Origin of the sequence: Streptomyces sedi, from assembly GCF_006335015.1 — a bacterium.
GTDB classification, from domain to species: domain Bacteria; phylum Actinomycetota; class Actinomycetes; order Streptomycetales; family Streptomycetaceae; genus Streptomyces; species Streptomyces sedi.
Map to the genome: position 1 here is coordinate 167835 of NZ_VDGT01000005.1, position 113793 is coordinate 281627.

Below are 113793 nucleotides of genomic sequence, written 5' to 3' on the forward strand. Positions count from 1 at the left end.
TCGAAGCTGGAGGCGCCGATCGACAAGATCCACCCCATGCCGTTCCCCGGCCTGAACATCGACAACGCCCCGTTCTTCGCGGCGATCGCGGCCACGGCGCACGGTTCGACGATGATCCACGACTGGGTCTACGACAACCGCGCGATCTATCTGACCGACCTCAACCGCCTGGGCGGCCGGCTGCAACTCCTCGACCCGCACCGGGTCCTGGTCGAGGGCCCCACCCGCTGGCGGGCCGCCGAGATGATGTGTCCGCCGGCGCTGCGTCCGGCGGTCGTCGTGCTGCTGGCGATGATGGCGGCCGAGGGCACCTCGGTGCTGCGCAACGTCTATGTGATCAACCGCGGTTACGAGGACCTCGCCGAGCGGCTGAACTCGGTGGGCGCGCAGATCGAGACGTTCCGCGACATTTGATGTACGGATGCCGCCGTACCCCCTCTGACCCGCTGTTGAGCGGGTCAGGGAGTGGTACGGCGGCATCTGTGGGACCTCTTGGGGGCTTTGGGCCTGCGGCGGGCCCCGAGCCACGCTCCACGGGCGGCTTGGGCGAGGGCGACACGGTGCTGATCCACGGTGCCGCGGGGGCGTCGGTCTCGTGGCCGTGCAGCTCGCGGTGACCGCCCGCGCGATCACCGGTCCCGGTACGCGACGGATCGGGTGCGTGGACGGCCTGCGACCAGCTCGTCAGGTGTCCAGGTCCTCGTTCTTGGCGCTCCATTCGATCAGCGGATGCAGGACACGCATCAGGCTGGCGCCTTGCTCGGTGGGCCGGTACGTGATCTGGACCGGCGTCGTCGGTACCACGAGCCGCTCAATGAGTCGGTGTCCCTCAAGCTCACGCAGACGCTGGGACAGAAGGTGGTTCGAGATTCCGGGGATCCGCGCTCGGTAGTCGACGAATCGGCGCGCGCCCCGCATCGCCGCCAGAAGCACCGCGGCGCTCCACTTCTTGCCCACGGTCTCGACCGAGCGCTGAAAACTGCGGCACACGTCGTCGTCGATGTGTTCATAGCCCGCTTCCGGGCGGCTCTGGCCCGCGGTGGCGGTGGAATCTTCGGGCTGTCGAGGATCGGCCATACGGTCACGATACGGGAGCTTGTCACTTTTGATGACCTGGTCATGTCCCGCTTGTTGCCTGTGATCACCGCCGTGCAGCCTTGGCCCATGAACGCACACTCGGTCTGTCACCTCGCGCGATGAACTACGGGCACGGGTCGAGGTTCGGGCCGCACCTGTCCTCTGACGCCGACTGCGGGCCCGGCCGGTTGGCCGCAGTGGCGGGCCCGGCCGAGCAGTGGGGACCGGACTCGCTGGTCGTCCCCGCCGGAACCGCCGGCGACGATCTCGAACCGTCGACTGTGGCGTCCCGGATCGCCGCGCCGACGGAGCTGTTCGGACGCCGCGAGGAGACCGCGGCTCTCGACGGGCTGCTCTCGCGGGCCCGCGGCGGGAGCGGTGGCGCGCTCGTGGTGTGGGGCGAGCCGGGCATCGGCAAGTCAGCTCTGCTTCGCCACGCGCACGGCCAGGCCGCGGACTTCGTCCGGCTGAGCCACTCGGCCACCCGGCCCGAGTCGGACCTGGCTTTCGCGGGGCTGCACGGGCTGCTGCGCCCGCTGGCCGATCGTGTCGAGCTGCTGGCGACGGACCAGGCCGCCGCTGTGCGTACCGCGCTCGGGCTGAGCGGTGAGCCGACGGACCGCCTGGTGGTCGGGGCGGCCGTGCTGTCGTTGCTCTGCGGACTCGCCGAGCGGCAGCCCGTGCTCGTCGTGGTGGACGACGGGCAGTGGCTCGACGAGGCCACCGCACTGTGCCTGGGGTTCGTCGCCCGACGCGTAGGAACGCATCCCGTGGTCGTCGTGCTCGCCGATCACAGCGATCCGGCCGCCCGGCCCTGGGAAGGCGTGGCCGACATGCGGGTCGACGGCCTGAGCGACGAGGGCGCGCGGCAGCTTGTGGCGGCCGTGGCGCCGCTCACCGACGAGGCGGCGACGCGGAACATGGTCCGAGAGGCCGGGGGCAACCCCTTGGCGCTGCACGAACTGGCCACGCTCGGGGGCGACCTCGACGACGCCGAGCAACGCCGGAAGCGAGGACGACCGCCCGTCGGGCCGCGCCTGCGGCGGGCTTTCCGTGCCGGGATCGAGGCCCTGAGCCCTCCGGCGCAGTTGCTGACCGTGCTCGCGGCGGCCGAGGAGCACGGCGACCGGCTCACGGTGCGGCGGGCCGGCCGTGCGTCGGGTGCCGGTGACGCCGTCTGGGACGAAGTGACCAACGCGGGCCTGCTCCACGTGGCGGGCAACCGCGTCGGTTTCCGGCACCCCGTCGTGAGCAGAGCCGTCTACGAGGGCTGCGGTGCCGCGACGAGGCGCCGGGCTCACCGCGCTCTGGCCGCCACGATGCCGGAGGAGGCGGAGGAGCGCGCATGGCATCTCGCCGCCCTGGCCCACGGACGCGATGAGGACGTCGCGCGGCTCCTCGAACGGACCGCCGCCCGCGCCCGGCTCCGCGGGGCCACGAGCACGGCGGCACGGGCGTGGTGGCGGGCCGCCGAACTGTCGGCCGCACCGATCGACGCCTCACAACGCCTTGCCGAGGCGGCCAGGGCTTCCTGGGACGCCGGGTGGGCAGCCACGGCGGAGCGCCTGCTCGATGACGCGGAGCGGCTGGCCCCCGGTGCTCACGTCGCCCGGCGGAGCCGGGGTCTGCGGGGGGTCATGGAGTTCGCCCGGGGTATGCCCGAGATGGCGCACCACTTCCTGGTCACCGACATGAAGCGCGTCCCGGAACCGGGAACGGCGCTGGAACTGGGCACGCTGGCGATGCGCGCCGCCTGGTCCGTCGGACGCGGCGACCTGCGGGACAGCGCGCTGGAACTGCTGCTCGAAGGCGACGTCGAGGGCCGGACCGGATTGCCCGGCGCGCTTGCCTGGTGGAGCGACGACGTGCCCGCCGACGCGGCGCCGGCGGACACCCCCGACCTCGGTGATGCCGCCGCGCGCGCCCGCGCGACCATCCCGCCGTTGCTGCCGCCGACACCCCTCGCCCTGGCCTGGGGGATCGACAAGCCGATGGCGGACGCGCTGCGCCGCCGGTTACCGCACCTGCGGCGGCGCGGCGAGCGCGCTCGGCTCGCCGCCGCCCTGGCCCAGACCGCGATGCTCGACCACGCCGCCGGCCGCTGGCCGCAGTCGGAGTCCTCGGCCGCGGAGGGACTGCGGCTGGCCCAGGACCTGGGTGCCGACCACATCGCCTCTCACTGCCGCACCAGCCTGGGCTGGCTCGCCGCGGCGCGTGGTGACGAACGCGCCGTCGCGGAGGCCACCGCCAGGACTCTGGAGACGTCACTCCCGCAGGGCGTCCGCGCGCTGAGCGCCGCCGCGTACTGGAACCGCGGCATGGCCTCGCTGTTTCGCGAGCGTCCAGAGGAAGCACTGGACATCCTGGTGCGCCTGACCGAGCCGGGCCATGGCGCGGAGCACCCGACCTTCGCGCTCCTGGCCGCACTCGACACGGCCGAGGCGGCCGTGCGCGTCGGCAGAAGCGACCTCGCGGACGAGCGGGCACGGGTGCTCGAAGCCTGGGAGCGGCGCACGGGAGCGCCGTGGGCCCGCTGCGCCGCGCACGTCGCGCGCGGGCTCCTCGGCGGCGCCCGGGCCGAGGGTGCCTTCCGGGCCGCGCTCGACGTGCCGGGCGCCCGGTCCCACCCGCTGCTCTACGCGCGCGCTCAGTTGTCCTACGGCGAGTGGCTGCGACGGGGCCGCCGGCGGACCGATGCGCGTGTCCGGATCGGCGCCGCCCTGGAGGCGTTCGACCGGCTCGGTGCCGAACCGCTGCGCCAACGCGCGCAGCGCGAGCAGGACCTCACCGGATCGCCGGGACGCCGGGGAAGCTCGGACACCAGGGCGCTGAACCGGCTCACCGCCCAGGAACAGCGCGTCGCCCAGCTGGCCGCCGAACAGCTGACGAATCGCGAGATCGGCGTGCAGCTGCGGATCAGCCACCGCACCGTGGGCCACCACCTCGGGAACGTGTTCGCCAAGCTCGGCATCAACACCCGAACCGAGCTGAGCCACCTCCACGCCGCTTGCGAGCCGCCGTGAGCGCGGGGAGGCCGCAGCGGGGCGGGCGCGCGACGCCTCCGGCGGAAACGACGGATCGCCCGCCCGATTCGCTCACCGGCCCTGATTTGTAGCGTCGCTGACGTTGTCCCGCGGACCCGCGGCGAAACGCCGCGCGACGCATGACGAGAGGTCACCTCATGCCCCCATCCGAAACCCTGCCCCACGCGCGCCACTTCATCGACGGGCAGTGGCAGGACTCCGGCTCCCGCGGCGAGTCACGCGGCCCCGCGACCAACGGCCTGCTCGGCACCTTCGCCGACGGCGGTGCGCGGGAGGCGAGGGCCGCCGTGGCCGCGGCCCGAAGGGCCTTCGACTCCACCGCCTGGTCCCGCGACCGCCACCGGCGTGCGGCAGCGCTGCACGAACTGGCCGACCGGCTCGAACAGCGCAAGGACGAACTGATCACCCTCCTGGCGCGGGAGAACGGGAAGCTACTCGCCGAGGCGGCCCTCGAAGTCGAGGGCACCGTGCCCAAGCTCCGCTACCACGCGGCGCTCTCCCTCACCGACCACGGCAGGGCCGGGGAAGTGCGGCCCGGCGTGTACTCGATGACCCTGCGCGAGGCCGCGGGCGTCGCCGCGGTGATCGTGCCGTGGAACTCACCGGTCATCCTCTCGGCGCGATCCTTCGCCCCCGCCCTGGCGGCCGGCTGCACCGTGGTCATGAAGATGCCGGCGCAGACCGGCCTGGTCAACGGAGTGCTGAGCGAGATCGTCGCCGACACTCCGAGCCTGGACCCGGGCGTGTTCAACGTCTTCACCGAGAGCGGCAACGCCGGGGCCCCGGAGCTGGTCTCCTCCCCGGACGTCGACGTGGTCAGCTACACCGGCTCCACCGCGGTCGGCCGCGTGATCATGGAACAGGCCGCCCCGACGCTGAAAGCGCTGTCCATGGAGCTGGGCGGAAAGACGCCGATGCTCGTCTTCGACGACGCCGACCTGGACGCCGTCGTGCCCGTGCTCACCAAGGCCGTCACCATGTTCGCGGGCCAGTTCTGCATGACGGGCAGTCGGATACTGGTCCAGCGCGGCGTGGCCGACGAACTCAGGCGGCGGCTCGTCGCCGCCCTCGAAACGGTCCGGGTCGGGCCCGGCGACGATCCCGCCAGCGAGATGGGCGCCATGATCGACGAAGGAAACGCCCAACGGGTCGAACAGACCGTGGCCGCCGCGGCCGGCTACGCCACCGTCCTCGTGCGGGGCAAGCGGGATCGGGCGCTCCTCGGCCCGTCCCTGATCGAGGTCGCCGACGTGTCCTCGCCGATCGTGCAGCGCGAAGTGTTCGGGCCGGTCGCCACCTTCGAGGTGTTCGACTCCGAGGCCGAAGCCGTGGCGCGTGCCAACGCCACCGAGTTCGGCCTGGCCGCGAGCGTCTGGACCCGTGATGTCGACCGCCCCCTGCGCGTCGGCCGCGAACTGCGGGCCGGGACCGTCTGGACCAACACCTGGGCCATGGTCCACGACCAGTTCGAGGAGGGCGGCTTCAAGCAGTCGGGAGTGGGCCGTCTGAACGGCGTCCGCGGGATCGAGGAATTCCAGGAGACCAAGCACCTCGTGCATGTGGCACCGCGGCTCTGACAGCTCTCGACGGCGGAAGGACAAGCGATGACCGAGACGGACGACGTCGGCCCGGCCGACGTCACCCTGCTTACCGCGCGCGCTGTGGAACCCGGCTACGAGCGGGACTTCCGGGACTGGTTCGGGCGGGTGACCGACACCGCCTCGGCGTTTCCCGGACACCTGGGGGACGGGTTGTTCCGGCCTGCCACGGCCGCCGGGCCGTGGGTTCTGATCCACCGGTTCCGCGACCAGGAGTCCGCGCGGCGCTGGACGACGTCACCTGAGCGGGCCGCACTGTTCGACGACTGCGAGGGCCATCATCAGAGCGAGGTGGCGCGCCGCGAACTCTCCGGCATGGAGACCCTGTTCACCACCGCGCACGACGCGCCCACGAAGGCGCCGCCTCGGTGGAAGATGGCGCTCGCCGCCTTCGCGGCCGTACTCCCGATCTCCCTGGTCGGCAACGGTCTCCTGGGGCCGGCGCTCAGTGCTTGGCCGCTTGTGGCGCGGGTGCTGGTGCTCGCTCTGCTGTTCAGCACGTTGATGACGTATCTGATGATGCCGGCCGTGACCCTCGTCCTTCGCCGTTGGCTCTATGCCGCCACCTCGACCGCGCGCGAGGGACCGACGCGATGACGCGGCCCCCCGGGGCGGACCGCGCCGTCTTGCGGCTCGGCTTTCAGCGGGACAGCCGAGGTCCCGCTGGTCGGCGGAGTTCTTCGACACGGTGCGGGTCAGCTCCGTGTGGTCAACTCAGGGCCAGCTCGCGGATCGCCGTCTCCCCCGGGTCCTGCGGCTGTGCCTCTCCCGGGTTCAAAGATCGGAGTTCGTTCGGTCGGGGCGGGACAGATACTGCCGATGACCTGTTTCAGCGGCCCGTGTGATCGCTTCGAGTACCCGGTGGCGATCGAGCGCGACCGCGAAGTCCGGCACGTCGGCGGTTCCGTCGCGGAGGTCGGCGGCGAACTGGGCGTAGAGGCGGGCAACCCCCGCTGCGGGTGCGTCGAGTCGCAGGTCAGGAGCCGCGTAGGCGGGGGGAACCTGGAGCACTTGGACAGGCTCGCTGCCGCGGGCCAGCGTGATGGTGGGATCGGTGAAATGGAGGTAGCCCGACGCCGACTCCACACGCACACTGCCCTCGGTGCCCTGGATCTCCCATACCGTCGCCGGGCCGGGAGACTGCCCGGCGCTGTAGTGCAGCGAAGTGACGATCCCGCCTTCGAGAACGCCGGCGACGACGATCTCGTCCGGCGCGTCCTTCGGCAGCGGCGCGCCATCGGAGAGGCGGACGCCGTCACCGCGCTGATTGGCGACGACGGCGGACAGACTCTCGAACGTGCCGAGCACGCGCGCGAGCGGTTCGAGCGCGTGGCCGAGCATGATGCTCAGAAGCGTGGCGCCATGCTTTGCGCGAGCCATGTACTCGACCGGCGGGTCATATCGGCCGGCCCACATGTCGTCGGTCAAGTGCGCTCGGATGCTCGTGCTGAGCGGCTCGCCAATCACGCCTTGCGCGATGAGGTCGCGAAGGAAGAGGTTCGGCGGGTGCAGGCCGCCCTGCAACCCGACAACCGTCCGCAGCCGCCGCTCGCGGGCAAACCCCTCCAGCGCTTCGGCCTCCAATAGGTTTCTCGCGAGCGGCCATTCGCAATAAACCATCTTGCCCGCGGCCAGCGCGTCGGAAACAATCTGCCTGTGCTCCGGCACCTTGACCGCGACCACCACCAGGTCGACCTCCGGTCGCACGACCAGAGCCTCGTGTGTGTCGAAGGCGAGATCGGCGCCCAGCCGACGAGCGGTCGCGTTCGCGCTCTCCATACGAGTCGTACTGACGGCGCGGATCTGGAACGCGTCGAGCGCCCGCAGTGCCGGGAGGTGAGCAATTCCGCCCCAACCCCGGTCGGCACTGGCCCCGACAATGCCGACGCCGATCCGGGCATTTGCTGAATTCTTCATCAGGATGCTCCTGCCGCGTGCGGCCCCGGCAACGCTCTCCGGGCCGCGTCACGATGATTCGTTTCCGGACAAGTGCGTGGGCACTCGGGCTCACCATGGCGAGCGAGCGATTACTGCCGTTCGCGCAGCGACCGCGGGGTTTGAGCCCGAGTGACCCAGGCGCGGGTTCTACACGTGAGCCCAGTGGGCCTCAAGTTCGCGCGCGACATCGGCCGGACGCTCTATCATCGGCCAGTGCGAGCTGCGCAGCTTGAAGACGGCACGTGCGCGCGTGGCATTACCTAGCTCGTCGGCGAAGCGGTGGGGAAGAAACGGGTCGTCAAGGCCCCAGATCACGAGCGCTGGTGCGGTCACGTTGCTCAGACCCGGCTTCCACTCCGCCCCGACCTCGATCGCCGAACGGTAAAGGGCGAGAATGCTTGCCCTCATGGTGGCATCGAGATGCCGGACCGATTCGTTTGCCGCGTCGATCGGCATCTGCGCCTCGTTGAGGCTTGCCGCGAACTCCTTGAGGTCGAGGTCCGCCATCCACTGCTCGCCCTCGCCTGGCGTCTGCCAGATCCTGGCAAGATGGTGCCAGGGATATTCCGGATCGATTGGTCCGCTGATGCCCGTCCATGTCCTCACCAGATCCGGCCGGATAGACGCGAGACGGCCCGTCAGCAGGGACCCCCAGTCATGACCGACCAGGTCGACGGGTTCGCCGATTTCTTCGATCTTCTTGACAAGCCAATCGAGATACTCTTCCTTCGTCGACGTGAACCCCTCCGGCAGGGGTACGCCGAACCCGGGGAGATCGATCGTCACGACATCTTCGCGCTGGAGATAGGAACGGACGGTGTCCCAAAGCCGGTGGGTATCAGGTACACCATGGACGAGGACTGCGGGCATTTCGGATTCTCCGATTGACTGTTGTCGCGGTTGAACGGCCGGTCGGCCGGGTCAAGGAAGGAGGACGACCTTGCCGTGGGTGTGGCCCGTGGCGACGAGGCGATGAGCCTCCGCGGCCTCGTCGAGTGGGAAGCTCCGGCCGATGCGTGCGGTCCACGCGCCGGCGGCGATCAGATCCAGGGCTTCCTGGACAGGGCCGCTTTCGCGGTTCCCGCTGCCCCCGGGACTGAATGCGACGCCGTGTTGTGCGGCATCGCGGTCGGCGAGCGTCACGATCCGGTCGGGGCCGCCGAGAAGCTCGACGAGGGCGGGAAGGAGCCCCTTGCCGGCGGTGTCGAGCGCGGCGTCGACCCCGCCCGGAGCGGCGGCACGGATGCGATCGACCAGGCCCGGGCCGTGGGCGACGGGGGTCGCTCCGAGACTCCTGACGAAGTCGGCGTTGGCAGTCCCGGCGACGCCGATCACCGTCACACCCCGCTGTCGCGCGAACTGCGCCGCGGCGCCGCCCAGAGCACCGCTCGCGCCGGTGACCACGAGCGTTTCCCCCGGGCGCACGTTCAGGAGCCCGAGAGCCCTCGCCGCGTTGTCGGCGCCGATGACAGTGGCCGCCGCCTCCTCGAAGGAAACGCCGTCGGGGATCGTCGCGAAGTTGCCGCTGACCGTGTACTCGGCGTAGGAGCCCTGGGTGGCGGAGTCCGGCCACCCGGCGACGCGGTCGCCGACCACGCCCTCGTCGACGCCCGGGCCGACCGCCTCGACGACGCCGGCGAACTCGAATCCGATGATGGCGGGAGCACGCAGGCCGAACGCTCCGGCGCGTGCCTGGATCTCCGCCGGGTTCACCCCCGCCGCGTGAACCCGCGCCAGTACCTGACCCGGACCCGGCACCGGTCGCGGAGCCTCCGCGACCCGCAACACGGAGGGTTCGCCGAACGAGGTGATGACGGCGGCTCTCATGATGATCCTTCTCGTATACAAGGGCTGTTCGCTCACACCGTTCAGAAAGGTGTCAGGTCAGGAAGACCGGAGGGTTCTCGCCCCGCAGGCGGTAGTCGGGCCGGGGCCGTTCGAGGCGGATCGATTCCAGCACGGTATACGCGTGGTACTTGGTCTGGGTGGTGGCTCCCGCCAGCCGTTCCCACCAGAGCCGGCCGTCGCTCGTCTCCTTCTCCAGGACGTGGCGGGTGGTGTAGTTCGCCATGGAACTGATCCAGTTCTCGGTACCGACGAAGATCCTGTTCCAGCCGGTGCCGGTCACGATGTCGGCGAGCGCGTCCGAGCGGCTGAACCGCTCGACCGCCGCGGTCGCCCCCTCAAGCACGTCGGCGAAGTACTCCACGCACAGCTTCACCTGCTCGTAGGTGCCGTAATGCATGTGGTGCCCGCCGACAAAGTAGTCGAAGTCGTATTCGAGGATCTGGGACTGGGCTTCGTACCAGCCGGAGATGTTCTGCGAGGCGTCGCAGTGCATGAACGTGACGCTTCCCGGACTGATGATGTCGACGGCCGTGAGCACCTTCTGCCGCGGCGCGTAGATGAAGATGTTGCCGGGGCAGTGGTTCTCTCCCCGGTAGGAGAGCTCCAGGCTCACGCCGCCCACTTCGAGGACGAGTTCGTCGTCGAACGTCCTCGTCGGCAGGGGGCGCTTCGGGTCGGGGAAACGCTCCAGGAGTTCCTTGGTGATGCGGTGGGCGACGATCTCGACGTCGGGACCGAACACGGAGGCCGCGCCGATGTGATCGGCGTGCCAGTGGCTGTAGATGACGTGGGTCACCGGTCGGTCGGTGACGTCCTCGATCGCCGCCAGCATGTTCTCGCCCAGCGTCGGGGGTGCGTCGATCGCGACCACACCCTCCTCGGTCACCACGAATGCGGCGTCGTAGCCGGCACTCGTGACCCAGTAGAAGCCGCCGCGCAGTTCCTCCACGTGGTAGCCGTACTTCTGGAAGTGCTCGCTCTGGAAATACGGGGGGTAATAGCCCTCGGGGTCCAACGGGTCGTCCGCCCCCGCGCGGGGGAACCCATAGTGGTCGATCCCGTAGAAGCTCGGGGTTTCCTCGACGCTGATGGGTATCTGACTGCTCTGACACATGGACGGGAGCCTCTCTGTGTTCCGGGGAATCTGTCGAACGGGTGGTCTATCCCGGTGACGTGAACCGAAGGACCGCCTTGGTGACGCGGCCTGAGCCCGCGTCCTCGAACGCGGTGTTGATATCGGCGAAGTCGTAGAAGGACAGCAGTCGGTCGATGGGGAACCGGTCCGCTCGATAGAGCTGGGCGAGGTCGTTGATCAGGAGCGACGAGACGGCGTCGCCCTGGATGATGCCCTGAAGCGACTGGCCGAGCGTGAGCCGGCCGGCGTCGAGCACGGCGCCCGCTCCCTCGTGGAACGCCACGAAGCCGAATCGGCCCATCGGCGCCAGGGCGCCGACCCCGGCGTCGAGGTTCTCCGGGCGTCCGCTCGTGTCGAGGACGTACTCCAGACCGCGTTCGTCGACGGCGCGGAGCGCGGCGGTCAGGTCTTCGACCCGGCCGGGGTCGACGAGGTGCGTCGCCCCGAGTTCGCGTGCCAGCCCGAGGCGGCCGGCGTCGACGTCGACGGCGACGATGGTGGTGGCACCCGCGACATGTGCCGCCATGACCGCCGCCAGGCCCACCGCTCCCACGCCGAAGACCGCGAAGGACGCTCCCGCCGGCACGGCGAGCGCCTTGAGTACGGCCCCCGCGCCCGTCTGCAGCCCGCACCCCAGCGGAGCCATGACGTCGAGGGGCAGATCGCGGGGGACCTTGACCGTGTTCCGTTGGTGCGTCAGGGCGTGGGTGGCGAACGAGGACTGGCCGAAGAAGTGACCGTGCGGCTCGGCACCGTGGGCGACGTGGAGACCGTTCGAGCCGTCCAGGCGGGCACCCGCGAAGTTGGCCGCCCAGACGTTGTCGCAGTAGGCCGCGTGCGAGGACACGCACGGCTTGCAGTGGCCGCACGAGTGGTAGGAGAGGACGACGTGGTCACCGGGCTCGACGGTGGTGACAGCGGCCCCCACGCGTTCGACGACTCCTCCTCCCTCGTGCCCCAGCACCACCGGCAGCGGCGTCGCCATTCGCTGTGCCCGCACGTGCGCGTCGGTCGCGCATATTCCGGTCGCGACCATGCGCACGAGTACCTCGTCGGACCGCGGGTCCTCGATCTCGATGTCGCGGAACGCGAAGGGCCCGTCCCGCACTTCGAGGACGGCGGCGCGCGCGGAGGTGGTCATGCGCCGTGAGCCCGCCGCGAAGCGCCGCGAGGGCCGTGGTGGCGAGGGACTGAAATCATCAACGACTCCCTGATCGGGGGGTGGGCCTCAGGAGCCCTTCAGCAGGTCCGAACCTATGTCGGCCGCCCGTGCGCGCGGATCGGTCGCCGTATCCGTCACGGCGGTGGGGCACGGTGCCGTGAGGTGCGGTGGCGTCAGTGCCGGACGCCGGTCCGGGCGGCTTGTTCGACTCGGGCGATGAGACGGCTGTTGTGGGCGGCGTGCTGGAACCCCGGGGTGTGGTGGGTGCCGTTCGTGATGTCGCGGGCCAGGCTGGCGTAGACCTCGCCGACGTTGAGGGAAGCGCCCGTCCAGATGTCGGCGGCGGTGGGTCCCGCGCCGGTGGCGACCGGGCGGTCGGGCGCGGGGAAGTCGACGCTCGACGAGAGGGTGAGGTCGCCGACCTGAACGCCCGCGGGGTGGTCGCCCGTCAGCTTCAGCCAGCCCTCCGATCCGCGTACTTCCAGACGGAAGTGGGCGTCTGGGGCGGGCACGCCCGCCAGGATCTGCACCCCGACCGGCGCCCCCGAGGAGGTCTTGGCGATGGCGTCGAGGTGATCCGGGACCTTGCGGACGGATATCGCGCCGGTGTCGACCAACTTCACCTGGGGCCACAGGAGTTCGGTGCGGGCGTCGATCCCGGTGATGTCGCCGAGAACGGCCTCGACCACATCGAGGACGTGGCCAGCGGCGATGGTGAGGAAGCCGGCTCCGGACGCCGCCTTGTCGAAGTACTCGTACGCGCTCGCCGACTCCGGGCCGTTGCCGAAGGTCGTCGCGGCGACTCGCGCCGAGAGCAGCCGCCCGAGCCGGCCCTCGGCGATGATCTCCGCCGCGCGGCGTACCGAGGGGTTGAGCCGGCCCTGGAGGCCGATCGCGGTGTGCAGTGAGCCGGCCGCCTCGGCCATCTCCTCCGTCTGCGCGACGGTCGCGCCCAGCGGCGACTCCGCGTACACGGCCTTGTCCGCCGCGAGGGCCGCCAGGACGAGTTCGCGGTGAGCCGGGACCTTCACCGCGACGGTGACGACGTCGATCGAAGGGTCACCGATGAGCGCGTAGGGGTCCGCGAACCAACGCTCGGCACCGAACGCCTCGGCAGCGGCGCGCGCGCTCTCCTCGTGCCGCGTCGCCACACCGGCCAGTTGGAGGTCGGGCTGTGCCGCCAGCGCGGGGATGTGCGACGCGCCCGCCCAACTCGCCTTCGTGTCCGCGCCGATGATGCCGACCCGGATGAGAGTGCTTGACATTGTGTGGTGTTCCGTTTCTTTTCGCTGAAGCAGGACGTGGTGTGGTGCGCGGGGCGAATCGGCGCGTGCGCGCTTCTCTCACTGGTCGACGACGGCCATGTCGGGCTCGGCATGGCGTTCGCCGGACGCCGGTGTGAGGTTGTTCAGGCGGGCGACCTGGCCCGGGGTGAGTCGGATGCCGTCGGCGGCGCTGTTCTCCTTGAGGCGGTCGACGCGTTTCGTCCCCGGAATGGGCGCGATGCCGTCTCCTTGGGCGAGCAGCCAGGCCAGAGCTACCTGCGCGGGCGTGGCCCCGACCTCGTCGGCGACCTCGCGTACCTGGTCGACGATGCGCAGGTTGCGCGTGAGGTTGCCGCCGGTGAACCGGGGGTTGGAGCGACGCCAGTCGGCGGCGTCCAAGCCGTCCAGGGTGCGGATGTCCCCGGTGAGAAAGCCGTGTCCCAGCGGTGCGTAGGGAACCAGTCCGATGCCGAGCTCACGCAGCGTGGGCAACACCTCGGTCTCCGGGTCCCGCGTCCAGAGCGAGTACTCGCTCTGGACAGCGGCCACGGGATGGACCGCGTGGGCCCGGCGGATCGTCGCCGCTGCCGCCTCCGACAGTCCGATGTGGAGGACCTTGCCCGTCTCCACCAACTCGGCCAGCGCCCCCACCGTCTCCTCGACGGGAGTGTCGGGGTCGACCCGGTGCTGGTAGTAGAGGTCGATGCGGTCGGTTCCGAGCCGCCGCAGTGAACCGTCGACGGCCGTGTGAATGTTGGCGGGGGTGCTGTCCGGGCCGGGGCGGCCGGTGTGGGAGACGAGGCCGAACTTGGTGGCGAGGACGACTTCGTCCCGGCGGCCCTTGAGCGCGCGACCCAGCAGTTCCTCGTTGACGTAAGGGCCGTACACCTCGGCGGTGTCCAGATGGGTGACACCGAGGTCGACGGCGCGACGAATGGTGCGGATCGACTCGGTTTCGTCCCGGCCGGCGCCGGTGTAGTACGCCGACATCCCCATGACACCCAGGCCGATGCGCGGGACATCGAGCCTGCCGAGCGACGTGGACCGCATCTGTTGTCCATTCCGTGTGGGGCGGGCCTCAGCACCGCCGAGCGAACTTGACGCGTCAAGTTCTACCCCTTCGAACTTGACGCGTCAACAAGTGGGTCTAGGATGTCCTCATGGCGAGGACGGCAGATGACACGAACGGCCGGCGCCGTCGGCGGCCACGGAGCGGGCCGGCATCCGAGGCGACGGCTCATGCCGACGAAGGCTCCGAATCGGGGAGGTCCACCGGTCCGGCTACCGAGACGCGATGGCTGAACGGCGACGAGCTGGCGGCGTGGCTGGCCAACTCCGCGATCATGATCAGCCTGCCGGCCGCACTGGACGCACGCATGCAGCGCGAGGCCCAGCTGACCTTCTTCGAGTACATGGTGCTCTCGGTCCTCTCCGAGCAGCCGGATCGCACCATGCAGATGAGCGCCCTGGCCGCGCGAACGGCGGCGTCACTGTCGAGGCTGTCCCATGTCGTCGGTCGGCTTGAGAAGCGCGAACTGATCACACGGCAGCGGATCCCCGGTTCCGGAAGGCGCACCGCCGCGACGCTGACCGAGGCCGGTTACGACGTAGTGGTGGCAGCGGCGCCGGGACACGTCGCCGCGGTCCGCGAGTACCTGATCGATGATCTCGGTCCTGAGGAGCTGGCGGCACTGCGCCGCATCGGCGCCTCGGTGGACGCGGCCATCAAGCGCGGGCAACCCGACGCGGGCTCCGCGGCGAGTACGGCCGGCCCCACGGCGGGCCGGGGTGTCGCACGCGCCGGGCGGGTGCCCCGGGACCGGACGCGCGTCCGGTCCCGGGGCGGCGACCCCGCCGGTCAGTCCGTCAACTCGGCGAGCGCATCGGGGGTGTAGGTGCCTCCCGGCATCCGGGTGATGACGCCGAACCGGTTGGCCGCGTTGATCAGCGCGACCAGGGAGACCAGCGCGACGGTCTGGTCGTCGTCGAAGTGCTCGCGCACGCGACGCCATGTCGCGTCGGAGACGCCCCCGTGGGAGTCGGCGATCCTGGTGCCCTCCTCGGCCAGCGCCAGCGCGGCGCGCTCGGCCTCGGTGAACACCGCCGACTCCCGCCACACCGCCACCAGATGGAGTCGGGTCGGGGTCTCCCCCGCGGCGGCGGCCTGCCTGCTGTGCAGGTCGACGCACCAGCCGCAGCCGTTGATCTGGCTGGCGCGCAGCTCCACCAACTCCTGGAGCGCGTGGGGCAGCGGCGACTCCTGGAGCGCCTGGCCGACGTGGTAGAGCCGCTTGGTGATCGTGGCGCCGACGTCGTTGGTCAGCAGGTCGATTCGGGGTTCCATGGCTGTGTCCTCTCTCCGTTGCGGCGTGCCGCCGCCCAGGGGGCGCGGCGTTCCGACGGACACGGGGTGCCGGCGCGGGCCGCCCCGTGACGTCCACGGCGGTGTGACGTGCGCCACCGGGCCCGGATGTCACAGGGCGGCGGGGGCCGGCGTCTCGTGTGCGGAGCGAACGGCGGCACGACGGGAGGACCGGGCATGGGCGAGGGCGGCGGGCCGAGGGGCGGCACGGGCGGAACGCCCGGCCCGACCGGCCGGGTGGACACGGCGACCGAGGTGTTCCTGGCCCACCGGGGGCTGCTGTTCACCGTCGCCTACGAGATGTTGGGTTCGGCCGCCGACGCGGAGGACGTGCTCCAGGAGACGTGGCTGCGGTGGGAGCGCGTCGATCTGGACGGCGTGCGCGAGCGGCGGGCCTATCTGGTGCGCGTCACCGTGCGCCAGGCGCTGATGCGGCTGCGCACGGTTCGCCGCCGGCGGGAGACCTATGTCGGGCCCTGGCTGCCGGAGCCGCTGCTGACCGCGCCCGACGTGGCCGAGGACGTGGCACTGGCGGAGAGCGTCTCGATGGCGATGCTGCTGGTGCTGGAGACGCTCGGCCCGACGGAGCGGGCGGTGTTCGTGCTGCGCGAGGTGTTCGAGGTGGACTACGGGGAGATCGCCGAGGCCGTCGGGAAGACGCCCGCGACGGTCCGTCAGATCGCGCGGCGGGCGCGGGGGCACGTCGCCGCGCGCCGACCGCGCGGCGGCGTCTCCCCCGCCGAGGCGCGCGACGCGCTCGCCGCCTTCCGGCGGGCGGTCGAGACCGGTGATCTCCAGGGGCTGCTCGACGTGTTGGCGCCCGACGTCGTGCTGCTGGGCGACGGCGGCGGAGTCGTGCCGGCGGTGCGGGCGCCCGTCGTCGGGGCGTCCAGGGTGGCGCCGTTGATCGTCACGGGCCTCGCGCGGCAGGGCGCCACCGCCTCGCTGCGGCCCGCGCAGGTCAACGGGCACCCGGCGCTGATCCTGCGGCTCGACGACGCGCTCGACACCGTGCTGGCGGCGAGCGTGGAGGGCGGCCTGATCACCGCCCTCTACGCCGTGCGCAACCCCGAGAAGCTGGCGCGGATCGGGCGGGAGACCACGGTGCACCGTTGACCGGTCGACGCCGGCCGGACCCTATCCCTGGGTGATCACCACCGTCACGGTGCGGTTGAGCGCGGTGTCGTCGAACGGGGCGTCGCGCTGGTCGGCGCTGCCGGTGGTGAACGTGGCGATCGGGCGGTCGGCGGCGTCGCTGAGTTCGCGGGCGGCGACGAGGGCGCGCCAGAGCGCGAGCACCGACCCGCCGCTGTCGGGGGCGCCGGGGACGGCCGCCGCGTGGCCGAGGATCTCGACGCGGGCGTCGGGGTCGGTGTGCGTGGCGAGCGCGGCGCCGAGGGCGGCGAGCCGTTCGGCGCCGCCGGGGGTGAGCTGGTCGGCCTCCGCGAAGACCACCTCGGTGAAGGCGACCTCGACCGCGGCCCCCTCGGCGGTCACCCGCAGCCCCTGGCCGGCGAGTTGGCGGGCCAGTTCCCTGGCGGCGGCGGCCCGTTCGGCCGCCGCCTGGGAGGCCGCGTCGGCCTCGGCCGTGGGGCCCGGGTCGCCGCCGTCACCGTCGTCGCGGTCGGGCTCGGTCGGCGCGGCGATCGGGGTCTCCCCCTCCGTTTCGGAGCCGGTGAGCAGGGTGCCGCCGACGGCGAGCGCCGCGGCGACCGCGGAGAGCGCGAGCACCCCGGCCGTGCGGGCCCGGTGGCGGCCCAGGACCGCGCGGGGGCCCCGGCCGGTGAGGCGCGCGACGCGGGCCAGGCCGGCGCGGGCGTCGGGGTCGTCGGGTCGGCGGGTCAGGACGCGCCGCCAGCACGCGGCGGCCTCGTCGAACTCGCCGCGCTGCGCGTGGAGTCGGGCGCGCAGGTCGAGCACGTCAGGGTGGTCCGCGAACGCGGGGGCGCCGTCCAGGACGCGCAGCGCTTCCTCGATGTCGCCCGCGCGGGCTGCCCTGCGCGCGCGGGACACCCGCAGAGCGACGCGGAGCGGGTCTCCGGTCGGCTCGGATGCCCGGTCGCGCGGCGGCGGGGGTTCGGTCATGGTCGCTCTCCCTCCTCACCTCGGTCGGTGGGGCCTTCGGTTCAGTTGATTCCGCCGGTCTTGCGCTCCACCTCGCCGGCGGCGCCTGGTGGGAGGAGACGGCGCAGTCGTTCGTTCACGCCGGCGAGGGCCCTGCGGTTGCCCTGGGCGATGGCCTGGCGGCCCTCCAGGATCGCGGCGTCCGCCTGGGCGCGGGAGTGCATCTGGTCGCGCATCGACTCCAGCGAGTTGAAGACGAGGAACTCCCACTGGTCGGTGCGGCGCAGCAGCTCGATCTGGAACTCCCTGGCGCGTTCGTTGAGTCGGCGCAGGTCGGCCGGCTTGGCGTCCTCGCCGAGGGCGCTGACGCGGTCGCGCAGCGACTGGAGCTCGGCGCGGTCGGAGTGGCCGCCGCCGTTGTGCTCGATGATGTCCTGGCACTGGCTGAGGAGTTCCCACAGCTCGCGTTGGAGCCCCGGCACCTCGATGGCCTCCTCGATGTCGTCGAGCTGGGCCTCCAGGTCGCGGATGCGGCGGTCGCTGTTGACGGCGGCGCCGGTGTCGACGGCGGCGGCGTCGACGTCCTTGCGGAGCTGCGGCACGGACCGCTGGTCGGTGAGGTCGTCGAGGGCGCGCTGCGCCTGCTCGGCGTGGACGTCGTCGGCCTGGTCACGGAGGTCGTTGACGCGGGCCTCCAGGTCGTGGAGGCGGTCGACCAGCTCGTCGTGCTCGGGAGCCAGCAGGTCGGAACGGTTGATCGTCGCCTCGAACTGCTGCTGGACCAGCGGGATGTCGGCGGTGACCAGCACCTCGCGGCTGCTGGCCTGGATCTCGAAGGTCACCTCCACCTCGCTCTGCGCCGGCAGCTCGATCCGCACGTCGCGCGGCCTGATCTCCAGCTGGCCGACGCGGGTGTTGCGGTCGGCGCGGGGGCGGTCGCCCTCCAGCAGCGGGATCTTGATGACGGCGTCGGGCTCGGAGTGGCGCAGCGCGATGGTGGTGCGGTAGGTCTTGGTGACCATGGTGGGCAGCGAGGTGCCCTTGCGCAGCAGCGGGTCGAACCGGCCGTCGGCCTTGCCGATGCCGAGGGTGCCGGTGAGGACGGCGTCGCCGGGGACGACGGCGGCGTGGCCGACGGAGAAGGTGTCGCCGACCAGCTTCTGCCGGTCGCCGGCCCCGTCGGTCAGCTCGACGACGAAGCGCGAGGTGGTGTCGGGGTCGATGCTGACCTCAAGGTAGAAGGCGCCGTCCGAGGTGAGCGCGGTGCGCGGGCTGCGGAACGGCAGCTTGCCGTGGGGGTTGGCGACGGTGACCGCGTAGCCGGTCCAGTCGACGTCGTCGCCGCTGGTGACCGTGCCGGAGACGGGGACGTCGGTGGTGTCCACGGTCTGCGCGGGATAGGTGAGTTCGACGGCGAACTCGCCGACGGCCGCCCGGTGCGGGGCGCGCGGCGCGCGGACGCTGCGGGCGAAGACGGCGGCGCCGCGCGCCACCACGGTGGTGGGGTCCTGGCTGTGGTCGAGGGGGATGCCGGGGCCCTCCTCGGGGTCGGCCAGCAGGGCGCGCAGCCCGGGGCTGAGGGTGGCGCCGCCGACCAGCAGCATCCGGTCGATGTCGTCGGGGCGCAGCGCGCTCTCGGCGAGCGCGTCCCGGCAGAGCCGGATGGCGCGGACGTAGAAGGGGCGCGCCAGCTTCTCCAGGGCGTTCCTGGTGAGGGTGAACTCGAACGGTTCGGTGCCGCCGTGGCCGTCGTCGAGGTCGGCGAAGATGTCGGCCGCGAGGTCGCGGGAGAGGGCGATCTTGGCGTTCTCCGCCTCGGCCTTGAGCTTGGCGAAGTTGCGCCGCCAGAGCGCGTTTCCGCGGGTGAAGTCGTTCAGTCCCAGGTCGCGTCGGACGGCCGGGGCCAGCAGGTCGTCGACGAGGGCCCAGTCGATGAGCTTGCCGCCGAGGTGCGGGTCGCCGGCGTGCTGGATGAGTTGCAGCTCGCCGTCGCGCTTGCTCATGACGGCCGCGTCGAAGGTGCCGCCGCCGAGGTCGAAGACCATCCAGTGCGCCGACTCGGAGGCGTCCCGCACGCCGTAGGCGATGGCGGCGGCGGTGGGCTCCTGCACCAGCGGGCAGTGCTCGCCGAGGCCGGCGAGTGCGGCGGCCTCGCTGGTGGCGTTGTTCTGGTTGAGGGCGAACGAGGCCGGCACGGTGATCACCGCGGCGGCCGGCTGCTCGCCGAACTCGTGGGCGACGTCCTGGCGCAGCGACTTCAGCACCTCGGCGGAGAGCTGCTCGGGGGACATGGTGACGCCGGCGCGACGGAACGCGCGGTGCGCGCCCGCGGTCCCCATCTCCTGTTTGAACTCGGCGTAGGCGTCGTCGACGTCGCTCTCGGTGCGTTCCTTGGCGCGGCGGCCGACGTGCACCACCCCGGGCTTCGGGCTCCAGACGGCGGAGGGGGTGTAGTCCCAGCCGTCGTTGTTCTTGATGACGCGCACGCCGTCCTCCTCGGCGACGGCGATGGCGCTGTTGGTCGTTCCGAGATCGATTCCGAAGTCGATGGTCTCGCGCACTGGTCTCCCCTCTCAGCTGCTCGGCGCGGTGTCGGTCGCCGTGTCGGTGGGTCCCGGCTCCGGCTCCTGGACGGGGCGGCCGACGATGACCTGGCCCATCTGGATGCGTCGGCCGCGGAAGTGGATGGTGGGCCGCACGGTCTCCAGGACCGTCTCGCGGGTGAGTCCCGGGTCCTCCTGGAAGACGAGGACCTCAAGAGAGTGGCCCGAGTCGAAGGGCAGGCCGTCGTGTTCCTGGATCTCCAGCCCGTCGTCGACCAACGCCCGGCGGATGGCGTTGACCTGGCGGCGCACCTGTCGCAGGTTGGCGCCGGTGAGCACGTCGGCCTCCTGTTCCAGCTTGCGTTCGGCGCGCCACAGGCCGATGGCGGCGCGCAGCAGCGCGTCGGTGTCGGGAGCGGTCTCGGCACTGGCGCCGCCCTCGGTGGCGGGCGCGGCGGGCGTGGCGGCGGTGGCGCGTGCGGCGAGGGCGGCGATCTCGTCGAGCAGCGCCGTGGCCCAGGCGGCCTGGTCGGGGTCGAGCGCCGGCGGCGGCACCCTGAACTCGCGCGGATGCCGCAACTGGCCGACGAGCGCGCGCAGTCGGCGGCGCGGGGCGGTGGCCATCAGCCGTTCCCCCCTCCGTGCCCGGCGGACTGCCGCTTCGCGGCTTCCCGCCGCGCCCTGCCGGCCTCGCTGAAGGTCCCGATCAGGCCGAGCGCCGTCAGGGTGCCGAGCCCGGTGAGCAGGGCCGGCACGAAGCCGGACCCGACGCCGGCGACGATCACACCGATGATGCCGAGAAGGACGACGAGGAACGCCAGGCAGCCCCAGAGCGTGTCCTGTCCCGGTGCGGCGCCGGCAGCACCGGGGGCGTCCGCCAGTGGGGCGTGGCGGCGCGCGGCGTGGCCGTGGAGTTGGCGGATGACCCGCAGGTTCTCCGCGATGGTGCCGCCCTGGTCGCTCGGCGTGACCCGTAGCGCCGTCTCGGCCAACTCGATGAGCCGGCTGGAGCGTTGGCTGCTGGCCCGCTGGTATCTGTGGTGTTCGAGGAGGGCCACCGCGAGGTTGTTCATGCCGACGGCGACAAGGTGCGACAGCTCCTCCCGGCGCCATTCGGAGACGAACGGCCAGTACGGCTCCAGCTCCTCGTAGGCGGGCTTGACCTGCTCGCGCAGCTTGTCCAGGGCGTCGGAGAAGCGCCCCTCCCTGCGGTCCTCCTCGGCGGCGCGCAGGGTGGCGTTGATGGCGCGTGAGCCCTCGTCGACGAGTCGCTCGAACCCCTCGGCGACCAGTGGGGCGAAGATCTCGTGGCGGCTGAAGTGGGCGCAGATCGCGGCGAGTTCGGCGCGGGTTTCGAGGAAGCCGACCAGTTCGTTGAGCGGGGAGACCAGCAGCGCTGGCAGCTTGTCCACGAAGTCGTCGGCGGTGAGCGCCGCCAGCCTGCGGTCCTCGGCCAGCGCGTCGACGCGGTGGCCGACATGGGTGGCGAACGAGGGGTGGGCGAGTGTCGCGGCCCAGCCGTCGGCGGCGGCGCGCCACAGTTCGCGTGCGCGTGTGGCGGTGAGCCCGGTCGCGGCGGTGGCGCCGTCCAGCGCCTCGGCGTGGGCGACCACGGCCGCGTCGTGGGCGGCGTGCAGGTCGCCGGGGCAGTCGCAGCCCAGGTCGGCGTCGCCCCAGCGCCACAGCAGCTCGTCGACCAGCCGGCGGCGGGCGTCCTGGAACTGGTCGAACGCGACCCGCACCTCCTCGACGCGGTACTCGACGGTCAGCGGGGACGCGGGGTCTCCCGGCCAGGACTTCTGCACCGCCAGCCGTGCTTCCAGCCGCTGGCGCTGCTGGCGCACCGAGCGGCCGGCCGCGTCGGCGGGAAGGCCGGTGACGGCGAAGGCGTTGTTCCGGTAGAGCCGGTTGCCGGCCAGCTCGGTGAAGCGAACGAGTTCGCCGCCTCGGTCTCGTTGTTCGTCCATCCCTGTCCCCCTCTGTTCGTCTCCGAGCCGCGCCGGTCGCGCCCCGGCGGGCGCCGTACCGTTCGCGTGGCCCCTCATGTCCGTCCGGCGTTCACATGACGACCCCGCGCCGCCAGGTCGTCAGGCGCGCCCGGTGGTGGGCGCCGAGGCCGGGGTGCTCGTCGATCAACGCCGCCAACCCGTCGGCCGCCTCCGCCAGTCGTCCCGGCTCGCGGGAGAGGCGCACCAGGGCGAGGGCCGCGCGCTCGGCAGCCGCGCCAGCCGCGTCGAGCGCCGCGCTCGACGCGGCTGGCGCGGCTGGCGCGGGTGGTTCCGGGGACGCCTCGGGTGTCGGCGGCCCGGTGGGCGCGCTCAGGGCTGAGGCACGGCGCGCCACCTCGCGGGCCGAGCCGGTCCGCTCCGCCGGGTCGACGCGCAGCATGTCGCCGACCAGCCGGTCGAGTTCGGGGCCGACCTCGTCGTTGAACGCGCTGGGCGGCAGCAGCGCGCGGTGGAACCGCTCCAGCGAGAAGGAACGCACCGGGTCGCCGCCGTCGTACGGGAAGTGGTTGGTCAGCAGCAGATAGGCGATGGTGCCCAGCGCCCAGAGGTCCCCGGCGCAGGAGTAGCCGTGCCCCTGCCGCAGCACCTCGGGCGGCATGTACGCGACGGTGCCCTGGGCGCTGGCCGCCATCGTCAGCGGGTCGGTCTCCTTGGCGAGCCCGAAGTCGCTGACCTTCGCCAGCAGCCCGGACTCGTCGTAGTTGACCAGCACGTTGGCCAGCGAGAGGTCGCGGTGGACGATGGGGTGGGCCCGTTCGTGCGCGATGGCCAGCCCCTCGGCGGCCTGCCGCACCACGGCCACCACCAGGGCGACCGGCACCACTCCCCCGTGGGTCTCGATCAGCTGCTCCAGGCTGCCGCCGGCGACGTACTCCATGGTGATGTAGCCGCGTCGGCCCGCGGCGGTCTGGACGGTCCCCGCGTCGAAGACCCGGATGATGTTCGGGTGGCCGAGCGTGGAGAGGATGCGGGCCTCCTCCATCATGTCCGACGCCTCCTCCCGCGAGGCCATGTTCCGGAAGAGCTTCAACGCCTGCCAGCCGAGGAACTGGTGACGCACCCGGTAGACCTCGGCGAACGAGCCCTCGCCCAGGCCGCGGTCGACCACCAGCGCCTCGTTGATCCGCTGGCCCTGGCTGAGCAGGTTCCCCCGGCGTCGCGGCCCCACCCGACCCATCCGTGCTCCCCCCAACCGCCGTGCGGCGCTGTGTCGTTCAGTCGATGCGGTGCGCATGGCCGTCCCCGCGCGGCACCGGCCCCTGGTGGACGTAGAGCCGGTAGCCGATGGTCGGAACCGTCTCCAGCACCCGGGGGTCGCCCGGGTCGGGCTCCACGCATCTGCGTACCGCGCGCACCACTCCCGCCAGGTCCGTGCGGTCGTAGCCGCGGCCGGGCGGCCACTCCCGAGGAGGACGCCAGAGGGCGGCGATCAGTTCGTCGTGTTCGCACGTGACCGCCTCCACGCCGGGGAGCCCGGTGCCGCGCCCCGTCATGTGGCGCAGCAGTTGGTGTCCCTTGGGACGCAACCCCTCGACCAGCACCTCGCGTTCGCCCCCGGTCCGGTAGACCCTGCTGCCCACCACGTCGTAGCGGACCGCGGCGCGCTCCCGCTCCCCGTCCCAGCCGTCGGCGTGCCGGGGCGGCGCGGGGCGGGTCGCGTGCGCGTCGACATACGTCAGCCGCCAGTACAGAAGCTCCTCCTCGGAGACCATGTCGCCGAGGACCAGCAGGGTGTCCCCGTGGCGCAGCGGCTCGCGGCCCCGCAGCGCGCGGATCTCGCCCCCGGGGTCGGCGGGTTGGAGCAGCGTGCCGTTTCTGGCGTGGTCGGTGACCCACCAGTGGCCGTACTCCAGGTCGAGGATGCAGTGCAGCCTGCTGACCCAGCCCTGCGGGTCGGGCGCGAGCACGATGTCGGGCTCGTGGTGGGGCGCGGCGCGGCCTACGGTGCACTGCTCGCCCTCCAGCACGTGGATGCCGGCCCTCCCCGCGGGCGAGACCACCTTCAGCTGCGCCCTTCGCATCGCGCGCCTTCCTCCCGTCGTTCGCCCCGGTCGTCTCCCGACATTCTCGCGACCTCGCCCGACCGGGGCCATGGAAGGGAGTTGGAATCGGGATGGAGTCGCCCCCGGTCGGCAGCACGCGCGCGCGCCTTCCGGCCGCCGGAGCACCCCGACGAAGCGTCACTACCCGGTGGGAAGCCGTTCTCACCGTGGCAGCGACGTGCACGTCGTTCGGGGCGTTCACTCGCCTCTCCGCACTTCCTTCACACATGCGTGTGCACGCGGCAACGCGCGCTCCCGCCACGTCTGTTCGAGGCCCGAGTCCGGGCGCCGGAGGCTGACCGTAGCCCCGCGGGCCCGGGACCGGTCACGGTGCGGGGCCCGCGTCAGCCGTCGGGCGCGCGTCAGCCGTCGGGCGCCGGAGCGCGCCGGCAGGACGCGGACGGTGACCGACCGGTTCCACCGACCGCCGCGCGGGGGCATGACCAGGCGTCAACCTGGGGACAGTGATCAGCAGGACCGGTGAACCCCCGGCAGCGGTGAGGAGTTCCGTCATGGACCAGGTGCTGGACAACAGGCTGGACAACAGGCTGGACCGCAAGACCACACGACAGACCCGCATCCTGTTCGCGGCGACGGCCACCCTCGCCCTGGCCCTGTCCCCCGTCTTCTTCCTCTACGGGCTGCTGATCGGCGCGCTGGGCCTCGTCGGGACCGGCATCGCCACGAGGGAACGCGAGGGCCGGACGGCCCGGGTCGCGACGGTCGTCTTCGCGGGCCTGCTCGCCGGCAGCCTTCCCTACATGGTGCTCGCCGCCGTGCTCTGACCGACCACCGCCATGAACGCCCTTCGGCCCGCCCCGCCCAAGTCGGCTGGGGCGGGCCGAAGTACGAGGTCAGCGGGGGTGCGGACGGGATGCCGCCTCCCCTCGGGCGGGGGTGCGGCGTGGGAATGCGCCGCGTTCTCTGGTATCCAGGGACCTCGTGGAGACCGACTTCGATCATGAGGGCAACGGCAGGCACGAGGACCATCGAGAGCGCGGCGCCGTCGGCGGGCGCGGCAGCGAGGTGCTTCCCCGGGGCCGCGCGCCGCGCGCCACGCTGGAGCTGATCGCCGGCAAGTGGACGATGCTGGCGCTGGTGGCGCTCGCCGACGGGCGCGCGCTGCGCTTCAACGAGCTGCGGCGCCGGCTGGACGGCGTCACCCAGAAGATGCTGACCCAGACCCTGCGGGCGCTGGAACGCGAGGGCCTGGTGACCAGAACGGTCTTCCCCACCGTTCCGCCGAGGGTGGAGTACGGGCTGACCGCGCTCGGCGAGGAGATAGCGCAGCTGGTGACGCGGATAGCCGAGTGGAGCGCGAGCCGCGCCGACCAGTTGTGCGCCGCCCGCGCCACCTTCGACCGCCGCGCCCCGCACCCGCGCCCGCTCAGCGCCTGAGCGCCGGCGCTCAGGCGCTGAGCGGGGACGGCGCCTACCGTGGGCCGTGTGTACGGACGACGCCGGCGACGCTATCTGCTGCTGATGGCCGTCTGCCTGCTGCTCTTCGTCGGCGGCGGCGCGGTGGTGCGGCTGTGGTCGGTGCCGCTGGCCGTCGCCATGTGCGCGCTCGCGGCCGTGATCCCGCCCGTCGCCGCCATCGTCGCCAACCGCCGGGAGCGGGACGACCGCTGGTGGGACGAGCGGTGACCGTGCCCGCCGCTCCGCCGCGCGGGGCGCGGTCAGTCTTCCGGGCCGGGGCGGCGGAAGAGGGCGGCCCACAGGAAGGACTCGCCGAAGTGGGGCGAGTCCTCCGGCTCGTCGCGCATCCGGCGCAGCCGGACCTCGGTGAGGTCCGAGAAGACCCACCGCAGGCTCTCCTCCGAGTAGGCGAGGCCGCCGTGCAGGGAGGCGTCCCGGTAGAACGCCTCGTCAGGCAACTCCGAACCCATCCCGCCGGCGGCGAAGCAGCTCAGCGAGAGCAGCCCGCCCGGCGCCAGCAGCCGGTCGACCAGGGCCAGATAGCTGACCCTGCGGTGCGGCGGCAGATGGTGGAAGCAGCCCGAGTCGTGGATCAACGCGTAGGACCCGGCCAGGGCGGTGCCGGCGAGGGCGAACGCGTCGCCCCGGTGGAACCGCACCCCGGTGGTCCCGCGCGCCGCCGCCCGTTCCCTGGCCCAGGCGACGGCCGTCGGGGAGAGGTCGACCGCGTCCACCTCCAGGCCATGCGCCGCCAGGCAGAGCGCGTTGCGGCCCGGGCCGCAGCCGAGGTCGAGCACCCGGGAACCGGGGGCGAGGGCCCCCTCGGCCAGCAGCTCGACCAGGCTCTCGTCGGGCTTGTCGGCGAAGAACGGGACCTCGCGGGCGCGGTCGCCGTAGAAGGTGTCCCACCAGTCGGAGGCCCCCGCGGTCCAACGGTCGCCGCCCGTCGCGAAGAGACCGTCCATCAGTCTCAGCACGTCCTCCACGGTCCGGATGCTTCGCCCCTGCTCGCTCATCGCCGGCCCCTTCCTCACCTCTGACGGCCGCCCGCACCCTAGGGTCTTCCCCCCGTAGAAGACCAGCTCAGGCGGGTGGCGCGGGCGCGTGGCGCGGGCGCTCGCGCGCGTCGGGGCACGGTTCCACGGTCGGGGGTGGCGGGTGGCCCGCGTTCCCGCCGCGCCCCCGTCGGGAGGCGGGAAGGGGGCGGCACGGCGGGCGCGGGCCCCACGATTCCGACGGGATTCGCGAGGCCCGCGCGGGGAGTGGGGCGACGGGTCAGGAGGCGCGGTCGGCGGGCTCCATCAGGGCGTTGAGGTCGCCGTAGTCGAGGGCACCGGACTGGGCCTCGTAGGTGCCGGCGGTCAGCAGCTCCTCGGCGGCCCGCTCGGCCAGGGCGTAGGCGGCCTGGGCGATCCCGGAGCCGACGCTGATCCTGGCGGCGCCCGCGGCGGCCAGGGTGGCGACGTCGGGGGCTCCGGGGCCGGCCAGCACGTTGAGCGGCGCGTCCAGGCCGTCGGCCAGGGTGCGCACCAACTCGGGGTCGGTGACGCCGGGGACGAAGACGCCGTCGGCGCCGGCCGCGCGGTAGGCGCGGGCACGCTCCAGGGTCTCCTCCACCAGTGCCGTGGTCGCGCCGCGCTTGCGAAGGAAGACGTCGACGCGCGCGTTGACGAAGAGGGGAACGGCCGCCGCGTCGGCCGCGGACCTGGCGGCGGAGAGACGTTCGGCGGCCTCGTCCGTGGGGCGCAGCGCGTCGGGGCCGTCATACGCTCCGTCCTCCAGGTTGACGCCGACCGCTCCCGCGGCCAGCACCCGGGCGACCGTCTCGCCGACACCGGCGGCGTCGGCGGCGAAACCGCTCTCGATGTCGGCGGTGACCGGCACGTCGACCGCGGCGGCGACACGGGCGACGACCGCGACGGCCGCCTCGCGGCCGAGCCGGTCGCCGTCGGGGACGCCGAGGCTCCAGGCGACTCCGGAGCTGGTGGTGGCGACGGCGGCGGCGCCGGCCCGGACCGAGAGGCGGGCGCTCAGCGCGTCCCAGGCGTTCGGCAGCAGCAGCGGCTGGGCGCCGCCGTGCAGGGTGGCCAGCAGACGGGCCTTGGTGGCGAGTTCTTCGGTGGGTGGTGCGGGCACGTTCATGGGTTCAGTGAAGCAGCGCACACCATCCCGGACTGGCGGTTTTCGGACGGCAACGCCGTGGTGCACGGGCTGTGCGGCCTTTAAACCACGCGTTCGTGGGCAGCATCTCCCCCGTGGCGACGACGCAGGAGACACCTCAACCCCCGACCAGGCGCTGGCGGTTGGTCGGCCCCGGACTCGTGGTCGCGGCGACCGGCGTGGGCGCCGGGGACCTCGTCGCGACGACGGTGGCCGGCAGCCGGTACGGGTACACGCTGCTGTGGGCGGCGGTGGTCGGCTGTCTGATCAAGGTGGCGCTGGCCGAGGCGACGGGGCGCTGGCACCTGTCGACCGGGCGGACCATCCTCGACGGCTGGCGCACGATGGGCCGCTGGACCACCTGGTACTTCGGGATCTACATCGTCGTCTGGGGCTTCGTCTACGGCGCCACCGCGATGTCGGCCAGCGCGCTGCCGCTGGTGTCCCTCTTCCCCGACGGGCCCTCGCTGAAGGTCTGGGGCATCCTCAGCGGGACAGCCGGGCTGGCGTGCGTCTGGTTCAACCGCTACGCGATCGTCGAGAAGATCATGATGGTCTTCACGGGGATCATGTTCGTCGTGGTCGTCTCCCTCGCGATCCGCGTCGGCCCGGATGTCGCCGCGATGGGCGCGGGGCTGTGGCCGACGCTGCCGGACGGCTCGGTCGTCTACACGCTGGGGCTGATAGGCGGCGTCGGCGGTACGATCACGCTCGCCTCCTACGGCTACTGGGTGACGGCCAAGGGCTGGACCACCGTCCGGTGGATGCCGATGATGCGGCTGGACAACCGGGTCGCCTACGCGACCACCGGCATCTTCGTCATCGCGATGATGGTCATCGGCGCCGAGCTGCTGCACTCCGCCGAGGTCGCGCTCACCACCGGGGACCGGGGCCTGCTCGACCTGGGCGAGGTGCTGGACGAACGCTTCGGCTCCGTCACCGCCGACTTCTTCCTGATCGGCTTCTTCGCCGCCTCGTTCAGCTCGGTGATCGGCGTCTGGCACGGGGTGAGCCTGCTCTTCGCCGACTTCGTGGCGCACGCGAGGCCGACGCTGGCCGGCCCCCAGGCGCTGGCGGGCGACCGGGAGCACTCGCTGCCGTTCCGCGCCTATCTGCTGTGGCTGACCTTCCCGCCGATGGCGCTGCTCTTCCTGGACCAGCCGATCGGGCTGGTGATCACCTACGGCGTGCTGGGCTCGTTCTTCATGCCCTTCCTCGCGCTGACCCTGCTGTGGCTGCTCAACACCGGCCGGACGCCGCTGAGCTGGCGCAACGGTTGGTTGAGCAACGTGACGCTCGCCGCCTCCGGGGTCCTCTTCCTCATCCTCTGCGTGCAGCAGATCCGCGAGCTGCCCTGGTAGGGCGGGCGCGGCCGGGCGGCCGGGGCGCAGAATGGGGCCATGTCCTTTCACGTTGACTCCGAGACCGGCCGGCTGCGTCGAGTGATCCTCCACCGCCCCGGTCTCGAACTGAAGCGCCTCACTCCGACCAACAAGGACGAGTTGCTCTTCGACGACGTCCTGTGGGTCAAGCGCGCTCAGCAGGAGCACGACATCTTCGCCTCGTTGCTGAGCAGCCGGGGCGTGGAGGTGCGGCTCCTCGGCGACCTGCTGGGAGAGAGCCTGGAGATCCCGGCCGCCCGCACGCTGGTCCTGGGGCGGGTCTTCGACGAACGCGAGTACGGTCCGCTGGCAACGGACGCCCTGCGGCAGGTCTTCGAGGGGCTGTCCGGTGCCGAACTGGCGGAGGCGCTCGTCGGCGGCATGACCAAGCGCGAGTACGTGGAACGCCACCCGGTGCCCGACTCCATCCGACTGCACGTGATGGAGCTGGACGAGTTCCTGCTCCAGCCGCTGCCGAACCACCTCTTCGCCAGGGACGCCTCCGCCTGGGTCTACGACGGGGTGACGGTGAACGCGATGCGCTGGCCGGCCAGGCAACGGGAGAGCGTCCACTTCGAGGCGATCTACCGGCACCATCCGCTCTTCGCCGCCGAGGGAGACGCCTTCCACCACTGGTCCGAGCCGCACGGCGCGCACCCCTCGACCATCGAGGGCGGGGACGTGCTGGTGATCGGGCGCGGCGCGGTGCTGGTGGGGATGAGCGAACGCACCACGCCGCAGGCCGTCGAGCTGCTGGCGCGCCGGCTCTTCGCGGCGGGCTCGGCGCACACCATTGTGGCCCTGGACCTGCCGAAGCGGCGGGCCTTCATGCACCTGGACACGGTGCTGACGATGGTCGACGGCGAGACGTTCACCCAGTACGCCGGGCTCGGGATGCTCCGCTCCTACACGATCACGCCGGGCACGGGCGGCCGGGAGCTGTCGGTCACCGACAACCCGCCGGAGCACATGCACCGTGCGATCGCCGAGTCCCTGGGGCTGGGGAAGATCCGGGTACTGACCGCGACGCAGGACCTGCACGCGGCGGAACGGGAGCAGTGGGACGACGGCTGCAACGTGCTCGCCGTGGAGCCGGGCGTGGTCGTCGCCTACGAGCGAACCGTCACCTCCAACACGGAGCTGCGCCGCAACGGGGTGGAGGTGCTGGAGATCCCGGGCAGCGAACTGGGCCGGGGCCGCGGCGGCCCCCGGTGCATGAGCTGCCCGATCGAACGCGACCCCAGCGCGTAGGTCGCCGGAGCGGGCCCTGGGATGGGGGGCACGCCCCGGTGCGGGGGCTCGGCTTTCGGCGCCGGCGGGCGACTGCCCGCCGAGCCGGGAGGGCGGGTGGATGGTCGACCTCGGGCCGTGCGGGGTGACCCGCGCGGTTCCCCGCGCCCCTGCGGGGCCTCGCCAGCGCACGGGGACCCATTGCATAAGCATGAGGTTATCTGTATATGATTTCAGTCGGCCGCGCCGTCAGGGGTGCGCGGAGGAAGTGATGCGACGCGGATCGGAGCCCGCCCATGGGGATCTCACTCACCGGACGCCACCTGCGCAGGGAGCTGGATCTCAGCGCGGACGAGTTCCGGGAACTGCTCGCGCTGGCCGCGCGGTTGAAGGCCGAGCGGCGGGACGGCACCGAGCGGCCCCGGCTGGCGGGGAAGCACATCGCGCTGCTCTTCGAGAAGAGCTCCACCCGCACCCGCTGCGCCTTCGAGGTGGCAGCCGCCGACCAGGGGGCGCGGACCACCTATCTGGACCCCGCCGGCTCGCACCTCGGGTACAAGGAGTCCACCAAGGACTCCGCCCGGGTCCTCGGCCGGATGTTCGACGCCATCCAGTTCCGTGGGCATGACCAGCGCACCGTCGACGAGCTGGCCGCCTACGCGGGGGTGCCGGTCTACAACGGGCTGACCGACGCCTGGCATCCGACGCAGATGCTGGCCGACGTGCTGACCATGAGCGAGCACGGCGAACGCCCGCTGGTCGAGCAGTCCTTCGCCTACCTGGGCGACGCCCGCAACAACATGGGCAACTCCTATCTGGTCACCGGCGCCCTGCTCGGGATGGACGTGCGGATCGTCGCGCCCCGCCAGCTGTGGCCCGAGGACTCCGTGGTGGCCGACGCCCGCCGGCTGGCGGGGGAGACGGGCGCGCGGATCACGCTGACCGACTCCGTGCCGGAGGGGACGGCCGGGGTGGACTTCGTCGCCACCGACGTGTGGGTCTCGCTGGGTGAGCCTGTCGAACGCTGGGAGGAGCGCATCGCGCTGCTGAGGCCGTATGCCGTCACCGCCGAGGTGATGGCCGGCACCGGCAACCCGGGGACGCGTTTCCTCCACTGCCTTCCCGCCTTCCACGACCTGGGCACCGCGCTGGGCCGCACCCTCCACGAGCGGTACGGACTCACCTCCCTCGAAGTCACCGACGAGGTCTTCGAGTCCCCCGCCTCCGTCGTCTTCGACCAGGCGGAGAACCGCCTGCACACCATCAAGGCGCTGCTGGTCGCCACCCTGGCCTGAGCCCCGACCGCGCGCCCGCGTTAACCGGTGGCCGGAGCCATGGCCGGCTGGTTGGATCGCCGACCATGGACAACGACGTGCCCGCCGGCGGCGAACTTCCCCCGCTGACCGGCGAACTGGTCCGGCTGCGCCCCATGGAGGCGTCCGACGTGGAGAGCCTCTGGCGCTGGAACCAGGACCCCGAGGTGGTCCGCTGGCTCGACCACGAGCCCCCGCAGTCCCTGGCCAGCGCGGAGCGCCGCTTCGCCGAACGCCCGCGCAACAGCTTCGAGTCGACCCTGCTGATGATCGAGCGGCGGTCTGACCGCCGACTGATCGGCGTCACGGCGCTGCGCGACGCCAGCCCGATCGACGGCAGGGCCGAACTCGACATCTATCTCGGCGAGAAGGACTGCTGGAGCCAGGGCTATGGCTCGGACGCCCTGCGCGCGCTGTGCCGCTGGGGCTTCGACCGACTGCGGCTGCACTCGATCGCGCTGTGGGTGGTGGTGGAGAACGCCGCCGCCGTGCGCGCCTACGAGAAGGTGGGCTTCCAGCGCGACGGCCGTCACCGCGAGTGCTTCCGCGGGGCGGGCCGCTGGCACGACATGTATCTGATGAGCCTGCTGGAAGGCGAACTCCGCTGAACCGAGCGCACCACCCGCGGGCGCCCTCGGCCTCAGGCGCGGCGGTGGCCGACGCGGACGAGCGTCACCGCCACCTCCACGATGCCGACGACGACCATCACCATGCCCACCTTGTCCAGCTCGAAGACCGGCACCTCGACCCCGCCGGCGAACACCCAGAGCAACACGCCTATCAGAACCGTCACGGTGCCCTCGGTCGCGTGCCTCCCCGCCCTACTCATGGCGCCACTCCCCTTCTACGGATCGTTTGTCCCGCTCGTCGCCGGAATCCGCTCCCGAGGCCGTCTGGCCGCCGCGCCCCGGGAGCGTCCCTCACGACACCCCCACCGTAGAAGCGGCATCACTCTCCGTCATCGACCCCCGGGATGATCCGCCCCTCCATCCTTCGATGCGCACCCCGCGCGCCCGACTACATCCTTCGACGGACACGCGCCCCGCGAGGCGCACGCCGAGATGTCAACTGCCGCCCGCGTCCACCGAGATGTCGACCGTGGGCCGCAGCCGCGCCGCCGCCCGCAGCGCGGGATGCACCGGGTTCTCCTCGAACGCGGCGAGCAGCGCCCCGTCCGCCGGGCGCGACAGGGCGGGCAGCACCGTCTGCTGGTAGCCCGCGAGGAAGCGCGGCCCCCAGCGCCTGGTGCCGAGCCGGGCGGTGCGGGAACAGTTGTCGACCATGAAGGCGATGTCCCTGGCGTGCATGTAGGGCAGCAGCGAGTCGACCGCCTCGATCACCGACTCGTTGACGATCTCCGACCACGGATGACCGCGCTCGGCGAACTCGTCGACCGTGGCGACCATGGTCGCCACGAACAGCCCGGCCGTCAGCGGGTCGATCGAGGTCTCCCCCGCCGCCCTGCGGGCGTGCGCCGCCGGCGCCGCCGCCCACATCGGGGAGTCCCCGACCGGGCTCATCCCGCCCTCGGCGAGCCGCCGTTCGGCCAGCAGCACGCTCCGCACCTCGACCCCGGCGGCGACCTCGTCGTAGATCTCGGCGACCAGCGCCCGCGCCGGCCGGTAGGCGGCGGTGTAGGCGCGGTCGAACTCCTCCCGCCCGGACGGGGCGAGCCCGTCGCGCACCCCCGTGAGGCCGCCGCGCGAGATCGCGCGCGCCAGCGGCCCCGTGACGACCTCGCAGGAGCGCGTGTACGCGGTGACCGCGTCGTCCCCGGCCAGCCTGAAGTGCTGCCAGACCGCCTCGACCAGGCCGTGCACCGCTCCCAGCAGGATGGCGCGCTCCCCCACCAGGTCGGAGAGGTACTCGCTCTCCAGGGTGGTCCTGAAGGTGTAGGGCGAGCCGAGCGCGACCGACCAGCCGAGCGCCAGGTCCACCGCGCGCCCGTCCGGGTCGGCGTGCACCGCGAAGCTGCTGTTGATCCCGGCGCCCTCGGTGGTCGCGCCCTGCTCGTAGAGCCGGCGGACCGAGTTGCCCATGCCCTTGGGGCAGACGGCGATGACCGGGTGCCCGGCCGGCAACGCGCCGCCGGTCTCCGCGAGATGGGCGATCAGGAAGCCGTGCGAGAGGCCGATGACCGCGCCGGGTCGCAACGCGGCGAAGATCTCCGCGTGGTGCTCGGCCAGGGCGGCGTCGGCGATCAGCAGCAGCACCAGGTCGCTGGCCGCGACCACCTCGCGCAGCGGGCCGAGCGTGCCGTTCTCCTCGGTGAAGCCGTGCGCGCGGGCGTCGACCACCGAGGAGGAGCCGGGGCGCAGCCCGACCGTGACACGGATGTCGGTGCCGGCGAGCGAGTCCCGCAGATTGCGCGCCTGCGCGCGCCCCTGCGAGCCCCAGCCGATCACCCCGATCCGGCGCACGCCGGCGAACGCGCGGGGCAGCAGCGGGAAGAGGTGGCGCCCGCCGCGCAGCACTGTCTCCTCGCCGCCCGGCATCGACAGCGGCTCGGGAGCGAAGACGTCGGAGGTGAAGGTGTTCACGGCGAGCGCGGAGGCGCTCGTTGCGGCATTCGGGTCCATGACGGGAGTTGTAGGCTTCGGGCGCGTGTTGCGGCAAGCGCAACTCCCGCATCGGGGCGTTGCACAGACCGAAAGGCCAAGGTGAGAGGGGATGCTGGACGACGAGCGGGCGCTGCGGCTCTTCCTCCACCTGGCGAACAGCCTCAACTTCGGCCGGACAAGCCTGGACTGCCATGTCTCCCCCGCGACGCTCACCAGGACCGTGCAGCGGCTGGAGGCGCGGGTCGGCCACCGGCTGTTCGACCGCGGGCCGCACGGGGTGGCGCTCACCGCCGAGGGGCAACGGTTCCGCGCCTACGCCGGGCGCGCCGTGGAGCTGTGGCGCGACTACCGGGAGGAGCAGCCCGAACCCGCCGGGCTGAGCGGACGGTTGACGGTCTTCGCCACGGTGACCGCCTGCCAGGCGCTGCTGCCGGGGCTGCTCGGGCCGTTCCGGTCCGCGCACCCGCAGGTGGGGTTCGACCTGCGGACCGGGGACGCGGCAGCCGCTCTCGCCAGGCTGGACGAGGGTGAGGTCGACGTGGCCGTGGCCGGGGTGCCGCCCCGGCTGCCCACGACGCTGGTCAGCCGGACCGTGACCACCACCGAACTGGTCTTCGTCACCGCGCGGGACCGCCCCGACCCGACACTGACCGGCCCGTTCGTGCTGCCGCAGCGGGGGCTGGTGCGGGAGGCGGCCGACCGGTGGTTCAGGGCCGCCGGCCGCGTGCCCGAGGTGGCCGCGACGCCCGACGGCCACGAGGCGCTGCTCACGTTGGTCGCGCTGGGCTGCGGAACGGGCGTCGTACCGCGCCTGGTGCTGGAGTCCAGCGGAACGGCCGAGCGGCTGGCGACGGTGCCGGCCGAGCCCGCGCCGCCGCTCTTCCCCGTGGGCGTCTGCGTGCGCCGCGCCGACCTGCGCCGCCCGCTGGTCGCCGCGCTGTGGAGCCTCACAGGCGAGGAGCACCGGCGCGGGGCGGCCGACGCGTCGTGAAACGGGACGCGTCGGCCGCCCCGGTGAGACGCGCCGGCCAGCACGGGCACCGGCGGTCTCGGACGGCTCGAACGCTCAGAGACGGCCGGAGATCCGGGTCGGCGTGATCCGGACGGCCAGCCGCTGCTCGCCCTCGGCGGACGGGTTGAACTCCGCGTAGGGCTTGCCCGTGTACTTCCGCGACAGCTCGTCGATCAGCTCGGAGTCCGGGTCGGGAACGAGGGTCGCCGTGCCCTGGATCGCCGCGTAGGTGTACGGGTTGTCCGACGGGTTCACCATCACCGTCACGCGCGGGTCGCGCTCCAGGTTCCTCGCCTGCTGACGGGGAACCGTCGTCGAGTACACCAGCTCCTCGCCCTCGCGCTTGATCCAGACCACGACGAGGTGGGGCGACCCGTCCTCGCGGATCGTCGCCACCGTGGCGAAGACCCGGGTGTCGTCCAGGTACCGCTTCAGCTCGTCGGAGAGTGCCACTGCCATCTCGGCCGTCCTTCCAGAGGATGTGCGGGTGGTGGAGCGGGGCGACACGACGCCTTCCCACGCCCTCGTCTACAACCCGCGCCACTTTCCGACCATTCCAACCCGGCGGAAGCCCTTTCGCGCCCCCGACGGGCGGTGCGGACGACGGATTCCGCCGCGTGCGCCGTGTGCGCCGGCGTGTGCGCCAGAGGCGTGCCTCAACAGGACCGTCGACGGCCGTGACGTTTTCGGGGACTTCGGGCGCGGTGTCGGGGTCCGTGGAACGATGGCTGCCCGTGACCTCGACTTCGCACCTCGCCCACGATGCGGCCGGCGACGGCCCCGCGTTGCTGCTGCTCCACTCGACGGTCTGCGACCGACGGATGTGGGACCCGCAGTGGCGGATACTGGTCGACGCCGGGTTCCGTGTGGTGCGCTGCGACTTCCGCGGCCACGGGGACAGCCCGGCGGCCGACCGGCCCTACCGGGACGCGGAGGACGTGCGCGACCTGTTGGACGCGCTGGGGATCGCGGAGACGGCGGTGGTCGGCGCGTGCTTCGGCGGCGGGGTGGCGCTGGAGGTCGCGGCGCGCTGGCCCGACCGGGTCGGCGCGCTGGTGCTGCTGAACGCGGCGCCGCCGCTGACGGAGCGGAGCACCGCGCTCGCCGGCTTCGAGGCCAGGTCGGCGGGGCTGCTCGACTCCGGCGCGGTGGCGGAGGCGGTGGAGCTGAACGTGGCGACGTGGCTCGGCCCCGAAGCGGACGGCAACACCCGCGCCATGGTGCGGCTCATGCAACGCCACACGCTGGACGTGCGGTTGGCGGCGGAGCAGTTCCCCCGGCCGCCGGCCGACCACCGGCTGACGGGCATCAAGGCGCGCGCCCTGGCCGTCTCCGGCGGCCACGATCTGCCGGACTTCCGGGAGACGGCGGCCGAGCTGGCCAGGCTGCTGCCGCAGGCGCGCCACGAGGAACTGGACTGGGCGGGGCATCTGCCCAGCCTGGAACGGCCCGCTGTGGTGGCACGACTGCTGGTGGCCTTCCTCCGCGAGGCCGAAACCGGCGGTTGATCGCGCGGGGGCTGATCGCCGGGCGGGGTTATCGGCGGGCGGGTTATCGCCGCAGGCGATCGACGGCGGGGTGATTGGCGGCGGTGCGATCGGCGGCGGTGCGATCGGCGGCGGGTCCGCGCGCGTGGCGGTGCGGGGAGGCTGGCCAGCGCGCGGACGGGTCACGGCCCCCACCCTGCACCGCGCGGGCCCCGACCGCCGAGGACGATTCTCGCCGAGACGGAGGCGGGGGTGGTGGGTATTCGGTCAACCTCCGCGACCCTCAGCAGTGCGGCAACTACCGAATGTGAGGCTGAACGATGGGGTTTGTGGTGCGGCAAAAGGTGCTGGGAAGTCGGCCAAAACTGGGCTCTTTGGCGTGGGGCGACCACGCGCCGTCGTTGGTTCGGCGTCGTTGTCGGCCGCGGGCCGGCGCACATGCACCGCGCAGTTCCCCGCGCCCCCAGGCCCGACCGCCGTCGTTGGTTTCGCGGCGGTGTCGGCCGCGGGCCGGCGCGCATGCACCGCGCCCCCAACCCCGACCGCCGTCGTTGGTTCGGCGGGGTCAGGTGGAGAGGGCCGAGCGCATCGCCGCGATCTGGGTGGGGTCCACGCCGCAGCAGCCGCCGATGAGGTGGGCGCCGGCGGCGCGCCATGCGCGGGTGTTCTCGGGGCGCGGGGGCGCCTGCCCGTGTCGGCCCCCGTTGGGGTAGGCGACGGCCGGGCGGCCGGTGACGGAGGTCGCCGACGCCACCGCGTCGACGACCTCCCCGGGCCCGCAGCAGTTGACGCCGACCGCCGCCACCGACGGCTCGTCGGCCGCCAACGCGAAGGCCTCGGCCAGCGGTTGGCCTGCGCGGGTGCGCCCGCCCTCGGCGGTGTAGGAGAGCCAGACCGGGACCCCGGCGCCGCGCACCACCGACAGCATCGCCTCCGCCTCACGGGTGTCGGGCACGGTCTCCAGGGCCAGCAGGTCGGGGCCGCCGGCGAGTAGCGCCTCGACCCTCGGCCCGTGGAAGCGGGCCAACTCCGCGACGGTGAGGCCGTAGTCGCCCCGGTACTCGCTGCCGTCCGCCAACACCGCGCCGTAGGGCCCGACCGACGCGGCGACCAGCGCCGGGCGCAGGGTGGAAGCAGCGGCCTCGCGGGCCAGCCGCACGCTGTCGGCGAGCAGCCCGGCCGCCGCCCGCCGCCCCACGCCCCGCCGTGCGAACCCCTCGAAGGACGCCTGGTAGCTGGCGGTCAGCAGCACGTCGGCGCCGGCCCGCAGATACGCGGAGTGCGCGGTGACCAGCCGCTCCGGGGCCTCGACCAGCACCCGCGCCGTCCACAGCTCGTCGTCCAGGTCCACGCCCTGGGCGGCGAGTTGGTCGGACAGCCCGCCGTCGAGCAGCAGGGGCGGGGCCCCCGGCGCGAGCGCCGCCGCGAGGTCAAGCACCGTTCGTCCTCCGTTCCGTGCGGGGTCAGCCCGGTCGGCTCAGTCCAGCTGCGGCGCGACGTCCTCGGCGATCACCGCGAGGTGGTCCAGGTCGTCGAGGTCCAGGATCTGGAAGTAGAGCCGCTGGCAGCCCGCCTCGCGGTAGGCGGCGATCTTCTCGACCACCTCGCCCGGCGTGCCGGCCAGCCCGTTCTCGCGCAGCTCGTCGGGCTGGCGCCCGATGGCCTCGGCCCGGCGCCGCACCTCCGCCTCGTCGCGGCCGACGCAGGCCACCAGCGCGTTGGAGTAGACGAGCGACTCGGGGTCGCGTCCGGCCTCGCGCGCCGCCTCGCGGACGCGGTCGAACTGCTCGGCGCTTTCCGCGGGCGGCTGGAACGGGATGTTGAACTCGTCGGCGTAACGGGCGGCCAGCCGCGGCGTGCGCACCTTGCCCATGCCGCCGACCAGCACCGGGACGCGTTCCTGCGCCGGCTTGGGCAGCGCGGGGGAGTCGGTCAGCTGGTAGTGGGCGCCGTCGTGGGAGAAGGTCTCGCCGACCGGCGTGTTCCACAGGCCGGTGACGATGGCGAGCTGTTCCTCAAGGCGCGGGAACTTCTCCTTCGGGAACGGGATGCCGTAGGCGGTGTGCTCCTCGGCGAACCAGCCGGCGCCCAGGCCCAGTTCGACCCGGCCGCCGGACATGGCGTCGACCTGCGCGACCTGGATGGCCAGCACCCCCGGCAGCCGGAAGGTGCCGGCGGTCATCAGGGTCCCGAGGCGGATGCGGCTGGTCTCCCTCGCGAGCCCTGCGAGCGTCACCCAGGCGTCGGTCGGTCCGGGGCCCGGGTCGCCGTCGCCCATCCGCAGGTAGTGGTCGGAGCGGAAGAAAGCGTCGAAGCCCAGCTGCTCGGTGGCCCGCGCCACGGCCAGCAGCGTCTCGTAGTCGGCGCCCTGCTGCGGTTCGGTGAAGACACGAAGATCCATGCCCCCATTCTGGCCTCCCGGCCGCGCTCACACGCCGCCGGGCCGCCCCCGTTCCCGCTGGCGCCGGCCCGGGGTGAGCAGCGCGTTCTCGCCGGCCGACAGGTCCAGCGCGACGCTCTCGGCGCGGTCGTCGCGGAAAACCGCGATCCGGCCCGGTTCCAGCGCGCGGGTGAACGTGCCGGCCCCCGCGCCCAGCAGCCGCTCGGTCACCTCGGCGAACTGCCGGTCCAGCACCACCACGGTCCGCAGCCCCGCCCAGAAGGCGGAGCGGCGCGGCGGGTTGCGGGTCACGTGCAGCACGGTGCGCCAGGGGCCGACGGCGAGGGCGGCCGACGGCGGGCGGCGCAGGTCGCAGACGAGGGCGGCGGGGCCCTCGCCCGCCGAGGGCGCGGTCGGCGCGTGCCGGGGCCAGCGGCCGACGCCGTCGCCGACGGTGAGCCGTTCGCCGGCTGCCAGCGCCACCCCGCGCCACTGGTCGGGCACCCGGGTGGCGGCGGTGACGCGGGCGCCGGCGGCGAGGAGCCGCAGCGCGAAGAGCCGCCCGAAGAGCGACTCGCCGAGCACGCCCAGGCAGCCGCCCTCCGGCGTCGGCGCCGGCAGCGTCACGGGCTGTCCCGCCGTGCCGGTGCCCAGGTGCACGCCGGCGTCGACGGGGGTGAGGGCGAGCGCCAGGGAGGCGGCGGCCTCGGCCGGCCGCCAGCGGGTCGCCGGCAGCGGCGCCCACTCGGGGATGGTGCGCGGGGTGTTCATGTGGCGCTCCTGGTGGGGGCGGTGGACGCGGCCGGCGGAACGGTCTCGGAGAGCGGGGCGGCGGGGCAGGCGACCGGGAGGGTGGCCAGCAGGCCGGTGTAGGGGTCGGGGGGCGCGGCGTCCAGCACGCCGGCCGTGACGAGCCGTTCCCTTTCGGCGGCGGCGACCTGCGGGAGGGCGCTGACCAGCCGGACGGCCACCCGTGCCGTGGGCCCGTCGGGTTCCGCGGTGAGCGTGGCGCAGGCCAGCGCGCGGTCGGCGGCGCAGCCGCCCAGCAGGCTGAGCAGCCGGGTCCAGGCCGCCTGGTCGGGGACGGCCGCGGTGGCCAGGGCGTGGGTCGCGGCCTCGCCCGACCAGACGCCGGCCAGCGGCCGGCCCCGGCCGTCGGGGTCGCCGGACTCGCGGAGCAGGCCGGCGAGTTCGGCCGCGCCCAGCGGCGTGGCCGCCACCCCGCCGGCCGCCAGCCGGGCGCGCAGGCGCGCCGTGGCGGCGGCCACGGCGGCGCGCGCGCCGGCCTCCCCGCCGCCGCGCCGGCGCGCGGCGGCGGGCGCCGCCAGCGGCTCGTACCGCGTCAGCAGCACGGAACGCAGCGCGATCGGGGCGCCGCCGACGGGGAGTTGGCGGTAGGCGAGCGTCGGCTGGTAGCGGTGTCGGGCGTCCCACGGCGGGGGCGCGAACCGTTCGACGCACAACTGCACGGCCGCCGGCCGCGCCGGGTCCTCGGCGAGAAAGGCGCCGGCGAGACCGACCGGCAGCGAGGGCAGCGCGCCCGAGGGCAGCGCCAGCGCCGCCGCGTGGCCGCGCCCGTCGGCGAGCACGCCGAGCGGCGGGCCGTTGCGGTCGGCGACCTCGACGACGTCGAGCGCCGGCAGCACGGTGTGCGCCAGGCCCAACGGGTCGGCCGGCGGCGGCGGTTCGGGGACGGCGGCGAGGTCGCCGCGGCGCGGCGCGGCGAGCAGCCGCCGGTCGGCCCAGTCGCCGCCGACCCGCGCCAGCGCGCCGGCGAGCACCGCGCCGCCGCCGCCGGCCAGCGCGTACCCCCAGGGGCCCGCGAGGGCGACGCCGGTGGCGACGCAGCCGAGTCCTGCCTGGACGGCGACCAACCGGCCCCGCCAGGGCTGACGTTCGTTCCCCACCGCGTTCATCCTTCCTCCTCGGCCAGCTCGTCCTCGGCGTTCTCTTCCTCGGCCGGCTCGTCCGGCGCCCCGTCGACGCCCCGCTGTTCGCGGGCGGCGGCCTGCGGGTCGAGCACGGGGCCCGCCGGCAGCAGACCGACGTAGGCGCGCGGCACCGACGGCGCCTCGTCCGGGCGGTAGCCGAGCCGTTCCACCGCGTCGGGCGTGGCGAACGGGTAGGCGGTCCCGCTGTCGGTGACCAGGGTGAACGTGCCGCCGCTGCCGGCCGAGGTGGTGGAGCGCACCACGGCGCCCGAGCCGGGCGGCAGATAGATGGCGTCCAGCAGGCCGAGCCGTTCGCCGTCCGCGCTGGTCACCGGCGTCAGGCCGGCCGGCTCCGGCGGGGCGTCGGGCAGGTGCACCACGGCCTGCCAGGGCGCGTCGCCCGGCTGGCCGCCCGGCGGAGTGGAGACGCAGACCGGGCGGTCGCGGCCCGGCTCCTCGGCGCGGGGCAGCGCGTCGGGCCAGGCCCGGTCGCCGGGCGCCGCCTCGTCGGCGCGTGGGGCGCGGGCCGCCTCGGTCAGCCCGATGAGGTGGTCGGTGCCGGCCTCCGCGCTGAGCAGGGTGTGCAGCAGCGGCGAGACGGCGACCAGCCCCTCGGGCCTGACCAGGTAGAACTGCTGGCTGGGCCCGTCGGTCCCGGTGTGCGCCAGGTCGCCGACCAGGGCGTCGAAAGGCAGTTCGGCGGTGGGCGGCTGGCCGGCGCCCGCGCCCGGCTCCGGGATCTCGATCGCCGGGCCCTCGGGCACGGTGGCGATGATCTGGCGCGGCAGCGGCACGGCCCGCACCTGCTGGAGCCCCAGCAGGTCCCTGATGCCGGAGGCGAGCGCGAAGCGGCGGCCTTCGGCCAGCAGCCACAGCTCGCCGTCCTCGCCCTCGACCAGCACCGTCGCCCCGCGCTCGGTCTCGTCCCCGGGGGCGACTCCCGGCACCGAGACATAGAGCGCGGTGTGCGTGGGGGGCCCGCCGGTCTCGGCCGGGGTGGCGCACAACGTCCAGTCGTCGTCGGTGAGTTCGTCGGCGTCCGGCAGCGCGTCCGGCGCGCCGGGGATGCCGACGGGCAGCCCGCGCGGCGCCTCGTCCAGGGTGCGCTGCCGCACCTCGGTGAGGTCGCCGCCGCCGACCAGCAGCGCGGAGGACAGGTTGAGCGCGGGATGCACCACGCCGTCGTCGACGACGTAGCGGTCGCCACCGTCGCCGAGGACCACCGCGCCGCTGTCCGGCAGGTCGGGGCCCCGGCCGCCGCCGAGCCAGCCGGCGATGCCGAAGCCGGCCATGATCAGCACGCCGAAGGCGACGCCGCCGCCGAGCGAGCGGTTCAGCCGGCGGCGCGGGTCGAGGCGTGCCTCGTCGGCGCCGCGGATCAGCGTGGTGGTGCGGCGGCGGTTCTCGTAGGCGTAGGCGTCGGCCTGGTCGCGTGTGGTGGCCATCAGCGGGTCCGGTTCCTGGTCTGGGGACGGTCGTTGGTGGGGGGCGTGCCGCGCAGCCACTCCAGGCGCGGCGGCTTCGGCGCCGGGGGCGCGGGCGCGGTGGCGGCGCGCTCGGCCGGCGTGGGCCCGGCGCGCCAGCCCCGGCGCGCGGCGCGGCGCACCGCCGGCGCGCCCAGCAGGCCGAGGACGACGGCCAGTAGCAGCCCGCCCGTCCAGGCCAGCGCGGTCGCCGCGGTCGCGCCGAGCAGCGGCGGGTCGTCGGGGATCGGGCGGACCTGGATGTGCCCGGGGCGGGCGGCGGCCTCGTCGGAGCCCTCGGCGGCCTCGCCTTCGAGGTGGGTCAGCGCGGCGAACGGGTCGACGATCCCGGCCCCCGTGCGGGCGCCGGGGCCGCCGCCGACGGGGGTGGCGGAAGCGGTGAGCCGTTCGGCGACCTCGGCGGCGGTCAGGTCGGGGAAGCGGGAGAGCACCAGCGCGGCGGCGCCCGACACCTGGGCGGTGGCGAAGCTGGTGCCGGCCTCCACGCGGTAGCCGCCGCCGGGCGCCAGCACCGCCAACTCCTGCCCGTAGCCCGCCAGGTCGACCCACTCGCCGGCGTTGGACGACTCCAGCGGCTGGCCGTCCTCGCCGACGGCGCCCACGGTCAGCACCCCTTCGTAGGCGGCCGGGTACATCGGGGTCTCCTCGTCCGCCTCGGTGCCCTCGTTGCCCGCGGCAGCGACCACCAGCACGCCGGCCCCGACCGCGCGGGCCACGGCGTCGCGCAGCGGCTCGACGTCCACGGGGTAGGCGAAGGAGAGGTTGAGCACGTCCACCTCCGCCGCGACGGCGTCGTCGACGGCCGCCGCGAGGGTGGCGGGGGTGGCGCGGTCCACGCCGTCGGCGATGCGGACGGGGTAGACGGAGGCGCCGGGCGCGACGCCGGTCATCCGGTCGCCCTGGCCGCGCCCGGCGGCGATCACGCCGGCGACGGCGGTGCCGTGCCCGGGGCAGTCGTCCTGGACGCGCGGGGTGGTGCGGGCGAACTCGCGTTCCTCCGGCACCACGGTGAACTCGGCGCCGCGCGCCACCGCGCCCGCCAGGTCCGGGTGTTCGCCGTCGACGCCGGAGTCCAGCACGCCGACGGTGACCCCGGTGCCGTCGGCGAGGTCCCAGGACTGGCGCAGGCCGAGCTGGCCGATCAGCGGGTGGGCGCCGGCGTTGTCGGGCAGCTCCTCACCCGTGGCCCGCTGGGAGCAGTCCTGGGCGAGGGCCCGGGGCAGGGTGCCGGGCGGCGGGGCGAGCAGCGTGACGCCGACGGCGAGCAGCGGCGCCACCGTCAGCCGGCGAACGAGCGGGCGGGCGGCCATGGTTCACGCCCTCAGGTCGAGCAGCGCGGCGTAGACGTCCCAGACGGCCAGCGCCAGCGGGACGACGGACAGCAGCGCCGTCGTCTCCAGCAGGTCGAGCGCGCGTGAGGCGCGGGGGTTGCCCCGGCCCCGGCCGGCGAGCAGCCCGGTGGCGGCGGCGACCAGCGCGGTCAGCAGCGCCAGCGGCAGCGCGACGCCGAGCGGCCCGAGCGTGCGGCCGACCAGGTCGGTCAGCAGGAACGCGGCCCCGCCGGCCGCCGCGAGCAGCGCGCCCAGCAGCGGGAGCGCGGTCTGCGCGGGCTCGCGGAAGAGGCGGGCGCGCAGCAGGGTCAACGCGACCAGCACCGCGGCCAGGGTGACGGCCCACAGCGTGCCGTCGGCGAAGAGCACCAGCGTGCCGCCGAGCGCGACGAGTTGACCGCCCGTCAGCATTCCGAGCAGCAGCCGGCGCGCCCTCGCGACGCGGGCGCGCAGCTGGGCGTGGGCGAGTTGGCTGGGCAACGCGGCCAGCTCCTCGCTGGTGGCGGCCGTGTCGGGCGCCGGCATCCGGCCGACCCGCAGCGCCAGCGTGGGCCACAGGGTGGTCAGCGCCAGCGCCAGCGGGGCGACCACCGCCGCCGCCCTGGCCGGCGGCACGTCCCAGACCGCGCACAGCAGCGCGCCGGGCGCGGCCAGCGGCCCGGCGACGACCAGCGCGGTGAACGTCCCGTCGCCGCCGCCGACCAGCAGCGGGCCGAGCGCGCCCAGTACGGCCAACACGGCGCAGGCCAGCAGGAGATGGGAGGCGGTGAAGCCGTCGACCGTGCCGGCCTCGGTGCCCAGCAGCCGCACCGCGCCGAGCAGCGCGGGCGGCGCGGCGAGCGCGGCGGCGCAGGTGCCGGCGGCGACGTCGCCGAAGGCGCGGGCCAGCAGCACCCCGACGGTCAGCGCGAGCAGCGCCGTGGCCAGGCCGAGCCAGCCGGGCAGCCGGCCGGGCGCCACGGCGAGCGCGCCGGTGGCCGCCAGGGTCGCGGCGCCGGCCAGCGCGGCGCTGACCCGGCGGCTGGCCGCCGGCGGCCAGCCGCCCTCGGCGCGGTCCTCGCCGACGACCTCCACGACGTCGTCGTAGAGCGGCGCGGCGGCCTCGTCCGAGCCGTGGCCGAGGAAGAGCAGGTCGCCCTCGACGACGCCCTGCGCGGCGAGGCTCGCGGCGGCCTCCAGCCGGGTGCCGTCGGCCCGGCGCAGCGCCCAACCGCCGTGCCGCACACCGCCGTCGGGGCCGGGGTCGGCGCCGGCGTGGTGCAGCAGGGTGGGCAGCAGCCGGGCGACCGGCACGCCGGCCGGCACGGCCAGGTCGGCGCGCCCGGCCGGGCCGGCGAGTCCGATCCGGACGAACTCGGCCGACGGCACGCCGGCCGGGGACGGCGGTGCGGGCGTGGGGTGGGCTGTGGCGGCGCTCATCGGCGGGTCCCGGGTGAGGAGTCGGCGGTGGAGGTGGTGTTGCCGTCGGCCGTGTGCAACGGCGAGTCGGCGCGGACCAGTTGGACGGGCACGTTGCCGAGCCTGCGGTGCAGCAGCAGCGCGCGGCCCTTGGCGCGGCGGGCCGGCTTGACGCCCCAGATGGGCATCTCGTCCTTGGGCACGCTCAACAGGGCGGCCGGCGTGTTGAGTTCCTTGAGGCGGCCGAGGACCGGCTCGGTGACGCCGCGGGAGGCGCCGCCGGCCTGGCGGGTGACGTAGAGGTGCAGCCCGATGCCCCTGGCCTGCGGAAGGAAGTCGAGCAGCGCCTTGAGCGGGTTGCCCCGGCTGGTGGCGACCAGGTCGTAGTCGTCGACCAGCAGATAGATCTCGGGGCCCGACCACCAGGAGCGGTCCCGCAGTTGCTCGGGCGTGACGTCGGTGCCCGGCAGCCGCTTGCGCAGCCCCTCGGCGAGGCCGCCGACGACCTCCATGGACCGTTCGTGCGTCGTGGAGTAGCCGAGCAGCGAGGGCCCGTCGAACTCCCTGAGCATGGTCATCCGGTGGTCGAGCACGATCAGCTTGGCCCGCTCCGGCGGGTGGTGGGCGAGCACCTGGCGGCCGACGGCGCGCAGCAGCGAGGTCTTGCCGGTCTCGCTGTCGCCGACGACGATGAGCCCCGCCTCCTCGCCGGGCGAGAAGACGACCTGCTCCAGCCGGTTGCCCTCGACCGCGACCGTGACGCCCCGGCCGGCCCCCGCGACCTCGCCGACGGGGAACGTGGTGGGCAGCAGCCGCACCGGCCGGGCCCGGCGGCCCTCCCAGGCGGCGTCGACGCGCCGCACCAGGTCGGCGACGCCGTCGGGGAGCCCGGTGTCGGAACGGGTCGAGTCGATCCGGGGCACGGCGATCAGGAAGTGTTCCTTCTCGCGGGTGATGCCGCGTCCCGGGCGGCCCTCGGGGATGGTGCGCTGGGCCTTCCGGTCCATCTCCGAGTCCAGCGCGTCGCCGAGCTTCAACTCGACCTTGGTGCCCAGCAGGTCGCGCAGCGCCATCCGCATGTCCAGCCAGCGGTTGCCGGTGACGACCAGGTGCACGCCGTAGGTGAGCATCCGGCCGGCGAGCGCCATCAGGGTGGCCTCCAGCTCCGGGTAGCTCTGCCGCAGCACCCCCCAGCCGTCGACGACGAGGAAGACGTCGCCGTGGTCGTCGGCGATCCGCCCGGCGGCGCGCGCCTCGCGGTAGGCGGCCATGGACTCCACGCCCAGCTCGCGGAAGCGGGCCTCGCGGGTCTCCATCACCTCCAGCACCTCCGCCACGGTGCGGTTGACCACCTCGGCGTCCAACCGGCCGGCCACCCCACCGACATGGGGCAGCCCGGCGAGCGCGAAGAGGGTGCCGGAGAAGTCCAGGCAGTAGAACTGCACCTCCTCCGGGGTGTGCCGCAGCGCCAGCGAGGCGATCAGGGCGCGCACCGCCGTCGACTTGCCGCTGTGCGGCCCGCCGACCACGGCCGCGTGGCCTCCGGCGCCCGAGAGGTCCAGCGTGAGGGGGTCGCGCCGCTGGTGGAACGGCAGGTCGAGCACGCCGATCCGCGCGGTCAGCGGCGGTGAGGCCGCCGGGTCGGCGCCGAGCCCGCGCCCCGGCCGCTCGGCGAGACCGCCGTGCAGCAGGTCAAGCGGCTCGGGCCTGGCCAGCGGCTCCAGCCACACCTGGTGCGCCTGCGGGCCCTGGCCGGTCAGCTGCTCGACCATGACGCCCAGCACGGTGCTGCCCAGCTCCTCGCCGTCGCCGAACTCGTCTGCCTCCGGCTCCGGTTCGGGCTCCGGCGCCCGTTGCTCCGCTGGCACGGGCACCAGCCCGGCCGGGAACGGTCGGACGGTGGCGGCGCCGCCGAGCGAGCCCGTGCCCGCCCCGTCCTCGGTGCGGTAGGGGCCCGAGACATAGGCCGCGCGAAACCGCTTCAGGGTCGCGGTGTCCGTCCTGAGATAGCCGTGCCCCGGCGCGGACGGCAGATGGTTGGCGTCGGGCACGCCGATCGCGGTGCGGCTCTCCGCCTCGGAGAACGTGCGCAGCCCCACCCGGTACGACAGGTGCGCCTCCAGGCCGCGCAGCCGGCCCTCGTCGAGGCGTTGGGAGGCGAGCAGCAGATGCAGCCCCAACGAGCGCCCCAGCCGGCCGATCTGCACGAAGAGGTCGGCGAAGTCGGGTTTCTGGGCGAGGAGTTCGGAGAACTCGTCGACGACGATGAAGAGGCTGGGCAGCGGCGGCAGGGAGGCGCCGCGCTGCCTGGCGCGCTCGTAGTCGCGTACGGAGACCAGGTTGCCGGCGTCCCTCAGCACCTCCTGGCGGCGGTTCATCTCGCCGGAGAGCGCCTCCCGCATCCGGTCGACCAGCGTGAGGTCGTCCTCCAGGTTGGTGATCACCGCCGCGACATGCGGCAGCTCCGCCATCCCGGCGAACGTGGCGCCGCCCTTGAAGTCGACGAGCACCAGGTTGAGTTGCTCGGAGGAGTGGGTGGCGGCCATGCCGAGGACCAGGGTGCGCAGCAGCTCCGACTTGCCGGAGCCGGTGGCGCCGACCAGCAGCCCGTGCGGGCCCATGCCGTTCTGCGCCGACTCCTTGATGTCCAGCTCCAGCAGCCCGCCGTCGGCCGAGACGCCGACCGGCACCTGGAGCCGGTCGCGCATCGGACGCGGACGCCAGAGGGTGTCCAGGTCCAGCTGGCCGGGGTCGGCGATGCCCAGCAGCGCGGGCAGCGTGTTGACGGCGGTGGTCAGGTCCTCGGCGTCGGCGGCGGAGGCGGCGGCGTCCACCCGGAACCTGGCGATCCGCATCGCCAGCGCCTCGGCCTCCGCGGCCGAGAGCCCGTCGGCCGTGCCGAGGGGGTCGCGGCTCTCGCCCGCGTCGACGACCAGCGCGCCGTCCCGCTCGATCGCCAGCGCCACGCCGTGCGCCTCGGTGAGCGGCCCCGCGCGGCCCGACAGGTCCAGCACGGTGACGCCCATCATCCCGTGCGGGTCCAGCAGCGCCTCCCCGCCGGTGACCAGCCCACCGGCCACCACCACCAGCAGGTGCGGGAGTTCGGGGTCCGGCTCGGCCTCGCGCTGGAAGCGGGTGCGCCGGGTCAGCTCGGCGCCCAGCCACTCCTCCAGCACCGCCAGGCTCGGGTTGACCATCCGCAACGGCCCGACGTGGTCGAGCTCGTCCGGGTGGTGGGCGTGCGGCAGCCACTTCACCCACGCCCACTCCGGCGCCTCCACGTTCCCCGCGCAGACCACCAGCCGCAGCTCGCGCGGCGAGTGGAGGGTGACGGCGTGCGCCACCACCGCGCGCGCCAGCGCCCCGGCGCGCTCCGGCGCGTCGCCGGCGTGCAGCGACAGCGCGGCGAACCGGCGCAGCGCCACCTGCACGGGCAGCCCCGGCACCACGGCGTGGGCGTCGACGAAACGCTTCAGCGCCACGGAGCAGAGCGGGTCCAGGTCCTCGACCGGCGCCGAGTCCCCCGGCACCAGCGCGGTGGCCAGGTAACGCGGCCCGGTGCCGACCCGCACCACCCCGAAGTCCTCGTCGGTCGCCCGCCGTTCCCACAGCCTGCGGCTCTCGGCGACCGTCCACAGCGTGCCGGGCGGCGGGGAGTCCCACAGCAGCGCGGCGCGCTGCGCCTCGGCGGTGCGCCGCACCTCGGCCCTGGTGCGTTCCAGGTACCGCAGGTACTGGCGGCGGTCCTCGCGGGCCTGGCTCTTGGCCGAGCCGCGCTGCCGCAGCACCGAGCCGACGACCATGGCCAGGCAGGAGACCAGGAACATGGTGCCGACGATGTAGCCGATCGGCCCCCGCCCCATGGTCAGCATGTAGAGCACGGAGCCCAGCCCGCTGAGCGCGGGCAGCGCCGTCATCCAGACGTTGTTCTCCTCCGGCTTCGGCAGCTCGGGCGGCGCCTTGAGCACCAGCTCCTGCCCCGGCACGGCCGGCCGGGCGGCCCGCGCGGGGCGCCGGAGGACGGTGGTGGTGGGGGTGGGCGTGGTCAACGGGAGTTCCTTTCCTGGATCGGGCCGGGGCGCCGCGTGGTCAGTTGCCGAACCGGGTGGCGGAGGAGTGTTCCGAGTCCGGGCTGTAGTCCAGGGAGTCGGCCGTCGCGGCGCCGCGCGCCCCGGTGATCAGGTCGTCGATGTCGTCGGGGTCGCCGTCGCGGTAGGTGACGCCGTTGCCCGCGTCGTTGAGCGGGATGGTCGGCGAGCCGGCGCCGTTGTCCCCGGCCAGGACCTCCTCCGCCGGGATGAGGTCCAGCTGGCCGTCCGGGTGCCGCTGGTTGTGCGCGTCGATGGCGCCGCCGGTGATGGCGTGCGCCTCCAGCAGCTCGTTGACACGGTCCGCCTCGTGCGAGTAGGCGGCCTGCGCGGCCGGCTCCTGCGGCTTGTAGTCCGGGAAGAGCGTCGGCTCGATCATCCCGTAGCCGGTCGAGGCGGCGCTGGCCACCGTGCCGACCCCGCCCGGCACCATGCCGGCCACGTTGAACGCCGCCCCGATGCTGGTCTGGAGGTGCTTCTGCCGCTGCGCTGCCTGTGCGTCCTCACGGCCCTCGTACCAGTTGATGACGTCCCGCTCGCCGAACTCCATCAGCCCGGTCAGGTTGCCGATCGACTGCGCGACGGTCCGCCGGTCGCCCTCCTGGGAGAGATCGTCGGTGTAGTACTCGTAGGCCAGGTTGCGCTGGGTCTCGAAGACGCCGGTCTTGAAGTGCTCGTAGACGTTGTCGTCGGTCGCCGCCATCAGGCTGAAGACGGGGAAGCGCTGGTCCTCGTCCCAGGCGCCCTCGGCTCCCTCCAGCCCGACGATGGCGTCCAGGCGGGAGAGGGTCGCGTCCGAGACCGCGCCCTGGAGCCCGGAGGTGTCCCAGGGGTAGTGCGGCTCCATGATCCCGTCCTCCTCCCAGTCCTCGATGAGCCGCGAGGGCTCGGCGGTGAAGTGCTGGATGACGTCGTCGGCCAGCGCACGGCGCTCGCTGTCGTGCTCGCCGCCGTTCGGCAGGACGGCGCTGCGCACCAGGTCGCCCGCGCCGTCGCTGTCCGCCCACCTGGCGTTCAGCAGCTCCTCGCGGACGCCGTCGTTGCTGAGGATCTCGAACGAGGCGTCGGTGTTCTGCGCGACGTTGCTCAACAGGCCGCTGCTGCCGGTGTTCTCCAGGTAGTTCGGCACGTCGAAGTCCAGCGACTCGTGCTGGGCCTCCTCGGCGACGGCGTCGTTGTACGCGTCGGTGTTGACCTCCTCCACGGCCTCCTGGACGTCCAGGGCCGCGGTGGTCAGGTGGTGGGCGAAGTCGTTCCCCGGCGGGACGGTGGCCTGGTCCATGAGGTTGCCGAAGCCGTTGAAGTTGTTCATCACCCCACGCGCGTCGTCCAGGCTCTCCGCGTTCCGCAGGTCCGAGTCGGCGTCGTAGACGAACGCCTGGATGGACTCGGGGATGGGTGCCGGCCCCTGGATGGAGGGGTGGGCGTTGATGTCGATGCCGCCGATCTCCGGGTTCATCAGCATGTTGATGCCGTTGCCGACGGTGGCCTGGATGTCGTGGATGCGGTCCCATCGGGTGTCGAGCGCGTGCTGGTAGCCGGCGCCGGCGTCCTGGCCACCCGGCTCGCCCGGCGACATGTTGCCCAGCTCGGCGAGCGTGTCCTCGTCGACCGTGTCGTAGAACTCCTCCAGATACGCCCGTTCCTCGGGGGTGAGGTCGCGGCGGGGGGAGGTCGGGTCGTCCGGGTCGTAGACGCCGGCCCCGATGGCGGCCAGGCCGGCGGTGTGCTGGGCCAGCAGGTCGAGGTCGCGCTCGTCCTCCGGCTTGGCCATCTCGTCCTTGATCGCCTCCGCGGAGTACTCGGCCATCTCCTCGGTGTGCCACATCGAGTGCGGCCCGGCGCCGACGTCGTAGCCCAGCTCGGTCAACTCCCCCGCCCTGCTGACCATCCAGGACCGGTAGTCGTCGATCTCGGTCTCCATGTCACCGTGCAGGGTGGTGATGTCGCCGGCGGCCTTGCCGAGGTAGTGGTCGCGGATCCTGGTGAGCGCGGCCTGCGGGAAGGACCACTGGGTGAAGTGGCTGCCCTCGGCGAGGTAGACGGAGCCGGCCACGGTCACCGAGGGGGTCTCGATGAGCAGCGCGGAGGCGACGCTCTCCTCCAGCTCGGCGTACTTGTTCTGGTAGGTGGTCCTGGCGTCGGTGAGGTGTTCGTGGAAAGCCTCCTGGGCGTCCGAGCGGAGGATGCTCACCTCCTCCTCGGTGTCACTGGCCAGCTTGGTCGCCGAGTTGATGATGTCGGCGACGCTCTCGATGTCCTGGCCACCGCCCTGGAGGTCGCGGTCGGTGATGGTGATGTGCTCGTCGGCGTTGTGGTGCCCGATCCCGTCCGTGGTGGCGGAGTCCTGGGACAACTCGGAGGCGCGGGCGGCGACCTCGCTGGCGCCGCCGGCCTCGCCCGCGGCTGCCGCGAAACCGCGGGACGCCTCGGCCATCTCCTCGACGTCGATCTCCTCGGCGAAGTCGTCAGCGGTCTCCCAGGGGTCGACGCCGGCCTCCTCGGCCACGTCCTCCCTGGTGAAGTCAACGCCTGGCATGACTCTTCCTCGCTGCTCGGATTGTCGTTCGAAGGGTGGTGCGGGTGTGGTGCGGGCGCTTCGGCGCGCGCGGGACCACCGTGGCGCTCACCCACGCCCGCGGTGGCTCCCCGGCCCGGCGGCGGGCGCCCCGGCATCCGGGGCGTTCAGATGCCGTCGGCGATCCGCTGCCCCAGGACGCCCGTGACGCCCGTGGCCCCCGCGTCACCGGCGGCGGTCACGGCGGAGTTGCTGGCGGCGTCGACGTCCTCGCCGATGGCCGCCGACTGGTAGCCGGAGGCGCCGATGTCGTCCCGGCCCTCGGCGGCCCGGTTGACGCCGCGCGCCTGGGTGTCGCGGGTGCCGTTGACGGCGTTGACGAAGGTGTCGGCGCCGCCGAACGAGCCGGCGTCCGCGGAGACGGTGCGCAGATAGGCGTGCGCGCCGTCCGCCTCGTCCGAGGCCGTGTAGCTGCCCTGCCCGCCGGCCCGCAGCGACTCCGGCAGATATTCGAGTCCTTCGCTCATGCTGTCCTCCCGTGTCCCTTGGGCGGGCTATTCGCCCAACACGCCCCGGAGGGCCTGCCGTTGTCCCGTCCACACCGAGGGGTCCTCGGTGAGGTCGTCCGCCGTGACGGGCGGCCGTTCCCTCTCCGGCCGGTCGCGCCGGGCGGCGCGACCGCCGCCGGACGCCGGGGGCGCCAGCCCGTGGCGCGCGGCGGCGTCCCCGCGGGCCGCGGCGAAGGGGGCGCCCGCGCCGGGCGCGGGGCGCCTGGCCGCGCCGGGCGCCCCGGCGCGCGCGCCGGGGCGGTGCGCCGCCGCGCCCGGGGGCGGGGAGAACGGGCGCCCGCCCTGCGCCGCCTCGTGCAGCGCGAACCGGCTCGCGACGTTGGCGCGTTGCCCCAGGTGGCGCAGCGCCTGCCGGGTCAACTGCCCCTGCGCGGGGCCCGCCTGGCCGATGCTCGGCGGCATGATCCCCCCGTAGAGGCCGGCCAGCGAGGCGGTCCCCGCCCCCGGGCCGAGCACGGCCGGGCCGCCGGCGGTCGGAACGGCGCCGGGGCCGACGTTGAGCCCGGAGAGCCGGGCCGCGTACTCGGTGACCGCGCCGAACGGCTGCCCGGTGACCGGGTCGATCCAACGGCCCGCCGTCGGGTCGAACTCCCGGCCGGTCGCCGGGTCCACGAGGAAGCCGGTGGCCGGGCTCTGCACCCAGCCGGCGAAGTCGCCCCGTTCCGGCCCCAGCAGCCGCCCGTGCGGGTACTCCCCCGCGCCGACCATGCCGCCGTTGGCGGCCGGCAGCAGCGCGCCGCCGCCGGCCTCCGCCAGCCCGCCGCCGCCGAGTGCCCCGCCCCCCGGGGCGCTCGGCGCGCCGCCCGCGCCCCCGGCGCCGCCCCCCGGCGCCGGCGGCGCGTCGCCGCCCGTGACCCGCGCGAAGCTGGTGGCGAGCCGGTCGAGAACGCCCTGCGCCTCGGTGACCAGCCGCTCGCGCTCCTCGCTCTGCCGCATGGACGCGTTCACGGCCGCCATGCCCACGTCGGGCCCGGCCGGGGTCTCGGACGCCTCGGCGAACCGCTCCTCCAGCGTCAGCGCCTCCTCCGTGGCGGCGGCCGACGCGTCGCCCGCCGTCTGGAGCTGGCCGGCGATGGACATCGCCACGGCGCTGGCGCCCGAGGCCCAACTGGCCGTCTCCGCCATCCGGTCGGACAGCTCGATCAGCCCGACGCCCGGCTCGGCCGCCGCCGTCTCGGCGGCGCCCGCCAGCCGGTCGTTCTCGCCGGTGCCCGCGCCGGCCAGCGCGATCCAGGCGCCGGCCGCCGCGTACATCCGGATGTGGCGGGCGCTGTAGATGTCGCCCACGATCCCGTGGAACCTCTCGTCACTGGTCATCGCTCAGTACAACTCCCGGAACTCTCCGCCGCCGCCCTCGCCGCTGTTCATCAGCCCGTCGAAGTAGCCGACCGCCTCCTGGGCGCCGGCCAGCCGCTGCCCGGCGGCGGCGTCCGTCTCGTCGGCGATTCCGGCGGCCTCGCCCGCGCTCGACTGGATGTCGCCGACGGTGAGCCCCGCGGCCTCCAGCTCGCTCAGCATCGTGCGGGCCGCGCTCTCCAGGGCCCCCTCGGCCTCCGCACCGCCCGGCACGCTCCCGAAGAGCCCCCTGGCCGACGCGATGCCGATGAACTTCTCGCGCATCGCCCCCAGTTCGCCGCTGCCCCCGGCCGCCGACTCGGCTTCCCGCATCCCGTCCGGGTTGAGATCGACATCGCCGCCTGCCATCGCGCGCTTCCCCCTGTCCTCGTCGTTCCGGCGCGGCTAGCGACCGCCGCCCGCGGCCCTGACCATCGCGGAGCCGCCCTCGTTGCCGATGGACTGCACGTCCCGCATCGCGCGGTTCTGTCCGCTGACGCTGTCGTCGAAGCCGCCGGCCTCGCGGCGGAACTGCTCGTCGCGCTCGTTGAGCACGGAGGCGATGGAGGCGTCCACCTGCCCCTGCTCGATGAGGCTGGTCAGCTGGGTGTGCACGTCGTCCCAGATCTCCTGGTAGCGCTCCTGCTGGCCGCTGGTCGCCGACTGGATGGCGTCCAGCCCTTCGTTGCCGAAGCGGATCATGCCGTCGCCGTAACCCATGGGCGTGGTCTCCTTCGTTCGTGAGGTGGTGGTGCGGGCGGCCCCGGTCGTGGGGCGCAGGTCGGCCGGTCCGACCGGGCGTCAGATGGCCTGCGCGATGCCGGCGTCCGGGGTGACCCCGGGGGTCTGCACGCCGCCGAGGACGTGCTGGGCCTCCGCGTCGGTCTCGCGACCGGTCGTCGCGGTCAGCCCGAGGTCGCGGGAGAGCCCGTCCAACGCGCCGGCCAGCGCCTGGCCCGCGCGGCCCAGGTCCTCGTAGGTCTCCATGGCGCGGCCGGTGCCCGAGCCGTTGTAGGCGGTGGAGACGTTGGCACCGTGGCCGCCGATTCCCGTGGCGACCTCCTCCATGTCGGTGTAGGCCTGCCCGATGACGCCCATCACCCGGTCGACCTCCTCGGGCGAGAGCTTGATCTCGTCGCTCATGGCCTTCCTCCCCGTAGACGTGGTTCACAGTTGTTCGCTGACGTTCACCCCCGCAACGCGCGCCCGGCGCGAAGTGCGGGCGACCGCCCGTCACACCATGGTGGGACAGCCGATGGAAAATTGCACCAGCATCTGTGTATCAGAACTGTAGCAACGGCAAACACGTTGCTACGCGGGGCTTTTGGACGCCTCAACCGAGCGGTCGACGTCGCGTGATTCGCACTCGCAAGTGGCCGTTCTCGCGACTGTCCAGGTCCTCGATCACGGCCTTGGCGTGCATCTCCTCGATGTGTGCACTCGCTTCCTCACCGAGCCCGCGCAACGCCTGCGCCCGCCAGGTCCGCTGCTGCGCCACCACGAACGGGTCGAACGGCTGCTCCGCCGCGTGCGCCATCCCCCGGTCGCTCCAGTGGGCCGCCTCCTCGTACTCGGCGACCTCCAGGTGGAACTCGGTCAACACCCCGGCCGCCATGGTGCGGTCCCACGGCTGGGTCGCCGCCGCGTAGTTCTCCCTCAGCAGGGCCCTGGCGGTGGCGTGGTCGCCGAGGTAGAGGTGACAGCGCGCCAGGTTGTTGGTCAACGGGGTGCGGAAGTCCTCGTGCCCGCCGGCCTCCACCTCGGCCAGCGTCGCCTCCGCCAGCCCGATCGCGTCCCCCAGCCTGCCGGCCGAGCCCAGGCAGGTCACCAGGTGCAGCGTCGCCCCCAGCGCCTCCTCGACGCGTCCCAACGCGCGCAGCACCGCGATCGCCTCGCGCAGCAGCGCGACACCGCGCGCCCCCTGCCCGCGCTGCCCCCACAACCTGCCCAACTGGGCGAGCGCCACCGCCTCGGCGAACCCGTCCCCGCGCCGCCGCGCCACCGTCAGCGCCAACTCGCAGAGCCGGGCCTGCGCGCCCCCGGCCTGGCGCGTGCCGAAGTAGGTCTCCAACGCCCGCGCGCTCTCCAGCGCGAAGTCCGACAGCGGAGCGCCCCCCAGCGCCGCCCCCTCGTCGAAGCAGGGCGCCGCGAGCTGCCCCGCCAGCGCCAGCACGTCGTCCAGCACCTCGTCGGCCCAGGGCAGCGCCTCGTCGACCGAGGTGAAGGGGCGCCCGCCGGGGAAACGCGCGGCGCCCTGCCGGTACCGGGTCCGCAGGGTGCGGCTGAGCGCCATGGGCAGGCTCAGCCGGTAGAGCGAGCCGGCGTACCAGTTGGCCAACGCCGCGAGCCGGGTGCGCAGCCAGACCTGCGGCATCCGCGCGGCGTCCCGGCCGGCGGCGGCGCGCAGCAGGTCGTGCAGCGTGTAGACGCCCGGCCGCGGGCGGTCGACGATCCGCGCGTCGACCAGCCGGTCCAGCGCGTCGCCCGCCTGCCGCGCGGTGACGTCCAGCAGCGCCGCCACCGAGCCCGGCGTGTAGGAGCGGACGGCCGCCGCCCCGAGCGCGGGGAAGAGCGTGGCCGCCAGCCGTTCGTCCGGTGAGCCGCTCCGCGCCAGCTGGTCGACGCTGACCGCCAGCACGGCGCGAAGCTCCGGATAGCCGCCGCCCGCCCCCGCCGCCCGGCGCCGTTCCGCGCGCAACGCCCCGAGGAGATCGGCCACCGGCCGCCCGGGCCCGGCCGCGAGCCGGGTCCCGAGGATGCGCAGCGCGAGCGGCAACCGGCCGCAGAGCTCCGCCAGTTCGCCCCACTCCTCGGCGTCGCCGCGCCCCGGGCGCCGGCCGCCGGCCGCGCGCAGCAGCGCCACGGCCTCGCCGGGCGCGAGCGGCTCCAGGCGCAGCCGCCGCCCACCCCCCTCCCCCACCAGCCGGGCTCGCCCCGTGACCAGCGCGGCCGAGCCGCCCACGGCCGGCAGCAGCGGGGCGACCTGCGCGGCGTCCACCGCGTTGTCCAGCAGCACCAGCACGCGGCGACGGCGGATCTCGGCGTGGTAGACGGCGCCTGAGGCCTCCTCGTCCGGCATCTCCTTCCCCGGGAGGCCCATCGCCGCCAGCAGCAGCCGCCGCGCCTCGGTCGCGGTCAGCGGCGCGTTGCGCGGATCGGCGCCACGCAGGTCGACATAGAGCAGCCCGTCGGGGAAACGGTGCCCCAACTCCCGCGCCACCCGCACCGCCAGAGTCGACTTGCCGACCCCGTCGGGCCCGTCGATCAGACAGACGGCGGGCGTGGCGGACACGTCCGTCAACCAGCGCCGCAGCCGCCCCAGTTCCCCCGCGCGCGCCACGAACATCCCGGCCCCGTCGGGCAGCCCCGGCGTCGCCGCGGTGGGCGGCTCGACGGCGGTGGCCCGTTCGACCAGCCCGGCGAACGCGGCCAGTTCGTCGCCCCCGGCCTCCGGCGGCAGCGCGTCGACGCGCCACGGATGGTGCGAGACCGGCGCCTCACGCCCCTCGTCGACCGCCTCGCGCTCCAGACGCAGCTCCAGCTCGGCGCGCAGCCGCAGCGCGCGCGACCACAGCAGCCGCAGCCGCCGCCGTTCCCCGTCACGCAGCGGGCAGTCCGGCAGGCCCATCAGCGGGTTGCCCGTCCACAGCGGCAGCACCCCGGTCAGCGTGAGCAGCGCCGCCTCGGGCCGCCCGGCCGCCAGCTCCTCGGCCCTCAGCAGCCCCCCGGCGAACCGCCCCAGATCCGTCGCCTCGGGGGAGACATCCAGCAGATAGCCGCCCGGCACCGTGCGGATCGACCCCGCCGGCAACACCGCCCGCAGCCGCGCCACCTGCCGCCGTAACCGCCCGACCGCGCCCCCCGGCGGCACCCGCCCCCACAGCCGTTCGGCCAACTCCCCCGCGCACACCGGCCGCCCGGGCCCCAGCGCGAGCGCCGCCAGCGTGGCACAGGTCAACGGCGCGGTCACCGGCAGCACTTCGCCCTCGTCACCGAGTACCCGCACCAGACCGAGCAGGCGGATGTCCACGGGTACCCCCAAGAGCCACGCCACCGACCCGACCGGGCCGGCACACTCATCCCCCGTACCGTCGCTGTCCGAGGTGAGATCGTCGCACGGCTGCGAGAAGCTGAAAAGGGACCGGCCGGCTTTCCGCCACGGCCGGCGGTGGCCACGTCCCCGTCAGGGGCGCGGAGCGGCGCGAGCCCCCCGCCGGCCCCGCCCCGTCCACCCGCCCGCGGTCAGGACTCCTTCTTCGCCGGGTGCAGGATCGCCACGCACTCCATGTGGTGGGTGACCGGGAAGAGGTCGAACGCCCGCAGGAAGCGCGGGACATAGCCGGCGGCGGCGAAGTGGCGCAGGTCGCGGGCGAGGGCCGCCGGGTCGCAGGCGACATAGGCGACGCGGCGCGGGCCGAGCGCGGCCACCTGCCGCACCACCTCGCCGCCGGCGCCCGCCCGGGGCGGGTCGAGGACGACGAGGTCCGCCTCCGTGATGCCGGTCGCCGGCAGCACCTTGGCCACCGGCCCCTGCTCCACGCGCACCCTCGGGTAGCCGGACAGGTTGTGCCGCGCGTCGCGCACCGCGCGCCCGGACGCCTCGATGCCGAGCACCGCGCCCTTCTCGCCCATCCGCTGGGCCAGCGCGCCGGCGAAGAGCCCGACGCCGCAGTAGAGGTCGAGCGCCGTCTCGCCGCGCCGGGGGATCAGCCCGCGCATCACCGCGTCCACCAGCACCTCGGCGGCCTTGGTGTGGCCCTGCCAGAACCCGCCGCCGCTCACCCGCCACGTGTGGTCGTCCGCGCGCTCCCGCACGAACGCCCGCCCGTGCACCCGGTGCACCGCCGGCTCCCCGCCGCGCCCGCGCGTCGGCTCGGCCCGCATCACGGAGACCGGCCGGTCCAACTCGACGAGCGGCAGCCGCCGTTCCGGCCGGGGGGTGAGGACCACCAGCCGGTCGTGGGAACCGGTCGCCGCCGCCACGTCCACCGTGGCCATCCCCGGCCACTCGCGGCGTTCCACGCCCAGCTCGGTGACGCCCTCGGCGGCGATCAGACAGTGGTCGACCGGCTCCACCTCGTGCGAACGGTGCCGGCGCAGCCCCGCGCGCCCCTCCTCGTCGACCGCGTACTGCACCCGGGTCCGCCAGGCCGGCACCTCGCCCGCCGGGACCTTGTCGCCGGGCGCCGGCTCCACCGTGCCGTCCCAGCCCGCCTGCTCGGGCGTCAGCCCGGCCAGCTGCGCCAGCTGCTCGGTCAGCACCTCGGCCTTCAGCCGGCGCTGCGCGCCCGGCTTGGCGTGCTGCCAGTCGCAGCCCCCGCAGCGCCCGGGGCCGGAGAACGGGCAGGGCGCGGGGACCCGGTCCCGGCTCGCCTCCACCACTGTCACGGCGTCGGCACGCAGGTAACGGGAGTCCTCCCGCCCCTCGGTGACACGGGCGACGACCCGCTCGCCCGGGAGGGCGTGCCGGACGAAGAGCACCCGCCCCTCCCCGGTCCTGGCGACGCAGTGCCCGCCGTGGGCGACCGGGCCGACCTCGACCTCGTACTCCTGGCCGACCAGGGAGGCCGCCTTGCTGGAGGTTGGTTCGGTGGCCATGGTGGTGCGGCTCCAGGGGTCGGGCACTCGCTCGGGGTGCGCGGTTGAATCGGTGTCGCCGGGGGCGTCGCGGGGGAACGTGCCCCGGTGGACGGCGCCGTCGAACGGGGTTCGGCGGTGCCGCACGGAGGCGCTGTTCGGGAAACGCCGCAGCGGCCGTCAAGTCTACGGCGGCTCATGGCAGGCTTACGCCCACCGGGCCCGGCCGCGCGCGGTGACGGAAGCCGCCGGCCGGTAGCGTGGCCAGCGCGAAGGAGACCTATGCACATCGTGATCTTGGGCTGTGGCCGGGTCGGCGCGACCCTGGCGCACGAGCTGGAGGGGCGCGGGCACTCGGTCGCCGTCATCGACAAGGACCCGACGGCCTTCCGCCGGCTCGGTTCCCAGTTCGCCGGCCGCCGCGTGACCGGGCTCGGCTTCGACCGGGACACCCTGGTGGAGGCGGGCCTCCCGGAGGCCGGCGCCTTCGCCGCCGTCAGCAGCGGGGACAACTCCAACATCATCGCGGCCCGGGTCGCCCGCGAGGTCTTCGGCGTGCGCCATGTCACCGCGCGCATCTACGACTCGCGCCGGGCCGAGGTCTACGAGCGCTTCGGCATCCCCACGGTGGCCAGCGTCCGCTGGATCACCGACCAGATGGTCCGCCGGCTGCTGCCCTCGGGCGCCGAACCGCTGTGGCGCGACCCCGGCGGCGAGCTGCTGCTGTCGGAGGTGACGCTCGCCCCCGCGTGGGTGGGGCACCGGGTCAGCCGCTTCCAGGAGGCGACCGGTGTGCGGGTGGCGTTCGTGACGCGGCTGGGCGAGGCGACGCTCCCGACGGCCGGGATGGTCTTCCAGGACGGCGACCTGGTGCACGTGCTGATGTACCGGGACCGGGTCGCCGAGGTGGAGGCGGCCTGCGTGCGCGGGCCGGAGCCCCGGTGAGCGCGACCGCCGAGTCGAGGGAGAGAGAACGATGAGAGTCGTGATCGCCGGCGCCGGCGCGGTCGGCCGTTCCGTGGCCAACGAGCTGCTGGAGAACGGCCACGAGGTGCTGCTGATCGACAAGGACCCCACCAAGGTCTCCGTGGAGCGGGTCCCGTCGGCCGAGTGGCTGCTCGCCGACGCCTGCGAGATCACCAGCCTCGACGAGGCGGCGCTGGAGCGCTGCCAGGTGGTGATCGCCGCCAGCGGCGACGACAAGGTCAACCTGGTGGTCTCGCTGCTCGCCAAGACGGAGTACGGCGTGCCCCGGGTGGTGGCCAGGGTCAACCACCCGGCCAACGAGTGGCTCTTCAACGACTCGTGGGGCGTCGACGTCGCCGTCTCCACGCCCCGGCTGATGTCCGCGCTGGTCGAGGAGGCCGTGAGCGTCGGGGACCTGGTGCGGCTGCTGCGCTTCAGCCAGGGCGACGCCAACCTGGTGGAGCTGACGCTCCCGGAGGGCGCGGCCCTGGTCGGCACGCGGGTGGGGGAGGTGGCCTGGCCGCAGGAGACCGCGCTGGTCACCATCATCAGGGGCAGCCGCGTCATGGTGCCCGACCCGGACGACGCGCTGGCCCCCGGCGACGAGCTGCTCTTCGTCGCGGCTACCCATCAGGAGGAGGAGCTGGAGCGGCTGCTGACCGCCCGCCCCTGACGGCCCGGCCCCGGGCGCCCGGTCACCCCTCGGCTCTGGTGCTGGGCAACGGCCGCGCCGCAGGGTCCCCCTCGACGACGGGGGCGGTCGGCGGCTCCCCCGCGACGGACGGCTCGCCCGCTGCTGGCGGCTCCTTCGCCGCCTTCTCGGCCTCCTCCTTCGCCGCCTCCCTGGCCTCCCACTCGGCGATCACGTCGATCGGCGCGGGCGCCTTCACCAGGATGATCCACGTGAAGTAGACGGCGGTCAGGAACGGCGGGATGCCCAACGCCACACGCAGCCAGCCCAGTTGGGTCGCGTCCCCCCAGAAGTAGATGGGGAAGGTGATCGCCGACTTGGCGAGCAGGATGCCGCCCCAGACATAGCTGGACTTCACGTAGGCGCGCTTGCGGCCCGGGTTCCTCGTGCGCCAGGAGAGGTTCTCCCGGAAGATCGGGCCGAGCAGCAGCCCCAGCAGCGGCCAGCCGACCGCCGCGCTCAGCAGGTAGGCGAAACTCAGGCAGAGCGTGTAGACCATGCCCGGCAGGTAGAAGTTCTTCGCGTCGCCCGAGATCATCGCGAAGACCGCGCCGAACGCGACGCCGAAGACCCCGCTGAACGCGTGCTTGACGCTGTCCCGCCGCACGAGCCGAGCGATCGCCATCGCGGCGGAGAGACCGACCGCGCCGATCGCCGCCGGGGTGATCTCCCGGGTGATGGTGAAGATGAGGACGAAGACCAGACCGGGCACGGTGGTCTCCACCATGCCGCGCACCCCGCCGAACGCTTCGAAGAAGGCGTCCCTGGTGGCGGCCTCGTCGGGCGTCTGGTCGGCGGTCCGACGATTGTCAGGTGAGGTCACCCGGCTACTCCTGTCCACGGGCCTGAAGCTGGTATCGGGGATTGAACAGCACCGCTCGACCGTCTGTCACGGCGATCCGCCCTGAGGCGACCATCTCGCGGCCCGGCTCTATCCCCGGTATCGCCCGCCTACCCAGCCACACCACGTTCAACGAGGCGCTGCCGTCGTCCAACCGCGCCTCCAGCGCCGGCATCCCCGCCACGCTGCGCTCCCGCACCGCGCGCAGCGTGCCGGTCACGTGCACCACGGGGCGGCCGGCGGCCGTCCCTGCGCAGTCGCCGATCCGGGTGCAGGGCACGGCGGCGGGATCGGCCGCCAGGTCCTCGCCCGTCTCGCCCTCGTCGGGACGCCCCAGCAGGCGCCGCAGACGCCCGCCGCGCTTTACCGCGCGGCCTTCCGCACTCATGCCATCAGCGTAACGTGGCGCTCCGACACTCACGGCTCGAAGCGGTACCCCATGCCCGCCTCGGTGACCAGATGGCGCGGGTGCGCGGGGTCGGCCTCCAGCTTGCGGCGCAGCTGGGCCATGTAGACCCGCAGATAGTTGGTCTCCGTCAGATGCGTCGGCCCCCAGACCTCCAGCAGCAGCTGCTTGTGGCTGACGAGCTTGCCGCTGTTGCGGATCAGCACCTCCAGCAGGTGCCACTCGGTGGGGGTCAGCCGCACGTCGTGCCCGTCGCGCTGGACCTTCTTCGCCGCCAGGTCGACGGTGAAACCGCCGGTCTCCACCACCGGCTCCTGCTCGACGGCCACCGGGTCGAGCCGGCGGACCGCGGCCCGCAGCCTGGCCAGCAGCTCGTCCATCCCGAACGGCTTGGTGACGAAGTCGTCCGCGCCGGCGTCCAGCGCCTTGACCTTCTCGTCCGAGGTCTGCCGCGCGGACAGCACGATGATCGGCGTCCGCGTCCACCCCCTGACCCGCGTGATGACCTGCACCCCGTCCATGTCGGGCAGCCCCAGGTCGAGGATGATCACGTCCGGGTGACCGGCCGCGGCGACCCGCAGCGCCGTCGAACCGTCGGCGGCCGTGTCCACCTGGTAGCCGCGCGCCTTGAGGTTGATCACCAACGCGCGGAGAATCTGCGGCTCGTCATCGACCACGAGCACCCGGTGCATGGGCTGTCGTTCCTTCCGGTTCGGCCGCCGCGACGCTCGCGGTCGGCAGGGTGAGCACCATCGTCAGCCCGCCGCCGGGGGTGTCCTCGGCCTCCAGCGTGCCGTGCATGGCCTCGGTGAATCCACGGGCGACGGCCAGGCCCAGGCCGACGCCGTTCCCCCTGGGGGTGTCCCCGTGCCGCTGGAACGGCTCGAAGATCCGCCCCTTGTGGCTGGCGGGAACGCCGGGGCCACGGTCGACGACGCGCAGCTCGACCCGGTTGCCCAGCGTGCTGGCGAGCACCATCACCCGCTGCTCCTCCGGGCTGTACTTGACGGCGTTCTCCACCACGTTGGCCACCGCCCGCTCCAGCAGCCCGGGGTCGGCCGCGACGAACGGCAGCGACTCGGGGATGTCCAGCACCACGCTCTCCTCGGCGATGCCGCCGAGCGCGCCCGGCACCACCTCGTCCAGGTCTATCTCCCGGATCAGCGGCTCGACCGTGCCCGTCTGGAGCCGCGACATGTCCAGCAGGTTCCCCACCAGCTGGTCCAGCCGGTCGGCGCCCTCCTCGATGCTCTCCAGCAGGTCGGCCTCGTCCTCGGGCGACCAGGCCACGTCGTCGGAGCGGAGCGAGGAGACGCTGGCCTTGATCGCGGCCAACGGGGTCCGCAGGTCGTGTGAGACGGCGGCCAGCAGCGCGGTGCGGATGCGGTTGCCCTCGGCCAGCTTGTGGGCGCGGACCGCCTCCTCCTTCAGCCGCTGCCGGTCGAGGGTCGCCGCGGCCTGGGCGGCGAACGCGGCCAGGATCCGCCGGTCCTCGGCCGGCAGCACCCTGCCGGTCAGCGCCAGCATCGTGTGGTCCCCCACGGGCACGTCCACGTCCGCGTCGGCCGGCACCCGCGGCGGCCGGACGTCGTCCCTGACCGCGACGGAGCCGACACACGCCCAGCTGCGGTCCTCGCTGTCCTGCTGGAGCAGCGCCGCCGCGTCCATCCCGAAGGTCTCCCTCGCCCTCTCCAGCAGCGCCGCCAGCGTGTCGTCCCCGCGCAGCACGCTGCCGGCCAGCACGGTCAGCGTCTCGGACTCGGCCCGCAGCCTGGCCGCCTGCTGGGTGCGGCGCGCCGAGCGGTCCACCACGGTGGCCACCGAGGTCGCTATGGCGAAGAAGACCACGATGGCGACGATGCTGTGGCCCTCCGCGATGGTCCACTGCCGCACCGGGTTGGCGAAGAAGTAGTTCAACAGCAGCGAGCCGACCGCGGCCGAGACGAGCCCCGGCAGAAAGCCGCCGGTCAGCGCCGCCAGCACCGTGAACGACAGGCACAGCAGCACGTCGCTTGAGAACTCGGCGCCCGGCTCCGGCGCGTCCAGCATCACCGCCAGCAGCGCGGGTCCGCCGAGCCCCAGCAGCCAGCCGCTGAGCACCCGGGCGCGGCCGAGCCGCGCGCCGTGCGCCGCCGGCAGCCCCCGCCCCTTGGCCACCTCGTCGTGGGTGACCAGGTGCACGTCGAGGTCGGGCCCCGCCTCCCTGGCGACCGTCGCGCCCACCCCCGGCCCGAAGACGTACTGCCAGGACTTGCGGCGGCTGGACCCGAGCACGATCTGGTTGGCGTTGGCGGCCCTGGCGAAGTCCAGCAGGGCCGTCGGCACGTCCTCGCCGATCACGTGGTGGAAGGTGCCGCCCAGCTGGGCGACGAGGGTGCGCTGGGAGGCCAGCACCCGCGGCGAGGCGGAGCTGAGCCGGCCGGAGCGCGAGACATAAACGGCGAGGATCTCCGCGCCCGAGCTCTTCGCCGCCATCCGGGCCGCGCGCCGCAGCAGGGTGCTGCCCTCGGGCCCTCCGGTGAGCCCGACCACGATCCGCTCGCGCGCGTGCCAGGTGGACCGTATGCCGTGCTCGGTGCGGTAGCGGCGCAGGTAGTCGTCGACCCGGTCGGCGGTCCACAGCAGCGCCAGCTCGCGCAGCGCGGTCAGGTTGCCCGGTCGGAAGTAGTGCGAGAGCGCCGCGTCGATCTTGTCGGGGGCGTAGATGTTGCCGTGCGCCAGCCGGCGGCGCAGCGCCTCGGGGGTGATGTCGACCAGCTCGATCTGGCCGGCGCCGCGCACCACCTCGTCCGGGACGGTCTCGCGCTGCTCGACGCCGGTGATGGACTCCACCACGTCGCTGAGCGAGGCGAGATCCTGGATGTTGACGGTGGAGATCACGTCGATCCCGGCGGCCAGCAGCTCCTCGATGTCCTCCCAGCGCTTCTCGTGGCGGGAGCCGGGCGCGTTGGTGTGGGCCAGCTCGTCCACCAGCGCCACGGCGGGGCAGCGGCGCAGCACCGCCTCGGTGTCCATCTCGCGCACCGTGCCGTCCCCCCGGACCGGCGACAGCGGCGGCACCTGTTCGAGGCCGTCCAGCAGCGCCGCCGTGCGCGGCCTGCCGTGGTGCTCGACCACGCCGATCACCAGGTCGGTGCCTCGTTCGGCCCTCCGACGCGCCTCGGAGAGCATGGCGAAGGTCTTGCCCACCCCCGGGGCCGCTCCGAGATAGATCCGTAGTTCACCGCGGCGTGCCATGGCCCCATTGTCGTCGCTTCCCGGGGCCCTCGTTCCCCTCGTCCGTCAGCGGGAGGCGGAACGGGAGGCGGAACGCCGGCGGCGTATCACCACCAGCAGGTCGATCAGGGCGACCACGGCGAGAACCGCGCAGATCAGCGTGGCGACCCGCAGCGGGTCGGGGCCGACCGCGTCGCCCTGCTCCGCGCGCCCCCACCAGACGCCGAAGACGATCGCACCGGCCACGAAGAGCGGCGTGAAGACGGCCGACAACAGCAGCCGCAGCCGCAGCGCGCTCAGCGCGGTGACGGGCTCGGTACCGGTACGGGCGTGCCGTGCTCTGCTCATGGGCGGGCCTCCAGAAGGGGACCGCGCCCGGGTACCCGCGTCGTTCCGCCGCCACACCGCGCCACCGCCCGGAGGAACGCCTCGGCGCGGCCACCGAACGAGGGTTCGGGGGCCGCGCCGGGTGGCTCTCAGCGGACCTCGGAGATCTCCGGGCCGCGCCGCAGCTTGTCGAGACCGCCGGCGAACCGCGAGACGGGGGCCTCGTCGCCCGCGGCGGCCTGCTCCTTCTTCACGCCGTCCGGCACCATCTGGGCGTCGTCCGGGAGCTTGAGGACGATCGGGTCCCTGGGGGCCATCGGCCCCTCGCCGCGGACGACGACGGTGTCCTGGAAGATCTGCTCCAGCAGCCCAGCGGTCTTCGGCTGCACCGCGCCCTGCCCGGAGATCACCCCGCGCAGGAACCAGCGGGGGCCGTCCACGCCGACGAAGCGCACCACCTGGGTGCCCTGCTTGCCGTCGGGCAGCTTGACGGGCACCCGGGCCCGCAGCTCCCAGCCCAGCGGGCCCTCGATCTCCTCGATGGCCCCGCCCTGCCCGGTGATGCCCGCGCCGATCTCCTCGCGGACCTCGGCCCAGATGCCCTCCCGCCGGGGCGCGGCGAACGCCTGGAGCTGCACCGCGCTGTCCTTGAGCACCACCGTGGCGGCGACGATCGCGTCTCCCGCGACCTCGACCCTCAGCTCCATGCCCTGGACGCCGGGAACGAAGAGTCCGCCGAGGTCCACCCGCCCCTCGGCCGGCTTGGTCACCTCGCTCAGGTCCCAGGGCCCGTCGGGGCGGGGGGCGGGCTCCAGCCGTACCCGGCGCACCTCTTCCTCGTCCGGAGTCTCGTCGGCGGTCGCCTCGACCGCTTCCTCGGGCTTTGCGTCTCGCTTGCGACGACGTCCGAACACGTCACTGTCCTTTCCGGTCGGCGGCCCCGCCGGGACCGACCGCAGCATAGGAGTCGCCGGTGTCGGCGTGCCCGCCCGTGGAGCCGAAACCCCCGGTGGACCGCGCCGATCCCGGCAGCTCCGCGACCTCGTGGAACCGCACCGTCTCCACCCGCTGGACGACAAGCTGGCCGATGCGGTCGAACCGCTGGAACCGCACACTCTCCCGCGGGTCCAGATTGATCAGGTTGACCTTGATCTCCCCACGGTACCCGGCGTCGATCGTGCCGGGAGCGTTCACCATCGAAACCCCGCAGCGGGCGGCGAGCCCGGAGCGGGGATGCACGAACGCCGCGTACCCGTCGGGCAGGGCCAGGGAAACCCCCGTGGGCACCATCGCCCGCTCGCCGGGGGCGAGAACGAGGGCCTCGGTGGTGACCAGGTCGTACCCGGCGTCCCCGGGATGCGCCCTGGCGGGCACCGGCACCTCGGGGTCGAGTCTGCGCAGCAGCACGTCGACCGGGCGGCTCATCGCGCCACCCCCCGACGTGGCCGCGGCGACGGGGCCGCGCGGCGGGGGAAGACGGGGGAAGGGACGGGCCCGGGGCCTCGTCCGTTGGGCCTCGAAAGGGTCAGGACCGCACTCACGATGCAGACCCTACCGCCGCCGGCCGGGCCGGGAGGCGAGCCTGCCATGCTTGGGCCATGAAGGCGTATGACGAGCGACTGACGGTCCCGGCGACCTGGTGGCTGATGGCCCTGGCGGGAGTGCTGCTGCTGGGCGTGACGATGGTGCCGCTGGGCCCGGTGCCGCTGCTGACGGGGATGGCCGCGGGGGGCGCCCTGATCGGCATGGCGCTGAGCGCGTACGGCGGCGCCCGGATCCGCGTGACGGCCGGCTCGCTCGTGGCCGGGGACGCCCGCATCCCGCTGGGGGCGTTGGGCGAGGCCCGGGCGCTCGACGCCGACGAGGCGCGCGCGTGGCGCACCCATCGTGCGGATGCCCGGGCTCATATGGTGCTGCGGGCCTACATCCCCACGGCGGTCCGGGTCGAGGTGACCGATCCGGGGGACCCCACTCCCTATCTCTATCTCTCGACCCGGCGACCGGAACGTCTTGCCGCCGCGTTGGCCGCCGCCCGCCCGGACGCGGGATAACCGCCGGTCCGGGCGGGGACTCAGGCCGCGCAGTCCCGGCAGATCGGCTGGCCGTCCTTCTCGTCGGCCAGCTGGGACCTGTGGTGCACCAGGAAGCAGCTCATGCAGGTGAACTCGTCCGCCTGCCGGGGCAGCACCCTGACCGACAGCTCCTCGTTGGACAGGTCGGCGCCGGGCAGTTCGAGGCCCTCCGCCTGCTCGAACTCGTCGACGTCGACGGTGGAGGCGGACTTGTCGTTCCGCCGGGCCTTCAGCTCCTCGATGCTGTCCTCGTTGACATCGTCATCGGTCTTGCGTGGAGTGTCGTAGTCGGTTGCCATTTCGGTCTCCCCCTCCGGGTGTCTGTGATGTTCTCAGCGCACGTAACGCGCGAGGGGTCGGGATTTGTGCCCGACCTGAGGCCGAGATTTTGCCTCACATCAAGTGCTGTTACTCAATCGACACCCAACCGAACGCCTGAAGAGGTGATCATTACGGCTGCCGATCGGGCCGTGAACCGGCCAAAAGGCCCGTCCCGGCCGGTGCTCGCGCCACTAGCGCGGCGCGCATATGCGATTGATCACATCCCCTTCTTTCCCGTCTCAGGCCCTCGTCAGACCGTTGTTCGGACCGGACGTCGGCCCGGACCTCAGACCGGGATCGACACCCGCATCACGAGCCCGCCGCCCTCGCGCGGTACGGCCTGCACATAGCCGCCGTGCGCGCGGGCCACGGACCGCACGATGGACAGACCGAGACCGACGCCCTTGTCGCTTCCGGTGCGCTCGGTGCGTAGCCGCCGAAAAGGCTCAAACATGCTGTCGATCTCGTAGGCGGGCACCACCGGCCCCGTATTCTCCACCACGAGCACCGCCTGTCCCGACCTGGCCTCCGTGTCGACGCGCACCCAGCCGTCGGCCGGCTCGTTGTAGCGGATCGCGTTCTGCACGAGGTTGAGGGCGATGCGCTCCAGCAGGACCCCGTTGCCCTGGACCCAGAGCTGCTCGCGGCTGCCGTCCAGCCGGACGCCGCGGGACTGCGCCTCGCCGCGGCTCTGCTCGACGGCCCGGCCGGCGACCTCGGCGAGGTCGACGGGCTGGTGGTCGATGATCTCGTTCTCGCTGCGGGCGAGCAGCAGCAGCCCCTCGACCAGCTCCTCGCTGCGCTGGTTGGTGGACAGCAGGGTCTTCCCCAGCTGGGTCAGCTCGGGGGACGCCTCCGGGTCGGAGAGCTGCACCTCAAGCAGCGTGCGGTTGATCGCCAGCGGGGTGCGCAGCTCGTGCGAGGCGTTGGCGACGAAGCGCTGCTGGGCGGTGAACGCGCGGTCCAGCCGGTCGAGCATCTCGTCGAAGGTGTCGGCCAGCTCCTTGAACTCGTCGTCCGGGCCGTCGAGCTCGATCCTGCGGTGCAGGTCGGAGCCGGCCACCTGGCGGGCGGTGCGGGTGATCCTGCCCAGCGGGGAGAGGACCCGGCCCGCCATCACATAGCCGAAGGCGAAGGCGGCGACCGCCAGCCCCAGGAGGGCCAGCAGCGAGTTGCTCAGCAACTGGTCGAGGGCCATGGACCGCTGCACGTCGGCGCAGTTGTCCAGCCAGCGCTCGAACGCGTCGTCACTGACCTGACCGCTGATCTCCGGGCAGACGTCCGAGGTGATGCTGACCTCGGTACGGGTGACGAACTTGAACGGCGGCTGGCTCCCGTCGCTCAGCGCGCGGGCCGCCAGCAGATAGATGATCGCGAGCAGCACCACGCCCGCGACCAGGAACATCCCGCCGTAGAGCAGGGTCAGCCGGATGCGGATGGTGGGCCGGAACCAGCTGCGGTGCTGGTCCCCGTCGCCCGGGTCCCACTGCGGCTTGGGCGGGGCGACCACCCGGGGCGCGGAGCGCGGGCCGGGCGGGACGGAGGGCTTCGGGGGGAAGGAGGCCATGGGCGGGCCTCAGATCCGGTAGCCGGCGCCGGGCACCGTCGTGATCACCGGCGGGTCGCCCAGCTTGCGGCGGAGCGTCATCACGGTCACCCGCACGACGTTGGTGAACGGGTCCGTGTTCTCGTCCCAGGCCTTCTCCAGGAGCTGCTCCGCGGAGACCACGGTGCCCTCCCCCCGCATCAGCACCTCCAGGACGGCGAACTCCTTCGGCGCCAGCTGGACCGGACGCCCGCCCCGGAAGACCTCGCGGCGGTTGGGGTCCAGAACGATCCCGGAGCGCTCCAGAACGGGCGGCAGGGCGGCCGTGGCGCGCCGGCCGAGGGCCCGGACGCGGGCGATCAGCTCGGTGAAGGCGAAGGGCTTCGGCAGATAGTCGTCGGCGCCGATCTCCAGGCCCTCGACCCGGTCGCTGACGTCACCCGAAGCGGTCAACATCAGCACCCGCGTCGGATAGCCCGCCGCCACCACGTGACGGCAGACGTCGTCCCCGTGGACCAGCGGCAGGTCGCGGTCGAGCACGATCACGTCGTACTCGTTGAGGTCGACGCGCTCCAGGGCCGCCTCGCCGTCGTACACCACGTCCACGGCCATGGCCTGCCGGCGCAGGCCGGTGGCCACCGCGTCCGCGAGCAACCGCTCGTCCTCCACGACGAGTACGCGCACGTCCGTCCCTCTCTCTGCTCCCGTCGGACCTCCCGGAGCGTCCGACCACACACGGCCCCGCCGACCGTGCGCCACCATCCTGCCCGCAACCCGCGTAAGCCGGTGGTAAACGGCGTGGCCTCGGGTGACGGGACGCTCGCCGAGGAGATTCGCACGGAGCGAGAGGTTTTGCCGCCACGCGGGCCGGGGACGTAGCCCTCGCACACCCCGTGACCACCCCCGCCAAGGCGGCAAGCCACCCCCTGCGCTGCCGACCGGCCCGGGTCCGCCGTGGTCGCGACCACCCCCGGCACCTCCCCGGTGCCGCCTAGAGAGACGAGGGGGCGCACCTTGGACGCGTTCACCGCTGACCTTCTTCAGCGCATCGAGATCACCCGGTCCGATCTGCACCGCGCTCGTGAGGCAGGCGACCTGTTCACCATGGACGTTGAGCAGTCCGAGCTGGACGATCTGCGCCGGCTGGCGCAGGAGCACGGCGTCCAGGTCGCCTGACCGACCGCGGGGCGCCGACCGATCAGGTCGACGGTGGGGCGTCGGGGAGCTGTCTCCCCGGCGCCCCACCTCGTGTGTGCGCCGCCCTCAGTCGTGCCAGGCGCCCCACTCGTCGAGCAGCGGCTGGAGCGCGGCGAAGACGCCGGGACCGGCGGCCACCGCGAGGTCGCCGTCCGGCAGCCGCCCGACCCGGCCGCCGGTCAGCGCGCCGGCCTCGCGGGCGATCAGGTCACCGGCGGCCAGGTCCCAGGGCTTGAGTCCCCGTTCGAAGTACCCGTCCAGCCGGCCGCCGGCCACGTCGGCGAGGTCGACGGCCGCCGAGCCCGAACGGCGGATGTCCCGCACCCGCGGGATCAGCCGTTGGGCCAGCGCGGCCTGGGCGGCGCGGACGGTGGTCACGTAGTTGAAGCCGGTGGCGATCAGCGCCTGGTCCAGCGGGGGGCTCGGACGCACCGTCATCGGGTGCGACAGCCCGCCGGCCGCGGTGCGGTGGGCACCGCCGCCGAGGGTCGCGTGGTAGGTCTCGCCCCGCATGGGCGCCTCGACCACGGCGGCGACGGCCCTGCCGTCCACCTCGGCGGCGATGGAGACGGCCCACTGGGGCAGGCCATACAGGTAGTTGACGGTGCCGTCCAGCGGGTCGACGACCCAGCGCACACCGCTGGTGCCCGGCCGTTCGCCGTCCTCCTCGCCGAGCAGCCCGTCCCCGGGACGGCGTTCGGCGAGGAAGTCGGCGATGAGTCGTTCGGCGGCGATGTCCATCTCGGTGACGACGTCGATCGGGCTGGACTTGGTCGCCGCCACGCCGAGGTCGGCGGGGCGGCCGTCGCGCAGCAGGACGCCGGCTCTGCGGGCCGCCTCGACGGCCACCTCAAGCAGCTCGGCGACCAGCGCCGGTTCCGGCGGCGCCGGCGCGGTGGACTCGGACACGGGGCGTTCGGACACGGGGGCTCCTTGGGCGGGCGAACGGGAGGGGCGGTGGCCCCCGCGGTCAGGCGAAGGGGCTGTCGACGCCGGCCGCCGCCGGCTTGTCCACCCGGCCGGCGCAGCAGCCGACCGGGCACAGGTCGTGGCTGGCGCCGGACGCGCCCAGCGCGGGGCGCTCCGGGCCCTGGCCGCGCTCGGCCGCGGCGCGCTCCACGACCAGCTCGCGCAGCGCCGCGACAAAGCGCGGGTGGGCGCCGACGGTGGGCGCCCGGACGGCGAGCAGCCCCAACTCCTCGGCGGTGGCGAGGGCCTCGGTGTCGAGGTCGTAGCGGACCTCCATGTGGTCGGAGACGAAGCCGACCGGGACGAGGACCACGGCCCGGACGCCCTCGGCCGCCAACTCCCGCAGCCGGTCGTTGACGTCGGGCTCCAGCCAGGGGATACGGGGGGAGCCGCTGCGGGACTGATAGACCAGCTCCCACTCGCGCTCCACGCCGGTGGCCTCGGCGACCCGCTCGGCCACCACGCGGGCGGCCTCCATGTGTTGGGCGACGTAGGCGCCGCCGGAGCCGTGCCCCGGGGGCGGTCCCGAGACGTCGGCGGCCGAGTCGGGGATCGAGTGGGTGCTGAAGACCAGCCGCGCGCCGGCGCGCGCGTCGCCGGGCAGGCGCTCCAACGACTCCCGCACGCCCTCGGCGACGGTCTCCAGAAAACCGGGGTGGTTGTAGTACAGCCGCAACTTGTCCACCCGGGGCAGCTCCAGGCCCTCCTCCCGGAGGGCGAGCAGCGCCTCGGCGAGGTCCTCGCGGTACTGGCGGCAGCCCGAGTAGGAGGCGTACGCGCTGGTGACCAGCGCCAGCACCCGGCGCCTGCCGTCGGCGACCACCTGCCGCAGGGTGTCGGTCAGATAGGGCGCCCAGTTGCGGTTACCCCAGTAGACCGGCAGATCGATGCCGTGGGCCGCCAACTCGTCGCCGAGGGCGGCCAGCAGGGTCCTGTTCTGCTCGTTGATCGGGCTGACGCCGTCGAACAGGTGGTAGTGGGCGCCGACCTCGGCCAGTCGCTCGCGGGGGATGCCCCGGCCACGCGTGACGTTCTCCAGGAACGGCAGGACATCGTCGGGTCCCTCCGGGCCTCCGAAGGAGAGGAGGAGCAGGGCGTCGTAGGGCTGGGCAGCGTGCACACCTTCCATGCCCGCGATCCTGCCACCCTCCGGGGGGACTCCGGCGGCGCCCCCGGCCACCGTCGCGTCCACGCCGGGAGGATGACGATCCGTGCCGTTCGTCACCTTCCGGGCCAGTCTTTACCTTCGCTTCCCTCGTTCGACTCAAATCTCACACTGTTCACACCGGACCCACGGATACGGTCAACGAACGAGAAGGAACGTCCCGATTTGGGGGAATCCTGGAGACTTGCCACCGGAAGCCCGGCCCGTGCGGCACCCCAACTCCCCCACCGCCCGCGAAGTTCAGCAGCGTGGCACCCCACCCCCGTGGCCCCAATGGAGTAGTGTGACCACACGTGGCCCTTGGCCCGGTTTGCCCCATGCGGAGAAGTGCGCTCGCGCCGGTCACCGCACGTGGCAAAGTGGCGACTGTGCCATAACATCGGTTCCAGACCACGGCCCGACACGCCGGGCAAGTCGGCAAGGTTGTGGCAGGCTGCGCCCGGGCAGGTCACACTCGTCTGGCAGGAGCAGCGACGTACGTGACGTCGGCAGGCACCACCCGGGAGGTCCTCGTGCCCGAACTGCGTGTCGTGGCCGTGAGCAATGACGGCACACGCCTGGTGCTGAAGGCTGCAGACAACACGGAGTACACCCTCCCCATCGACGAGCGGCTGCGCGCCGCCGTGCGCAACGACCGCGCGCGGCTGGGCCAGATCGAGATCGAGGTGGAGAACCACCTCCGCCCCAGGGACATCCAGGCGCGGATACGAGCCGGCGCGACGGCCGAGGAGGTCGCGCAGTTCGCCGGCATCCCGGTGGACCGGGTGCGCCGTTTCGAGGGTCCGGTCCTGGCCGAGCGGGCCTTCATGGCCGAGCGGGCGCGCAAGACGCCGGTCCGCAGGCCGGGCGAGACGGCGGGGCCGCAGCTGGGCGAGGCGGTCGCGGAGCGGCTGATGCTGCGCGGCGCCGACAAGGACGCGGTCCGCTGGGACTCCTGGCGCAGGGACGACGGCACCTGGGAGGTGCTGCTGGTCTACCGGGTCGCCGGCGAGACCCACTCGGCGAGCTGGATGTACGACCCGCCACGCCGGCTGGTGCAGGCCGTGGACGAGGAGGCCAGGTCGCTGCTGGGCGAGACGGACGACTCGCCCGAGCCCAGCACCCCGTTCGTGCCGAGGATCGCCCGGCTCCCCCGGGAGAACGAGCGCCCCGGCGGCCGTTCCGGCCCCGAGTCGGCGTCCCGGCTGGACAACGACACGGACTCGTTGACGAGCCTGCTGGAGGCGGTGCCGAGCTTCCGGGGCGACCTCGTCGTTCCCGAGCCGCCCGCTCCCGCTGCCGACGCCGACGAGGAGCCGGAGCTGGACGAGCCCGAGGAGGAGGAGCCGCCGGCGCGCGGCCCGGCCGCAGCCGCCGGCAGCGCGGGCTCGACCTACGCGGACGTGCTGATGCCGCGTTCCGTCGGCGGCCACCGCGACCGGCTCACGGGCAACACGGACCGCCAGGCCGAGGCCGACGGGGTGCGCCCCGGTCGCCGTGCGGCGGTGCCGAGTTGGGACGAGATCGTCTTCGGCACCCGCCGCAAGAAGAAGGAGTAGGCGCGGGGCCGCTCAGCCCGGCTCGTGGCCCCTGGCCACGGGTCGGCCGGGCTGGGCGGTCCACTCGCTCCACGAGCCCGGGTAGAGCGCGGCGGGGATGCCCGCCACCTCCAGCGCCCACACCTGGTGCGCGGCCGAGATCCCGGAGCCGCAGTAGACGCCGACCTCGCGGTCCCGGGTGACGCCCAGCGCGGCGAACCGGTCACCGAGCGCGGCCGGCGAGCGCAGCAGTCCGTCGGCGTCGACGTTCTCGGTGGTGGGCGCCGAGACCGCGCCGGGGATGTGGCCGGCCACCGGGTCGATCGGCTCGACCTCGCCCCGGTACCGCTCCCCCGCCCGGGCGTCCAGCAGCACACCGCGCCTGGCCAACGCGGCGGCGCCGTCCGCGTCCAGCACCGGCAGCGCGCCGGGGGCGGGAACGAAGTCGCCCTCGTCCGGCGCCGGTTCCTCCGTGACCAGCGGCCCGTCCCAGGCGGCCAGCCCACCGTCCAGCACCCGCACGTCGCCGTGGCCGGCCCAGCGCAGCAGCCACCAGGCGCGTGCGGCGGCCCAGCCGTCGCCGCCGTCGTAGACCACCACGGGCCGGCCCGAGCTCACACCCGCGCGCCGTGCCGCGACGCCGAGGACCGCGGGGTCGGGCAGCGGATGACGCCCGGAGTCCCCGGCGGGACCCGCCAGTTCGGCTTCGAGGTCGACATAGACCGCGCCCGGCAGATGACCCGTCAGATAATCAGGGTGTCCCGGCGGGCCGCCGAGGCGCCAACGCACGTCGAGCAGCACGGGCCGGTCGGCTGGTGGGGTTCCGGGAGCGAGAAGCGCGGCGAGGTCCTGGGCCGGGATGATCGCAGTCATGGCACCCATTGTCCCCGTGCGCGGGAGAGACTCTTTCGGTGCGCGCGGGGCAGGGGTGTGGATGGGTATCGAGAAGGGAGCAGGATGACCGAGGCAGCGAGTCCCCCGGTTTCGGGGACGCACCGCTGGGTGAGTCTGATGGTCCATGACGTGTCCGTCGCTCAACGGTTCTACGGTGAGCTGTTCGGCTGGGAGTTCGACACCGGCCCCGACCAGCTGGGCCCCTACGTCAGGGCGCTGCGCGACGGCCACCCGGTGGCCGGGCTCGGGGAGTTCGCGTCCGGGGTGCGGGGCAGGCCGGTCTCCTGGCTGCCCTACATCGCCACGGGGGACGTGGACGCGACCGCCGCGACCATCAGGGAGTGCGGTGGCACGGTGGCGGTCGGTCCGATCGAGGTGGACCAGGTGGGACGGCTGGCCATCGCGGCGGACGTGAACGGGGCGGTCTTCGGCCTCTGGCAGGGCGGCCCGCGGCGCAGCGCGCCGTTCTACGGGCCGGCCGGCACCCCCGAGTGGAACGAGCTGATCACCGCCGACACGTCGACGGTCAGCAAGTTCTACAGCAACGTCCTCGGGTACGAGGCGGCGCCCGAGCCGGCCCAGCCCGAGGGCCTGGACTACCTGACGTTCCGGCTGGACGGCCGGCCGACGGCCAGCGTCCGGGGCGTCGGCGCCAGGTCGCTGCCCCGGGACCGGGGTCCGCACTGGCTGACGTACTTCTCGGTGCCGGACGTGGACGAGGCGGTGCGGGACGTCGAGCGGCTGGGCGGCCTGGCGTTGAGCGAGCCCGAGGTCTCCCCGTTCGGCCGGTGGGCCAAGGTGGCCGACCCGGAGGGCGGGATCTTCGCCGTCATCAGGCCGCCGGGCCGCTGAGCGTGGGCCGGCGCGGACTCAGCGCTGTCCGGGTACCCCTTCCGGGGGAAGCACCTCGGGCGAGAGTTGACCCGCGCCGGCCGCCGCGGCCGTGAGCCGCCTGCGGTGGTGGCGGCGGCACAGCACCTCGTAGTCCACCTCGCCCCTGGGGGCCTCCTGGCCGCCGCCCGCGACGTCGCCGACCACCACCTGGGCGCCCTCGACGACCATCCGGCCGCCCACCGTGCGGGCGTTGTGCGTGGCCCGGGCGCCGCACCAGCACAACCCCTCGACCTGAAGCACCTCGACCCGGTCGGCCAGCTCGATCAGCCGCTGTGAGCCGGGGAAGAGCCGGGTGCGGAAGTCGGTGGTGATGCCGAACGCGTAGACGTCGATGCCGAGGTCGTCCACGACCCGGGCCAACTCGTCGACCTGCTCGGGCGAGAGGAACTGCGCCTCGTCCGCGATCACGTAGTCCGCCCGACCGCCGGCCGTGAGATGGCGCACCAGATGGGCGTGGAAGTCGAACTTCTCGTCCGCCTCCGTGGCCTCGGCGACCAGGCCGAGACGGGAGGAGATCCGGCCGGCGCCGGCCCGGTCGTTGCGGGTGAAGATCAGGCCCAGGAGCCCGCGCGCGGAGCGGTTGTGCTGGATCTGCAGGGCGAGGGTGCTCTTCCCGCAGTCCATCGTGCCGGAGAAGAAGGCGAGTTCAGCCAAGGGAACGGGCTCCAGATCAGGTGCGGACTTCCAGCAGCGGTACCAGCTGCTCTGCGGGGGTCAGGGAGCCGTGCATCCCGATCAGGGCCGTCTCCCTGGGCTCGGTCTCGCTGGCGACCACGGCGGCGGCCCCCGTCATCGCCACCACCACGTCCCCGATGCGGGGGGCGACGCGGGACTCGACCGCCTGCCCCGGCGGGCCGAACCAGCCCAGGGCGACGGCCTCCTCGCGGGTGGCCACCCAGGCGTCCTCGGCCAGGACCTCGCGCCAGACGGCGTACACGTCCTCGGCGGCGCCGGGCACCGTGTACAGGTGGCGGGCGCGTCCCTCGCCGCCGAGCTGGGCCACGCCGGCGCGCAGTTCCCAGTCGTGGTCGAAGTCGAACCTGGCCTCCTCGGTGACCGGGACGTCGACCATGCCGTGGTCGGCGGTGACGTAGAGCACGGCGCGCGACGGCAGTCGCTCGGCCAGCCGCTGGGCCAGGCCGTCGACGAGGATGAGCTGGTCGCGCCACTCCTCCGAGTCGACGCCGAAGCGGTGGCCCGCCGCGTCCAGCTCCGCGTAGTACGTGTAGACCAGGGTGCGTGCGGCCTCGCCGAGCCGGGCCGCCGCCACGTCCATCCGCTCCCGCACGTCGGAACGGCCGAGGAAGGTGCCGCCGGAGAGCGCGACCCGGGTGAGCGGGGTGCGCTCGAAGTGCGGCGCGGAGACCTGGCAGGCGGCGACGCCGGCCGCGTCGGCCCCGCGGAAGAGCGTGGGGTGCGGCTGCCAGCGCCCCGGGTCGGTCCAGGGTTCCCAGCGCAGCTGGTGCATCAGGGCGCCGCTGCCCGGGTCCAGCACCCGGTAGCCGGCCAGGCCGTGCGCGCCGGGCGGCAGTCCGGTGCCCAGTGAGGCGAGCGAGGTCGCCGTGGTCGAGGGGAAGCCCGACGTGATCGGGGCGCCCTCGCCCGCGCGCGAGGTGGGCAGCAGCGAGGTGAGGAACGGGGCGAGCGGCGCGTGCGCCCGCAGCTGCTCCCAGCCGAGGCCGTCGATCAGGAAGACGCAGACCCGGTCGGCCGGCGGCAGCGCGAACGCGGGCCGGCGGCCCGGCACGTCGAGCCCGGCCAGGGCGGCCGGCAGCAGGTCGCTCAGCGCCCCCGTGCCGTACCGGGGGGCCGGCGCCAGCCGGGGGTCGAGCGGGCTCGGCGGCTCGGGCCAGCCGCCGGGAGGAGCGCCGGGCGGCCGGCCGCCGTCGTGCCGGGGGATCACCTGCCGGACACCGCGGTCGCCTCGGAGAGCGCCTGCGCGAACTCCAGCGCCTGACGGACCGTCTCCGGGCCGTCCCCGGCCTCGCTGACCCGCAGCGACAGGTCGTCGGCCGTCGTGGAGCCCGTGTAGCCGTGGTCGGCCTCGCAGTTGGGGTCGCCGCAGTTGGCCGGCTCCATGTCGATCCGGGAGACCGCGCCCCAGCCGATGGTGAGCACGACCTCGCGCGGCAGCGTGCCGGGCACGTACGACTGCGGGTCGGCGACGACCCGGCTGAGCACGACGGAGGAGATCCGGCTGAGCTTCACCGACTCGGTCGAGGTGGTGGCGTAGGGGGTCGGGGCGTTGCCGTCGGCGGGCTGCTCGTCGGTGTGGCTGACGATGAAGCGGGTGCCCGTGAGCACCAGCACCGTGGCGTGCCGGCGGACCTCGTTGCTGTCGAAGGTCGTCTCCTGGTGGACCAGGAAGGAGACGACGGGCTCCCGCCCCACGGCGGCCTCCACCGCCTCGGCGACGAGCGCTGGGTAGTAGCCGCTGCGCTCGATCGCCTCCCGCAGCCCCTGGGACGTGGTACCGGTCTTCGCCATGGCCCCCATCCTAAGGGGCGACTCCGACAGCGCAGTGGGCGCTTGACGGGGAAAAGCGCGCGCCCGGCGGGACTTGCCCGGCCGACGGGCGGCGCGCTCCGCCGCGCACCTCGGTGACCGGTCAGTAGGCGGGCAGCCGGCGCGGCCCCAGGTCGGGGCGGGGCGGCGGCGGACCGACCCGCACGGTGGCCGAGAGCACGGCCACGCCGCGCTCGGCGACGACGACCGGGTCCAACTCGACGGCGCTGACCTGCGGGTGATCATCGACAAGTCGACCCAGCCGGCCGAGCAGCTCCTCCAGCGCCCCGGTGTCGACCGGTGGGGAGCCACGCCAGCCGAAGAGGATGGGGGCCGCCCTGATCGCGCGGACCAGGCCGGCGACATCCCGGTCGGTGACGGGGAGCGACCGGTGGGCGATGTCGCCGAGCAGCTCGGAGGCGGGCCCCGCGAGGCCGAACGAGAGCACCGCGCCGAGCGTCGGGTCCACGGTGGCGCCGACGACGGTGTCCACGCCCCTGGGCGCCATTCGCTGGACGCTCGGACGACTGTGCGACGGATCGCCCAGGCGTTCGGTCAACTCGGCGTAGGCGCGGCGGAGTTCGGCCTCGGTGGCCAGGTCGAGCCGGACGGTGCCCGGCGCCGCGCTGTGGCGCGGCCTGGGCGCGGCGGCCCGCAGCGCCACCGGGTAGCCCAGCTCCTCCGCCGCCGCCACGGCGTCGGCGGCGGTGGGCGCCGGACGGCCGGGGACCAGGGCGATGCCGTAGGTGGCCAGGAGCGCGGCGGTGGCCTCGGGCGGCAGCCGCCGTTCGCCGGCCGCCCGGGCGCCGTCGGCCTCGGCGAGGAGGCGGGCGGCGGCCGGCCGGTCCAGGTCCTGGAACTCGAAGGCCCGGCCGGCCCTGGCCGCGCCGGCCAGCCACTCGGCGTGCCGCACGGCCTGCGCCAGGGCGCGGGCCGCGCGCTCGGCCGACGGGTAGGTGGGGATGCCCCTGGCGCCGATCGCGCCGGCCAGCTCGTCCAGCGCGAGCTGGGCGACCACCACCGGCTTGTCGCCGCGCGCCCGGGCGCTGGCGGCGCGCAGCGCGGTCGCCAGGTCGTCGGCGCCGAGGGTACCGGCGACGGTCGGCGCGAGCGCGACCAGCACCGCGTCGGCGCCGGGGTCGGCGAGGGCGGCGGCGACCGCCGCGCCGAACCCGGCGGCGTCCGCCGCGTCGCCCGGGCCGGTCAGCGGCAGCGGGCGGAGCCGCTGGGCGCGGCAGGCGTCGTGCGCGCTGAGGCCGACGGCCTGGGCGTTGCCCACCACGGCGACCCGGGGGCCGCCCGGCAGCGGCTGCTGCGCCAACAGCAGCCCGATGTCGACGAGTTCGACGGCGGTGTCCGCCTCGATCACCCCGGCCTGGCGCAGCAGCGCCGAGACGGTCTCCTCGGGCGCCTGGCTGGCCGGCACGATGTGGCCGAGCGGCGGCGCGCCGCCGCTGTGCCGGCCGCCGCGCACCACCACCACGGGCTTGCCGGCCCGCGCGGTGCGGCGGGCGAGACGGGTGAACTTGCGCGGGTTGCCGACGGACTCCAGATAGAGCAGCGCGACCCGGGTGCGCTCGTCGTCCTGCCAGAACTGGAGCACGTCGTTGCCCGAGACGTCCGCCCGGTTGCCGGCGGAGACGAAGGTGGACAGGCCGCCGCCGCGCGACTCCAGCTCGTCGAGGACGGCGATGCCCATCGGGGCCGACTGGGTGAACAGCCCGATCCGCCCCGCGGCCGGGAGCCGGGGCGCGTGGCTGGCGTTCAGCCGTGTCCCCGGCGCCGTGTTGATGACGCCGAACGCGTTGGGGCCGACGATCCGCATCCCGCGCGCCCTGGCCTGGCGCACCAGGGCGCGCTGCGCTGCCCGGGTGTGGCCGGCGGCCATCACCACCAGCCCCTGGACGCCGCGCTCGGCGCAGTCCTCCAGCGCGCCGGCCACCTCGGCGGCCGGCACCGCCAGCACGGCGAGGTCCACGGCGGTCGGGATCTCCCGCACCGAACGGAAGGCCGGCGCCCCGCCCAACATCCGGGTATCCGGCGGCAGCTCGCGGTTGACGGCGTAGAGCGCGCCGGTGAAGCCGCCGGAGAGCAGCCCGGCCAGCACGGTGCGTCCGGCGCCCCCGGGCCGGCGCCCGGCACCGACCACGGCGACGCTGCCGGGGGTCAGCAGCCGATGCACCGAGCGGGCCTCGGCCCGCTGCTCGCGGGCGCGCATGACGGCCAGCGACTCGGCGGTCGGCGCCAGGTCGAGGGTGAGCCGGACGGCCCCGTCGGCGAAGCTGCGCCGCTGGGAGTAGCCGGCGTCGGTGAAGACCTTGATCATCTTGCGGTTGGCGGGCAGCACCTCGGCCTCGAAGCGCCGCACCCCGCGCTCCCTGGCCACGGCCGCGATGTGCTCCAGCAGCGTGGAGGCCAGGCCGCGCCCCTGGTGGGCGTCCTCGACCAGGAAGGCGACCTCGGCGAGGTCGGCCGGCGGCGAGGCGGCGCGGCCCCGCCGGTCGATCCGGTCGTAGCGGACGGTGGCCAGGAACTCGTCCCCGACCGTGGCCGCCAGACCGACCCGGTCCACGTAGTCGTGGTGGGTGAAGCGGTGCACGTCCCGGTCGGACAGGCGCGGGTAGGGCGCGAAGAAGCGGTAGAACTTCGACTCGTCGGAGACCCGCTCGTAGAAGCTCACCAGGCGGTCGGCGTCGTCCGGCGTGATGGGCCTGATGTGCGCGGTTCCGCCGTCCCGCAGCACCACGTCGGCCTCCCACTGGGTGGGGTAGGCGGGTTGGGCGGTTGCCTCCATGGCTTCAGCGTACGGTTGGCATGGTCGCAGCGGGCGGCTCGGGACCCGACCCGCGACCGTTGGTCACCGAAGCCCGAGGAAGCCCGTGCCACGGAAGGACACACATGGTTGAGCGCCGCGTCACCATCGGTTGGCCCGAGGGGTTGCACGCCCGTCCCGCCTCGATCTTCGTGCGGGCCGCGACGGCCACCGGAGTGCCGGTGACCGTCGCGCGGGCGGACGGGACCCCGGTGAACGCCGCCTCCATGCTCGCCGTGCTCAGCCTGGGCGCCCAGGGCGGCGAGGAGATCGTGCTGTCCTCCCCCGCCGACGCCCCGGAGGCCCTGCCGGCGGCCGAGGCCGCGTTGGAACGTCTGGCGAGGCTTGTTTCCGAGGGGCTCGACGAGCTTCCCGAAACCGTCTGAGAGGAAACGCGTTCGCTGCCCGTGAATTGTCGGCGGGCGTCGCGAAAAGCGTCTCCGGGGAAACGCGCGTGCCGGGTCGCGCGCGTTTTCCGAAAGGCGCCCGTTCCTGTGTAGCGCGCCGGTGTTAAATCTGACCGCGCACGGTGTTGACGGCAGGTTTCCCGCCGCTCACCACGACCGTGTGGAACTGCCTCCGCCGCGGCGCGCTCCTGGCGAGCTGGGCGGCCGAGAGCGCCCTGGCGCGCTCGGCGTCCCCGCGCGCGATCGCGTCCACCAACGCGCCCCGCTCCTGCCACAGCGCGACCGCGCCCGCGGTGGGCTCGCCCGCGTAGAGCCAGGTGACCTTCCGCCTCAACTGCACCAGCAGCTCGGTGAGTCCCGGGCTGCCGGTGGCCTGCGCCAGCGTCTCGTGGAACCAGTCGCCCAACGACCTGAGGTCGCCTTCCTGCCCCTGCCCCGCGCGCTGCCGCCCCAGCCTGACCAGGCCGCGGAGCACCTTCAGATGGGCCTCGGTGCGCCGTTGCGCCGCCCTGGCCGCGCCCAGCGGCTCGACCAGCGCCCGCACCTCCAGCAGGTCCGCGGCCTCCCGGTCGCCCAACCGCGCCACCCGGGCGCCGGCGTGCCGACGCGAGACCACGAACCCCTCGGACTCCAGCGTGCGCAGGGCCTCGCGCACCGGCACCCGGGAGACGCCGTACCGACGCGCCAGCCGCTCCTCGGCCAGCCGGGAGCCCGGCACCAGATGCCCGGCCACGATGTCGTCCCTGATCGCGGTGCATACCGTGTGCGCTGAGAGACGCATGCAAACAACCCCCACAGCTGTGGCCGGCATTCGCCCTGTGGCATTACCGCCGGGTCGGTCAACCGAACTGTAGGGCAGAAACCAGGAATTCCGATAGCCGGCCCTGAGGATACCCACCGCCTTTCGGTCATCCGTACGGAAAGGGAGGGCAAAACGACGGAGAAGCGCGCCCGGCACCGGACGCGCTTCCCTGGTCGCCGGTGGGGCGACCGCGGCTAGGCGCCGATCACCTCGACCTCGCCGATGCCCAGCTCCCGCACCGGGTCGGCGATCTGCTTGGCGTCGCCGACCAGCACGGTCACCAGGCCGTCCGGCGGGAAGGCCCGGACGACGGCGGCGGTGGCCTCCACCGTGCCGGTCTCCGCGAGCCTCGCGTAGAGGTTGGCCTGGTAGTCGTCCGGCAGCTCCTCCTCGACCTGGTCGGCCAGCGCCCCCGCGACGGCCGACGCCGTCTCGAAGCTCAACGGCGCGACGCCGACGAGGAACTGGACGGCCGCGTCACGCTCCTCCTCGGTCAGCCCCTCGGCGGCCAGCGTGCGCAGCACCTGCCACAGGTCGGCCAGCGCAGGACCCGTGACATCGGTGGCGACCGAGCCCCTGATGCCCAGCAGCGAGAAGCCGTCACCCGCCGCGCTGGAGCGGAGCACGTGGCTGGAGGCCCGCACCCCGTACGTGTAGCCCTTCTCCTCGCGCAGCACCCTGTCCAGCCGGGAGGTCAACGTGCCGCCCAGGCAGTACACGCCCAGTCGGTGCGCCGGCCAGACCGGGTCGTGGCGGTCGGGTCCCACCCGGGCGATCAGCAGCTGCGTCTGGACCGCGTCCTGGCGGTGGACGATCAGCACGCGCGGGCTGTCCCGCACCTCGACCGGCGCCGGACGGACCGACTCGGCGGCGGCGCCGGTCCACGTGCCCAACGTCTCCTTGAGCACCGCGTCCAGGTCGATCCCGGTCAGGTCGCCGACGATCACGGCGGTGGCCGAGGCCGGCCGCAGATGGGCACGGTAGAAGTCGCGCACGGCCTTCGCGTCGATGTCCCGCACGGTCTCCGCGGTGCCCTGGCGCGGCCGGGAGAGCCTGGACTCCTCGGGGAAGAGCGCGGCGTACAGCGTCATCGCCGCGCGCCGCCCCGGGTTGGCCAGCTCGTGCGGGATCTCGTCCAGCCGGTTGGCGACCAGCCGCTCGATCTCGTGCTCCGGGAAGGCGGGGGCGCGCAGCGCGTCGGCCACCAGCCGCAGCGCGCCGGCCAGTCGGGAGGCCGGCACCTCAAGGGAGACGCGGACCCCGACGTGGTCGGCGAACGTGTCCAGGGTGGCACCGCACCGCTCCAGCTCGGCCGCGAACTCCTCGGCCGTGTGCCGGTCGGTCCCCTCCGAGAGGCCGCGCGCCATGATGGTGGCCACGCCCTCCAGGTCGCGGGGCTCGGACTCCAGCGGCGCGGTGAGGTTGATGTCGACCGCGACGACCTGCTGCCCCGGGCGGTGGGCGCGCAGCACCGTCAGCCCGTTGGGCAGGGCGCCGCGCTCCGGCGCGGGGAAGGCCCACGGCTTGGCGGCGCCGCCCGTGGGACGCGGGTGCAGGGGCATCTCGGCCCCGGCGCCCGCCGCGTTCTGGGTGGTGTCACTCACTGCCGGCCCCCTCCTCGTCGTCGGCCCCGTCCGCGGCGTTCGGCGTGGGCTCGTAGACCAACACCCCGCGGTTGTCGGGGCGCAGCCGCGCCGCGGCCACCGCCCGCACCTCGTCCGGGGTGATCGTCAGAATGCGCTGGACCGCGGTGAGCGCCAGCGTCGGGTCGCCGAACAGCACGGCGTACTTGCAGAGTTCGTCGGCCCGACCGCCGACGGTGGCGAGTCGGTCCAGCCACTCGCGCTCCAGCTGGGCCTGGGCGCGCTCCATCTCCTCGGGCGTCGGGCCCTCGGCGGCGAACCTGGCCAGCTCCTCGTCGACGGCCGCCTCGATCTCGGCGACCTCGGCCTCGCCCGAGGTCTTCACGTCCAGCCACCCCATGGAGGGCGCGCCGGCGAGCCGCAGCATCCCGAAGCCGGCGGAGACCGCCGTGCGGTCGTGGCGCACCAGCCGGTTGTAGAGCCGGGAGGACTCGCCGCCGCCGAGCGCGGTGAGCGCCAGGTCCGCGGCGTCGGCCTCCCTGGTGCCGTCCTGCGGCAGCCGGTAGACGGCCATCAACGCGCGGGCCGGCACGTCCTCGCGCACCAGCTCGCGCACCTCCTCGCCGATCACCTCGGGCAGGGCGCCGTCGCGTGGCGGGCGCTTGCCGTCGTGTCCGGGGATGCCGCCGAAGTACTTCTCGGCCCAGGCCAGCGTCTGTTCGGGGTCGATGTCCCCGACGACACTCAACACCGCGTTGTTCGGGGCGTAGTAGGTGCGGAAGAACGCCCTGGCGTCCTCCAGTGAGGCCGCGTCCAGGTCCTCCATCGAGCCGATGGGGGTGTGGTGGTAGGGATGGCCCTCGGGGAAGACCATGGAGGTCAGCTTCTCGAAGGCGGTGCCGTAGGGCACATTGTCATAACGCTGCCGGCGCTCGTTCTTGACGACGTCGCGCTGGTTCTCCATGGACTCGTCGTCCAGGGCGCTCAGCAGCGTCCCCATGCGGTCGGCTTCCAGCCACAGCGCCAGCTCCAACTGGTGCGCCGGCATGGTCTCGAAGTAGTTGGTGCGCTCGAAGCTGGTGGTGCCGTTGAGCGAACCGCCGGCGCCCTGCACCAGCTCGAAGTGCCCGTTGCCCGTGACTTGCCGCGAGCCCTGGAACATCAGATGCTCGAAGAGGTGCGCCAACCCGGTGCGGCCCTTGACCTCGTGTCGGGAGCCGACGTCGTACCAGATGCAGACGGCGGCCACCGGAGTCAGATGGTCCTCGGAGAGCACCACCCGCAGGCCGTTGGCGAGTCTGTGCTCCGTCGCGGTGAGCCCACCGACGGTATCCTCCGTGCTGGCCGTGTGGCCCATGGACATGAGGTCCCTTCGTTCGGTCGGTTGAGGTGTCTGTCACCTTATGCAAGGTGAGCCGGGGTGTGCGAAGTTCCCGGTTGTCAGCGGGGCGGTCCACAATGGTCGCCAGCAACCGACCGACCGTACGAAGGAGCACTGCCGCGATGGCCCGCAGCAGCAAGCAGTCCCCGCCTCCTGAGGAGTTCGAGGAGCGGATCCTCGACATCGATGTGGTCGATGAGATGCGGGGCTCCTTCCTGGAGTACGCGTACTCGGTGATCTACTCGCGCGCCCTGCCCGACGCGCGGGACGGTCTGAAGCCGGTGCAGCGCCGCATCCTCTACCAGATGCACGACATGGGCCTGAGGCCCGACCGTTCGTATGTGAAGTGCGCGCGAGTCGTCGGCGAGGTGATGGGCAAGCTCCATCCGCACGGCGACTCGGCGATCTACGACGCGCTGGTCCGGATGGCCCAGCAGTTCTCCATGCGGCTGCCGTTGGTCGACGGCCATGGGAACTTCGGTTCCCTGGGGAACGACGACCCGCCCGCGGCGATGCGGTACACCGAGTGTCGTTCCGCCTCGGCGGCCGGCCTGCTGGTGGCCTCGATCGACGAGGACACGGTCGACTTCACGCCGAACTACGACGGCAGCGAGCAGGAGCCGGCCACGCTGCCGGCCGCCTACCCCAACCTGCTGGTCAACGGCTCCAGCGGCATCGCCGTCGGCATGGCGACCAACATGCCCCCGCACAACCTGGGCGAGGTCGTCGCAGCCGCCCGCCACCTGATCAAGCACCCGAACGCCGACCTGGAGACGCTGCTACGCATCGTGCCGGGCCCCGACCTGCCCACCGGGGGCCAGATCGTCGGCCTCGACGGCATCAGGGACGCCTACCGGACGGGCCGCGGCACGTTCAAGATGCGCGCGACGGTCACGGTGGAGAAGGTCTCCGCGCGCCGCAGGGGCCTGATCGTCACCGAGCTGCCGTTCGCCGTCGGCCCGGAGAAGGTCATCGGCAAGATCAAGGACCTGGTCAACTCCAAGCGCCTGACCGGCATCGCCGACGTCAAGGACCTCACCGACCGGGAGAACGGCCTGCGCCTGGTCATCGAGGTGAAGAACGGCTTCAACCCCGAGGCCGTGCTGGCCCAGCTGTACAAGCTGACGCCGATGGAGGAGACCTTCGGCATCAACAACGTGGCCCTGGTGGACGGTCAGCCCCTCACCATGGGGCTGCGGGAGCTGCTCCAGGTCTATGTCGACCACCGCTTCGAGGTGGTGCGCCGGCGCAGCGAGTTCCGCCGTGGCAAGCACCGGGACCGGCTGCACCTGGTCGAGGGCCTGCTGGTGGCGCTGCTGGACATCGACGAGGTGATCCGGCTGATCAGGTCGAGCGACAACGCGGCGGCGGCCAAGGAGTCGCTGATGGGCCACTTCGAGCTGTCGGAGATCCAGACGCAGTACATCCTGGACACGCCGCTGCGCCGGTTGACCCGTTTCGACCGGATCGAGCTGGAGTCCGAGCGGGACCGGCTGCGCGGGGAGATCGAGGAGCTGACCCGGATCCTGGAGTCGGACGCCGAGCTGCGCAAGCTGGTCTCCGGCGAACTGGCGGACGTCGCCAAGAAGTTCGCCACCCCGCGCCGCACCGAGCTGGTGGAGGCGTCGGGTGCGGCCGTCGACGTGGTGCCGCTGGAGGTCTCCGACGACCCGTGCCGGGTGCTGCTCTCCTCGACGGGGCTGCTGGCCCGCACCGCCGACGGCGAGGGTTCCCTGAGCGAGACGGCCAAGCGCGGCAAGCACGACCTGGTCGTCTCCGCGGTGCAGTCCACGATCCGTGGCGAGGTGGGCGCCGTCACCTCGACGGGCCGGCTGCTGCGGATCTCGGTCGTCGACCTGCCGACGCTGCCGCCGTCCGCCTCGGCCTCCAGCCTGGCGGGCGGGGCGGGGCTGTCCGAGTTCGTCTCGCTGGAGGGAGACGAGCGGGTGATCTGCCTGACCACGCTCGACGAGTCCTCCCCCGGTCTCGCCATCGGCACCGAGCAGGGCGTGGTGAAGCGGGTGGTCCCCGACTACCCGGCGAACAAGGAGGAGTTGGAGGTCATCTCGCTGCGCGAGGGGGACCGGATCGTGGGGGCCGCCGAGTTGCAGACCGGCGAGGAGGACCTGGTCTTCATCACCGAGGAGGCCCAGCTGCTGCGGTATCCGGCGGCGCAGGTACGCCCGCAGGGGCGGCAGGCCGGCGGGATGGCCGGGGTCAAGCTGGGCGAGGGGGTGCGGGTGCTTTCCTTCACCGTGGTCGACCCGGCGCGCGACGCGGTGGTCTTCACGGTGGCTGGCGGCTCCGGGACGCTGGACGACCTGGGGACGGCGAAGCTGACGCCGTTCGACCAGTACCCGAGAAAGGGACGGGCCACGGGAGGGGTGCGCTGCCAGCGCTTCCTGAAGGGCGAGGAGCGGCTGGTCTTCGCCTGGGCCGGCGGCGCGCCGGCGCGGGCATCCGGCAGGAACGGCACGCCCGTGACGCTGCCGGAGGTCGATCCGCGCCGCGACGGCTCGGGCACCCCGCTGGCCAAGGAGGTCACGGCCCTGGCGGGGCCCGTCGGCTAGCGGTGGCCCGGCGGACGCACGGATCCGCCGGGCACGGCCTACGCCTGCCGCCCGGCGGGGTGGAGGGCCCCAGGGCCCGCCGCCCCGCCGGGATCGGGCGGCTCCTCCGTCGGCTCCTCCGTCGGCTCCGCCTCGCGCGCGAGGTAACGAGCCATCCGCACCACGCCGTCGGCGGGCGCGCCGGCGGAGGCGGGCGGGGCCACACAGCCGGCCAGCTCCTTGGTGAGCGCCTCGGCGTCGAGGCCGGAGCCGATCAGCACCAGGCTGGTGGTCTCGGGGCCCTCGGCCGGCGGCGGATCGGGGAAGAAGCGCAGGAAGCGCCCGACGGCGTGCAGGGTGTGGCGCCCGACGCCGGCCAGGTCCACGAAGCCCTTGATCCGGTAGAGGCCCTCGCGGCGGCCGTCGAGGAAGTCCATCAACCCGCCGGGATCCAGCGGGCGTTCACTGTGGAAGCTCACGCTCTCGTAACCGGCGTGCGGGTGGTCGTGGCCGAACGCGCCGTGCTCCCCGTGGTCCCCGTCCTCGCGCTGTCCTCGCGTCTCGGCCAGCAGGTCCGCGAAGGACAGCTGCCTCGGCCCCGCCTCCCGCGCCGAACGGTCGCCGCCAGGACCGTCGACGAGCAGCCCCGGGTCGACCCGCCCGTGGCGGGCGGCCACCACCGGAGCCCCGCCGGACCGCTCCCGCAACGCGGCGAGCAGCGCGGCCCGTTCCTCCGCCGGCACCAGGTCCGTCTTGTTCAGCACCACCAGGTCGGCCAGCGCCGTGTAGCGGTCCGTGGCGGGCTGCCGGGCGCGCAGCCCGTCGTGCTCGACGGCGTCCACCACCTGCACCAGCCCGCCGTAGACGATCCCCGGCTGGTCGCTGGCGAGCACCATCCGCACCAGGGTGGGCGGCTCGGCCAGGCCGCTGGCCTCGATCACGATCAGGTCGATGGCGGCGGCCGGATCGGCGAGCCTGGCCAGCGCCTCGTCCAACTCCTCGGTGTCGGTGGCGCAACAGAGGCAGCCGTTGCCGAAGGAGACCATCGAGTCCACCTGGCCCGCGACGGTCAGCGCGTCCACCGGGACGCTGCCGAAGTCGTTGACCACGGCGCCGACGCGCAGCCCGGGGGCGTTGGTCAGCAGATGGTTGAGCAACGTGGTCTTGCCCGCGCCCAGGAACCCCGCGAGCACCAGCACCGGGATCCGCCCGCCCGTCGTCACCGCCGCGACTCCCTCCGCCTCGGGTGGCGTCTTTCCCGGTCACTCTAGGCGACGCCACCGACAGCGCGCCCCGACGGCCGTTGCCCGGCCGTGGGGACGCCACGGGGCCGCCCGGCGCTGACCCGGGCGGCCGAACCGCCGGACCGGGCGGGCCCGGTCAGGTGTCGATCCGCGACCGGTCCAACGTGGCCGCCGAGGACGCGATGAACTCCCGGCGCGGCGCCACCTCGTTGCCCATCAGAAGGCTGAACGCCTCCTCGGCGGCCTCCAGGTCGCCGATGTTGATCCGCCTCAGGGTCCGCTTGCGCGGGTCCATGGTGGTCTCGGCCAGCTGGTCCGCGTCCATCTCGCCAAGGCCCTTGTAGCGCTGGATCGACTCCTTGTAGCGCACGCCGCGGCGCTCGAAGTCCAGAAGCGTCTGCCGGAGTTCGTTGTCCGAGTAGGTGTAGTGGTACTTCTCCTGCCCGCGCTTGGGGTTGGACAGCTCGATCCGGTGCAGCGGGGGCACCGCCGAGAAGACCCGGCCCTGCTCGACCATGGGCCGCATGTACCGCTGGAAGAGCGTGAGCAGCAGGCAGCGGATGTGCGCGCCGTCGACGTCCGCGTCGGCGAGGAAGATCACCCGCCCGTAGCGCGCCTGGTCGATGTCGAAGGTCCGCCCGGAACCGGCTCCTATCACCTGGATGATGGCCCCGCACTCGGCGTTCTTGAGCATGTCGGAGACGGAGGACTTCTGCACGTTGAGAATCTTGCCCCGGATCGGCAGCAGCGCCTGGAACTCGCTGTTCCTCGCGAGCTTGGCCGTGCCCAGCGCGCTGTCCCCCTCGACGATGAACAGCTCGCTGCGCTCCACCTCGTCGCTGCGGCAGTCGGCGAGCTTGGCGGGCAGCGCGGAGGACTCCAGCGCGGTCTTCCGCCGCTGGGCCTCCTTGTGCTGGCGGGCGGCGATCCGGGTCCTGGCAGCCGCGACGACCTTCTCCAGGACCGCGCGGGCCTGCTGCTTGTCGTCACGCTTCGTGGAGGTCAGGAACGCCTTCAGCTCCTTGGCCACCACCTGCGCCACGATCCGGGTGGCCGCCGAGGTACCGAGGACCTCCTTGGTCTGGCCCTCGAACTGCGGCTCGGCCAGCCGGACGGTCACGACGGCGGTGAGCCCCTCCAACGCGTCGTCCTTGGCCACGTCGTCCTCGGCCACCCGCAGCAGCTTCGCCGACCGCAGCACCTCGTTGACCGTGCCGCGCAGCGCCCGCTCGAAGCCGGCGACATGGGTTCCCCCCTTGGGGGTGGCGATGATGTTGACGAAGGACCGCACGGTCGACTCGTAACCGGTGCCCCAGCGCAGCGCGACGTCCACGTCGAGCTCGCGGCGGACCTCGGTGGGGATCATGTGGCCCCGGTCGTCCAGGACCGGCACGGTCTCCTTGAACGTTCCGGAACCACGCAGTCGCAGAACGTCACAGATCGGTCGATCGGCCGCCAGATACTCGCAGAACTCGCTGATCCCGCCGTCGTAGTGGAACACCTCCGTGGAGTGCTCCGCGCCGTCGATCCCGCGCTGGTCGCTCACCGAGATGGTCAGACCCGGCACCAGGAAGGCGGTCTGCCGGGCGCGGTTGTACAGGTTCTCCAGGGAGAGCCTGGCGTCCTTGAGGAAGATCTGGCGGTCCGCCCAGTAGCGCACCCGGGTGCCGGTGCGCGCCTTGGAGGACTTCTTCCGGCCGACGCGCAGCCCACCGGCCGGCTCGAACGGGGCGTCCGGCCCCGACTCGGTGAAGATCCCGGGGGTGCCCCGGCGGAAGCTGATGGCGTGCGTCTTCGAGCCCCGGTCGACCTCGACGTCCAGCCGCGCGGAGAGCGCGTTGACCACGGAGGCGCCCACGCCGTGCAGACCGCCGGAGGCGGCGTAGGAGCCACCGCCGAACTTCCCGCCGGCGTGCAGCTTGGTCATGACCACCTCGACGCCGGAGAGGCCCGTCTTGGGCTCCACGTCGACGGGGATGCCGCGGCCGTTGTCCCGGACCTCGACGGAGCCGTCGGCGTGCAGCAGGACCTCGATCCGGTCGCAGTGGCCGCCCAGCGCCTCGTCGACGGAGTTGTCGATGATCTCCCAGAGGCAGTGCATCAGCCCACGGCTGTCCGTGGAGCCGATGTACATGCCGGGGCGCTTGCGGACCGCTTCGAGACCCTCCAGAACCAACAGGTGACGCGCGGTGTAGTTGCCCCCTGGATCGGCCCCGGTCAGCAGTGCGGTGGACGGCACGGAGGTGTCGGCGGTCACGCGGGTTCGCTCCTCGCTGAATTCTGAGATGTGGCGGAGTACCGCTCAGAGGGTACCGAGGCCATAGGAGAGGGTTGTGCGGCTCCCCGGGAAGATCAGGGTAGCCCACAATCGTTCGTACGTTCGATCGAGCTGGGAGGGTGACGTGTACATCGTGTTTCCTTCGGGGCATGAACCCTCTAGGCTCCGGGCACGTCCTCCAGAACGAATACCGACATCCGGATACGTCGAGGTAGCCGGGAACAAAAAGACGCGACAACGCGTATTAGCAAGCGAAGACCAGCACCACAGCAATACGGCACATTCGCCGCCACCGGGCAGCGTCCGGTCACCTCGCACGGAGCCTCCGTTCGAGAAGCCGCGAGCGGGAACGTTCTCGGCCTGGTTGGATGTTGTCCCTGGTACGACAGCTCGTCGAGCTAGAGAAGAGGCGACGTGACTACTGTTCTGACCCCCGCGACCCCGCTGACCGCCGGGGACCGCTGCGACCGCTGCGGCGCCCAGGCGTACCTGCGTGTGGTCCTCCTCAGCGGCGGAGAGCTGCTCTTCTGCGCTCACCACGGCCGCAAGTTCCAGCCAGAACTCAAGAAGATCGCCGCTGAGATACAGGACGAGACGGAGAAGCTCACCGCGACGCCGGCGAGCGCTCAGGACGACGAGCGTTGACATGACGTCCTGACGTCTCCACCACACCGACGGGCTCGGTCCGGCACAGCCGGACGACGGGCGGTCGTCCCCGGCCACCTTGGGGGCGACCGCCCGTTTCCGTGCGTGCGGGCTCCGACAAGGGCTCTCGTGGGCGAGTACGGACGTGTGTGAGGGCCGGCACCCCGGGCGGGGTGCCGGCCCTCACACACGTCCGGCCCGGTGCGGCCCGGGGACGCTCAGTCCAGGTAGTCGCGCAGCACCTGGGAGCGCGACGGGTGCCGCAGCTTGGACATCGTCTTGGACTCGATCTGCCGGATCCGCTCCCGGGTGACGCCGTAGACCTTGCCGATCTCGTCCAGGGTCTTGGGCTGCCCGTCGGTCAGTCCGAAGCGCATCGAGACCACGCCGGCCTCACGCTCGCTGAGCGTGTCCAGCACGGAATGCAACTGCTCCTGCAGCAACGTGAAACTCACCGCGTCGGCGGGCACCACGGCCTCGGAGTCCTCGATCAGGTCTCCGAACTCGCTGTCCCCGTCCTCGCCGAGGGGGGTGTGCAGCGAGATCGGCTCCCGGCCGTACTTCTGGACCTCGACCACCTTCTCGGGGGTCATGTCCAGCTCCTTGGCCAGTTCCTCCGGGGTCGGCTCCCGGCCGAGGTCCTGGAGCATCTGCCGCTGCACCCGGGCCAGCTTGTTGATGACCTCGACCATGTGCACCGGGATGCGGATGGTGCGGGCCTGGTCGGCCATCGCGCGGGTGATCGCCTGCCGGATCCACCAGGTGGCGTACGTGGAGAACTTGTAGCCCTTGGTGTAGTCGAACTTCTCCACCGCGCGGATCAGGCCCAGGTTGCCCTCCTGGATCAGGTCCAGGAAGAGCATCCCGCGTCCGGTGTAGCGCTTGGCCAGGGAGACCACCAGACGGAGGTTGGCCTCCAGCAGGTGGTTCTTGGCGCGGCGGCCGTCCTCGGAGATGATCTCCAGCTCGCGCTGGAGCTTGGGCGCGATCTTGTCGGCGCTCGCCAGCTTGTCCTCGGCGAAGAGCCCCGCCTCGATCCGCTTGGCGAGCTCGACCTCCTGCTCGGCGTTGAGCAGGGGGACCTTGCCGATCTGCTTCAGGTAGTCCTTGACCGGGTCGGCGGTGGCGCCCGCGGCGGCCACCTGCTGGGCCGGAGCGTCGTCCTCGTCGTCGTCCGAGAGGACGAAGCCCTCGTTCTCCTGCTTGGCGCCGCCCTCGGGCCCCTCGGCGGGCGCACCGGCGCGGGCGGCACGCTCGGCCGGCTCGTCGGTCGCGTCCTCCTCGCCCTCCAGGAACTCGTCGACCAGCTCCTTCTTGGGCTCGTCCTTCTTGCCCGCCGTCTTCTTGGCCGGGGCCTTCTTGGCGGTGGCCTTCTTGGCCGGGGCCGCCTTCTTCGCGACGGCCTTCTTCGCGGGGGCGGCCTTCTTGTCCGGGGCCCTCCTCGCCGCCTCGGCGGCCGAGCCGTCGGCCGGGGCCTGGGACTCGGCGACCGATTCGTCGGGAGGGGCCAGCGCGGTGGCCTTCTTGACCGGGGCCGTCTTGGCGGCGACTGTCTTCGTCGCGGTGCGCTTGGCCGTCGTCTTCGCGGCGACACTCTTCCGGGTGCGCTTGGGCGCCTCGGCGGCACTCACCATCAGCGTCACGCCCTCCTCGTCGAGGATCTGGTTGAGGCTGCGCAGAACGTTCTTCCACTGGGTTGACGGGATCTGGTCAGCCTCGAAGGCCCGGCGCACATCGTCGCCGGCGATCTGCCCCTCAGCCTTTCCCCGTTCGATGAGCGCCATCACAGAATTTGACTCGGCGATCTCTGCGGGGAGAGTACGGGAAGTGCTGGCCGACACGAACAACCTCTCGGAAACTCAGGGAACGGCTTGAGCCCGCTCGCTGGAAGCGGGGCCACGACCGACGACCGGGGCGCCGACGGCTGTGGCGGTGGGTACCGCGGACGGACGCTCCGCCCGCTGCTGCCACCTCTAGGTTCATCGCGCTGCTCCCCGAAGCGTTACGCAGCTTTCACGTGTCCCGAGTCACACCGCACGCTCGACTGTAGCGGGCCGAGGCAAACGCGTCGCCGGAACCCGGCCCGGAACGGGCCCGGCGACGCACGTCTCAGCGGCCCGCCCCGACGCTCCGCGGGCGCGGACCGAGGCGTCGTTCAGTGCTCTCGGGGGGCGGGAACGACATGGTCGGCGCCCGCGGGAGCGGTCGGCGCGGCCGGCGCATCGGAGGAGAACGTGAGGAGTTGGCGCATCGCCGTCTCGGCGGCCGGCGGCTCACCGGAGCCGATCGCGTCCACGATCCGCTGGTGGAGCGCGACGGAAGCCTCGGTCGGGTGCTCGCACCCGGAGGCGGCGCCGCCGGAGACCTGGAGCGCGGAGGCCACGATGCCGGAGAGGTGCTCCAGCATCCGGTTCCCGGCGGACTGGAGGATCAGCCCGTGGAACTCGGCGTCGGCGCGTGCGAAGGTCAACGCGTCACCCTGGGCGAGGGTGTGGGTCATGATGTCCACCATGTCGCCGAGGCGCTGCCGGACTTCGTCCCCGGCGTCGGCGGCGGCGAGCCGGGCGGCGAGCGGCTCGATGGTCAGCCGCAGCTCGCACAGCTCGCGGCGCTGGTCCTCGCGCTGGGGGCCGAAGGCGCGCCACTCGATGATGTCGGGGTCGAGGAGGTTCCAGTCGCCGACGGGGCGAACCCGGGTGCCGACGTTGGGGCGGGCGCTCACCAGGCCCTTGGCCTCCAGCACGCGCAGCGACTCGCGCACGACGGTGCGGGAGACCTCGAAGCGCTGGCCGATCTCCTCGGGAACCAGCGGGCGGTCGGCGCCGAGGTCGCCGGAGACGATCATCTGACCGAGCTGCTGGACGAGTTGACCGTGCAGGCCACGGCCGCGGTTCCCGGCGGCGCGGCGGCCGACGCGCCCCATGTCGGAGTCGCCGCCGTCCCAGGCGGGGGCGTTGGTGGTGCGGGCCGAGCCGGTGGACTCGGCGTAGGAGTAGCGGTCGAACTCGCTGCGCCGTCCGGCGGGGCCGGAGTCGGCGGAGCGGGTGGCGGTCATCATGGAGTGCGCAAGGGTAGTCACGCCTCCTTTGTCGGCGGCCCCGCTGGGCACCTTGAGGTCTTTGGTGAAAAGCACACGAAAGGGTGATCGGCGACTCCCGCATAATTGACGTCTAACCGGAAGGAAATGGACCGTCCCGTGCACGCCGTATCAGCGCTTCGATCTCAGGCCGCCACCTCACACCACTGAACGCGCCCCTTCCGCACCGCTGTTCGCCAACTACCCCTTCGCGTCACCGAGTTCGGCCGCGCCCCGGCATCGGGGAGTCGGCACCGGGGGTCACCGCCGGACACGGCGCAACCCGACCAACGCGTAGCCGCAGAGCAGAGCGGCCAGGGCGAGGGCCAGCGCCCAGCCCAGGGGCTGGGCGGCCAGCCGCACCGAGGCGGTCAGCCAGCGGTCCAGCAGCGACGCGAAGGGCAGGGTGGTCAGGGCGGTGAGGCGCTCGGGCAGCCCTTCGAGTTCGCGACCGATCGGGCTGTCGGGCACCATCCGCAGCGCCGGGGCCAGCGCGAGCGGAACCGCGGCGACCGCGCCCACTCCGACCAGCGCGGAACGGAAGACCCCGGCGGCCAGCAGTCCGGCCCAGGCGCATCCCACGGAGAGCGCGGCCGTACTCTCGAACGCGGAGGGCCAGGACTCGGGGGTCGGGCCCCGCGTGCCGAGCAGCAGGGTCAGGGCCGCGGAGTTCACCGCGATCGCGGCGGCGCACAGCAGCAGCGCGGCGACGCCGCATACCGCCAACTTGCCCGCCAGCAGCGAGAGTCGGCGCGGCACCTGCCGACTGGAGTGCGCCAACGCGGGAAAGCGGAACTCCTGCCCGAAGGCCAACGCCCCCAGCACCCCCGCCGCCGCTGCCGCCGGCGGCAGCGGAAGCGGCTCGGCCCATCCGCTGAGCAGACGCTCGGGCGGCGGGGAACCGGTCCAGGCGAGAGCGACCGCGACCACCAGACCGGCGAACAGCGCCAGCGCCATGACCCACCAGGCGGTGCCGGTACCGGACCAGCGGCGCAACTCGTAGCGGAGCGGCCACCCCGGGCCCGGCGGGGGGAGCGCCGGAAGCGCCGGGGGCAGTCCGGGGCGGACGGTCACCCGGCCACCGCCCGCGAGGGCACCGGCTCCGGACTCGGGGCCCGCGCCGTCCCGGGCGGCGGGCGCGCTGGCGAGGCGCTCGCGCGCGGGAGGCGGCAGGGTGTCGACCGCCGTTCCCGTCGGGGCCCGGGACGAACCCGCCCCTGAGCCGATGACGGCGGACGCGGTGACGGCGACGGGAGCGGCGGTCCTGGGACGCGTCGTCGCCGTGCCGCCCTCAAGCTCCTCGGACGGCGCGACTTCGCCCTCCCCCGCAGGGACGGTCTCCTCCGCCCCTCCGACCTCGGTCACGGCCGAGGTGCTCGCCTCGACCCTGGGCACGAGCACCACGGTCTTCGGCTCCTGCCCCCGGTGGGCACCGCCGGCGTCGTCAGGCCGTCCGTCGGCCCGCCGCAACGGGCCGATCGGCGCGCGATCCCCGGCGTCACCGATCTCGTCGGCGAGTTGGTGGACCACGATCCGGTGCTGGTGGGCGATCTCGCCAACGGTGGCGAGGTCACTGCCGTACACCGAGAGCCGGTTGCCCGCCTCCCGCACCACCTCCACCGGGGCCGTGGCGCGCAGTCGGTGCTGGAGCACGGTGGCCAGCCTCTCGGCGTGCGGGCTGCGCACCGCCACCCTGGGACGGAGCCGGGTCCGACGGAAGTCCGCGATCCGCTGGTCGGCAACCAGCCGTCCGCCGTCCACGCTCACGACACGGTCGGCGACCCGCGCCGCCTCCATGGCGTCGGTCGCGGTCATCAGCACGGTCCCGCCCTGCTCGGCGTATCCCCTCAACAGGCCCTGCGCCCACCCCCTTTCCCTTGGTGACAGGCCGCTCTCCGGATCGTCGAGCACCAGCGTGTGCGGGTCCCCGAGCAGCGCCGCGGCCAGTCCGAGCCTGCGGTCCATGCCGCGGGAGAACCTCCCCAACCGCTGCCCCGCCAGGCCGGTGAGCCCGACCACCTCCAGCACCTCGTCGGCGCGCCCCGCCGGCACCCCGGCCGCCGCCGCCAGCATCCGAAGATGTCCCACCGCCGAGCGTCTCGGGTGTCCTGGCACGTCGCCGAGGAGCGTGCCGATCTCCCGCTGGGGCTGGGGCATTCGCGACAGCGACCGCCCCCGGAAGAGGGCCACCCCGCGCCCCGGCGCCAGTTGGAGCATCAGCCGCAGAGCCGTCGACTTGCCGGCTCCCGAAGGCCCCAACAGCACGGTGACCTCTCCGGCCCCCGCCTCGAACGTGAGGTCGTCGACGGCGAGCGGCCTGCCCCGCCGCGACGCACTGGTGAGTCCGATGGTCTGGATCATCGATTCTCCCGTTGATTGCGCATTCTGCACCATAACGGGACATAGCAGATTCACCCGGCAACCCAGCCGGACTGTCGGCCACCCACCGACGACCCCGCCCGGAACTCCCCCCGCCCCGCGCCTCCGCCGGCGGAGAACCCCGCGATCAGCCCTCGGGGCGCAGCATCGGCGGGTTCAGCGCGCTGGCGCCACCCGCCCTGAAGAGCTGCGCGGGGCGGCCCCCCTGCCGCGTGGTGGTGCCACCGACGGGCACCAGGAAACCGGGGGTCCCGGTCACCTTCCGGTGGAAGTTGCGCGGGTCCAGAGACACACCCCAGACCGCCTCGTAGACCCTGCGCAACTCACCGACCGTGAACTCGGGTGGACAGAAGGCCGCGGCTAGGGACGAGTACTCGATCTTCGATCGCGCGCGCTCGACCCCGTCGGCCAGGATGCGCGCGTGATCGAATGCCAGCCCCTCGTCCGTCCCGCCGCCGGCGCCGCCCAACAGCTCGCTGGCGGACCGCCACTGGGCGCTGCCGGCGTCCCCGCCGGCGGTGGGTGACGGGAGATCAGGCGCCAGGACCAGGTGGGCCACGCTGACGACCCGCATTCTGGGATCGCGCCCCGGCTCGCCATAGGTGGCCAACTGCTCCAGATGCGCCCCCGCGTGCCAACTCCCCGCGTCCTGCGTCCGGAGCCCGGTCTCCTCAGCCAGCTCACGGGCGGCGGCGGACTCCAGATCCTCGTCAGCCCGCACAAAGCCACCAGGAAGAGCCCACTGCCCCCGATAAGGGTCCTCACCACGTCGCACCAGAAGCGCGCAGAGCGCGTGACGCCTGACGGTGAGCACGACCAGATCGACGGTGACGGCGAACGACGGATACTCCGACGGGTCGTAGGGCATGTCGTGATCATAGGGGCCCCACCAGGCTCACTGGGCCCGATGCGCGGACCACTGCCTTCGCAGGCTGGCGCGCAGGGGCTCGGGGTCGATCTCCTCGTTGCACGCCTGGTACAGCAGGCGCGCGAAAACGTACTCGGGGTCCAGCTCCAGCGCCCTGGCCAGGGCGACCCTGGCGCTCACGTCGTCGCCCGTCGACCACGACACCCAGCCGGCCAGCGTGAGCGGTGCGGCGGCGTGCGTCTCGAACGTCCCGACGCAGCGCCGGGACAGCGCCCGCCACAGCCGCAGCGCGGTCTGGGCGTCCGGGCCCTCCATCCACCCGGCGGCGATGTCCCTGGTGAGCCGGTCCTGAAGTCCGAGGACCAGCCGGGCGGCCTCGGAAGAGGTGAGCAGCGCGTCGTCCCTGGCGTCGGCCGCCGCCGGCTCGGGGTCCCTCGGGGCGGGCACCCGGCGGAAGCGGTGGAGCAGGCTGTCGACCAGGTCCACCATCTCGTCCCTGACGACGTCCTGTTCGGTGCGCGGGCCGACCATGCGGGGCGCCAGGCCGGCGACCGCCTCGTCGAACCCGCGTTCCTGCTGGACGGCCACCTCGCCGTCCAGGGGGACGAGGCGGCGGCGCATCTCCTTGAGCGAGCCGCGCACCCGGACACCGGCGAAGGCCGCGGCCGCCGCCATCGGCGAACGACCGACACGCGGCAGGAGGCTCAGCCGCTCGCCCTCGGCGCGGCCGTCGGGGGCCGAGTAGGAGAGGTAGCGCTCCTGGGAGACGTAGAGCGCCTCGTAGACCGGGACGTCGAGCTCGCCGCAGGCGGTGCGCACCAGCTGGGCCAGCGGGCGGAGACGCTCGGCGGTCTCCGCGGGGTCGGCGCCCTCCGGCGGGTCCTGGCTGAGGTAGAGCACCGCCGCGTCCGGGCGGGCCCCGTGTGCCGAGCTGGCCTCCACCAGGCAGGCCGCCAACTGCCTGGCGGTCTCCGGCCAGTTCGCCGTGTCGGACGGGATGCCGGTCCTGATGCGGCCACCGAGCCTGCCCTGGGGGCCGTGCAGCCCGAGGATGACGATCGAGTCGTCCGGGTGGTAGCCGAGCAGATAGGGCAGCGCGTCGGCCAGGTCGGCGGGGCCGCTGAGGGTGACCCGATTGTCGGTGACGGTCAGTGGCGAGAGGGATTCGCTGTGTTGAGTCATGAGTGCAGACTGCCTTCTCCCGCCGACATCGTGCGTTTTTTTGTCCACAGATCAGCGCGTCCATCACACAAGTCATTTGTATGCCTGGTTTATCCACAAGGGCCATTCGCCAAGTCGGCGGTCATCCGCTTGCATGGAGGCTATGTCCGACCAGACGACGGGACCCACCCCGTCCGCAGAGAACGCCCCCCGGGACGAGCTGCGCGCCGCCGCAGACGCGGTGCTCGCCCGGCTGATCGGTGACGAGACGGGAGCGGCACGGCTCCGCCCCGACCAGTGGCGGGCCATCGAGGCGCTGGTCGCCGAGCGCCGCCGGGCGCTGGTGGTGCAGCGCACCGGCTGGGGCAAGTCCGCCGTCTACTTCGTGGCGACCGCCCTGCTGCGGGAGAGGGGCGCGGGACCCACCGTGATCGTCTCCCCCCTGCTCGCCCTGATGCGCAACCAGGTCGCCGCCGCCGCACGCGCCGGTGTCCGGGCCCGCACGATCAACTCGGCCAACCAGGAGGAGTGGGAGACCGTCCGCGAGGAGATCGCGACCGGCGCGGTCGACGTCCTGTTGGTCTCCCCCGAGCGTCTCAACAACCCGGACTTCAGGGACGGAGTGCTTCCCCAGCTCGCCGCGACCGCCGGCCTGCTCGTGGTGGACGAGGCGCACTGCATCTCCGACTGGGGCCACGACTTCCGGCCCGACTACCGACGACTGCGCACCATGCTCGGTGAGCTTCCCGCCGGCGTCCCCGTGTTGGCCACCACGGCGACGGCCAACGCCCGGGTCACCTCCGATGTCGCCGAGCAGCTGGGCACCGGCGCCTCCTCGGACGGCGCGCTGGTGCTGCGCGGGCCGCTCGACCGCACCAGCCTGCGGCTCTCCGTCCTCAGGTTGCCCGACGCGGCACACCGGCTGGCCTGGCTCGACGAGCACCTGGAGCGGTTCCCCGGCTCAGGCATCATCTACGCGTTGACCGTCGCCGCGGCCGAGGAGGTCGCCGCCCACCTCTCGGCGCGGGGCCACCAGGTGACCGCCTACACGGGCCGCACCGAGCCGGCGGAGCGCGCCGCCGCCGAGGACGACCTCCTGGCCAACCGGGTCAAGGCCCTGGTCGCCACCTCCGCCCTCGGCATGGGCTTCGACAAACCGGACCTCGGATTCGTCATCCATCTCGGCTCCCCGTCCTCCCCGATCGCCTACTACCAGCAGGTCGGCCGCGCGGGACGAGGGGTGGAGCACGCCGAGGTGCTGCTGCTGCCCGGCCCCGAGGACGAGGCGATCTGGCGGTACTTCGGCTCCCTCGCGTTCCCGCCCGAGGAGCAGGTGCGCCATACGCTCGCCGTGCTGGCGGCGGCCGACCGCCCGCTCTCCCTCCCGGCGCTGGAGGCCAGGGTCGAGCTGCGCCGCACACGGCTGGAGACGATGCTCAAGGTGTTGGACGTGGATGGCGCGGTCCGCCGCGAGCGTGGCGGCTGGACCGCCACGGGCGCGCCCTGGCGCTACGACGCCGAGCGCTACGCCTGGGTGGCGCGTCAGCGCGAGATCGAGCAGGAGGCCATGCGGGAGTACGCGGCCACCGGCGGCTGCCGGATGGAGCTGCTGCGCCGCACCCTCGACGACGAGCAGGCAGAGCCCTGCGGTCGCTGCGACAACTGCACCGACGTGGGCTTCGACGCCCAGGTCTCCCCCGACGGGCTGAAGGCGGCCAAGGGCGAGCTGGCCCGTCCGGGCGTGGCGGTGGAGCCGCGGAAGATGTGGCCGACCGGGCTGCCCGCGGCGGGGGTCGACCTCAAGGGGCGCATCCCCGTGGGAGAGCAGGCCTCGGTGGGGCGGGCCCTGGGCCGGCTCTCCGACATCGGCTGGGGCGACCGGCTGCGCCCGTTGCTGAGCCCCGAGGCCATGGACGGCGCCCTGCCGGTGGACGTGCTGGACGCCGTGGTGACGGTGCTGACCGACTGGGCGCGGGGGCCGGGCGGTTGGGCCTCGGGTGCGCCGGACGCACCGCATCGGCCGGTTGGTGTGGTTTCCGTGGCCTCCAGGAGCCGGCCCCGGCTGGTCGCCTCCCTCGCGGAGGGCATCGCGCACGTCGGGAGGATGCCCCTGCTGGGCTCGGTGCGCCCCACCCGACTCGACCGTCCGCCCGGCCCGAGCAACAGCGCGCGGCGGGTCCACGCCCTGCACGACACGCTGGAGTTGGGGCCGGAGCTGGCGGAGGCCGTGAAGACCCACCCCGGCCCTCTGCTGCTGGTGGACGACTTCACCGACTCAGGCTGGACGCTGGCGCTCGCCGCGCGGCTGCTGCGGGCGGCGGGCGCCGAGCAGGTGCTGCCGCTGGTGTTGGCGGTGAGGGGATGAGCGCCGGGGCGCCGGCGGGACGCCGTCAGAAGATGCCGAGTTGGCCGCTGTCCTCCAGCGACTCCTCGGCCAGAGCGTCCCGGTGGGAGGGAAGTCTCAGATGACGCCAGCGCGGCAGTGCGTCCAGGTAGGCCCAGGAGAGTCGATGGTGCTCGGTCGGCCCCAGCTCCGCGAGGGCCGCCCGGTGCGTGGGCGAGGGGTAGCCGGCGTTCGTCTCGAAGCCGTAGGTCGGGTGGGCGTCCGCCAGTTCGGCCACCAGGGCGTCGCGGTACACCTTCGCGATCACCGAAGCAGCCGCCACGCAGACGCACGACTGGTCACCTTTGATCACGGTGCGTACCTGCCACGGCGGCCCGAGGTAGTCGTGCTTGCCGTCCAGGATGACCGCGTCCGGTCGCTCCGGCAGCGCCTCCAGGGCCCGGGTCGCCGCCAGCCGCAGGGCGGCCGTCATACCGAGTTGGTCGATCTCACGAGGGGAGGCGTGTCCCAGCGCGTGCTGGGTGACCCACCCGTGCAGGACCTCGGCAAGTGCCGTGCGCCTGACGGGAGTCAACAGCTTGGAGTCCGTCAGCCCCTCTGGCGGCCGGCGCAGGCCCGTGACGGCGGCGCAGACGGTGACCGGCCCGGCCCACGCCCCCCTGCCCACCTCGTCGACACCGGCGACGAGTCGGGCGCCGGTCGTGGCGCGAATCGAGCGTTCGACGCGATGGGTCGGCGGTTGGTAGACCATGGCGGCGTCCACCCTACGCACACCAGCCGTGGAAGGGACGCTCGGGTGTGTGCCAGCGCTCGAAGGGCCGATCGAGGTGATAACGCCCGTCCGAGCCCAACACGAGCTGACGGGTCTCCCCGTTGCCCGGGTTGGACAGCGACTCGAACTCGGCGACGGTCCAGTGCAGCCAGCGCATGCAGAAGAGCCTCATGGTCAGCCCGTGGGTCAACAGCAGCACGTTGGGCGGATGGTCCGGCTCGTCGAAGCTGCGCCACAGACTCTCCAGGAAGGCGCCCACCCGGTCGTAGACATCCGCGCCCGACTCGCCCTGGGCGAAGCGGTAGAAGAAGTGCCCGTAGGCGTCCCTGGCCCGCTTCTGCCGTTCCACATCCGCGCGGTCCTGCCAGTTGCCCCAGTCCTGTTCCCGGAGCCTCGGCTCCTCCCTCGCCCTCGTCCGCGTCGGATCGAGGGCCAACGCCCGGAAGGTCTGATGCGTACGTCGATAAGGGGACACGTAGGCGGAGACACTCTCGTCGCCGATGGTCTCGCGCAGCTGCTCCCCCGCTGCCTCGGCCTGGCGCTGGCCCTTCTCCGTCAGCTCCAGCGCGTGGTCGGGCGTGTGCTGGTACACGGAGTCGTCGTGGTTCCCCTGCGACTCTCCGTGTCGCATGAGGATGATGCGCCGGGGCTGTGGCATGGCGCTCAGCCTAGTTCGCGGGGACGGCGGGCGCCGACTCGCACGCCGCCGAGGCGGCGCGGATCACACCGTCCAGGACGGTTCCATGTCGATCACGTCACCCGTGATGTCGGCGATGTCGGCCCCGGTCTGCGCGCGCAGCGCCAGCCGCTCCACGCGTTCCGTGCGGTACTTGGCCCGTTCGGCTGCCGACTTCCACATGGACAGCACGAGGAACTCGCTCTCCGACTCGGCCTGGGCGAAGACCCCGCGGAGCATCCCGGGCGAGCCGGCCATCGCGGGGTTCCAGACCTTCTCCTGCATCAGCGCGAAGTGCTCGGCCCGCTCCTCGTGGACCCGGGTGTGGGCGACGCGCAGCAGGTCGGCGTCGTGGAAGCGGGGCTCGAAACCCATCTTCACGTCGAACCGGTACTCGAAGAGCCGCACACTGGCGTCCTGGAAGCTGCCCTGCTGGGTGGCCGCGAGCCGATCGTGCGAGCGGGCCATGAAGGAGTCGTAGAGCGCGCGGCTCTCCCAGAAGCTGAAGAGGTGGACCACCCCCGGCTCGGCGCGGCTCCATCCCCCGCCCTGCGCCCGAAACCCGGGCTCGCCGAGCAGCCCGGCCCACTTCCGCTGCCCGCGATCAAAGCCGACCCGGTCAACCACGGCACAACGAATCCACTTGACCAGCACCGCGCCATCGTACGGCCAACCGTCACCGAGAACGCAGGGGTTCCAGGATCACGGTCGCCGGCGCCTCCGAGCCGGCGACAGCCAGGCGCGACGCGGGTACACCGGGTGTCCGGGGGCAACTCCCGCCCGCGGCAACGGCCTTCCGGCCCCGTCCGGCCGCCTGGAGCCGGCGGCGAGGGGTCGGGCGGGCGCACCGGCGCGGGCGGGACCGCCCTGGCTCATCCTCGACCCACGGTGAGCGGGCGGCGGTTAGCCGCCCCGGTCACAGGTGAGAATGGCTGTGCCGGGAGGCCACGCCGTCGCCGGCGCGGCTTCGCCACCCGCACGGAAGGGATGTCCGGTGAGCCCGTTCAGCAAAGGGATCGAGACGGCCGAGGTCACGCTCCGCTGGGACCCCAGCCCCGCCGACGCCCCACCCCACGACCTCGACCTGATCGCCGCGACCTTCGGTGCCGACGCGCCCCAGGGACCGCCCGTCTATCTGGTGCACTTCGACAGCAGGGCCCCGGACGGCACCATCACCCTGACCCGGGACAGCGAGACCGGCCAGGGCTTCGGCAGCGACGAGGTACTGAAGCTCGAACTCGACAGGCTCGCCGACAGCTTCACGAGGGTGGTCGTGGGCGTCGCCATCCAACAGCGCCACGGACGCCGCACCTTCCGGGAGATCGCCCAACCGCTCGTGAGGATCAACGAGGGGCACACCGCGCTGGCGGAGGAGGACCTGTCCACCGCGGCCCCGGAAGCCACGGCGGCCACGGTGGCCCACTTCGCTCGCGACGACTCGGGGAACTGGCGCTTCCAGCGGGGTGTGCGCGGCTTCGACACCGACCCCGACCAGTTCTCGACGGCGATGGGCACCGACTGACGGGCCCACCGCCCGCCGAGGGGAGACAGACCGACGGGGAGGGTGCCGACCCCTCGGCCGACACCCTCCCCGGTACCGCTCGGTCCCCCGTCGCCGTCCGACGCCTCACCCCACGGCGGCGGGGGCCGGGGCCGGCCTCAGCTGCAACCGCTGGTGGAGCCGCAGCCCTCGCACAGGTAGCAGCTGCCGGCACGGCGCATCTTGGTGCCGCAGGAGAGACAGAGCGGGGCGTCCGCGTTCAACCCCAACTGCATCTCGGCCAACTCGGTCGAGCTGTGCGCCTCGCGAGGCGCGGGCCGCTCCTCGGCCACCGGAATCTCCTCAGCCGCACGCGGCACCGACGCCGACGAGACCTGGCGGGGTGCCGACTGGGAGAGCCCCTCCACGTCCAACTCCTCGTCGCCGGGCTCGTAGGAGCCGGTCTCCAGGTGGCGCTGCCGCTCGGTCGCGGTGTGGATGCCCAGCGCGGAACGCGTCTCGAACGGCAGGAAGTCCAGTGCCAGCCGGCGGAAGATGTAGTCCACGATGGACTGCGCCATCCGCACGTCCTGGTCGTCCGTCATGCCGGCCGGCTCGAAGCGCATGTTGGTGAACTTCGAGACATAGGTCTCCAGCGGCACCCCGTACTGAAGGCCGACCGAGACCGCGATGGAGAACGCGTCCATCATTCCGGCCAGGGTCGAGCCCTGCTTCGACATCTTCAGGAAGACTTCGCCGAGGCCGTCGTCCGGGTAGGAGTTGGCCGTCATGTAGCCCTCGGCGCCGCCCACCGTGAAGGAGGTGGTGATCCCCGGGCGCCCCTTGGGCAGCCGGCGCCGCACGGGCCGGTACTCGACGACGCGCTCCGGCTCGACCGGCTGCTCGCCCTTCTCCGCGTCCTTGGTCTTGGCGGAGAGCGGCTGCCCGACCTTGCTGTTCTCCACGTAGACCGCCAGGGCCTTGACCCCGAGCTTCCAGCCCTGGTGGTAGATCTCCGCCACGTCGTCGACGGTGCTGCTGCTGGGCATGTTGACCGTCTTGGAGATGGCGCCGCTGAGGAACGGCTGGGCGGCTGCCATCATCCGCACGTGCCCCATCGGGGCGATGGACCGCTCCCCCATCGCGCAGTCGAAGACCTCGTAGTGCTCGGGCCGCAGCCCGGGCGCGTCGACGACGTTCCCGTGTTCGGCGATGTGGGCGACGATCGCCTCGACCTGCTCCGGCTGGTAGCCGAGGCGCTTGAGCGCCTTGGGCACCGTGTTGTTGACGATCTGCATCGAGCCGCCACCGACGAGCTTCTTGTACTTCACCAGCGCCAGGTCCGGCTCGACCCCGGTGGTGTCGCAGTCCATCATCAGCCCGATGGTGCCGGTCGGCGCCAGCACGGACGCCTGCGCGTTGCGGAAGCCGTGCTTGTCGCCGAGTCGGACGACGTCCCGCCAGGCGGCGGTGGCCGCGGCCCACACCGGCGTGTCGAGGTCGTCGGTGCGCTGGGCGGCGTCGTTGGCGTCGGCGTGCTGACGCATGACGCGCTTGTGGGCGTCCGCGTTGCGCGCGTAGCCCTCGTACGGACCGACGACCGACGCCAGTTCGGCCGAGCGCCGGTAGGAGGTGCCGGTCATCAGCGACGTGATCGCGCCCGCGAGGGCCCGCCCGCCGTCCGAGTCATAGGCGTGGCCGGTGGCCATCAGCAGCGCGCCCAGGTTGGCGTAGCCGATGCCCAACTGGCGGAAGGCGCGGGTGGTCTCGCCGATCTTCTCCGTGGGGAAGTCCGCGAAGCTGATCGAGATGTCCATCGCGGTGATGACCAGCTCCACCACCTTGGCGAAGCGCTCGGCGTCGAAGGACTGGTTGCCCTCGTCGTCGTCGGAGAGGAACTTCATCAGGTTCAACGAGGCGAGGTTGCACGAGGAGTTGTCCAGGTGCATGTACTCACTGCACGGGTTGGACGCGGTGATCCGGCCCGACTCGGGCGAGGTGTGCCACCGGTTGATGACGTCGTCGTACTGGATACCGGGGTCGGCGCAGGCGTGGGCCGCCTCGGCCATCTTCCGGAAGAGCTTCTGCGCGTCGACGTGCTCGATGATCTCGCCCGAGATCCGGCCGCGCAGCCCGAAGGACTCGCCGGCCTCGACCGCGCGCATGAACTCGTCGTTCACCCGGACCGAGTTGTTCGCGTTCTGGTACTGCACGGAGGTGATGTCGTCGCCTCCGAGGTCCATGTCGAAGCCCGCGTCGCGCAGGGCGCGGATCTTCTCCTCCTCCTTGACCTTGGTCTCGATGAACGCCTCGACGTCCGGGTGGTCCACGTCCAGCACCACCATCTTGGCCGCCCGGCGGGTGGCACCGCCGGACTTGATGGTCCCCGCGGAGGCGTCGGCGCCACGCATGAACGAGACCGGGCCGGACGCGTTGCCGCCCGAGGAGAGCAGCTCCTTGGAGGAACGGATGCGGGACAGGTTCAGCCCGGCGCCCGAGCCGCCCTTGAAGATCATCCCCTCTTCCTTGTACCAGTCGAGGATCGACTCCATGGAGTCGTCGACGGAGAGGATGAAGCAGGCGCTGACCTGCTGCGGCTGGGTCGTGCCCACGTTGAACCAGACCGGCGAGTTGAAGCTGAAGACCTGGTGCAGCAGCGCATAGGTCAGCTCGTGCTCGAAGATCTCGGCATCGGCGGGGGAGGCGAAGTAGCCGAACTTCTCGCCCGCCGCACGGTAGGTGCGCACCACGCGGTCGATCAGCTGCTTCAGGCCGGTCTCGCGCTGCGGCGTGCCGACCGCGCCGCGGAAGTACTTGCTGGTGACGATGTTGACCGCGTTCACCGACCAGAAGTCGGGGAACTCGACGCCACGCTGCTCGAAGTTGATCGAACCGTCGCGCCAGTTGGTCATGACGACGTCACGACGCTCCCAGACCACCTCGTCGTATGGATGAATCCCCGCGGTGGTGTGGACGCGTTCGACCCGCAGCCCCTTGGTGCTCTTGCCGCCCTTGGCGCGTGAGCCTCGTGCCGGGCCGCTCGTCGTCTCAGTCATTCCGCCTCCCTGTTCGGGCATGACGCCCTGCTGTGTCCGGCCTGAACCGGAACACCCGTGCTGTTCTGAACTGTCGGCCGGCGCGCGGCGATGCGCTCCGGTCAGGTCTTGTCCGCGACGCCGCCCTCGGCGTCCTCGGGTTGCCGCTGGGGCGCGGGCCCTCCGGGGGCCGTGTCGCGCAGCTCGGCGATGGCGGACTCGAAGTCCTCCAGCGACTCGAACGCCCGGTAGACGGACGCGAATCGGAGATAGGCGACCAGGTCGAGCTCGCGGAGCGGCCCGAGTATCGCCAGGCCCACGTCGTGGGTGGACAGCTCCGCGCTGCCGGTGGCGCGCACGGCTTCCTCGACCCGCTGGCCGAGCAGCGCCAGCGCGTCCTCGGTGACGGGACGGCCCTGACACGCCTTGCGCACGCCGGAGATCACCTTGTTCCGGCTGAACGGCTCGGTGACGCCGCTGCGCTTGATCACCATCAGTGAGGCGGTCTCGACCGTGGTGAAGCGGCGGGAGCAGCTCGGACACTGGCGTCGGCGACGGATCAACGTCCCGTCGTCGGCGGTACGGCTGTCCACGACGCGGCTGTCGGAGTGGCGGCAGAAGGGACAGTGCATGGCCTTCTCCCCTCTCCCTCGTGGTGACTCACGGTAGCCGAGCGCGGTGTCCCGGCATGACGGCAGCACTCGGCCCGACCGCCGGAGCGGACCCGTCGAGGCACTGCCAAGCATAAGCGATTCCTTCGGACAGCGAAGACCCGGGACCACAATTTGTGGGACGGCGGGACACACTTCACCACTAGATCTGGTGGTGAGCTGTCAACATCATCCGTGCGCGTGTCGCGCCGGGGGCGCCGTCGGGGCACCGCGGGGGCGAGGCGTGAAAGCCGGACCGAGGCGGTCGCCGCAGGGGAGGTTATCGCACGACCCGGTTACCGTTCGCACCCGGGACCGGATAGCGTGGAGGATCAATACACCCCGGACATGGCCCCAGGCATTCAATCGCGAAATTTTCACTCGAACGTGTGTTTGGCGCAACCTTTCGATACCAACTACCGTTGTCTGACTAGGGAGTACCACCTGAGAAGGGGCCTGCATGACCACCGCAGCAGACGACGCCATCACCGCCGCTGAGCGCCGCCAGGACCGGATGGGCGCCCCGGCCGCCGGACGGGCGATGCCCGGCAGGCCGCCGGGGATCAGGGCCGACAGCTCGGGACTCACCGACCGCCAACGCCGCGTGATCGAGGTGATCCGCGACTCGGTGCAGCGTCGCGGCTACCCTCCGTCGATGCGAGAGATCGGCCAGGCCGTGGGGCTCTCCAGCACCTCCTCCGTGGCCCACCAGCTGATGGCCCTGGAGCGCAAGGGCTTCCTCCGCCGCGACCCGCACCGCCCCCGCGCCTACGAGGTGCGCGGCGCGGAGGCGCCCGCGCCCCCCGCCACAGACACCGCCGGCAAGCCCGCCGCCTCCTATGTGCCCCTCGTCGGCCGGATCGCCGCCGGCGGCCCGATCCTCGCCGAGGAGTCGGTGGAGGACGTCTTTCCCCTCCCCCGTCAACTGGTCGGCGACGGCGAGCTGTTCGTCCTGAAGGTCGTCGGGGACTCGATGATCGAGGCCGCGATCTGCGACGGTGACTGGGTGACGGTCCGCCGCCAGCCGGTCGCGGAGAACGGCGACATCGTCGCCGCCATGCTGGACGGCGAGGCCACGGTCAAGCGCTTCAAGCGCGAGGACGGCCAGATCTGGCTGCTCCCGCACAACGCCGCCTACCAGCCGATCCCCGGGGACGAGGCCACCATCCTCGGCAAGGTGGTCGCGGTGATGCGGCGGGTCTGACGCCCCTCCGTCCGCCCCCTCGGTCCGCCCCCTCCTTCGAGGGGGCGCTTCACGAACCAGGCACTTCACGAGCCATGCGCTCCACGGGCCATCGGATGGCTCGTGGAGCTTCCCCTACGCGTCAGGCCCCTCGGGGCCCGTCCTCAGGAGTCGCTCGCCGACGCGGCGGCGTCCAGCGCGGACGCGTCGATCGCCGCCAGGGAGCGGCGCACCTGGTTCCGGTCCGTCGTGTACCAGAAGTCGGGCATCGAGGCCCGCAGAAAGCTCCCGTACCTGGCCTTCTCCAGCCGGGGATCGAGCACGGCGACGACCCCCTTGTCCCCGCTGGAGCGCACCAGTCGCCCGGCTCCCTGCGCCATCAGCAGCGCGGCGTGGGTCGCGGCCACCGCCATGAAGCCGTTCCCCCCGTTCTCCTCGACCGCCTTCTGGCGGGCGCTGACCAGCGGGTCGTCGGGCCGGGGGAAGGGCACCCTGTCCATCACGACCAACTGGCAGCTCGGGCCCGGCACATCGACTCCCTGCCAGAGCGACAGCGTCCCGAAGAGGCAGGTGGCCGGGTCCTCAGCGAACGCCTTGATCAGCTCGCCCAGGGTCTCCTCCCCTTGGAGCAGGATCGGCAGATCGAGCCGGCCGCGCAGCTCCTGCGCGGCGGCCTGCGCACCGCGCATCGAGGAGAAGAGCCCGAGTGTCCGCCCGCCCGCGGCCTCCACCAGCTCGGCCAGCTCGTCGAGCATGTCGCCCCTGCTGCCCTCCCGCCCGGGCGGCGAGAGGTGCTTGGCGACATAGAGGATGCCCTGCTTGCGGTAGTCGAACGGCGAGCCGACGTCGAGCCCCTGCCACACCGGCAGCTCCTCGCCGCGCTCCCCCTCGGGCGCCAGCCCCAGGGAGGCCCCCACCCCGTTGAAGTCGCCGCCGAGCTTGAGCGTGGCCGAGGTCAGCACCACCGAGCGGTCCGTGAAGAGCTTCTCCCTCAGCAGCCCCGACACCGACAGCGGCGCCACCCGCAGCGAGGCGCCGAAACGGTCGTGTCGTTCGCACCAGATCACGTCGAACTCCGAGCCCTGGCAGAGCCGTTCGGCGACCGACTGCACGCTCTCCGCCGAGGCGAGCGCCTGCTTGCGCACGGCGTCCTCGTCCGTCACCGAGGAGTCCTTGGTGGCCCCCAGCGCCGTGATCACCGCGCGGGACGCGTCCCGCAGCGCCGCCACCGCGTAGCCCAGATCCTCCGGCAGCGTCTCCCACCGCCCGGGCAGGGCCAGCTCCATCAGCCGCTCGAAGCTCTCCGCCGCCGTCTGGAGCTGGTCGGCCACCTTCTCGTCGACCAGCTTGGCCGCGCGGCGGACCGCGCGGTTCACCCCGGCGGGGGTCAGCTCGCCGGTGGCGACCCCCGTCACGCGTGAGACCAGCTCGTGCGCCTCGTCGACGATCAGCACCTCGTGCCCCGGGAGCACGGGGGCGCCCTCGATCGCGTCGATGGCCAGCAGCGCGTGGTTGGTGACGATCACCTCGGCGACCTTCGCCCGCTCCCTCGCGGCCTCGGCGAAGCACTCCATGCCGTAGACGCATCTGCTGGCCCCCAGGCACTCACGCGAGGAGACCGAGACCTGCGACCACGCGCGGTCCGAGACGCCGGGCGAGAGGTCGTCGCGGTCGCCCGACTCCGTCTCGTCCGCCCAGTCCCGCAGCCTCAGCAGGTCCTTGCCGAGCCGGCTGGTCGGGCCGCCCGTCGCCTGGGCGGCCTCCAGCGGGTCGAAGAGGCCCTGCTCGTCGTCGCTGGGCACGCCCTCGTGGAGCCGGTGCAGACACAGGTAGTTCGACCGGCCCTTGAGCGTGGCGAACTCGGGCCGCCGCCGCAGCAACGGCCGCAGCGCCTCGACCGTGCGCGGCAGGTCCCGCTCGACCAGCTGCCGCTGGAGCGCCAGGGTCGCCGTGGCGACGACCACCCGGTCTCCGCCGGCGATGGCCGGCACCAGATACCCCAGCGACTTGCCGGTCCCCGTGCCCGCCTGGATCAGCAGGTGCGAACCGTCCTCGACCGCGTCGGCCACGGCCTGGGCCATGGCCACCTGACCAGGCCGTTCGGAGCCGCCCACGGCGACGACGGCGGCGTGCAACAACTCGGTGAGGGAGGGCTTCCCGGATGTGCCAGTCATAGGGCCCCACACCCTACGCGGGGCCACTGACAACGCGCCTGCCACGGGGCGTCCCTCAGCCAGGATTGAGCGGGTTGGCGACGGTGCCCAACACGGCGGCGTGCGGCCGGGTCGACCGGTCACGGTAGCCGTCGAGCTGGAGTCGGTTGCGGTTGAGGCAGAGGCGCTGGATCCTCGGGACCAGCAGGTCGAAGGTCTCGAACCGCTGCTTGAGCTCGGGGAAACGCTGCTGGTAGGCGAGGATCTCGGCGCGCACGAGCGTCCAGAAGTCGACCTCGGGCACGCGCAGCCGCTCCTCGCACAGCGGCGCCAGGAAGCGGAAGACACCGACGAACAGCCCCGAGTGGATGAACTGGGTGAGGAACGAGGGCGGCTCGGTCAGCAGCACCTCCCGCACCTCGATCGGCATTCCCTCGAACTCGGGCAGCGGTTCGGCGCTCACGTTGACGTCGTCGACGAAGTCCTTGACCGCCAGCCGCACCGGGATGTCCCGCTCGTCGAAGACCACCAGCGCGTTCTCCCCGTGCGGCGAGAAGACCGTGCCGTAGCGGTACAGGAAGTGCAGCAGCGGCGGGAGCAGCGCGGCGAACAGGCGGCGCAGCCACTCCTGCGGCTCAAGGCCGGAGCGCCGCACCAGCTCGACGGTGAAGGAGTGCCCCCGTTCGTCCGTGCTGAGCAGGGAGGCGAGGGTCCGGGCACGTTCGTTCGGCTCCAGAAAGGAATCGATCGGTTCCCGCCAGATACAGCCCAGAAGCTCCCGGTACTGATACGGAACGCCGGCCAACCGGTCGTAGAGCGGATGTTCCACGGTCACCGAGGCGGTCTCCCCCAGCAGGATCACCCGGGTCTCCTCGGCGAGAAAGGGGTCGGCGTCCCGCAGCCCGAGCACCCAGGCGGTGACGGCCGGGGCGGCGAGGGTGCGCTCGGTGGGCAGGCCGCGCCACACCAGGGTGTTCAGGATCGACAGCGGCAGCTTGACCGAACGGCCCCGGGGACGGCTGACGTTGAGAAACGTGCGGATCGACTGCTGCGGCAGCCGCAGGTCGCCGTCGCTCGGCAGCGGCACCAGCAGCCCGGCCGCGATCTGCGGCGCGTAGAGCGTGGCTATGCTCTCGTCCCACTGCCAGGGGTGGATCGGCAGCCACAGGTACTCCTCCGGCGGCAGCCCCCTCTCGGCGAGGGTGCGGGCGAAGGACTCGCGGGTGGCCTCGGAGAGCTCCTCGGCGTAGAGCGCCCGCTCGTCGGCCACCGCGCCCGTTCCCCGGTAGGTCGCCAGCGAACGGTGGACGGCCAGCCACGGCAGGGCGCTCGGGGTGCGCGCCTCGGGGGCCCAACGGCGGGTGTCGCTGGCGGAGAATCCCAGCCGGCCCTTGTTGGCGACCAGCCACGGATGTCCGGTCTGGCGGCCCTCCAGGCCCGCGTGGTCCAGCTCCACCAGCCGCTCGACGGGCAGCCGCTCGGCGGCGAGGGTGGCGTCGGCGCTGAGGGTGGCGGTCAGTTCGCGG

Annotated in this window: 97 protein-coding genes (2 of these 97 running past the window's edge); 27 read left to right on the plus strand and 70 right to left on the minus strand. The window is 73.2% G+C overall.

The genetic code is table 11. The features are described from left to right. Window positions 1–414, plus strand: partial view of a UDP-N-acetylglucosamine 1-carboxyvinyltransferase gene (locus FH715_RS09115; RefSeq protein ID WP_139642704.1) — the end only. The gene continues 1116 nt to the left of window position 1, outside the view; only the last 414 of its 1530 coding nucleotides appear in the window; its start codon lies off the left edge, out of view; it ends in the stop codon at window positions 412–414. Window positions 415–684: 270 nt separating this feature from the next. Here the strand turns inward: FH715_RS09115 and FH715_RS09120 are convergent, their stop codons facing one another. Beyond that, entirely contained in the window at window positions 685–1077 is a 393-nt protein-coding gene (locus FH715_RS09120; RefSeq protein WP_139642707.1) for a winged helix-turn-helix transcriptional regulator, read from the minus strand. Between the two features lie 119 nt (window positions 1078–1196). Between FH715_RS09120 and FH715_RS09125 the strand changes: the two genes are divergently transcribed. The 3 genes from FH715_RS09125 (at window position 1197) to FH715_RS09135 (ending at window position 6316) form a co-directional block, all read left to right on the plus strand. Further along, window positions 1197–4100 carry an AAA family ATPase gene (locus tag FH715_RS09125; RefSeq protein WP_246108644.1) on the plus strand — a complete coding sequence of 968 codons (2904 nt, stop codon included), beginning with the start codon at window positions 1197–1199 and terminating at the stop codon, window positions 4098–4100. Between the two features lie 158 nt (window positions 4101–4258). Further along, window positions 4259–5698 carry an aldehyde dehydrogenase family protein gene (locus tag FH715_RS09130; protein ID WP_139642710.1) on the plus strand — a complete coding sequence of 480 codons (1440 nt, stop codon included), beginning with the start codon at window positions 4259–4261 and terminating at the stop codon, window positions 5696–5698. A 27-nt stretch (window positions 5699–5725) separates the two neighbouring features. Further along, window positions 5726–6316: an antibiotic biosynthesis monooxygenase gene (locus FH715_RS09135; protein ID WP_139642714.1), complete on the plus strand. Its 591-nt coding sequence runs from the start codon at window positions 5726–5728 to the stop codon at window positions 6314–6316. Between the two features lie 177 nt (window positions 6317–6493). Here the strand turns inward: FH715_RS09135 and FH715_RS09140 are convergent, their stop codons facing one another. The 7 genes from FH715_RS09140 to FH715_RS09170 all read right to left on the minus strand — a co-directional run bounded on the left by FH715_RS09140 (window position 6494) and on the right by FH715_RS09170 (window position 14117). Continuing rightward, a complete protein-coding gene (locus FH715_RS09140) occupies window positions 6494–7636 on the minus strand; it encodes a Gfo/Idh/MocA family protein (RefSeq protein ID WP_139642717.1) in 1143 nt (380 codons plus the stop codon). A 168-nt stretch (window positions 7637–7804) separates the two neighbouring features. Beyond that, entirely contained in the window at window positions 7805–8527 is a 723-nt protein-coding gene (locus tag FH715_RS09145; RefSeq protein ID WP_139642720.1) for an alpha/beta fold hydrolase, read from the minus strand. Between the two features lie 51 nt (window positions 8528–8578). After that, window positions 8579–9520 (minus strand): NADP-dependent oxidoreductase, encoded by a 942-nt coding sequence (locus FH715_RS09150; protein ID WP_246108645.1) that lies wholly within the window; start codon window positions 9518–9520, stop codon window positions 8579–8581. 16 nt (window positions 9521–9536) lie between these two features. Further along, window positions 9537–10619: an MBL fold metallo-hydrolase gene (locus FH715_RS09155; RefSeq protein ID WP_139642723.1), complete on the minus strand. Its 1083-nt coding sequence runs from the start codon at window positions 10617–10619 to the stop codon at window positions 9537–9539. Between the two features lie 46 nt (window positions 10620–10665). Further along, window positions 10666–11781 carry an NAD(P)-dependent alcohol dehydrogenase gene (locus FH715_RS09160; protein WP_139642726.1) on the minus strand — a complete coding sequence of 372 codons (1116 nt, stop codon included), beginning with the start codon at window positions 11779–11781 and terminating at the stop codon, window positions 10666–10668. 194 nt (window positions 11782–11975) lie between these two features. After that, a complete protein-coding gene (locus FH715_RS09165) occupies window positions 11976–13067 on the minus strand; it encodes a Gfo/Idh/MocA family protein (RefSeq protein ID WP_139642729.1) in 1092 nt (363 codons plus the stop codon). Window positions 13068–13145: 78 nt separating this feature from the next. Then, a complete protein-coding gene (locus FH715_RS09170) occupies window positions 13146–14117 on the minus strand; it encodes an aldo/keto reductase (RefSeq protein WP_139642732.1) in 972 nt (323 codons plus the stop codon). A gap of 110 nt (window positions 14118–14227) precedes the next feature. Between FH715_RS09170 and FH715_RS09175 the strand changes: the two genes are divergently transcribed. After that, on the plus strand, window positions 14228–14962 hold the full coding sequence (locus tag FH715_RS09175) for a MarR family winged helix-turn-helix transcriptional regulator (protein ID WP_246108646.1): 735 nt from the start codon (window positions 14228–14230) through the stop codon (window positions 14960–14962). Here the strand turns inward: FH715_RS09175 and FH715_RS09180 are convergent. Beyond that, complete coding sequence (locus FH715_RS09180; protein ID WP_139642735.1) at window positions 14926–15411, minus strand: carboxymuconolactone decarboxylase family protein; 486 nt, start codon at window positions 15409–15411, stop codon at window positions 14926–14928. The genes FH715_RS09175 and FH715_RS09180 overlap by 37 nt on opposite strands. A gap of 195 nt (window positions 15412–15606) precedes the next feature. On the opposite strand from FH715_RS09180, the gene FH715_RS09185 reads away from it, so the two are divergent. Beyond that, window positions 15607–16545 carry an RNA polymerase sigma-70 factor gene (locus FH715_RS09185; protein WP_139642738.1) on the plus strand — a complete coding sequence of 313 codons (939 nt, stop codon included), beginning with the start codon at window positions 15607–15609 and terminating at the stop codon, window positions 16543–16545. 21 nt (window positions 16546–16566) lie between these two features. Here the strand turns inward: FH715_RS09185 and FH715_RS09190 are convergent, their stop codons facing one another. The 6 genes from FH715_RS09190 to FH715_RS09215 form a co-directional block, all read right to left on the minus strand. Then, window positions 16567–17514 carry a tetratricopeptide repeat protein gene (locus FH715_RS09190; RefSeq protein ID WP_139642741.1) on the minus strand — a complete coding sequence of 316 codons (948 nt, stop codon included), beginning with the start codon at window positions 17512–17514 and terminating at the stop codon, window positions 16567–16569. Between the two features lie 41 nt (window positions 17515–17555). Continuing rightward, on the minus strand, window positions 17556–20054 hold the full coding sequence (locus FH715_RS09195; protein WP_139642743.1) for an Hsp70 family protein: 2499 nt from the start codon (window positions 20052–20054) through the stop codon (window positions 17556–17558). Between the two features lie 12 nt (window positions 20055–20066). Beyond that, on the minus strand, window positions 20067–20660 hold the full coding sequence (locus FH715_RS09200) for a hypothetical protein (protein WP_139642746.1): 594 nt from the start codon (window positions 20658–20660) through the stop codon (window positions 20067–20069). Continuing rightward, on the minus strand, window positions 20660–22003 hold the full coding sequence (locus tag FH715_RS09205) for a hypothetical protein (RefSeq protein WP_139642749.1): 1344 nt from the start codon (window positions 22001–22003) through the stop codon (window positions 20660–20662). Before FH715_RS09205 ends, FH715_RS09200 begins: the two co-directional genes overlap by 1 nt. A 91-nt stretch (window positions 22004–22094) precedes the next feature. Further along, window positions 22095–23213 carry a serine/threonine-protein kinase gene (locus tag FH715_RS09210; RefSeq protein WP_170184678.1) on the minus strand — a complete coding sequence of 373 codons (1119 nt, stop codon included), beginning with the start codon at window positions 23211–23213 and terminating at the stop codon, window positions 22095–22097. A gap of 46 nt (window positions 23214–23259) precedes the next feature. Next, the gene (locus tag FH715_RS09215) at window positions 23260–24066 is read right to left on the minus strand and encodes an FHA domain-containing protein (protein ID WP_170184679.1); all 807 of its coding nucleotides are present in this window, start codon (window positions 24064–24066) and stop codon (window positions 23260–23262) included. 533 nt (window positions 24067–24599) lie between these two features. Here FH715_RS09215 and FH715_RS09225 point away from each other — a divergent pair. The 3 genes from FH715_RS09225 (at window position 24600) to FH715_RS09235 (ending at window position 25734) form a co-directional block, all read left to right on the plus strand. Continuing rightward, complete coding sequence (locus tag FH715_RS09225) at window positions 24600–24872, plus strand: hypothetical protein (RefSeq protein ID WP_139642760.1); 273 nt, start codon at window positions 24600–24602, stop codon at window positions 24870–24872. A gap of 157 nt (window positions 24873–25029) precedes the next feature. After that, window positions 25030–25485, plus strand: a complete 456-nt coding sequence (locus FH715_RS09230; RefSeq protein ID WP_425472694.1) for a winged helix-turn-helix transcriptional regulator — start codon at window positions 25030–25032, stop codon at window positions 25483–25485. A gap of 48 nt (window positions 25486–25533) precedes the next feature. After that, window positions 25534–25734 (plus strand): DUF3099 domain-containing protein, encoded by a 201-nt coding sequence (locus tag FH715_RS09235; RefSeq protein WP_139642763.1) that lies wholly within the window; start codon window positions 25534–25536, stop codon window positions 25732–25734. Between the two features lie 32 nt (window positions 25735–25766). Here FH715_RS09235 and FH715_RS09240 read toward each other — a convergent pair whose 3' ends face one another. Together FH715_RS09240 and FH715_RS09245 are read right to left on the minus strand one after the other, a co-directional pair. Further along, entirely contained in the window at window positions 25767–26522 is a 756-nt protein-coding gene (locus FH715_RS09240; protein WP_139642765.1) for a class I SAM-dependent methyltransferase, read from the minus strand. Window positions 26523–26781: 259 nt separating this feature from the next. Continuing rightward, the gene (locus tag FH715_RS09245; RefSeq protein WP_139642770.1) at window positions 26782–27648 is read right to left on the minus strand and encodes an isocitrate lyase/PEP mutase family protein; all 867 of its coding nucleotides are present in this window, start codon (window positions 27646–27648) and stop codon (window positions 26782–26784) included. Window positions 27649–27752: 104 nt separating this feature from the next. Between FH715_RS09245 and FH715_RS09250 the strand changes: the two genes are divergently transcribed. From FH715_RS09250 to FH715_RS09265, 4 genes are all read left to right on the plus strand, one after another. Next, window positions 27753–29027 carry an Nramp family divalent metal transporter gene (locus tag FH715_RS09250; RefSeq protein ID WP_139643095.1) on the plus strand — a complete coding sequence of 425 codons (1275 nt, stop codon included), beginning with the start codon at window positions 27753–27755 and terminating at the stop codon, window positions 29025–29027. 39 nt (window positions 29028–29066) lie between these two features. Next, on the plus strand, window positions 29067–30299 hold the full coding sequence (locus FH715_RS09255; RefSeq protein ID WP_139642774.1) for an arginine deiminase: 1233 nt from the start codon (window positions 29067–29069) through the stop codon (window positions 30297–30299). Window positions 30300–30574: 275 nt separating this feature from the next. Continuing rightward, window positions 30575–31573: an ornithine carbamoyltransferase gene (argF, locus tag FH715_RS09260; protein ID WP_139642776.1), complete on the plus strand. Its 999-nt coding sequence runs from the start codon at window positions 30575–30577 to the stop codon at window positions 31571–31573. A 65-nt stretch (window positions 31574–31638) separates the two neighbouring features. After that, window positions 31639–32199 (plus strand): GNAT family N-acetyltransferase, encoded by a 561-nt coding sequence (locus FH715_RS09265; protein WP_246108647.1) that lies wholly within the window; start codon window positions 31639–31641, stop codon window positions 32197–32199. Between the two features lie 32 nt (window positions 32200–32231). Here FH715_RS09265 and FH715_RS09270 read toward each other — a convergent pair whose 3' ends face one another. Both FH715_RS09270 and FH715_RS09275 read right to left on the minus strand, forming a co-directional pair. Further along, a complete protein-coding gene (locus tag FH715_RS09270; RefSeq protein WP_139642778.1) occupies window positions 32232–32420 on the minus strand; it encodes a DUF5708 family protein in 189 nt (62 codons plus the stop codon). Between the two features lie 235 nt (window positions 32421–32655). Next, entirely contained in the window at window positions 32656–34170 is a 1515-nt protein-coding gene (locus FH715_RS09275) for a ketol-acid reductoisomerase (RefSeq protein ID WP_139642781.1), read from the minus strand. A gap of 91 nt (window positions 34171–34261) precedes the next feature. Here FH715_RS09275 and ilvY point away from each other — a divergent pair, with 91 nt between their 5' ends. Then, window positions 34262–35143 carry an HTH-type transcriptional activator IlvY gene (ilvY, locus tag FH715_RS09280; RefSeq protein WP_139642784.1) on the plus strand — a complete coding sequence of 294 codons (882 nt, stop codon included), beginning with the start codon at window positions 34262–34264 and terminating at the stop codon, window positions 35141–35143. Window positions 35144–35218: 75 nt separating this feature from the next. Here ilvY and FH715_RS09285 read toward each other — a convergent pair whose 3' ends face one another. Next, window positions 35219–35623, minus strand: coding sequence for a PPOX class F420-dependent oxidoreductase (locus FH715_RS09285; protein ID WP_139642786.1), 405 nt, complete (start codon window positions 35621–35623; stop codon window positions 35219–35221). Between the two features lie 275 nt (window positions 35624–35898). On the opposite strand from FH715_RS09285, the gene FH715_RS09290 reads away from it, so the two are divergent. Continuing rightward, window positions 35899–36672 carry an alpha/beta fold hydrolase gene (locus tag FH715_RS09290; protein WP_246108648.1) on the plus strand — a complete coding sequence of 258 codons (774 nt, stop codon included), beginning with the start codon at window positions 35899–35901 and terminating at the stop codon, window positions 36670–36672. Between the two features lie 544 nt (window positions 36673–37216). On the opposite strand, the gene mmuM is transcribed toward FH715_RS09290, so the two are convergent. The 16 genes from mmuM to FH715_RS09370 all read right to left on the minus strand — a co-directional run bounded on the left by mmuM (window position 37217) and on the right by FH715_RS09370 (window position 59283). Further along, a complete protein-coding gene (gene mmuM, locus FH715_RS09295; RefSeq protein ID WP_139642792.1) occupies window positions 37217–38089 on the minus strand; it encodes a homocysteine S-methyltransferase in 873 nt (290 codons plus the stop codon). A 39-nt stretch (window positions 38090–38128) separates the two neighbouring features. Beyond that, window positions 38129–39052, minus strand: a complete 924-nt coding sequence (locus FH715_RS09300) for an LLM class F420-dependent oxidoreductase (protein WP_139642795.1) — start codon at window positions 39050–39052, stop codon at window positions 38129–38131. A gap of 27 nt (window positions 39053–39079) precedes the next feature. After that, complete coding sequence (locus FH715_RS09305) at window positions 39080–39802, minus strand: hypothetical protein (protein ID WP_139642798.1); 723 nt, start codon at window positions 39800–39802, stop codon at window positions 39080–39082. Beyond that, a complete protein-coding gene (locus FH715_RS29295; RefSeq protein ID WP_139642801.1) occupies window positions 39799–40947 on the minus strand; it encodes a type VII secretion protein EccE in 1149 nt (382 codons plus the stop codon). The genes FH715_RS09305 and FH715_RS29295 overlap by 4 nt, the downstream gene beginning before the upstream one ends. Then, window positions 40944–42407 carry a type VII secretion protein EccB gene (eccB, locus tag FH715_RS09315; RefSeq protein WP_139642804.1) on the minus strand — a complete coding sequence of 488 codons (1464 nt, stop codon included), beginning with the start codon at window positions 42405–42407 and terminating at the stop codon, window positions 40944–40946. The genes FH715_RS29295 and eccB overlap by 4 nt, the downstream gene beginning before the upstream one ends. Continuing rightward, complete coding sequence (locus FH715_RS09320; RefSeq protein WP_139642807.1) at window positions 42407–43756, minus strand: S8 family peptidase; 1350 nt, start codon at window positions 43754–43756, stop codon at window positions 42407–42409. Before FH715_RS09320 ends, eccB begins: the two co-directional genes overlap by 1 nt. Before the next feature lie 3 nt (window positions 43757–43759). Beyond that, a complete protein-coding gene (gene eccD, locus FH715_RS09325) occupies window positions 43760–45196 on the minus strand; it encodes a type VII secretion integral membrane protein EccD (protein WP_139642811.1) in 1437 nt (478 codons plus the stop codon). Continuing rightward, on the minus strand, window positions 45193–49224 hold the full coding sequence (eccCa, locus tag FH715_RS09330; RefSeq protein ID WP_139642814.1) for a type VII secretion protein EccCa: 4032 nt from the start codon (window positions 49222–49224) through the stop codon (window positions 45193–45195). Before eccCa ends, eccD begins: the two co-directional genes overlap by 4 nt. Window positions 49225–49264: 40 nt before the next feature. Further along, a complete protein-coding gene (locus FH715_RS28155; RefSeq protein WP_170184680.1) occupies window positions 49265–51802 on the minus strand; it encodes a TPR repeat domain-containing protein in 2538 nt (845 codons plus the stop codon). Window positions 51803–51948: 146 nt separating this feature from the next. After that, the gene (locus FH715_RS09340) at window positions 51949–52308 is read right to left on the minus strand and encodes a hypothetical protein (protein WP_139642816.1); all 360 of its coding nucleotides are present in this window, start codon (window positions 52306–52308) and stop codon (window positions 51949–51951) included. 27 nt (window positions 52309–52335) lie between these two features. Continuing rightward, entirely contained in the window at window positions 52336–53667 is a 1332-nt protein-coding gene (locus FH715_RS09345) for a hypothetical protein (protein ID WP_139642819.1), read from the minus strand. Window positions 53668–53670: 3 nt separating this feature from the next. Next, complete coding sequence (locus FH715_RS09350) at window positions 53671–54054, minus strand: hypothetical protein (RefSeq protein WP_139642822.1); 384 nt, start codon at window positions 54052–54054, stop codon at window positions 53671–53673. A 36-nt stretch (window positions 54055–54090) separates the two neighbouring features. Further along, complete coding sequence (locus FH715_RS09355) at window positions 54091–54405, minus strand: hypothetical protein (protein ID WP_139642825.1); 315 nt, start codon at window positions 54403–54405, stop codon at window positions 54091–54093. An 81-nt stretch (window positions 54406–54486) separates the two neighbouring features. Next, window positions 54487–54828 (minus strand): WXG100 family type VII secretion target, encoded by a 342-nt coding sequence (locus FH715_RS09360; RefSeq protein WP_139642827.1) that lies wholly within the window; start codon window positions 54826–54828, stop codon window positions 54487–54489. Window positions 54829–55018: 190 nt separating this feature from the next. Continuing rightward, entirely contained in the window at window positions 55019–57715 is a 2697-nt protein-coding gene (locus FH715_RS09365) for an AfsR/SARP family transcriptional regulator (RefSeq protein WP_170184681.1), read from the minus strand. A 212-nt stretch (window positions 57716–57927) separates the two neighbouring features. Further along, complete coding sequence (locus FH715_RS09370) at window positions 57928–59283, minus strand: class I SAM-dependent RNA methyltransferase (protein ID WP_139642833.1); 1356 nt, start codon at window positions 59281–59283, stop codon at window positions 57928–57930. 261 nt (window positions 59284–59544) lie between these two features. Here FH715_RS09370 and FH715_RS09375 point away from each other — a divergent pair, with 261 nt between their 5' ends. Continuing rightward, window positions 59545–60207, plus strand: coding sequence for a potassium channel family protein (locus tag FH715_RS09375; RefSeq protein WP_139642836.1), 663 nt, complete (start codon window positions 59545–59547; stop codon window positions 60205–60207). A 31-nt stretch (window positions 60208–60238) separates the two neighbouring features. After that, window positions 60239–60901, plus strand: a complete 663-nt coding sequence (locus FH715_RS09380; protein WP_139642838.1) for a potassium channel family protein — start codon at window positions 60239–60241, stop codon at window positions 60899–60901. A 22-nt stretch (window positions 60902–60923) separates the two neighbouring features. Here FH715_RS09380 and FH715_RS09385 read toward each other — a convergent pair whose 3' ends face one another. The 7 genes from FH715_RS09385 to dut all read right to left on the minus strand — a co-directional run bounded on the left by FH715_RS09385 (window position 60924) and on the right by dut (window position 67134). Next, window positions 60924–61742, minus strand: coding sequence for a DUF3159 domain-containing protein (locus tag FH715_RS09385; protein WP_425472695.1), 819 nt, complete (start codon window positions 61740–61742; stop codon window positions 60924–60926). A 4-nt stretch (window positions 61743–61746) separates the two neighbouring features. Then, a complete protein-coding gene (locus FH715_RS09390; protein WP_139642841.1) occupies window positions 61747–62148 on the minus strand; it encodes an OB-fold nucleic acid binding domain-containing protein in 402 nt (133 codons plus the stop codon). Between the two features lie 29 nt (window positions 62149–62177). Continuing rightward, on the minus strand, window positions 62178–62858 hold the full coding sequence (locus tag FH715_RS09395) for a response regulator (protein WP_139642844.1): 681 nt from the start codon (window positions 62856–62858) through the stop codon (window positions 62178–62180). After that, window positions 62833–65403 carry an ATP-binding protein gene (locus FH715_RS09400; RefSeq protein WP_139642846.1) on the minus strand — a complete coding sequence of 857 codons (2571 nt, stop codon included), beginning with the start codon at window positions 65401–65403 and terminating at the stop codon, window positions 62833–62835. Before FH715_RS09400 ends, FH715_RS09395 begins: the two co-directional genes overlap by 26 nt. A gap of 45 nt (window positions 65404–65448) precedes the next feature. Next, entirely contained in the window at window positions 65449–65730 is a 282-nt protein-coding gene (locus FH715_RS09405; RefSeq protein WP_139642848.1) for a DUF6343 family protein, read from the minus strand. Window positions 65731–65858: 128 nt separating this feature from the next. Beyond that, on the minus strand, window positions 65859–66623 hold the full coding sequence (locus tag FH715_RS09410; RefSeq protein ID WP_139642851.1) for a DUF3710 domain-containing protein: 765 nt from the start codon (window positions 66621–66623) through the stop codon (window positions 65859–65861). Between the two features lies 1 nt (window position 66624). Beyond that, window positions 66625–67134, minus strand: a complete 510-nt coding sequence (gene dut, locus FH715_RS09415; RefSeq protein WP_139642854.1) for a dUTP diphosphatase — start codon at window positions 67132–67134, stop codon at window positions 66625–66627. Window positions 67135–67307: 173 nt separating this feature from the next. Here dut and FH715_RS09420 point away from each other — a divergent pair, with 173 nt between their 5' ends. Beyond that, a complete protein-coding gene (locus FH715_RS09420; RefSeq protein WP_139642857.1) occupies window positions 67308–67760 on the plus strand; it encodes a DUF3093 domain-containing protein in 453 nt (150 codons plus the stop codon). A gap of 20 nt (window positions 67761–67780) precedes the next feature. Here FH715_RS09420 and FH715_RS09425 read toward each other — a convergent pair whose 3' ends face one another. The 3 genes from FH715_RS09425 to FH715_RS09435 all read right to left on the minus strand — a co-directional run bounded on the left by FH715_RS09425 (window position 67781) and on the right by FH715_RS09435 (window position 70332). Further along, window positions 67781–68080: a DUF4193 domain-containing protein gene (locus tag FH715_RS09425; RefSeq protein WP_062214304.1), complete on the minus strand. Its 300-nt coding sequence runs from the start codon at window positions 68078–68080 to the stop codon at window positions 67781–67783. Between the two features lie 308 nt (window positions 68081–68388). Then, window positions 68389–69669 (minus strand): sensor histidine kinase, encoded by a 1281-nt coding sequence (locus tag FH715_RS09430; protein WP_139642860.1) that lies wholly within the window; start codon window positions 69667–69669, stop codon window positions 68389–68391. Window positions 69670–69678: 9 nt separating this feature from the next. Further along, on the minus strand, window positions 69679–70332 hold the full coding sequence (locus FH715_RS09435; RefSeq protein ID WP_139642862.1) for a response regulator transcription factor: 654 nt from the start codon (window positions 70330–70332) through the stop codon (window positions 69679–69681). Window positions 70333–70662: 330 nt separating this feature from the next. On the opposite strand from FH715_RS09435, the gene FH715_RS28160 reads away from it, so the two are divergent. Beyond that, entirely contained in the window at window positions 70663–70824 is a 162-nt protein-coding gene (locus tag FH715_RS28160; protein ID WP_170184682.1) for a hypothetical protein, read from the plus strand. An 87-nt stretch (window positions 70825–70911) separates the two neighbouring features. Here the strand turns inward: FH715_RS28160 and FH715_RS09440 are convergent, their stop codons facing one another. Continuing rightward, window positions 70912–71769 (minus strand): inositol monophosphatase family protein, encoded by an 858-nt coding sequence (locus FH715_RS09440; protein ID WP_425472696.1) that lies wholly within the window; start codon window positions 71767–71769, stop codon window positions 70912–70914. A 46-nt stretch (window positions 71770–71815) separates the two neighbouring features. Continuing rightward, the gene (locus FH715_RS09445) at window positions 71816–72943 is read right to left on the minus strand and encodes a ferrochelatase (protein ID WP_139642865.1); all 1128 of its coding nucleotides are present in this window, start codon (window positions 72941–72943) and stop codon (window positions 71816–71818) included. Between the two features lie 515 nt (window positions 72944–73458). Here FH715_RS09445 and sepH point away from each other — a divergent pair. After that, a complete protein-coding gene (sepH, locus tag FH715_RS09450; RefSeq protein WP_139642869.1) occupies window positions 73459–74517 on the plus strand; it encodes a septation protein SepH in 1059 nt (352 codons plus the stop codon). Window positions 74518–74529: 12 nt separating this feature from the next. Here sepH and FH715_RS09455 read toward each other — a convergent pair whose 3' ends face one another. After that, window positions 74530–75369: a sulfurtransferase gene (locus FH715_RS09455; RefSeq protein WP_139642871.1), complete on the minus strand. Its 840-nt coding sequence runs from the start codon at window positions 75367–75369 to the stop codon at window positions 74530–74532. A gap of 84 nt (window positions 75370–75453) precedes the next feature. Here FH715_RS09455 and FH715_RS09460 point away from each other — a divergent pair, with 84 nt between their 5' ends. Continuing rightward, window positions 75454–76242 (plus strand): VOC family protein, encoded by a 789-nt coding sequence (locus FH715_RS09460; RefSeq protein ID WP_139642875.1) that lies wholly within the window; start codon window positions 75454–75456, stop codon window positions 76240–76242. Window positions 76243–76260: 18 nt separating this feature from the next. Here FH715_RS09460 and FH715_RS09465 read toward each other — a convergent pair whose 3' ends face one another. From FH715_RS09465 to FH715_RS09475, 4 genes are all read right to left on the minus strand, one after another. Then, window positions 76261–76938 (minus strand): thymidine kinase, encoded by a 678-nt coding sequence (locus FH715_RS09465; protein WP_139642877.1) that lies wholly within the window; start codon window positions 76936–76938, stop codon window positions 76261–76263. Between the two features lie 16 nt (window positions 76939–76954). Then, window positions 76955–78184 carry an alkaline phosphatase family protein gene (locus tag FH715_RS09470; protein WP_246108656.1) on the minus strand — a complete coding sequence of 410 codons (1230 nt, stop codon included), beginning with the start codon at window positions 78182–78184 and terminating at the stop codon, window positions 76955–76957. Beyond that, window positions 78184–78771, minus strand: a complete 588-nt coding sequence (locus FH715_RS28825; RefSeq protein ID WP_245880693.1) for a DUF5998 family protein — start codon at window positions 78769–78771, stop codon at window positions 78184–78186. Before FH715_RS28825 ends, FH715_RS09470 begins: the two co-directional genes overlap by 1 nt. 121 nt (window positions 78772–78892) lie before the next feature. Then, window positions 78893–81583, minus strand: a complete 2691-nt coding sequence (locus FH715_RS09475; RefSeq protein ID WP_139642882.1) for a bifunctional acetate--CoA ligase family protein/GNAT family N-acetyltransferase — start codon at window positions 81581–81583, stop codon at window positions 78893–78895. 104 nt (window positions 81584–81687) lie between these two features. On the opposite strand from FH715_RS09475, the gene FH715_RS09480 reads away from it, so the two are divergent. Continuing rightward, window positions 81688–81987, plus strand: a complete 300-nt coding sequence (locus FH715_RS09480; protein ID WP_139642885.1) for an HPr family phosphocarrier protein — start codon at window positions 81688–81690, stop codon at window positions 81985–81987. A 124-nt stretch (window positions 81988–82111) separates the two neighbouring features. On the opposite strand, the gene FH715_RS09485 is transcribed toward FH715_RS09480, so the two are convergent. The 3 genes from FH715_RS09485 to FH715_RS09495 all read right to left on the minus strand — a co-directional run bounded on the left by FH715_RS09485 (window position 82112) and on the right by FH715_RS09495 (window position 85750). Next, complete coding sequence (locus FH715_RS09485; protein ID WP_139642888.1) at window positions 82112–82789, minus strand: GntR family transcriptional regulator; 678 nt, start codon at window positions 82787–82789, stop codon at window positions 82112–82114. A 215-nt stretch (window positions 82790–83004) separates the two neighbouring features. Beyond that, complete coding sequence (locus FH715_RS09490) at window positions 83005–84372, minus strand: M16 family metallopeptidase (RefSeq protein ID WP_139643104.1); 1368 nt, start codon at window positions 84370–84372, stop codon at window positions 83005–83007. Window positions 84373–84406: 34 nt separating this feature from the next. Then, window positions 84407–85750 carry a M16 family metallopeptidase gene (locus tag FH715_RS09495; RefSeq protein WP_139643107.1) on the minus strand — a complete coding sequence of 448 codons (1344 nt, stop codon included), beginning with the start codon at window positions 85748–85750 and terminating at the stop codon, window positions 84407–84409. Between the two features lie 146 nt (window positions 85751–85896). On the opposite strand from FH715_RS09495, the gene FH715_RS09500 reads away from it, so the two are divergent. Further along, complete coding sequence (locus FH715_RS09500; protein WP_139642891.1) at window positions 85897–88344, plus strand: DNA gyrase/topoisomerase IV subunit A; 2448 nt, start codon at window positions 85897–85899, stop codon at window positions 88342–88344. Between the two features lie 38 nt (window positions 88345–88382). On the opposite strand, the gene FH715_RS09505 is transcribed toward FH715_RS09500, so the two are convergent. Both FH715_RS09505 and FH715_RS09510 read right to left on the minus strand, forming a co-directional pair. Then, complete coding sequence (locus FH715_RS09505; protein WP_139642894.1) at window positions 88383–89546, minus strand: CobW family GTP-binding protein; 1164 nt, start codon at window positions 89544–89546, stop codon at window positions 88383–88385. 157 nt (window positions 89547–89703) lie between these two features. After that, window positions 89704–91824: a DNA gyrase/topoisomerase IV subunit B gene (locus tag FH715_RS09510; RefSeq protein WP_139642896.1), complete on the minus strand. Its 2121-nt coding sequence runs from the start codon at window positions 91822–91824 to the stop codon at window positions 89704–89706. A gap of 435 nt (window positions 91825–92259) precedes the next feature. Between FH715_RS09510 and FH715_RS09515 the strand changes: the two genes are divergently transcribed. Further along, a complete protein-coding gene (locus FH715_RS09515) occupies window positions 92260–92490 on the plus strand; it encodes a DUF7455 domain-containing protein (protein WP_097232638.1) in 231 nt (76 codons plus the stop codon). A gap of 218 nt (window positions 92491–92708) precedes the next feature. On the opposite strand, the gene FH715_RS09520 is transcribed toward FH715_RS09515, so the two are convergent. The 5 genes from FH715_RS09520 to FH715_RS09540 all read right to left on the minus strand — a co-directional run bounded on the left by FH715_RS09520 (window position 92709) and on the right by FH715_RS09540 (window position 99995). Next, window positions 92709–94337, minus strand: coding sequence for an RNA polymerase sigma factor (locus FH715_RS09520; protein ID WP_139642900.1), 1629 nt, complete (start codon window positions 94335–94337; stop codon window positions 92709–92711). 308 nt (window positions 94338–94645) lie between these two features. Next, window positions 94646–95623, minus strand: coding sequence for a FadR/GntR family transcriptional regulator (locus FH715_RS09525; RefSeq protein WP_139642902.1), 978 nt, complete (start codon window positions 95621–95623; stop codon window positions 94646–94648). 204 nt (window positions 95624–95827) lie between these two features. Further along, window positions 95828–97927: an ATP-binding cassette domain-containing protein gene (locus FH715_RS09530; protein ID WP_139642905.1), complete on the minus strand. Its 2100-nt coding sequence runs from the start codon at window positions 97925–97927 to the stop codon at window positions 95828–95830. A 145-nt stretch (window positions 97928–98072) separates the two neighbouring features. Further along, window positions 98073–98813 (minus strand): NUDIX hydrolase, encoded by a 741-nt coding sequence (locus FH715_RS09535; RefSeq protein ID WP_139642909.1) that lies wholly within the window; start codon window positions 98811–98813, stop codon window positions 98073–98075. A gap of 27 nt (window positions 98814–98840) precedes the next feature. Then, window positions 98841–99995, minus strand: a complete 1155-nt coding sequence (locus FH715_RS09540; protein ID WP_139642911.1) for a DUF4192 domain-containing protein — start codon at window positions 99993–99995, stop codon at window positions 98841–98843. Between the two features lie 142 nt (window positions 99996–100137). Between FH715_RS09540 and FH715_RS09545 the strand changes: the two genes are divergently transcribed. Beyond that, window positions 100138–102339, plus strand: coding sequence for a RecQ family ATP-dependent DNA helicase (locus tag FH715_RS09545; protein WP_139642916.1), 2202 nt, complete (start codon window positions 100138–100140; stop codon window positions 102337–102339). Window positions 102340–102364: 25 nt separating this feature from the next. Here the strand turns inward: FH715_RS09545 and FH715_RS09550 are convergent, their stop codons facing one another. The 3 genes from FH715_RS09550 to FH715_RS09560 all read right to left on the minus strand — a co-directional run bounded on the left by FH715_RS09550 (window position 102365) and on the right by FH715_RS09560 (window position 104420). Further along, the gene (locus FH715_RS09550; RefSeq protein ID WP_139642919.1) at window positions 102365–103069 is read right to left on the minus strand and encodes a ribonuclease HII; all 705 of its coding nucleotides are present in this window, start codon (window positions 103067–103069) and stop codon (window positions 102365–102367) included. Between the two features lie 13 nt (window positions 103070–103082). Then, a complete protein-coding gene (locus FH715_RS09555) occupies window positions 103083–103748 on the minus strand; it encodes a histidine phosphatase family protein (protein WP_139642922.1) in 666 nt (221 codons plus the stop codon). Between the two features lie 63 nt (window positions 103749–103811). Beyond that, window positions 103812–104420: a YdbC family protein gene (locus FH715_RS09560; RefSeq protein WP_139642924.1), complete on the minus strand. Its 609-nt coding sequence runs from the start codon at window positions 104418–104420 to the stop codon at window positions 103812–103814. A 340-nt stretch (window positions 104421–104760) separates the two neighbouring features. On the opposite strand from FH715_RS09560, the gene FH715_RS09565 reads away from it, so the two are divergent. Next, window positions 104761–105288, plus strand: coding sequence for a TerD family protein (locus FH715_RS09565; RefSeq protein WP_139642927.1), 528 nt, complete (start codon window positions 104761–104763; stop codon window positions 105286–105288). Between the two features lie 137 nt (window positions 105289–105425). Here the strand turns inward: FH715_RS09565 and FH715_RS09570 are convergent, their stop codons facing one another. Together FH715_RS09570 and nrdR are read right to left on the minus strand one after the other, a co-directional pair. After that, entirely contained in the window at window positions 105426–108302 is a 2877-nt protein-coding gene (locus tag FH715_RS09570) for a vitamin B12-dependent ribonucleotide reductase (protein ID WP_139642930.1), read from the minus strand. A 101-nt stretch (window positions 108303–108403) separates the two neighbouring features. Then, window positions 108404–108913 carry a transcriptional regulator NrdR gene (nrdR, locus tag FH715_RS09575; protein WP_139642933.1) on the minus strand — a complete coding sequence of 170 codons (510 nt, stop codon included), beginning with the start codon at window positions 108911–108913 and terminating at the stop codon, window positions 108404–108406. 478 nt (window positions 108914–109391) lie between these two features. On the opposite strand from nrdR, the gene lexA reads away from it, so the two are divergent. Next, window positions 109392–110135: a transcriptional repressor LexA gene (lexA, locus tag FH715_RS09580; RefSeq protein WP_139642936.1), complete on the plus strand. Its 744-nt coding sequence runs from the start codon at window positions 109392–109394 to the stop codon at window positions 110133–110135. Window positions 110136–110278: 143 nt separating this feature from the next. On the opposite strand, the gene FH715_RS09585 is transcribed toward lexA, so the two are convergent. Together FH715_RS09585 and FH715_RS09590 are read right to left on the minus strand one after the other, a co-directional pair. Beyond that, complete coding sequence (locus tag FH715_RS09585; RefSeq protein WP_139642939.1) at window positions 110279–112288, minus strand: ATP-dependent DNA helicase; 2010 nt, start codon at window positions 112286–112288, stop codon at window positions 110279–110281. Window positions 112289–112343: 55 nt separating this feature from the next. Then, window positions 112344–113793, minus strand: the 3' portion of a protein-coding gene (locus tag FH715_RS09590) for an IucA/IucC family protein (protein WP_425472697.1). The gene runs 377 nt beyond the window's last position; 1450 of the gene's 1827 nt are visible here — the last part of the coding sequence; its start codon lies beyond the right edge, outside the window — the gene reads right to left on this strand; it ends in the stop codon at window positions 112344–112346.

Coding starts and splice junctions, on each gene's coding strand:
- FH715_RS09185 (WP_139642738.1), top strand. CDS start 15,607: ATGGGCGAGGGCGGCGGGCCGAGGGGCGGCACGGGCGGAACGCCCGGC.
- FH715_RS09485 (WP_139642888.1), bottom strand. CDS start 82,789: ATGCGTCTCTCAGCGCACACGGTATGCACCGCGATCAGGGACGACATC.
- FH715_RS09140 (WP_139642717.1), bottom strand. CDS start 7,636: ATGAAGAATTCAGCAAATGCCCGGATCGGCGTCGGCATTGTCGGGGCC.
- FH715_RS09215 (WP_170184679.1), bottom strand. CDS start 24,066: ATGCGAAGGGCGCAGCTGAAGGTGGTCTCGCCCGCGGGGAGGGCCGGC.
- FH715_RS09530 (WP_139642905.1), bottom strand. CDS start 97,927: ATGATCCAGACCATCGGACTCACCAGTGCGTCGCGGCGGGGCAGGCCG.
- dut (WP_139642854.1), bottom strand. CDS start 67,134: ATGAGCCGCCCGGTCGACGTGCTGCTGCGCAGACTCGACCCCGAGGTG.
- FH715_RS09240 (WP_139642765.1), bottom strand. CDS start 26,522: ATGAGCGAGCAGGGGCGAAGCATCCGGACCGTGGAGGACGTGCTGAGA.
- FH715_RS09350 (WP_139642822.1), bottom strand. CDS start 54,054: ATGGCAGGCGGCGATGTCGATCTCAACCCGGACGGGATGCGGGAAGCC.
- FH715_RS09345 (WP_139642819.1), bottom strand. CDS start 53,667: ATGACCAGTGACGAGAGGTTCCACGGGATCGTGGGCGACATCTACAGC.
- FH715_RS09245 (WP_139642770.1), bottom strand. CDS start 27,648: ATGAACGTGCCCGCACCACCCACCGAAGAACTCGCCACCAAGGCCCGT.
- FH715_RS28155 (WP_170184680.1), bottom strand. CDS start 51,802: ATGCCAGGCGTTGACTTCACCAGGGAGGACGTGGCCGAGGAGGCCGGC.
- FH715_RS09320 (WP_139642807.1), bottom strand. CDS start 43,756: ATGGCCGCCCGCCCGCTCGTTCGCCGGCTGACGGTGGCGCCGCTGCTC.
- FH715_RS09225 (WP_139642760.1), top strand. CDS start 24,600: ATGGACCAGGTGCTGGACAACAGGCTGGACAACAGGCTGGACCGCAAG.
- FH715_RS09200 (WP_139642746.1), bottom strand. CDS start 20,660: ATGGCCACCGCCCCGCGCCGCCGACTGCGCGCGCTCGTCGGCCAGTTG.
- FH715_RS09375 (WP_139642836.1), top strand. CDS start 59,545: ATGCACATCGTGATCTTGGGCTGTGGCCGGGTCGGCGCGACCCTGGCG.
- FH715_RS09205 (WP_139642749.1), bottom strand. CDS start 22,003: ATGGACGAACAACGAGACCGAGGCGGCGAACTCGTTCGCTTCACCGAG.
- FH715_RS29295 (WP_139642801.1), bottom strand. CDS start 40,947: ATGAACGCGGTGGGGAACGAACGTCAGCCCTGGCGGGGCCGGTTGGTC.
- FH715_RS09125 (WP_246108644.1), top strand. CDS start 1,197: ATGAACTACGGGCACGGGTCGAGGTTCGGGCCGCACCTGTCCTCTGAC.
- FH715_RS09155 (WP_139642723.1), bottom strand. CDS start 10,619: ATGTGTCAGAGCAGTCAGATACCCATCAGCGTCGAGGAAACCCCGAGC.
- FH715_RS09255 (WP_139642774.1), top strand. CDS start 29,067: ATGTCCTTTCACGTTGACTCCGAGACCGGCCGGCTGCGTCGAGTGATC.
- FH715_RS09455 (WP_139642871.1), bottom strand. CDS start 75,369: ATGACTGCGATCATCCCGGCCCAGGACCTCGCCGCGCTTCTCGCTCCC.
- FH715_RS09160 (WP_139642726.1), bottom strand. CDS start 11,781: ATGACCACCTCCGCGCGCGCCGCCGTCCTCGAAGTGCGGGACGGGCCC.
- FH715_RS09495 (WP_139643107.1), bottom strand. CDS start 85,750: ATGGGCCACACGGCCAGCACGGAGGATACCGTCGGTGGGCTCACCGCG.
- FH715_RS09400 (WP_139642846.1), bottom strand. CDS start 65,403: ATGGCACGCCGCGGTGAACTACGGATCTATCTCGGAGCGGCCCCGGGG.
- FH715_RS09270 (WP_139642778.1), bottom strand. CDS start 32,420: ATGAGTAGGGCGGGGAGGCACGCGACCGAGGGCACCGTGACGGTTCTG.
- FH715_RS09130 (WP_139642710.1), top strand. CDS start 4,259: ATGCCCCCATCCGAAACCCTGCCCCACGCGCGCCACTTCATCGACGGG.
- FH715_RS09305 (WP_139642798.1), bottom strand. CDS start 39,802: ATGAACACCCCGCGCACCATCCCCGAGTGGGCGCCGCTGCCGGCGACC.
- FH715_RS09540 (WP_139642911.1), bottom strand. CDS start 99,995: ATGACTCAACACAGCGAATCCCTCTCGCCACTGACCGTCACCGACAAT.
- FH715_RS09275 (WP_139642781.1), bottom strand. CDS start 34,170: ATGGACCCGAATGCCGCAACGAGCGCCTCCGCGCTCGCCGTGAACACC.
- FH715_RS09480 (WP_139642885.1), top strand. CDS start 81,688: ATGGTTGAGCGCCGCGTCACCATCGGTTGGCCCGAGGGGTTGCACGCC.
- FH715_RS09585 (WP_139642939.1), bottom strand. CDS start 112,288: ATGACTGGCACATCCGGGAAGCCCTCCCTCACCGAGTTGTTGCACGCC.
- FH715_RS09535 (WP_139642909.1), bottom strand. CDS start 98,813: ATGCCCTACGACCCGTCGGAGTATCCGTCGTTCGCCGTCACCGTCGAT.
- FH715_RS09550 (WP_139642919.1), bottom strand. CDS start 103,069: ATGGTCTACCAACCGCCGACCCATCGCGTCGAACGCTCGATTCGCGCC.
- FH715_RS09135 (WP_139642714.1), top strand. CDS start 5,726: ATGACCGAGACGGACGACGTCGGCCCGGCCGACGTCACCCTGCTTACC.
- FH715_RS09360 (WP_139642827.1), bottom strand. CDS start 54,828: ATGAGCGACGAGATCAAGCTCTCGCCCGAGGAGGTCGACCGGGTGATG.
- FH715_RS09285 (WP_139642786.1), bottom strand. CDS start 35,623: ATGGCAGTGGCACTCTCCGACGAGCTGAAGCGGTACCTGGACGACACC.
- FH715_RS09300 (WP_139642795.1), bottom strand. CDS start 39,052: ATGGATCTTCGTGTCTTCACCGAACCGCAGCAGGGCGCCGACTACGAG.
- lexA (WP_139642936.1), top strand. CDS start 109,392: ATGACCACCGCAGCAGACGACGCCATCACCGCCGCTGAGCGCCGCCAG.
- FH715_RS09425 (WP_062214304.1), bottom strand. CDS start 68,080: ATGGCAACCGACTACGACACTCCACGCAAGACCGATGACGATGTCAAC.
- FH715_RS09420 (WP_139642857.1), top strand. CDS start 67,308: ATGAAGGCGTATGACGAGCGACTGACGGTCCCGGCGACCTGGTGGCTG.
- FH715_RS09170 (WP_139642732.1), bottom strand. CDS start 14,117: ATGCGGTCCACGTCGCTCGGCAGGCTCGATGTCCCGCGCATCGGCCTG.
- FH715_RS09190 (WP_139642741.1), bottom strand. CDS start 17,514: ATGACCGAACCCCCGCCGCCGCGCGACCGGGCATCCGAGCCGACCGGA.
- FH715_RS09570 (WP_139642930.1), bottom strand. CDS start 108,302: ATGACTGAGACGACGAGCGGCCCGGCACGAGGCTCACGCGCCAAGGGC.
- FH715_RS09380 (WP_139642838.1), top strand. CDS start 60,239: ATGAGAGTCGTGATCGCCGGCGCCGGCGCGGTCGGCCGTTCCGTGGCC.
- FH715_RS09145 (WP_139642720.1), bottom strand. CDS start 8,527: ATGCCCGCAGTCCTCGTCCATGGTGTACCTGATACCCACCGGCTTTGG.
- FH715_RS09430 (WP_139642860.1), bottom strand. CDS start 69,669: ATGGCCTCCTTCCCCCCGAAGCCCTCCGTCCCGCCCGGCCCGCGCTCC.
- FH715_RS09555 (WP_139642922.1), bottom strand. CDS start 103,748: ATGCCACAGCCCCGGCGCATCATCCTCATGCGACACGGAGAGTCGCAG.
- FH715_RS09390 (WP_139642841.1), bottom strand. CDS start 62,148: ATGAGTGCGGAAGGCCGCGCGGTAAAGCGCGGCGGGCGTCTGCGGCGC.
- FH715_RS09490 (WP_139643104.1), bottom strand. CDS start 84,372: ATGCCCCTGCACCCGCGTCCCACGGGCGGCGCCGCCAAGCCGTGGGCC.
- FH715_RS09165 (WP_139642729.1), bottom strand. CDS start 13,067: ATGTCAAGCACTCTCATCCGGGTCGGCATCATCGGCGCGGACACGAAG.
- FH715_RS09475 (WP_139642882.1), bottom strand. CDS start 81,583: ATGGAGGCAACCGCCCAACCCGCCTACCCCACCCAGTGGGAGGCCGAC.
- FH715_RS28825 (WP_245880693.1), bottom strand. CDS start 78,771: ATGGCGAAGACCGGTACCACGTCCCAGGGGCTGCGGGAGGCGATCGAG.
- FH715_RS09355 (WP_139642825.1), bottom strand. CDS start 54,405: ATGGGTTACGGCGACGGCATGATCCGCTTCGGCAACGAAGGGCTGGAC.
- ilvY (WP_139642784.1), top strand. CDS start 34,262: ATGCTGGACGACGAGCGGGCGCTGCGGCTCTTCCTCCACCTGGCGAAC.
- FH715_RS09180 (WP_139642735.1), bottom strand. CDS start 15,411: ATGGAACCCCGAATCGACCTGCTGACCAACGACGTCGGCGCCACGATC.
- FH715_RS09395 (WP_139642844.1), bottom strand. CDS start 62,858: ATGCACCGGGTGCTCGTGGTCGATGACGAGCCGCAGATTCTCCGCGCG.
- FH715_RS09545 (WP_139642916.1), top strand. CDS start 100,138: ATGTCCGACCAGACGACGGGACCCACCCCGTCCGCAGAGAACGCCCCC.
- FH715_RS09405 (WP_139642848.1), bottom strand. CDS start 65,730: ATGAGCAGAGCACGGCACGCCCGTACCGGTACCGAGCCCGTCACCGCG.
- FH715_RS09460 (WP_139642875.1), top strand. CDS start 75,454: ATGACCGAGGCAGCGAGTCCCCCGGTTTCGGGGACGCACCGCTGGGTG.
- argF (WP_139642776.1), top strand. CDS start 30,575: ATGGGGATCTCACTCACCGGACGCCACCTGCGCAGGGAGCTGGATCTC.
- nrdR (WP_139642933.1), bottom strand. CDS start 108,913: ATGCACTGTCCCTTCTGCCGCCACTCCGACAGCCGCGTCGTGGACAGC.
- FH715_RS09445 (WP_139642865.1), bottom strand. CDS start 72,943: ATGGAAGGTGTGCACGCTGCCCAGCCCTACGACGCCCTGCTCCTCCTC.
- FH715_RS09370 (WP_139642833.1), bottom strand. CDS start 59,283: ATGGCCACCGAACCAACCTCCAGCAAGGCGGCCTCCCTGGTCGGCCAG.
- FH715_RS09175 (WP_246108646.1), top strand. CDS start 14,228: ATGGCGAGGACGGCAGATGACACGAACGGCCGGCGCCGTCGGCGGCCA.
- FH715_RS09120 (WP_139642707.1), bottom strand. CDS start 1,077: ATGGCCGATCCTCGACAGCCCGAAGATTCCACCGCCACCGCGGGCCAG.
- FH715_RS09500 (WP_139642891.1), top strand. CDS start 85,897: ATGGCCCGCAGCAGCAAGCAGTCCCCGCCTCCTGAGGAGTTCGAGGAG.
- FH715_RS09340 (WP_139642816.1), bottom strand. CDS start 52,308: ATGAGCGAAGGACTCGAATATCTGCCGGAGTCGCTGCGGGCCGGCGGG.
- FH715_RS09265 (WP_246108647.1), top strand. CDS start 31,639: ATGGACAACGACGTGCCCGCCGGCGGCGAACTTCCCCCGCTGACCGGC.
- eccB (WP_139642804.1), bottom strand. CDS start 42,407: ATGGCCACCACACGCGACCAGGCCGACGCCTACGCCTACGAGAACCGC.
- eccD (WP_139642811.1), bottom strand. CDS start 45,196: ATGAGCGCCGCCACAGCCCACCCCACGCCCGCACCGCCGTCCCCGGCC.